Below are 115343 nucleotides of genomic sequence, written 5' to 3'. Positions count from 1 at the left end.
AAGATAATGGTAAAACATATAATAGAGCGTCTACCATTCTCGCGATAAATTAACAATAAAAAGGCAAGTATGTTTCTGCTTGCTCTATTAAGACAGATGCGAACTTTTGAGATATTAGGAATATTATTTGGTATTTCTAAAACCGGAAATATCGAGGGTTTCATACTACAGTTATTCTCAACAAGTTAATTTTAATGACAATAAACCACCAGAAGATAGGACTTGGGGATAGGGGTATAGTTAGCGATGGTGTTCTGACCACCGTAGGCGAGCGCTTTGCCAAGTTTCCTCGGCAAACTACTAGCTGCACCAAAACAAAAAGTTACTGCCTCGGAACAAAAAGCTTGTTTCATGACAAGCTCAAAATTTGCTTGTTAAGTTATTGTGAGGCTTTTAGGGAGATAAACTCAATAGAATAGTTAATACGTTAACTATCTGCCTCATAAATCAACTTTTTCTGAAATGTCCAACTCATCCCCAAATGCTGATTTTCTTCAAAAGTGGCGATATGCCCTAGCACCTGACAACTTAGGGTACAAAGTCAAACTGGTATCCCAGTTGATGTATCGGGATTTCCTAGAGCGGCTAGAACCATACGGGCTGACTCCATTTCACTACCTCGTGTTGTGCTGTTTGTGGGAAGAGGATGGTCTTTCAACATCTGGAATAGCTGACAAGCTCAAGCAATTGGGTGCAACGCTAACCGGAGTGGTGGATCGGATGGAAGATCGTAAGCTCGTGTATCGAGAGCGTGATCCTGGCGATCGCCGTATTGTCAGAATCTGGCTCACGGATGAAGGAAGGAATTTAATGAAAGTCTTACCATCTGTGGGCGCACAGACAATCAACAAGGCAACTGAAGGCATATCAGAGGTAGAACAAAAAGCTGCTTTGAAGATATTGGATCAAATTGTCCAAAACTTTCTTTAAAGGATTTTAGCGTTTCGAGGTTGACCTTTGGGATAATACTTAATATATTAACTATCAATGCGTTAACTATCTGTGGCAGACAATACAAACGAACGCAGGCTTCGATTTGTACAAATTGGAGTTGGAGCTATCAAGTTAGGAGGAAAAATGCCAAAGCTGAGTGTCAAACAGAAAAATTGGTTGCTGTCTGCACACATCGGGTTTGCTGCACTTTGGACAGGAACCGTCTTAAGTATGTTTTTGTTATCGCTGAGGAACACAAAGGCTACTAACGCGGATGCACTATTGGCGCTTAACTCAGCAATTACTTTACTTGATGACTATATCGTGATTCCCTCTGCAATTGGTTCAGTGATTACGGCAACGTTTCTTTGCTGGACAACTAACTATGGATTCACTAAGTTCTATTGGGTTATTGTGAAGTGGATTTTGACGACTTTCTTAGTTGTATTCGGTACTCTCTGGCTATTTCCTTGGGGAAATGTTGCAGAAAGGATCTCGGCACAAGAAGGGTTACAAGCATTTGATAATCCAATATATTTGTTTGACGCTACAGGAGTGTTGACTGGAACTGTAATTCAAGTTCTCTTTCTTGTTCTGATTATCGTAATCTCAGTTCTAAAGCCTTGGGGAAGGCGACCAATGAAAGAGAAAAAACAAGCCATTGCAGATTAGTTAGTTCGTTGGTTGTGAAGCTCTACTGTCAGAAGACAGTCGAACCACAAGAGCTTTGGTGGCTTTGTCGTCGTGCGAGCAATTGCTAAGGAACTTCCAGTTTAAAAAATATCCCAAGCCTTTATGTTTAAACGAGAGCCTATCGCCGCCATATCTTCATAAGGGTAAAACTTCAAATAAAGCCCTAACGCTTACCCATGAGCGAGGAACACCGTGCCAAAGTTTTGGAAGAAGAGCTTGAGCAGCTTTAGCATCAGTAAGGATTCAGGTAACAGAGTATTGACAAAGGGGACAGTTGAGGTGGAGTATCACAAATATGAACCAAAACCTGCCTCAAGAAGTAGAGAGAGAAAGTTTGGGCCAGTTATCGAAAGAAGAACTGGTAAACATGATCATTGAGCAGAGCAAGGTAATACGTGAATTACAGCAAGAAATAGAGCGTTTAAAAGTCAGTAGAGAAATAGAGCAGTTCTAATTCGTCCAAACCGCCATCAGGGGACATCCACAAGAAGAGTGAAAACAAAAAAGCACCCCCACAAGAGGAATCAAATCAGCCGAAGAAGAAACCGGGTGGGCAACCAGGACATCAAGGCAAAACCCGTAAGGGATTTGGCAGAGTAGCTCGTTATGAAATTTTACGCCCTGGCAACTGTGTCTGTTGTGGTCACAAAGCATTTGCTCCTCTTGCATTAAAAGTAGAAAAACAGTCAGTAGCGCAATTAGTGGAACATCCCATAGAAATAGTTGAGTACCAACGCCAAACCTGCGTGTGTGAGAGTTGTGGCAATGTACAAGCTGCCCAGTGGCCAGAAGATATCATTCCAGGACAAGATTTAGGGGTGAAATTACAGGCGTTTTTAGGATGGGCAAATAACTATGCACATATGCCCTATGAAAAACAGCAGGAAATGTTGTGGGAACTGGGGCAAATCGATATTGGGCTGGGGACGTTAGTTGCAACCAATGAACGAATAACTGGGGCAATTGAACCGAGCATCACTGAGTTAAGTAGTTGGTTAAAACAGACGCAGCCTAACATTCATGTGGATGAAACACCTTGCTTGGTCAGTCAAGGGAGTTAAAGAGTGGCTGTGGGTAGTTGCCAATTCTGAATTCTGCCTATTTACTGCGGCTGATACTCGTTCACGATCCGAGTTAGAAACAATTTTAGGCACTAAATATACAGGCGTACTCAGCAGCGATGATTTTAGCGTTTACAACGGCTATCAAGCTGTTGCTCAACAGAAATGTTTAGCACATCTACGCCGTCACTTCAAGAAATTAATTCAACTTCCAGGTCTTCACAACCAAGTTATTGGTAAAGCATTCGTTAATTTAATTGATGAAGCTTTTAGAAATTACGCTCTTCGGGTTTGAAACTCTTAATCCCAGCCTTTACAACGATTGGGTCAATGAATTCAAATTCAAGTTGCAATCCTCTATTGATCAATGGATTAACTTAGCCGGAGCAAAAGCCGGGCAGCTTTTACGTTCTTTGCGCGATAAAGCTCATCAATGGTGGTATTTCTTAGATAACCCTGAAGTGCCTCCTGATAACAATCAGGCTGAACGAGAGTCCTTCGGACACGCTTCGCGAACGCTGCGTTTAGCTGTCACCAAACGTAAAGTTAGTGGTGGTTCCCGTTCGATGGAGCGGTTTCAACATACTGCTAATTTGCTGACAGTGGTGCAGACTTGTCGCCGTCAAGGTAGGTCTGTCATTGATTTTTTTACACAAGCTCTAATTGCTGATTCTAGTAATTCTCTATCTCGTCCTTCTTTACTTCCTCAATAAGCTAATCGGCACGTAAGTTGCATAATAGAAAGATGAAGACGTTTCAAAGCAAAGATGCCACCACCAGCCAAGAACTTTTTAACGCCGTCACAAGTTAGTAAGCTACAACAAGCTCTGAAAGAGAGCGAGCAGCCACACGTCAGGGAAAGAATTCTCATTATTCTGCTACAGAATGATGGGAAACCACAATACGAGATTGCTAAATTTTTAGGTTGTTCGCATAGAACAGTAGCATATTGGTGTATGCACGGTGATCCTGATAATTTGGAAACTCTACATAATAAAAGAGAGGACGAATATTACCGAAAAGCTACGCCTGAATATATTGAACTGTTATTAAAAACTGTTGACCAAGAACCCTCAGATTTAGGGTATGAATTTGGAAAATGGACAGCAGAGCGACTAGCTACATATTTAACCGAAAAAACAGGAATTGATTTAAGTAGCTCTCAAGTAAGGAGGATATTAAAGCGAAAAAAGTATAGCTATATCTGGGCTAAGTATAACCTGGAAGATAAACAAAACCCAATAGAGAGAGCGAAGTTTAAAGAAAAACTTGCTCAATATTTATCAATAGCGCGAGAACAGCCAGAGCGTTTGCAGGTATGGTTTTGGACGTTAGCGTAGCGGGCGCGCGTACCCGCGCGACGAGTGGTTTTAGTTTACGCGTGATTCGTCGCAAGGGTTGGGGTAAAAAAGGAAAACGCAAGAATATTCCAGGACAACGACGTTGTGGTCGAGTAAACGTCATGGGAGCAATTCGAGAATTAGACCGGAAACGCGTATGCTTTTTTGTAAAAAAGGGAAATGCAGATATTTTTTATGAGCAATTACAACAATTAAATGAACTAATAAAACAAGAGTGGGTAAGTAAAGGAAATGTGGGTAAAGATTTCTCGAAGTATGGGCCAAAGATAATTTTAATTTTAGACAATGCTAGTTTTCATAAACGCAAAGATATTCTAGCTAAAATATCCCAAGAGTTCCCGAATTTTATTTTAGAGTTCTTGCCTGCTTATAGCCCTGACTATAACATTATCGAATTAGTTTGGCATTCATGTAAAGAATATATTGCTCATCGCTTATTTAAATCAGTAGATGAATTACAAACACTGCTAGATAAGTTGTTGAATCAAGGCGAGTTAGTGATTAAGTGGCATCGGAAAATCAAACATAAAACTAATTTCAGCTATGTTGCAGCTTAAATGCTGATTAGCTTATTAGACCTGAATCCTTACCCTACTTTTCCGACTTTATTTATTGGTAAATAAAGATTAATATCCTTAGAAGGGAAGGCAACGCGACTAAAGATTAAAGGTAATACCAAGTCTAAATGAGCGTGCATAGAACTGTAGAATAAAGAGCATGGAAGATAAAGACTCTTGAGGAAGCAATGGCACGCCCTTTCAACCTAGAAGTTCATGAAAGTGCTGAGTATTTGTCAAAAAGCTTAAAAAAACGCGTACAGCATTTGAAAAAGAGGGTTTACAGATGCTGTGGTGGATAAAGATAGAACAAGTGACACAGCATCAAGAATTAAGCGGAAGACTGGGCAGAGATGGGTCTACGGATAGAGATCGCTGCTGTTTTTGATTCCTTCTGATAGCCGCAGAAACTGACCCCGTTCTTAATTGGAGTATGTGCTGAGCCAGCTCGGATTGAGTCAGCAAATGCAATATGGCTGGAGTACAACAAGGACAAAACGATGGTTCAAAGGGAAACATGACTATTACTGTCTCAGATTTATAATTGAGTTAGGCATTCCTGGTACACTAACGACACCAGTATGTGTGACGAACTAATTCAGGGGACTCTTGTCAAACTTCTTGTTTTTCATGATGAGCTTAAAAGCTAAAACCCCACTATTTAACGAATGGATAACCCCAGTGTCGCAAATCTGATTGAGCTATTGCGCTCCCGAATGGCACAAGCTATTCTCTTCAAAGAAAATCTCCTTGTACGTATATCAATCCTTTATGAAGGATATATTATTAGTACCATTCAATTCAGAGGTAGTAGTTGCACCGACTGCCATTACTTGAGACCATTCACTGACGCGGTTGTCATCTAAGACTGCTCGCACTCGATAGCCAAGCTGAATTTTATGCATCAACAAGATTAAATCACGGTTGAGTAATCCTTGTGATTTTTGGTTTTCATTAGATGCAGCTTGTATACGAAAGCAGCGATCGCTTTGACGTTTCAATTTTGGAGATTTCCCTTCCATCAGCACAGTTTGCAGTTCGTATTCTTTAGCTTCAGGATATGGTTCCCAGCAAAGTTGCCAGTAAGTTGACCAGCGAATTAAGTCTGATGGTAATTCCTCGACCTCATCCGACAATGTAGAAACAAATCCTGTAACTGGAGCTTGTACCACTTGAGGCTGATTGGAGGTGATATCAGCAGCTAAAGACGAACCCTCATCAAAACTTAGTACCAGCCCAAATATCAAAGTAAACAGCACAATCAATAGTAGGCATTGTAATTGCACTAACGACAAGATTTTCAGATTCATAATTATGCAAAATTGATTTGCTTAGACCAAATTGGAATAGATAGAATTGTTTCAGAGGTCTAGAACTGTGCAATGGAAAGGATTTTTAATCCAAAATCTAAAACCCAAAATTGATATTACCACTCCACGGCTGAAATCAGATTACCGTTGTCGGCATAGATTACTTTAGAACGGACATACGTTCTGGAAGGTAATGTAGAATTGAAGACTGCGCTTCTTTGCCCAATTGCTGATTTGCTGCCAATGACTGAGCGGAATATAACGGAGTTCGGCCCTAGACCTATAAAATTACCTAAGCTAGTTTCGGGACCATTAGCAACACCATTGACAACCTGTCTACCGCCATGAACCAGAGCGCGAGGCCCATAACCAATATAATCACCAACAGTCAAGCTAGTGGTTTCTAAAGCGTGAAACACAACATCGTTTGCCATACCAGCAATTTGTCCAACGTTAAAAGGTTCACCTTCATCAGCACGCAGGGAAATTCTATTACCTATTTTGTAGTTGAGGTTTGTGAAAGAATCTTCCAGAACGACATTGCCGATGATGCGGTTACGGAAGTTTGGATCACGGGTGGCAATCCCATTCAATTGCGGCAGTCCTCCGCTGTTAAAATCTGTGGCTGGAGCGTAATTTATCCCTGTTACGTTTGTCGGGTCTGCTGTGGCTAATTCTGTGTAACCTTTGGCAAATGCTTCATTGACTTCAATGATGCCTTCCATTAATGCAACGTCGGCTTGCGTTAGATTTGCTACTTTTCCAAAGCTGCCGCTAGTAGCTTGTGAGTTAGTTGTGACGTTTTTACCAGGCAAAACAACTTTCCCAGCAGGTAAAGTAACACCAGGGCCAACCCGCGCCAGAAAGTTGACTACTGTGTTTTTTTCTATAGTTGCACCGTCTATTTCACAGTTAAAAGCGAGAAATACCTCTGAAATATCGTTGCTAAACTGAGTATTAGTAACTGGGTCGATAAACGGCCCGGTTGAGCCTTGAGTACCAATTTTAGCTGCACCTTTGATAGTAGCCATGTGTGCCATAATGACACGCTTGCCAATGTCCACTCCTGTTCCCGAAGCTATAATTTTCACTTGGTCTTGAACATTAGAATCAGCCGCGATGCTAATGGGGGCATTAGTAGCATCTAACTCGGCAAATGGGGCAACGAAGTCTTTTTCACCCAAGGTAATATTTGCAGGATTGGTGATTGTCGCAGTTGGGTCAACGAAACTAGCTGACTCTGAAGGTGCTGCACTTGGGCATATAGGTAAGTTACTTGCTGTTGGGTTACAAGTTCCGCCAGTAGCAAGGGCAGGTTGTATATATATCTGTGCGCTGATGGCAAAAGCTAAGATAGTTGCAGTTAAGGCACTAAAAATTGTGCGAGGTTTGAACATAGAAAAAAGACTCCTCACGGGCTATAAAATATTTGGCTATGGGAAAATCTGCGTTAACGATAGTCAGGCTATGTCTGGCGACAAGACGCAGAGCGTCTACGCAAGTGTAGAAATTACCACAAAACTACACTGCAAAAGCCTCTATTTAAGCTTTTTCTATTTGGATATGAGACAGAAAATTAACCGCCCCAAAAACCTGTCAAATTGTAGACTATTTGCAGGATAGATGATAATAAGAAGCCTAAAAGTGGAACTGAAATTGTCGTTGTTGCACCGGCAACTGCATCATTATAGACAGTCTCCCAAGCATCTGGCCCGGTAGTAGATTGTCCATAAACTTTTGTACTTACAGCCAGCGTGAAGCCTAGCACAGTTAAACCGGCTAGTATTGTGCGACGTTTCAACATTATTTCTTGATACCTAATAGATTGGTAAGTTTTTTGGCAAGGTGAACCGAAAAGTTTAAGGTTTGTTTCCTTGAACTTTGCGTTTTACCTGACTTAATAACGGTCAAATTGAGTAAGTACAGTGTTAATTACTTACAATCAGCAACTAACTGTTTATTATATTACTACTTGCCGCTTTATACTAGAGCTTCTGATATTGATAAATTTTATGGAAATAATAAAAATAATATTAAATTTACAATGGAAATATTTATGTTAAAAGGGTAATAATTTACTAAGAAAAGTCATCTATCTTAAGGAATAAAATGAGAGCATTTTTAGACAGGCTATATGAGTTAATTTCTAGCGTGGAAAAACTTACTAGAGAAGAGTGTAAATCCTGTAATCTTGACCTTGTAGCGAAATAATGGTGCAAAAACTTGGCAAAAAAAAGTCTAAAACCAGAGGCAACATCGTTTGAAGTACTCAATTGTGTTCAAAAAAATGCTCTGAGTGCGGGAAAGCAATGTGGATTTCAACTGATTGACAAAATGTGTTTTATCTTAACCTCTCACAGATGCCCAACGACAATCTACTCAAAATTAATAAAATTAACTTTTATGATTTTAAAGGTCAGACATTCTCGGATCGAAATTATCGTCAAGCGAGCGTAGAAACTTCGGCTGATAGATCCGGAGAAGCTGTATTTTTGGATGGTAAACCACTTGGTGTCCTGCACTTCAAAAAGGACAAAGACGCACTGCGGCAGATGGGACTACTTAAAAACGGTGAACTTACGCCAGCACCCGAATCCCCTAGCTATCTAATTGGTATACAAAGCAGGTAAGCTGAGGAAAGCACCTAGCAGCAGTAAAAAATTAGTGATAGTAAAGTTACCTCGCCATCGCCCAGAACGAAAATTCAGTAATATCAAACGAATAGTATTAGAATGTCCGCTCATTGAATGTGTGCATTGTGGTAAAGAGTTAGTTCTACGTAGACCAAGGCACATGCGTAAAACGATTCAAACAATGGATGGTGCAGTGTTTGTAGCAGGTAAAAGTAAAGAATGTACCAATCCCAGTTGCACACATTTTGGTAAACATTACTATGCTACTGGAGTGCTAAAATACAGCCTGCCTTACAGTACTTATGGGCTAGATGTGCTGGCATTTATTGGTTGCGTAGATGAGCATGAGCATCAACAGTTGATAGAAATTCAACGCTCATTAAAGGAGCGTGGTGTGGAAATTAATGAGAGTAATGTAGGCAAGTTATATCGACAATTTCTAGCACTTTTGGGTGGAACGCTTGCACATACACAGGAGGTGCGATTCGTTGATTAGTGAATCACGGTAATCAGTCCGTAAATAACTAATCCAGCCTGACAGCAGATTACTGTCATTAAAAGGCTGAACTCTCGGTTAGATGTAGGTGAAAGCCCTACCATTCAGACTCAGAATTGACTCCTTACCTGCCCACACCGAACAAGCTCGTTTCTTGTAGAGTGAAACTGGGAACAGGGCGCAATCAGACAGCCGTTGCGGGTTGGCACTGGCGCTAACAGGGAGTTCCCATGATGAAACAGAGCCTAGAAAAGCAACTCAGTATGAAGCAGGGCGCAACAGCCATAACCCCTGACCTCACTGGAGACAATTCCCGCCGAATCCATCGTCTTAATATCGGTAAGAGTCTAGGGAATCCAGTAGTTGAATTGGCTACATCTAACGGAACAATCAATCCAACCGAGGGAACGAATAAAAACGATTTGCGAGTCTTGGGGCAGTCGAACCCCAGGTAGGTAAGACGGGATACGGAACTCTCACAAGTCGGGTAGGACGCAACGTAATTGTTGCGAGGTGTTCAGAATATACAAACTCCAGAAGAGAAAATGATTAGACACAGTAGACATACTAGTGAATCTTGGAGAGCTTTACCGTGGAAGAAATTCCGCCGAAATCTTTTCCGCCTTCAAAAGCGTGTGTATAAAGCTATTCAAGTTGGAGACAAGCGGAAAGCTAGGTTACTCCAAAAGCTGATTCTAAAATCAACCTCGGCTCGATTTCTTGCAATAAGACAAGTATCTCAGCTAAATGCTGGTAAAAAGACGGCTGGTATTGATGGGAAGAAATCCCTCTCATTTGAAGAACGCTTCAACCTTGAAGAACTATTGAGAATGAATAGCGGAAATTGGAAGCATCAAGGATTACGGGAAATCCCCATCCCCAAAAAGGACGGGACAACCAGAATGCTTAAGATACCAACAATTGCGGATAGGTCTTGGCAATGCCTAGCAAAATACGCACTCGAACCAGCTTGCGCGTTGCCACTTTCCATGCTAGGAGTTACGGGTTTAGAACCGGGCGCTCTGCCCATGATGCACAAAAGCACATCTTTGGAAACCTGAGATCCCAGTCCAATGGAATAGAAAAACGAGTAATTGAACTCGATATTGAAAAGTGCTTCGACAGGATTAACCACTCAGCAATAATGGATGAACTCATATCCCCCAAAGGCTTAAAACTCGGAATATTCCGATGCCTCAAGGCGGGGGTTAATCCAGAATTCCCCGAACAGGGTACACCTCAAGGGGGAGTAGTTAGCCCACTATTAGCAAATATCGCGCTCAACGGAATCGAAGATATTCACAAATATCATCGAGACTATAAACGGGGAAGGAAAATCACAGGCAATACGTCAGAAAAGCATATTGCCGAACCATCAATCCGATACGCGGATGATATGGTCATAATACTACGCCCCGAAGATAACGCGATAGAGATACTCGAAAGAATCAGCGAGTTCCTCCGCAAACGCGGAATGAATGTAAGCCAAAAGAAAACCAAAGTTACCGCCGCGACAGATGGGTTTGATTTTCTCGGCTGGCACTTCAAAGTCCAGAAAAACGGAAAGTTCAAAAGTACTCCTTCAGTAGACAACTTCAAAGCATTCCGTAAGAAAGTAAAACACATCGTCAACAACTCGAATTATGGTGCTACTACAAAGGCTGAGAAATTAGCCCCGGTAGTAAGAGGTTGGAGAAATTACCATAAGTACTGCAAGATGGACGGGTCTAGAAACTCGTTATACCACATCCAAAAAAGAGCTTACACGGTATTCAACAAGGAAACTAATCAAAACCGCTACTCCAGTAAGAAATTACTAGACAAAGCATTCCCAAAGGTTCCTTACTCCGAAAACAAACACATTCCTGTCAAGGGGACTAAATCACCTTACGACGGAGATACAGCCTACTGGAGCGAACGCAAAAGCAAGCTCTACGACGGCGAAACCTCTAAAGCTCTTAAAAAGCAAAACCATAGATGTGCTTCCTGCGGTTTAAAATTCATCGATGAAGAACGGATTCATCTGCATCACATCGATGGAAATCACGCCAACTGGAAGAAAAACAATCTGGAAGCAATTCATGAGAGTTGCCACGATTATAAACACATGAGCAAAAGCGCAAGCTAAGAACATCGGGAGCCGTGTACACGGAAACGGGTACGCACGGATCTAAATGAGAGGTGCGGGGAATAATATCCCCCATCGACTCAACCAAATTAGCTGCCACAGCAGTTGAACATGGTGGTTTGATTTGGGCAATAGATGCCTTACAGCCCTCGATGTCACGGAACCTTACTGTATGTATTGTAAGCTAATCAGCATTTAAGCTGCAACATAGCTGAAATTAGTTTTATGTTTGATTTTCCGATGCCACTTAATCACTAACTCGCCTTGATTCAACAACTTATCTAGCAGTGTTTGTAATTCATCTACTGATTTAAATAAGCGATGAGCAATATATTCTTTACATGAATGCCAAACTAATTCGATAATGTTATAGTCAGGGCTATAAGCAGGCAAGAACTCTAAAATAAAATTCGGGAACTCTTGGGATATTTTAGCTAGAATATCTTTGCGTTTATGAAAACTAGCATTGTCTAAAATTAAAATTATCTTTGGCCCATACTTCGAGAAATCTTTACCCACATTTCCTTTACTTACCCACTCTTGTTTTATTAGTTCATTTAATTGTTGTAATTGCTCATAAAAAATATCTGCATTTCCCTTTTTTACAAAAAAGCATACGCGTTTCCGGTCTAATTCTCGAATTGCTCCCATGACGTTTACTCGACCACAACGTCGTTGTCCTGGAATATTCTTGCGTTTTCCTTTTTTACCCCAACCCTTGCGACGAATCACGCGTAAACTAAAACCACTCGTCGCGCGGGTACGCGCGCCCGCTACGCTAACGTCCAAAACCATACCTGCAAACGCTCTGGCTGTTCTCGCGCTATTGATAAATATTGAGCAAGTTTTTCTTTAAACTTCGCTCTCTCTATTGGGTTTTGTTTATCTTCCAGGTTATACTTAGCCCAGATATAGCTATACTTTTTTCGCTTTAATATCCTCCTTACTTGAGAGCTACTTAAATCAATTCCTGTTTTTTCGGTTAAATATGTAGCTAGTCGCTCTGCTGTCCATTTTCCAAATTCATACCCTAAATCTGAGGGTTCTTGGTCAACAGTTTTTAATAACAGTTCAATATATTCAGGCGTAGCTTTTCGGTAATATTCGTCCTCTCTTTTATTATGTAGAGTTTCCAAATTATCAGGATCACCGTGCATACACCAATATGCTACTGTTCTATGCGAACAACCTAAAAATTTAGCAATCTCGTATTGTGGTTTCCCATCATTCTGTAGCAGAATAATGAGAATTCTTTCCCTGACGTGTGGCTGCTCGCTCTCTTTCAGAGCTTGTTGTAGCTTACTAACTTGTGACGGCGTTAAAAAGTTCTTGGCTGGTGGTGGCATCTTTGCTTTGAAACGTCTTCATCTTTCTATTATGCAACTTACGTGCCGATTAGCTTACGAAGTATTAAGTGGTACACCAGTTAGTGCAGTTCAATTGCAACAAGCACAAGTGCAAGGGCTAATTGAATGGCTACAACCATATAAGGAATTACCGTATAAGATTCTGGCAACGCTATCAGATGGGGAATCAGCGATTATTACTGCCGTGAATTCGAGTTGGCCAGATGCACCACATCAACGTTGCCAAGCACACTTTCTCAGTAATTTGAGTGAAGTGGTGCTGCCATTAGATACAAAGCTACGACAACAATTAAAGGCAGATTTAGATGGATTGCCAAAAGTACCTGAGTACTCTGAAAGATCCCAAGACTCAACTCAGTCAAGACAGCCAGACGCTAGCCCCCTTTTTTAGCAATCCCCTATTAATCAACGGCGAATTAGTGGGCGCAAATCAACTGCCGAATTGCGGTATTTTGGGCAATATCAAGTTCTCTTCCTTGCCCAAAGCGAAGAACAGTTACTTGCACAAATTCAACAAGTACCTCTAGCTGAGTATAAAACTCAACGTCTTAGATTAGCTTTGGCTGAAGCTTCTCGCCAACAAAAACATCGCCTTCATCATGATCCAGTTAGCGCAATACAAAGTTTAGCTCATCAACATCAAGAAATTCTCTCTGTGCTTGAGTCTCAGGCTCTTTCATACCAATTAGATAGCTAGGGTTGCCACCTTGCCTGAAAGCTTTGGAAATCCAGAAGCTCCATGTGGTCAATTGCGTAATCGATAGTATACATGAGATCAGGAACGCTCTCTCTCAATTGCTGACTTACTTCCGCGATCGCATTTCAAGAATGATTTCGAGTTAACTGTAACAAGATAGCCTCAAGACTTTGTAGTGCTGCGTTTGTAGTGCGTTGATGTTCTTGAAAGTCCTGACGATGTTGTTCAAAGTTGCGCTGATGTGTTTCAAAATTACGTTGATGTTCTTCATGAGAGTCGCGTAATTCAAGTAGTACATCGTCCAAAATAGCACTCCTGGCTAATACACGATTTACATTTTCGGTAAGTGAGTCTAACTGCTGTTGAGTGTTGGCTTGTCTTTCGGCAAGCCCTAGCATTATTTGTTCAATGCGGTCTAGTCTACTTGGGAAATACTCAGGCGTATCAGTCATATTACTTTCATCAGTCTTCTACTAGGGATTATATAAAGTTGTGGCTGATGATTGCACTTTATTTTAGCAACAGTCTCCAGTTTGAACAGCCTTTTACTATTAGACTACTAGTTTTGCTCCCTGCAACGCCGCATTTTTATGCTGTGTACACTGGCTTCCTCAAAATACGGCTGCAATTGCGATAAGCTCTAGCTTTTGCCTTCTCCAAAGGAGACGAAGACAGCGAACGGCTATCGCACTTGTCCCTGTGTGGAGTTGGGCTTGAGGGGGGACAAAATACCCTGAAATAGATGTATGGCAAGCAGTGTAGCAATTTATGGTAAAACAAAAAGAGCATTCATTCGCAATAAGCTCTATTTAATGATAATATTACCAGAATTTTACGAGACACACCTCAAGCGAGAGCTTGGACGTACTGAATACTTATTACTAAAGCTCCTTATCTATTTATTACAATCTATTAAAACTGTTAGCCTTGAGGCGCTAGCGACTGCTTTACCAATACCAATACTATTTGAAAGTAGAAGGAAAAAAATTCAGCGATTTTTATCTTTAAATTACATCAATGTTGAAGAAATTTGGTTTCCAATTATCAAAAGCTGGTTAGAAATAAATTTTCCTTTAAATGAAGTTATCTATTTAGTAATTGACCGGACTAACTGGGGGTGTATTAATCTGTTAATGATTAGTGTGGTTTGGGATCAAAGGTCTATTCCAATATATTTTAAGCTATTAGACAAATTGGGTTCAAGCAATTTTGATGAACAAGAAGCAGTATTCAAAAAAGCATTGCCGCTTTTTAATAATTATAAAACTGTAGTGTTAGGAGACCGCGAATTTTGTTCTGTAAAGCTGGCTAATTGGCTGACAGAGCAGAAAGTATATTTCTGTTTGCGCTTAAAAAAAGATGCATTTATAGAAATAGAACCGGAAATTTGGTTGCAATTAAAAAATTCAGGTTTAGCACCTGGACTTTCTTTCTTTTATCAAGGTATTAAATATACAAAGTCTACAGGATTTATTAGCTTTAATCTTGCTAGTAAATGGAAACGTAAACGTTTTGGAGTTGCGCCGGAGGAGGGCTGGTTTATCCTAACTAATTTAGATAATTTAGATTCAGCTATTAAGGCTTATAAACAGCGTTTTGATATTGAAGAGATGTTTAGAGATTTTAAAAGCGGTGGTTATAACTTAGAAGATACTAATGTATCAGGACAAAGGCTAATTTCCTTAATATTATTAATCTCACTTGCATATACGGCTGCAACAATATCCGGACAAAAGATTAAACGCATGGGTGTTCAAAAATATGTCGGTAGAATTAAAGAATCTGGACGAACAATTCGCCGTCATAGCAGTTTTTATATTGGATTATATGGTGAGACAGCGCTGCGGGAGGGTTTCCCTCCGCAGGCGACTGCGAACCCGAAGGGGTCTAACTGGGTCGATTTCATGGAAAATTCTTATGACTTGGTGGCTGAGTTAATGATACTAGCTCCTAATAAGCGTAAGTATTATCAACAAGGAGAAAGGGCTATGAGGCTTATTTTATCTGCATCCTAGCCCTTTTTGTCCCCCCTCAAGGTAAAAACCACATCCGCAGCCGTAAATGGTTTACCATCAGACCATTTGACTCCTTGTTTGAGTTTCCAAGTCACTGATTTACCATCTTTTGCTACTCCACCATTCTCTAAAGATGTTCCGCTTTTAATGTATCAGCTAGCGATCGCAGGGGTGCTGAGAGTCCCTCATAAGCGGCAACGAGATTACTCCACTGGGTGTCACCACCGAAACTAGGGACATTAACTGCGCGTAAAATTGACGCTGCTGGTGGGTTAATCGCTGCCGTTACATCTGTGTGCCAAGGGCCGCCAGTGCGAAAACCATACTGCTGCTCATAAAGCTTACGGTCTACGGGTTTGATCTGGGGAAATCCCAGAACTGGTTCAGGCTCTCCCAAGGGATGGGCGAAAGTCACTTCGCCAAAACGAGATGTAAACTCGACCTGGGCAGCATGATCGATGTTCTGGCCACGGAAGAACAAGACTTTCCACTTTAATAGCGCTTTGCGAATTTCTTGGACTTGCTCCTCAGAAAGAGAGCGGGAAAGGTCTACGCCGCCGATTTCTGCACCGATGAAACCAGCTACCTGTTTAACTTCTATATGTTTGTAGCCCATTAGGATTCTCCAGAGTTTGATCTATCAGGAGGTGTTCACACTCGCCTATTTCCTTGGGAATTTTGCCGATATCCAATATCTGATAGCAACATTCTCATCCTGGGAGCATAACTGAGATTATCATACAGTATTCCGATAGAGTTAATGTAGTATGCAGTTGCTAAATAGTAACTTCCTACGTTTTTGCAGACCAATCATCTTCTATCGCGATCCGATGTCAATGTGCAAAAGCCTTAGCTCAGAAAGATCAGCGATGCCTGGGTAGTAAACTACGCGATTATTTGACAATTATTAGTTAATCTAATTATTAGTAAACCATAATAAAATTTTCATGAGGAAAATTTGGCATAGACAACTCGGTAAAAGCACCAGTAATATCACTTACCACTATTTACCCGCCTTGCGCTGGCGTAATTTTCGCCTGTTTTTCGGCGGACAGTTACTATCAATGTCTGGAACATTTATGACCCAGCAGTTAACTATTCCTTGGCTGGTATACGATTTGACTCAATCGCCTTGGTTGTTGGGAGTTGCAGGATTTGTACAATTTTTACCTACGTTATTACTGATTCCCTTTTCGGGCATATTGTCCGATCGCTGGAGTCGTCGTGACTTGTTAATGGTGGTGCAGATATTGGGAATTAGCGTTTCCCTGGCTTTAACGATTCTCACCTTTACCAATTGGATTACCTTTCCTATCCTCTTGGTACTAAGTGCTTTCAATGGTTTGCTCAAGGGATTAGATATGCCCGTGCGCCATACAATCGTCACCGAAACTGTAGACGATCGCGCTGATTGGGGTAATGCGATCGCTTTGAATTCAGTAATGTTAAGCTCCTCTCTCGTTGTGGGGCCTGCTATGGGTGGGATTTTGATTGCGACACTAGGGGTAAAATATTGTTTTCTTTACGATACCCTCAGCTATATTCCTGCGATATTTACCTTGCTAGCGATGCGGCTGCCAGGCAGACAGATGCAACCCCTTACGGGCATTAGCGATACTTTGGAGAAATTGCGGGAGGGCTTTGAATATGTCTGGAAATTCCAGCCGATTAGAGTAATTTTATTAATGCTAGCGTTACATGGTTTCGTTGGGATGTCTCATGTCGCGCTCATGCCTGTTTTTGCAGCAAAGATTCTCAATGGGAACGCAACAACGATGGCTCACCTCAGCACTTCAGCACCGATTGGCTCGTTGTTTGCTTGTTTGTATCTAAGTTTCAGACGAGGAATTGTGGGCTTAGAGCGTTTGATTGTAGTCGCTCAAGTTTTGATTGGGATGAGTTTGATATTCTTTTCACTCTCGCGTCAAGTTTGGCTATCTATAATTATTCTGGTATTTGTAGGCTGCTTTTCTATCCTCAACATTACCAGTAGTAATATGATTATTCAAACCCTAGTTACCGAGGATAAGCGCGGACGGGTAATGAGTTTTTACGCCCTAGCAATGGTGGGTACAATGCCTTTTGGAAATTTGTTAGCTGGGACTTTGGCAGATAATTTTGGTGCGACTAATGCCTTGATTGTCTGTGGTAGTCTGATTATTTTAGGTGCGCTCTGGTTCTCTGCACAATTGCCAGCAGTAAGCCGTTGGATTGCTCGCTAAACAAGTCGCTTCTCTTTGTACAACAAAGCAGATATTTGGAAAAGAAGCATCTTCCGCCACACATTCAAAGTGTAGTGGAAGACGATCAATTACATCAACTTGGTAGAAAAAAATTGCGCCTATAGCTGATAAGCGAATTTTTTATCCCAAGGGGCAGGTTTGCTAATTTGCTCCCATATAGGACTATACAAGGCTTCATGTAGTTCGCGTGCTAGTACCACCAAACCTGCATAACCAGCGTAAGCATGGTGACGTTCATGGTTAATGTCTAAAAAAGGAATTCCCGTTTTGAGCGCTGTATATTTATTGCCAGCCCCAGTAATCAATACATCAGCTTTTGTTTGGTGTAATACCTTTAATAATGCCTGGGGAGTTGTGTCAGATAAAAGCATTGCATCTGCACCAAGATATTGTTTAATTTTAGCTTTCTCCTCTTCTGTTGTTTTGCCATCTGTAGCTGCAATAACTTCCATTCCCAAATCTTGGGCTGTTAAAATAAGCGACCAACTTTTCACACCACCAGTAGAAAGAATAATCCGCTTACCTTTTAAATCAGCAAGGTAAGGAGCTAAAGCAATATCTAGAGCAGCATTTTCTTGGGCAATTAACTTTTCTGTACGTTCTTTCAGTTCATAGGCAATAACACTATCTCCCAAGGATATACTTAATTTGTCCGCAACATTTCGCAAGCAATCATTTAAGTTGGTCGCACCATAAAACGATTCTTCAATATAAGGAATTCCATAGCGTTCCGCCATAGTTTGTGCCATCTGTATAGCTACATTTGAGCAAAGTACTACATTTAATTTGGCACGATGAGCATAGCAAACTTCTTGATAACGAGCATCACCTGTAATTTTAGAAAGAACGCGAACCCCCATTTTTTGGAATAATGGTAAGATATTCCACGTTTCACCTGCAACATTATAGTCACCAACAATATTAATATCGAATGGCGTGGTAAATTCCGGTTCTGCCGTACCAATGACAGCATTCAATAAAGTTTCATTACCGATGCGATTCCCTAAATTTTTACTACCAAGAAATCCAGGCGCATTTACATAGATAACTGGAAGATTAATTTGTTGTGCAGCTAGTTTACAAACACTATCAATATCATCACCAATCAAAGCAGACAAACAAGTAGCGTAAACGAAAATAGCAGCAGGATGATAGCGTTGAGCAACATTCATAATAGCTTTGTACAGTTTCTTTTCTCCACCAAAAACGATATTACCCTCACTAAAATCAGTAGTAAAAGCAGTTTGGTATAATTGCGAACCTGAAGAGAGACTACCATGAGTTGCCCAAGGATTGTGAGTACAAGAAACAGCACCATGTACTAAATGAACAGCATCAGTAATAGCTCCGACAGAAACCATCGCTCCATCAAAAGGGCAATTTCCTTGGGTTGCACCTGGTTGTGGTGGTTTTGTGCAAGTGAGTTTTTTCTGGTTAGATTTGCAAGGTGTTTCACTAATTAGTTCGTTAATTGCGACTTGAGTATTTTTCATACTTTTCCTCGTGCGAAATATAAATACAAAACAGCCAAAACTGAGGAGTTAGGAGTATTATTTTCTCTCTATCTCCTATTTTTATTACTTACCAATTTTGCTGCCTAGTCTCCACTTGTCTTTATAGATGCTGGTAGACAAAGTTTATTGAGACTGATTTCAGAGAAATTACAAAAAACAGCAATTGATGCACTAGCATTTCAGATAAAACAAGGAACTCCTCTGATGCATCCTGTATTTTTAGAAAGGCTTGTTATGGCAGCCCTCGCATGAGTTACATCTTCGCCTGTAGCTCCTCACTGCAAAGAGATGTAACTCACTCAGACGATAAACACTATAATTCTTTGGCTAGTGTTAGCTTGTCTAAATATTAGTATAGCTAATAATATGGAAAATCAAGTATTGTTTTGAGATTTTTAGAATATAAATTATTAGATAGTTAAACAGGATAATTTACATACATATTTTATATGTACCTTATGTTCTGTTTTATCATCTAATTAAGTAATCTATTTTTTACTAATACTATCTCAGGTATTTTTTTAAATAAAATGAAAATTTATACAGGTAATTATAGCCTTAATTATTTGAAAATACTCTAAATATATGGCTAAACAGAACTATATTAAGTAAAAAATCTTCTTGAAATTTGAAAAGTATACACTATTTGAACTACGAGCTTTAGCCTCAGATCTGGTTGGATTGACAGTGGCGATCGCTTTGCAGATCCGAGAGATTTTACCAACAGCCTCGTCTCCCAAAGATTTCCCGGTTCCTTATTTCTCATTTATATGCAATTCTTAATATTATAGCTGTTAACTCCGGCAAGTCGATTGATATATAGTATTTTGTATCCTGGCTTTTGCAAAGCAATGCTCATAGCTTTGCAATACTCTAGGCAAATCAATGTCAAAAGGCTATAGATAAGCATCCCAACAAAAAGTAGAGCAAACCGTATGACGAAATATGTAAATCTTGGCAAAACTGGGCTAAAAGTATCCCGTATTACACTAGGCACGATGACTTATGGTTCGCGTAAATTGCGCGAATGGGTATTAGAAGAAGAAGAAAGTCGTCCATTTATCAAACTGGCTTTGGAATTGGGGATTAATTTCTTTGATACCGCCGATGTCTATTCCTTGGGTGCTAGTGAAGAAATTGTCGGACGAGCGCTGAAAGACTTTGCCAAACGAGATCAAGTTGTGATTGCTACTAAAGTACATGGTAAAGTCGGCGATGGGCCTAATGACCGAGGACTATCTCGCAAACATATTTTTGATAGCATTGATGCTTCTTTACGGCGGCTACAGACTGATTATGTAGACTTGTACCAAATTCACCGTTGGGATTATGAAACACCAATCGAAGAAACCCTAGAAGCACTGCATGATATTGTCAAAGCAGGTAAAGTCCGTTACTTAGGAATTTCTAGTGTTTACGCATGGCAGTTTGCTAAAGCCCTTTATACAGCAGACATTCACGGCTGGACTCGTTTTGTATCAATTCAAAATCACTACAACCTAGTTTATCGGGAAGAAGAACGAGAAGTAATACCCTTAGCCCTAGATCAAGGGATTGGTATTATTCCTTGGAGTCCCTTGGCGCGGGGCTTTTTAGCAGGGAATCGCAGCAAGTCAGATCATGGCCAAACACTGCGGGCAAAAACTGACGAATTTGCTCACAATCTCTACTATCAAGATTCAGATTTTAAAGTAGTCGATCGCGTAGTTGAATTAGCTGCAAAACGGGGTGTGAAACCCACACAAATTGCCCTAGCTTGGCTATTGCATCAACCAGGTGTGACATCTCCGATAATTGGCGCTAGTAAGATAGAACATCTTAAAGAGGCTGTGGAGGCAGTGGATTTAGAGCTTTCTGATGAAGAGCGCAAATTTTTAGAAGAACCTTACACACCCCATCCTATACTAGGGCATCAGTAATCTTGTACTAGGCGACTGGAAGTCACGGCTACACAGGCAAAACCCGCCTAAGCGGGTTAAAAGCCTTGATTTTACCTCTTTTTGCCTAAAGTTCGCCACCGCGTAAACTTTGTGGGGAATTCCGCGAAAGAGGGTAAAACCTTGCTGCTTATGTTTCATTCAATTTTGCATTATCCTGCCTTGCCCTGTTCAAAATTCTAAGTTGTTGAGTTGGATCTTTGTCAGTGCCTCCCATTTTGCCATGATGCCAACCCATGTTACGGGTGTAACTACCCAGCAAGTTTTGGGTAATTAACTGTTCTGTATCAACCTCATCGTCCAGTTCGGCATAAGGCGAGACATAAAGCGCATCAACAGGGCAATACAACTCGCACAAAAAACAAGTCTGACAATCTGATTTACGAGCAATTACGGCTATTCCATCGTTTCCGGAATCGAAGACATCGCGCGGACAAACTTTCACGCAGATATCACAGCCGATACAGCGATCGCTATCAACAATTTCAATCATTACGCTACCTCTTGCAACTGATTTTCTGCGGCGACAACCACAACATCATCGATACCACTGGTAAATATTCTTCTTGTTTGTTGCACGTCAGTTTTTGTAAAATCCGTGCGTCGGTGCATTCCTCTACTTTCTTTACGTGCATCCGCACTCGCCCAGATCCAGCGAGCTGTGGCCGCCATCGCCGCAGCTTCCCGTGCGCGTAGAGCATTGCGACCCTCACCTACTAGATAATCGCTAATATCTGCCCATACTGCATCCAAACGTTGACGTGACAGCGCTATCCTCGCTCCAGAACGAAAGAAATTAACATCAAGTGGCAAGGTTTCAGCCTGAACAGCACTAATCGCTTCCGATATTAGCTCATCCTCTAGCGGCTGTTTACGGGGACGCAAACCTGCTTGACCTAAACCACGAACCAAGCGTGTCCCGGCTTTGTCGCCTAAAGAGGCAGCAAAAAGTGCTGCTGCGCGGCCACTCCAAGTCCCACTAGCGATCGCCCAGGATGCATTAGGGCTTCCCCCTCCTGAAACTGCCCCTGTAAGATTTTCTCGAGAGGCTGCATCACCGGCGGCATAAAGTCCCGGCACTTTTGTAGCGCAATCATTGTTGATGATTTCCAGTCCACCTACGCCGCGAACAGTTCCTTCGGAGCGTAGCGTCACTGGGAAGGGTTGCTGGAATGGATCTAAACCAATCCTCTCAAATGGTAGAAAGCAGTTAGGTTGACCCTGGCGCAACCATTCATGTTCAATAGGGTTGCCGCGATTCATTAGAGCATACACTTTTTCACCCGCAACCAACTGGCGCGCAATACGTACAGCTCGGTCTTCCCCAGTTTCCGGTAAGGGAGAGCCATCCTCCAGATAAAAACTGGCGAAGGTAAAGGTCAATCCCTTAGTCACAGAAGTATGAGCGGGTGACAAGCCATATTGCGAGGAAAATTCCATCCCAGATAGCCTGACTCCTGCCTCTGCTGCCATGAGATAACCATCACCGGTATTACCATCGCAACCTAGTGCATGAGACAGAAAAGCGCATCCGCCAGTCGCCAGCACAACGGCACCTGCTCTGACTTCCCAGCGATTCCCAGTGCGCGGATGAATACCTGCTGCACCTGCGATCGCACCATCGGCCCAAAATAGTTCGAGTGCGGGATGATGGTCAAGAATGCGTACACCAGCTGCGATCGCTCTTTGGCGCATGAAGCGCATATAATCTGGCCCGCGCAAGTTAGCACGGTAGGGATTGCCTTGCTCATCAAAAGGAAAAGGATAGCCGTTATTCCCTAAATCATCTAAACCTATTTGTGCCTGCTCAATCACACGCTGCAACCAACGGCGATCGGCAAGTCCTGATGAGCGAGACAGCCGACGCTCAACTTCTGCATCACGTTCTGCGCCTTTGGGAAGATACCATGTCCCAGTATTGGATGGAGCCGTTGCCCCTGATGTACCGCAATACCCCTTATCCGCTAGGACGACACGGGCACCTTGCTTTGCTGCTGAAAGTGCTGCCCAACTGCCAGCCGGCCCGCCACCCAAAACTAAGACATCAGTGGTAATTACACTCTGTGCTGTCGAGACTTGAAAAGTTTTTATATTCATATCATCGCTGTATTAATTTGTTTAGTATCCTGCTTCCTTATTGACTACATTCCGTAATGGCTTATTGCCTTGGTAACGCTCTAAGTTATCAAGGAACAAGTCTGTAATCCGTCCTTTCAATGCTGGGGAAATTGCGGAAGTATGGGGTGTAATAAAGAGGTTAGGTAATGACCATAGAGGACTTTCTGGCGGTAAGGGTTCAATAGAAACTGTGTCTAATCCTGCACCTGCAATCCAGCCTTCAGTGAGAGCCTTGGTTAATGCTGATTCATCTACAACTGAACCGCGACCGACATTAATTAAATAAGCATGACTGGGTAGCGATCGCAGTACTGTTTCATCAATTAAAGCTTTGGTTTCTGGTGTTAGAGGTGTCGCCACAATTATATAGTCAACTTCTGGCAATAATGTGTGCCATTCATTTGTGCCGACGATTTTATCAAAATTTGGTAGAGGTTCAGGACGACGACGACCACCCCAAACTCTCGCTCCAAATGGTTTAATACGAGCTGCGATCGCCTGACCTATGTTTCCAGTCCCAAGAATTAACACAGTTGAATTTGCTAACTCTGGTAGTACTAACCAGCTTTTTTCCCATTTGCGTTGATCGTGATCTGCTTGCAATTGCCGTAACTGTTTGGCGTGATAGAGGATCAAACTTAAGACAAATTCCGAAATCGGAATCGCATGAACCCCCGCGCCATTAGTCAGAATGATATCGTGTTCGAGAAAAATCGGTGTCAAAATGTGATTAACACCAGCACTAGGAGTCTGTTGCCAACGTATTCCAGGAGCAGCTGCCAGCACCTTATGTAGAGTGGTCGGCTTCAATTTAAACCCATTGAGATAAACTTCAGCATCACCAGGATCGCTATCAAAATTACCATCACTATCTACCCGCACAAATTTTGTATCCGATGGTAGGTGTGGCTCAATCTCGGCAGTAAGTTCTATCGGTAAAATTAGTTTGACCACGGGTTAATCCTTCATGCTAAATAGTCAATGGGCATTGGGTATTTGTCTCTTCTGCCTCCTTGCTTTCCCGAAGTTCTGAGCAGAGGCTTCTTCTACTCAGAAGTGCTTGACGAATTTCAGCAACTGCTTAATCGTGCAAAGGCGCGAAAGATTTACGCCGCTGATTTTGGCACCGATAAAACCAGCTATCGGTTTAACTTCAATGTGCTTGTTGCTCATAATAAATTCCCCAAAATTTTACCCAGGGTGGTGTTTGCACTCCTTTAGTTCCTCTGCCTTGCCATTAAGTGCAAGCAATATATCAAAGGAAGCGATCGCCACTGAAAGTATAATACTTTAAATTGATATATTTACCGTATTATGTAATTAAGCAACAAAGTTGTTTCTCTTCTGCAATGCTGGATTGCTCATGCTGGCTCACTATTTATATCTAAAAATCAATTAAAGCCTAGATTGTTAGCTTTACTAAGTTTTGTAAAAGAAGGCTAAAAATTTCCGTTTCTTAATCCTAGTTATCTTCAATTGGCAACTTACTGAGTATCGATAAGGAAATTCATTAAAATGACGCAGAAACTTGCCCAAACGCAATACCCTGTTCATAACTTTATCCAGAGTCGTTGGAGTCCTAGAGCTTTTGCCGATCGCTCAGTTGAGCAGGATAAACTACTCTCATTGCTAAAAGCAGCCCGTTGGGCACCTTCTTCCTACAATCATCAGCCTTGGAGCTTTATTGTTGCCACCAAAGATGACTCAACAGAATACAATCGTCTACTTAGTACCTTGGTTGAGTTTAATCAAGGATGGGCGAAAAATGCTCCGGTACTGATACTTGCAGTCGCTAAAATCCTTACTGACGACGGGAAGACAAACAGACACGCATTTCATGATGTCGGACTGGCTTTAGAAAACCTGATCCTTCAGGCGACTTCTCTTGGTTTATTTGCCCATCAAATAGCGGGATTTAATGCAGATACCGCCAGGGAAATATACCAAATTCCAGAAGACTATGAGCCTGCAACTGTGGTGACAGTTGGCTATCCTGGCGATCCCCAAAGCCTCCCTGATGGACTACGCGATCGCGAACTGGCTCCCCGTGTCCGCAAGCCGTTGAAAGAATTTGTCTTTACTGGACAGTGGGGACATACCTCCGCCTTGTTAAAAGACTAAAGATCGAGGCTGAAGTATTGTAGGTACTGAGTTGTAAAAGCGATTGTCCGTTACATCGGCTGTCTTTCCCATACTTAAAGACTTGTATTCACTAATAACCTATTCCAGATGAGCAGTTCGAAGCAATTGAAACTGGGTGCATTCATGCGCCCGATCAGCATACATACTGGCGCTTGGCGCTATCCTGGGGCTTTGCCTGATGCTAATTTCAACTTCCCGGCGCTGAAACAATTTATTCAAAAACTAGAACAAGGCAAATTTGACGCATTCTTCATGGCCGATCACTTAGCGGTGCTGAATATGCCAGTCAACGCGCTCAAACGCAGCCATACTGTCACTTCTTTCGAGCCTTTTACCCTGCTTTCTGCCCTTGCCAGCGTCACCGAACACATTGGGCTGGTAGCCACTGCTTCCACGACATACGACCAGCCTTACCACATCGCTCGCCGCTTTGCGTCTCTCGACCATATTAGTGGCGGTCGTGCTGGCTGGAACATCGTCACCACAGCCAATCCAGACGCAGCGCTCAACTTTGGTTTAGAAGAAGAGGTAGAGCATGATGAACGTTATCGGCGGGCTAGAGAATTTTATGATGTCGTCACGGGTCTTTGGGATTCCTTTGCTGATGATGCCTTCATTCGGGATGTGGAAGCAGGGATTTATTTCGATCCTGCAAAGCTTCACGTTCTGAATCATCAGGGAAAATATCTCTCGGTGCGGGGACCATTGAACATCGCTAGACCTGTCCAAGGCTGGCCGGTAATCGTTCAGGCAGGCGCATCCGAAGCCGGACGGCAATTAGCTGCCGAAACCGCCGAGGCTGTGTTTGCACCTGCTAGTAATCTGGAAGCTGGTAAAGCTTTATTTGCAGACATTAAAGGACGGGCGCGGGCGATCGGACGCGATCCAGACAGCATAAAAATCCTTCCAGGTGCTTTAGTCATCGTGGGGGAAACCGTCGCCGAAGCATACACCATGCGTCTTCATTTAGATAGCCTAGTACATTATGACAGTGGGATCGCTAGCCTCAATAGTGCGCTTGGCTACGACGTTTCGGGTTTTGATCCCGATGGCCCCTTGCCAGAAATTCCATCGACTAACGCTGGTCACTCTTCACGAGAAAGAGTAATAGCCTTAGCGCAACGTGAGAACTTGACTATTCGACAACTAGCGCAACGCATCGGTAGTTATGGCGGGCTGGCCTTCGTCGGCACGCCCCAAACTATCGCCGATGATATGGAACAATGGTTGACAGAGGAAGGATCTGACGGCTTCAACATCATGTTCCCTTTTGTTCCTGAAGGGCTGAACGATTTCGTTGACAAGGTTGTGCCAGAACTCCAAAGCCGTGGGATCTTTCGCAAAGAGTATGAGGGCAAGACGCTGCGTGAAAATCTCGGATTGGCACGCCCCGTTAACCGCTTCTTCCAGACCAGTCTGGTGTAAACTGCGATCGCTAGTATCACACGTATTGTTTCTTTCTTTTTACCACTTGCATCAATAGCACCGTCATCCTCGCTGCTTGATTTTTAAATTAGCTTGTGGTAAAGTCCGTGCAATCACAATTTACTGTAAATTGGTCGAGTTACAGTAGATTGTTTAGATGAGAGAGTTATCTTCAACTTTTACATCATACAAAATTGTTAAGAATTGGCTATTTTACTGCTGCGGATATCACCAAAAGTAGACAAGTTTTAGAGAAACGCTTGAATCCCTTGGGTATTCAAGTGCAGTGGGCGCAATTTAAAGATGGGCCACAGCTTTTAGAAGCAATAAATGTGGGTGGTTTGGATGTCGGTGCTGTTGGTGAAACTCCACCCATATTTGCCCAAGCAGCTGGTATTCCTTTTGTTCTTCTTGCTAATACTATACCGGGTACTGGTGAAGGTTCCGAGATCGTAGTACCGGAAGACTCCCCCATCAAAACTATAGCTGATTTAAAAGGTAAAGGAATTGCCTTTCAAAGAGCTACTGCTAGTCAATACTTTGTGGTTAAAGCTTTACAAGAAGGAGGATTAGAACTAAAAGATGTCAAACATCTCAATCTAATATAGGAATCATATTTGATTTCTGAAAAAGATTGCGAGATAATACGGAGGAAAAAATCTGTCTAAGAGCGAACAATGATAAACCAGTATATAGAAACGGCAATCGCAGAACTACAAGAATTTATAGATAATCGCCCAGATGCCCGTGAAGTGAGGAAAGCTTTAGCAGTGAAACTGGTTTATCAAGGCTACAAATATGAGGAAATTCAAACAACTTTAGATGTATCTATTGGTTCGATAACAAGCTGGAAGAACACCTATAAGGAATATGGAATTTCGGGACTACGCTTAAATTATCAAGGTAGAAAGAGTTATCTGAGCGATGAACAGCGAGAAAAAGTATTAAGTTGGTTGCAAACTAAAGATATTTGGAAACTGGGTGAATTGGAGTACAAATTAGCATTTGAATATGATGTGATCTACGAATCAAAACGAAGCTATTACGATTTGTTTGACGAGGCAGGAATTAGTTGGAAGAAAACCACTGCCTTGAACCCAAAGGCTGATAAAGAGGCTGTTGCCGCAAAAAAAACAGATTGAATCATTGTTGGAAAGCAACAGAGAGGAAATAGAATCAGCAAGGCTGAGAGTATTATTAATAGATGAGTGCCATCTTCTCTGGGGAGACTTAACCGGATATGTCTGGGGAAAAACTGATCAAGAAATTGCTGTGGAAATTATTAATGAACGAGATAAACAGACATATTATGGGGCGGTTGACTATCTCAATGGTAAGTTACTTATGAAAGCTTACAAAGCTGGTAATTCCGACAATACGATTGATTATTTACGTTATTTATTAGACCAGTCTAAGAGCCAACGATTACTTCTTTTTTGGAATGGCGCTTCTTACCATCGTTCTCATCTTGTCCAAAACTTTTTAGCCGAGGTAAACCAAGGTTTAGCAGAAGAACAATGGCAAATTCACTGCATACATTTTGCTCCTAATTGCCCATCACAAAATCCAATTGAGGATATTTGGTTACAACCTAAAACCTGGTTGCGGCGTTTTTGTGCTTTGATTCCTTCGTTCTCTCATCTGAAGTGGATGTTTGAGTGGTTTATCCGACACACTACCTTTGATTTTGCCACTCTTCAAATGTACGGAGCTTTTTCAGAAATCAAATATTAGTCCTATAGCAGCAGAAACTCGTGCAGCATTATCGCGTAAGAGCATTGATGCAGCTGTGCTAGGTGACCCCCACCTAGCTATATTTCAGAGAACGGAAAAAGTTCGGATTCTTCGTAATGCTAAAGGACTTTCAACCCAAGGAGGCTATTGGATAGCTGCACGTAGCTTCGTGAAAGAGAACCCTGAGTTAATAAAAATTGTCCTTGAAGAAGTCCACAAATTAGGCGAATGGTCTAAAGCAAATACGCGAGAAGTTGCTGAAATTGTCGGACGTGATACCAAGCTTGATTCACCAACCTTAGAAACAATAGTCAAGCGTCGGCGTTTTGGCATCAGACCGATTACCGATAAGGTTATAGCAGGACAGCAAGAGATATCTGACTTGTTCTATAAGCAAAAATTCATCACTAAAAAGATTAATGTCAAGGATGTAACACTTACTCCTGAAGAATATGCTGCTATATTCCCGGCAGAAATCAAGCCCTGAGCATTTGCAGTGAACATTAAGCCTGAAAAAATTGGCAATACATTATGCTAATAGTATCTAGAAAACGCAACTTTTTAATGTTCTTAATGGCTGGAGTATTTACCCTAATTACAAATTATGGTAAAGGGAACGAGGAACAATTTCGTAGGGTGTATTATCGCTGTTCTCGTAATGCACTGCAAATCTTGGTGGTGCATAGGGCTAATTTCTATAATCGCATCCTACTAAACTATGAATCAATATCAAAATCTAAAATTTGATGACAGATGAAAGAAGTCACTTAAGAACCACTTTTAATCAAGTAGCGCTGTTGTATGACCAAGTTCGACCAGGATATCCAGAAGCGCTTTTTGACGATGTGGTGTCTCTCTCACAAATCACTCCAGACGGAAGGATATTAGAGATTGGTTGTGGTACTGGTCAGGCAACTGTGCCCTTTGCCCGCCGGGGTTATCATATACTCTGCATTGAGTTGGGTAAGAATCTTGCTAGGGTTGCCCAAAAAAATCTGGCTGCTTATCCGCAAGTAGAAGTGCGTAACATCGCTTTTGAGGATTGGGTAACGGAAGAAAATGCTTTTGATTTAGTGATTTCGGCGACTGCTTTCCATTGGCTTGACCCAAGTATTGCTTACAAAAAAACGGCTCAAGCCCTCAGATATGAAGGAGCGATCGCGCTATTTTGGAATGAGCACGTATATAGTGATGCTAGTAATGGCTTCTTTGAGGAGGTGCAGCAGCTATATTGCCGCTTTGTTCCTGAGTTAGTTAAAGATGATCAGCCTCTTCTTCGTGAGCATGAAGTACCTAGTAAAACGGATGAGATTGAGCAAACCGGTTTGTTTGGTAAAGTGACATATTGCTCTTATCGATGGGATGCAGAATATGATACTGCGACCTATCTCAACCTCTTGAATACCTACTCTGGTCATCTCAGTTTGGATAGCATTAAAAGGGCGCGTTTTTTTGATGCGATCGCTGAATTAATTAATACTAAATTCAATGGTCAAATTACTAAAGGTTACTTAACTACTTTATACGTAGCCCACCTATTTTCAAAGGGAACAGGGAACAGGGAATAGGGAACACGGAGACCCACGCGCAACTAGGCGCTTTTTTGCTTTCAACTTTGAGTCTTTCCTACAAAAAGACGTTAAAACAGATTGACAACTTGGGGAAAATTTGGGAGTATCAAACTACGGTAATATGGTAAATTTTTAGTATTTTTTACAACTTAAATACATCTAAAACCCTTACAGAGGAATGGTTTTTGTCGAGTGCAGTCGATGGCTTGAATATGTTACCAGATGTAATCGCCTCAAGGCTGGAAACATTCTTCAAGTTTGTAGTACTAAAGTCACGTCACCTAGAACTAGCAATTGCCTCACCACTCACCAACATAGATTTTCCATAAAGTATTCGGAGATAGAAACTAATGATTAAGAGTCCAGACAAACTTGCAGATACGACAATTCAATTTTCGACTCCTGTGAGAGCAAATTCACCAGAACTTCAGCAGCTGTTTGATTTCATTGCTCTGGGAGCAAGTGAGCGTGATCGCGATCGCATCCTTCCTCATAATGTGGTTGAATTAATCCGGCGTTCTAGGTTGGGTGCATTGCGAATCCCCGTTGCTGAAGGTGGTGGTGGTAGCACGGCACGTGAACTATTCGAGGTCGTGATTCAGCTGGGGGATGCCGATCCAAACGTGGCTCACATTGTACGGAATCATTTCTCTGTTACAGAGCGAATTTTGCGTTCTCAGCGCACCCAAAGGAATCAGCGATGGCTGAAAGCCGTCGTCGATGGCGCGATTATTGGACTCGCTACGACCGAACTAGAAGTCAAACGATCTGGTGGCGGCCAAGTCGCGAATACAAAATTAACACCCGATGACCACGGCTATCGGCTGAATGGGACGAAGTATTACAGCACTGGCAGCCTTTATGCAGACTTGATTTTCGTGCGTGTGCTAGTACCCGATGGCACTAAAGCGTTTATACTCATTCCCACCAATCGCGAGGGCATTGACCTTGTGGATGACTGGGATGGCTTCGGTCAAAGGCTTACAAGCACTGGAACGACAATATTTACAAATGTCCGTGTAGAGGCGGACGAAGTAATTTTTGAGACAGACACAGACAAAGACAACCTGCCATACAATATCGTCCCGCAATTATTTTTAACAGCAATCAATGCTGGCATTATTCGCAGCGTTCTGCGTGATGCTACAGCCCTCGTCCGTACCCGACCCCGGACTTTCTACCATGCCGTAGCCGAGCAAGCAGCAGATGACCCAATCTTGCAGCAGACTGTCGGGCAGATTGCCGCCAATGCCTTTGCTGCCGAAGCGATTGTTTTAGCAGCAGCTGATGGTCTGGATCGCCTCCCTGCTGCCCAAGCTCAGGGTGAAGAGGCAGAAACGGCTGCGGCACTGGCAACTTCTCTGAGTGCAGCCAAAGCCAAATTGATTGTCGATGATTTGGCTCTACGTTCAGCCACCTTGTTGTTTGAAGTTGGTGGGGCTTCAACAACAAAGAAAAGCTCCAACTTTGATCGCCACTGGCGCAACGCCCGTACCTTATCCTCACACAACCCAAATCATTTTAAGGCTCGTGCGATCGGAGACTACGAAATTAACGGCACGCCTCTGCCGACAAGAGGATTCTTCTAAGATTTTGTATAGGGTATGGGGAAGATGAGGAGATGGGGAAGAAAACTTCCTACACTCCCAATACTACTCACTTTGTGCATTTTTAACTCGGAATTGGGTTTTGGGAAAAGGTTAAAGGTTTTTTCTTTCCCTTTTCCCCAAAATCCGACAAGTATTGCCCACACTCCTTTCTTCCCCTGTTCTCTGCCCTCTGCTTCTTAATCCTACGCAGACTTAGCTGACTGAAGCCTTGGCTAGTTGCTTCCACACTGCGGCGGCGTAGAGTGAGTCCTCAAAGTCCGGTGCGATGTTGTCGCTGGTGATGCGTGCCTCGTGCTGCTCCCAGTCGGTGAAGAATAAGTCGTGATTGATGCGAGACACTATTACAGGCACGTCGCGGCGAATGCTGGGTACATCACCAATCGGTAGCCCGAAGCTGACGAAACCAGCTGGATTGAAGATGTGGATGTCTTTGAGGTAGGGCGCAGTGCCAGGTACTTTTTCTAGATATTCGTGGGCGTTACCGAGGTAAGGGTGCGTCCCCAAATCATCGTCGCGCTGGTCGGCTGGTGGTTGGTAGCGATCGATGTAGATGGAGAATATGAATATAGTTTACCAGAAGTAATCTTTAATAATCAAAAACAATCAGATTATATAGGAAAAGAAAATGAAGAGAGGAAATCACCTCAAGCGATAAAACTAACCTACGGTTATTCGCGTGACCATCGTCCAGACTTAAAACAATTTATTACAGAATTAGTATGTTCAGGAGATGGAGATATACCAATATATATAAAAACAGTATCAGGAAATGAAGTTGATTCTAAAAAGTTTGGAGAAATTGCAGTTGAATATAAGAAAAGAATAAAAGTTGATAGTTTAATAGTAGCAGATAGCGCATTATATACAGAATCAAATATTAAGTTAATGTCGAGTATCAAATGGTTAACTAGAGTACCATTGACGATAAAATCAGCAAAAAGCTTAGTGATGAGTTTAACAGAATCGGAATTTGTTAAAAGTGATAAATCAGGATACTCATACGCTCAAAAGAAAATAAATTATGGAGATATAGAGCAAAGATGGTTAGTTGTACAAAGTCAAGATAGAAAAAAATCTGACTTAAAGAAATTATCAAAGAAAATAGAAAAAGCTTTGACTAATACTCAAACTAAGTTAAAAAAACTAGCACAAGAGAAGTTTGCTTGTGCTGCTGATGCGAGAAAAGAATTAATCAAAATAAGTAAAGAATTTAAATATCATCAGATAGAAAATATCGAAATTATCAAAAAACATGCCGACATCAAAGAAGAGAATCAATCGAAATATTATCAAATATCAGCCAGGGTTGCTGAAAATAAAGATGTTATTGAACCAGAAAGGTTAAGTTCTGGAAGGTTTATAATTACTACAAATATTTTGTCAGAGAAAGAACTGAGCAACGAGAAAATGCTGTCTGAATATAAAGCACAACAGTCATATGAGAGAGGATTTAGTTTTCTCAAAAGTCCTTTATTTTTAGCAGATAGTATTTTCCTGAAAAGCCCAGAAAGAATCGAAGCATTAGCAATGATAATGGGGTTATGTTTGCTAGTTTATACTCTGGCACAAAGAGAGATTAGAGCGGCTTTGAAATCCTTAAACTATACTGTAAAAAATCAATTAGGAAAAACCATAAATAATCCGACAATGCGGTGGATATTTCAATGTTTTCAATCAGTTCATCTTGTGACTTTTCAGCAAAAAACAGAATTTTTAAATTTGACATCAGAAATGAAGTACATTCTCCTGTCCCTCCCAGAAGCTTGCCGTAATTACTATAAATATATAAGTTGATTTATGAATATTATTAATATTTTAGTTATCCAATTTTACCCATTAATAAAATTAATGAGCTAAAGTTTTTATGGCGTTTTTAAATTTATTTATAGATAATTATAATTTGCAATGATATATTAAGTCTCTAAGAATAAAATTATATTATTAAATTTTTCTCCCAAATCAACCTCGTTATTTATTGCTGATTATTGAGAATAAATTTGAGAAATTTTTCTATCTCAAATGTACTTTTTCTAAATAAATGTAATTTTTTACTCTTTCTTACTAAATTTACTTCCGTAATAACCGATTGTGACAGTTAAGGGTGCGGAATGTGAGATGTATATCTGTACGCTGATGGCCAAGGCTAAGATAGTTGCAGTTAAGGCACTAGAAATTGTGCGAGGTTTGAACATAGAAAAAAGACTCCTCACGGGCTATAAAATATTTGGCTAAGTAAAATCTGCGTTAACGATAGTCAGGCGAGCGCAGGTGTAAAAATTACCACAAAACTACACTGCAAAAGCCTCTGTTTAAGCTTCTCTATTTGGATATGAAACAGAAAATTAACCGCCCCAAGCACCTCTCAAGTTGTAGACTATTTGCAGGATAGATGATAGTAAGAAGCTTAAAAGTGGAACTGAAATTGTCCTTGTTGCACCGGCAACTGCATCATTATAGACAGTCTCCCAAGCTTCTGGCCCGCTAGTGGATTGTCCATAGGCTTTTGTACCCACAGCCAAAGTTAAGCTAAGCACAGATAAACCCACTAGTATTGTGCGACGTTTCAACATTATTTCTTGATACCTAATAGATTGGTAAGTTTTTTGGCAAGGTGAACCGAAAAGTTTAAGGTTTGTTTCCTTGAACTTTTTGGCTCACCTAACCTGATAACGGTCAAATTGAGTTAGTGAAATATTAATTATTTACAACCAGCAACTAACTGCTTAATTGTATTATTACTTGCCACTTTATACTAGAGCTTCTGATATTGATAAATCTTATGGAAGTACAAAAATAATATTAAATTTATAATGAAAAAATATATTAAAAAGATAATAATTTACTAAGAAAACTCATCTATCTTAAAGAATAAAATTAGAATATTTTTAGACAGACTATATGAGTTAATTTTAATTATGCAAAGAATTATAGGTTTGATTTATTTGGGTGGCTGGCTTTTCTAATAAGCGTTGTTTATGAGCATTTCTTGATAACACCAGTTGGCGCTCAATACCTTGGGAGCTAATGATACACGGAAGTCCAAAAACAACTTCATAGATAGAATTTGCTCTCTCTGAATACTGGAAATATCTGTTTTTCATCTCGCAGGAGAGTATCGTGTCGCAAGTAGGGCGGAGTGCCATTTATTAATTGTTGAATGTGAAAGTGATTTAGCTTTTCTGGTAAAGGAAATATCAAAATTCATCAGTCTTCACTTGGGGGCAGAGCGTGGATTCTGTAGTCAGTGTGGTAGCCATCTATTTTACAAATTGAAACAAAATAACCAGTACTTCGTGCCTGTTGGATTATTCGATAATTTTGAAGGTCTCGTTTTCGAGCATTAGGTATTTATTGATGAAAAACTTGAGTATTACTGTTTTGCAGATAAAACCCAAAACCTGACGGGGGCAGAGGTGTTTGCACAGTTTGTACCTCTATCAGACTAGTAAACGATGAGTTACTTTTTACTAGATGAAGTTAGGTTAGGGCGAATGATCGCACTGCTTCACTTACAAAGTGCGATCGCCCACCATTAAACAACAATCACCCCGCTATACCTTTGCCACTCTTGTAGTTCATCGCTCTGGGCTTTCTTTTGTTGCGCGGGACTACTGTTGATTTCTTGGGTGGTTGTGGTGCGCGGCATTTTTCACAATAGAGCGGTCGCGGGCCAAAGGTTTCTCTTTGCGTTGGTTCTTGGCACTGCTGGCAAATAAAGTTAAAAACGCGGGTGTGAATCTCACGCTTATGCGCTCTGACGGTGTACTCTCGGACTTCAATTGTCTTGCTGGGCATTGGCTAATAAAATGGCCTTACTTCTTAATAATAGAGAATACATTCGTCAGGAGTCAAAATTGAATAGGAGTGCGACTGGTGAATGTAGCGCAGAGAACTACTGCAAACAAGTAAGGAAATAAAGTTACCAAAGCAAGTATTTGTTGCAAAGCCTCTTGTGGCAAAGGAGAAATAGTTATGTGATTGCATCCTTTGAGTAGGCAAGGAAAGAGAAAACTGTGGCTGCAATGTCGGGAAGAGATTTGTGTACGCCAAATGGGGAAGCGTGAAACTACAAGTCTTATGATGCATACATATCTTTTGACAGAGTGAAACCATCAAAAATTTCTCAACGATCACAAGAGCCAAATTTCTTCACTGTTAATGGTAAACGTCTCTAGAGAGTTATTCAACTGGTAGAGGTACTAATTAAGCCCAGTACTTATGTTAAAAGAAGATAAATGTATATTATGCTACTTTATTACTTGTTTAGCAAGTGGGTTTAGTGGGTTTAGTGGGATGTTTTATGCTAACTCTTGATTATGCTGTTGATAATCTATAATTTAGTATATGTAAATGTTTTAAGTAGGCAATAGTTTTTTATATAGTTTAGAGGATTGATGCTCAAAATAGATAACTAAAAATAGTTTTAGTTTTAAGATTAAGTATTCAAATAAAGTTAATTATTTATTCAACTGTAATTGATTTGTATTAATAACAGCAAAAAATAGTTTAGATACTGAATAATATTTGGTGAATAATCCTAAAAATAATTTGTTCCGCAAAGAAGCTTTAGAACGCGCTTCTTCTCCAGAAGAACTAGACCAAATCATGCAGGTAGTCAGTCCTCAAAAGTGGCTACCTCTATTTACTATTGGCTTGTTAGTGGTAGCGGGTGTTTTTTGGAGTATTTTAGGAAGAATCCCAATTACAGTCACAGGTACTGGAATAATAGTTTACCCCAGTAAGGTTGCATCCTTCCAATCACCAATTGCAGGTAGGTTGCGAACAGTAAATGTTAAAGTTGGCGACTTTGTGAGACGAGGAGATGTACTGGCAACGTTAGACCAAAGCGAACTGCTGAAGCAGCTACAACTAGTACGAGACAAACTGACGCAACTGCAACAACAGGGGCGTGATGTTAACTCCTTACAGCAACGGCGGCAAGATGTAGATAAGCAGGCAATTGAACAGCAACGCCAAAGCTTGCAGCAAAACTTACTCTCAACAAAGAAGCTAACATCAATTCTAAAGGAGAAAGGGTTAGACTCAATTCGACAAGATCGGATTAGCCAAATACAAAGCTTGGAAGTTGCTTTGCAACTGCTACCAACTTTCAAACAAAGATTAGATAAACGCCAACAACTATTGCAACAGGGAGCAATTTCTGGTGATACACTACTCCAGGCACAGCAAGACTACTTAAACGCAGCCAAACAAATTAATGAAGCCCGCTCGCAACTTAAGCAACTGGATGTCAAAGAAGCAGATGCCGAAAGACAATATCTAGAAAATCTGAACTCAATTAAAGATTTGCAAGTGCAGTTAAAGCAACTAGATAGCAAACAGGTGACATCAGAACAACAGGACTTAGAAGCTGACACTAACCGTAAACAAGATATTCAGGAAGTCCAACGGAATATTGCTCAATTAACAGTGCAATTAGTAGAAAACAGCCAGATTAAAAGCAGTTACACTGGAAGGATTTTAGAAATATCTGCAACACCAGGACAGGTTGTACTACAAGGTACAGTAATTGGAGCGATCGCCGCCCAACAAGCATCAGATAAACCCGTAAGCGTAGCATTTTTCCCAGTAGGTGATGGTAAGAAAATTCAACCAAGGATGAAAATACAAATCACGCCTAGCACAGTGCAACGAGAACGTTTTGGTGGAATAATTGGCTCTGTTACAGATGTCTCAGCTTATCCAGTGACTAAAGAGAGTGCATTAAGCGTTATAGGCAATTCCGAAATCGTCCAAGGATTTATGTCACAGGGGCCACAAATTCAAGTTACTGCCCGACTACAACCAGACGCATCGACCTTCAGCCGCTACAAATGGTCTTCTTCTCAAGGGCCAGAGTTGACAGTAACCCCTGGAACTACCACTACTGTACAAGTCACTGTAGAAGAGAGCGCCCCGATTACTTTTGTCTTGCCGTTGTTCCGTTCTTGGAGTGGCATTAATTGATATTTAGAATCAGTAAGTCAAAGCATGAAAAATCAGAGTTTTACTTAATATAAATGATTGTATGTGGCAAAATCTGAAAAACTTAAGGGGGCATGAAAACAAGCGGTATCGGACTCCAACGTTAGTACAAATGGAGATAGTGGAATGTGGTGCTGCGGCTTTGGGAATCATTCTGGCTTACTGGGGTCGAATTGTGCCACTGACGGAACTTAGGCAAGCGTGTGGTGTATCGCGAGATGGAGTCAGCGCCGCCAATATATTGAAAGCTGCCAGAAATTATCAACTTAGTACTAAGAGCTTTAAGACTAACTTAGCTGGTTTGAGACAGCTAAAACCTCCATATATTATATTTTGGAAATTTAATCATTTCCTAGTAGTAGAGGGATTTAGCAAAGGGCAAGTATATTTAAATGACCCAGCAAGTGGACGGCGTAGTGTCTCTTTAGAAGAATTCAATGGAGCTTATACTGGTATAGTACTAGTTTTAGAACCGACTCCAGAGTTTATGCCAGGGGGAGACAAACCTAGCACTGTCCTAGCTCTGTGGTCACGACTCAAAAGTTCTACTGGTGCTTTAATTTACTGCATAGTCGCCGGATTTTTGCTAGTAATTCCAGGGCTAGCGATGCCTGCATTTTCCCAAATATTTATAGATAACATCTTAATTGAGCATCGAGATGAATGGTTGCGTCCCTTGATTCTGGGGATGCTGTTAACAGCGGGGGTAAATGGATTTTTGTCGCTGCTACAATTACAATTTTTACGGCAGTTAAAAATCAAGTTGTCAGTAGGAATGAATAGCAGGTTTGTCTGGCATATTCTCAGCCTGCCGATGAGTTTTTACGATCAGCGATTTGCTGGAGAAATCAGCAGTCGCGTCAGCCTCAATGATAGTATCGCTGTTATACTTTCAGGGAAACTAGCTACGACAGTAATTGCAGCAGTTACAGTATTTCTATATTTGGTAGTTATGCTGCAATATGACATAGTGCTAACTGCAATTGCACTTGTTTTTGTAGCAGTTAACCTCGGTGTTTTACAATGGTTCAGAAGGTGGCGCACAGATGTCAATATAAAACTACTCCAAGAATATGGAAAAGTTAACGGTGTCGCTATTTCTGGCCTTCAAAGTATAGAAACACTTAAAGCATCAGGGTTAGAGTCAGATTTTTTCTCGAAATGGGCGGGTCACTACACTAAAGCCATCAATACAAGTCAGGAATTAGAATCGACGAATCAAATATTGGGAATTTTACCTAGCTTTTTGTCAGCAACAGCGTCGATGTTAATTTTAGCTGTGGGTGGTTGGCGTGTAATGGATGGAAGCATGAGTATCGGAATGCTGATCGCTTTTCAGGGCATGATGCAAAGGTTTCTTGCACCAGTCAGTAGTCTGGTTAACCTAGGCAGTGACCTGCAACAAATGGAAGGGAATTTGAATCGGCTTGATGATGTTTTAGCTCACTCCATTGATCGACAGTTACAACAGGAAAAAAGCTTTGGGGTAAAGTCAGAAGAAGATAATTACTTATTTCCTGGCTTTCTGCCCAAATTACAAGGATATGTTGAGTTACGTAATGTCACATTTGGTTATAGTCAAATTGCCCCGCCACTGCTGGAGAACTTGAACCTTTCACTCCAGCCAGGGCAGCGAGTAGCGATAGTGGGCAGCAGTGGTTCTGGGAAGTCTACAATTGCCAAACTTCTGTGTGGGCTTTACGAATCTTGGCAAGGAGAGATTCGCTTTGATGGCAAATCAAAAGACCAGATTTCTCGTCAGATATTAGCTAACTCGATATCAGTCGTCGAGCAAGAGATTTTAATGTTTGCTGGCAGTATCAGAGACAATTTGACGCTTTGGGATACTACTATACCCAACACTCAACTCGTTCGGGCTTGTCAAGATGCAGCGTTGCACAATTTTATTATCTCATTGCCTCATGGGTACGATAGCAACCTTTTAGAAGGTGCAGTTAATTTAAGTGGTGGTCAACGGCAGCGGCTGGAAATTGCTCGTGCTTTAGTAAATAATCCGAGCATCCTGATTCTGGATGAAGCCACTAGCGCCCTTGATGCCCAAACCGAAAAAATTGTCAGTCGAAATCTGCGCTTACGCGGTTGTACTTGCATCATCGTGGCACATCGACTTTCGACTATTCGAGACTGTGATGAAATCATTGTTTTAGAGCAAGGCAGGATAGTTCAGCGTGGAACTCATAATCAATTAAACCAAATTGAAGGATTGTACTCCCAATTGATTCGCTCTCAACAAGCAGAGGGCTTTGGTGAGGCTCCTGAAGCAGACGGAGCAGAGGGAGAAAAAGAATTACTGAACAATAACTCTGTTTCCTCAAGAGCCTCCAAGATTTCCTGCTTGCCAAATTTCAATGGGCAAAACTACAATTTTCAGAACAATCAATTGCTACTGTTAGATGAACCGCAGACAATTTGGCTGGTAAAATCTGGTTATTTAGGGATATTTGCGATCGCACTTGATGATGGCGTACAAGTAGGAACTCGCCGTTACTTATTTAGTGCCACAGCCGGACAAATGATGTTTGCTGTTGCTCCACCTAAAGATGGGCAACATTTCCAGATGTTAGCCGTGGCACTTGAAGATACAGAACTTGTTAAAATATCGAGAGCCGAGTTTACTCTTAGTTTTGCTAACGCTCCTAGTGAAGCTTTAACTCTTATTGAACAATGGATTGAGCAAATAGGTACAGCACTTGTTGATATTATTTCGCCCCCAACATCAATATCGCTCTCGGACAGCAATCACTTCTATCTGAGCAATAATCAAATCTTTGGGTCTCAAGATCATGTATTGTGGATACGGCTTCTGCAAGGGCGTGCTAGATGGATGGGGTTTGAAGAACTACCACTAACTTCTGCATTTGTCATCTTGCCTTTAGCTGCAAATATGTGGTTTCAAGCGGATGAAACTGTGGAGGTAGAAACTATTGCTCCTTTAGAAAACTTCGATCTCGATTCCTTGTTAAACAGTTTATCTCAACTGCAAACTTATTTCCTCAACTGCATTAATTTACTTCAATACCGCCAAATAGATACAGAATTACTCAGATTTCAAAATCGAGAACGTCTTGAGCGCCAAGTCATGCAGGCGACGTTAACAGAATTGGCATCTGTATTGCAATATAGTCAAGGCAAAACAAGTAATAATTCACTATCTGTTACTAGTATTAAACCACTAGACCCAAATCAAGCCTTACTTGTTGCTGCTGGTGCTGTAGGTAAGGCTTTAGGCATTAAGATTCGTTCTCCAAATACCTCACAGAATTTGCAACAAATGCAAGATTCTGTAGAGGCGATCGCTCGTGCAACGCATATTCGTGTGCGGCGAATTAAATTACCGAAAAATTGGTGGCGAAAGGATTGTGGCCCGATGCTCGGATACACGCTTGAGGGTAACTTGCCAGTTGCACTGTTGCCAGTTTCGGACAATCGTTACGAACTTTATACTCCAGGAGAACAGCGCCGGATAACTGTGGATGCCCAAATTGCCACAGGGTTAGTAGCTCCCACGGCTTATGTGTTTTATCGACCTTTCCCTAGTGAACAACTCAAAACTTTTGGTTTACTTAGGTTTGCTCTTCAAGGTCATTATAAAGAACTGATAATAATGACGTTAACGGGAATTAGTGTAACTCTGTTAGGAATGCTGACACCGCAAGCTACAGCCATCCTGATTGACAAAGCTATCCCAGATGCCAATCGCAATTTGTTAAGTCAAATTAGCTTTAGCCTATTAGCTGCTGCCTTTGGCGGAATGCTGTTTCAATTAGCCCAAGGTTTAGCTACCATTAGGCTAGAAACTTTTGCCGATTCTTCTACTCAAGCAGCAGTGTGGGATCGATTTTTGAATCTCAAAGCTGACTTTTTTCGCTCTTTTTCAGTTGGGGACTTAAATTCTAGAGTTACAGCTATTAGTCAAATTCGTCAGAGACTAGGTAATACAGTCTTAAAAACAATTTTCTCTAGTTTGTTTTCACTCCTTAATTTGGGACTATTGTTTTACTACAGTCCAATCCTGGCTTTGGGGGCTTGCGTAATGGTACTGATCAATGTTGCTATTACTATTATCTCCGGTATTTTGATTGTCCGTAAAGTTCGCCCTTTATTAGACTTACAAGGACAAGTCTTTGGTCTGATGGTGCAGTTAGTTAATAGTGTTGCCAAACTCCGAGTTGCCAAAGCTGAAACCCTTGCCTTTGCTTACTGGGGCAAACAGTATACTCAGCAACTCAAACTCATGCTCAGTACTAAAGGTATTGAAGACAGCCTTACAGTTGTTAATCAAGTGTTACCTACACTTACAACTGCTGCCTTATTTTGGTTTTCTACTAACTTAATTGGGCAGTCACAAACACCAGGAGGAAATAGCTTATCGATTGGTACTTTTTTGGCATTCAATGTCGCTTTTGGCACTTTTATTAGTGGTATTACTAGTTTAAGCAACACAGTTGTTGAAGTTTTGCAAATTTTGCCTTTGTGGCAACGCGCTCAACCAATTCTACAAGCCCAACTCGAAATTAATTCTAGACAGATATATCCAGGCAAAATATCTGGAAAATTAGTTGTTGATCAACTCAGCTTTCGCTACCGGGATGATGGCCCATTGACCTTAGATGATATCTGCATTCATGCTCAAGCCGGAGAATTTATTGCCATCGTCGGAACTTCTGGTAGTGGAAAATCAACTCTGTTGAGATTACTTTTGGGGTTTGAATCACCGAAATCTGGTGCGATTTACTACGATGGGCAAGACTTAGCCTCACTGGATGTCCATGCTGTGCGTCGCCAATTAGGTGTAGTAATGCAAAATAATCACTTAATGTCAGCTTCTATTTTTGACAATATTGCCTGTGGTGCAGTTCTGACTTTTGACCAAGCTTGGGAGGCTGCCCGAATGGCAGGGTTAGCTGATGATATTGCTGCAATGCCGATGCAAATGCACACTGTTGTCAGTGAAGGAGGTAATAATATCTCTGGTGGACAACGACAACGCTTATTGATTGCTAGAGCATTGGCTCTCAAACCCCAAATTCTACTCTTTGATGAGGCTACTAGTGCTTTAGATAATCAAACACAGGCAATTGTTAATCAAAGCTTAGATGAATTGCAAGTAACTAGAATCGTTATTGCCCATCGGCTTAGTACCATCCGTAACGCTCACCGCATTTATGTACTTCAAGTAGGCCGAGTCGTGCAACAAGGAACTTTTCAAGAATTGGCAACTACTGAAGGATTGTTTGCCCAGCTAATGGCTCGGCAGATGCAATGATCATGATTAACAGGTATTAGCGCAAGTCTTCTTAACTCTTTAGTAGGAAGTGAAACACAGAGATAGCTGCTAGAAAATATACAGTCTTATTCACTTGCTGAGCCAGTCCTTGTGAAATTTTAATCAAAGGGTAAATAATCAAACCAATTGCTAATGCCTCTGCAATCGAGTAAGTGAGGGGCATAGTTAGAAGAATTAGGAATGCGGCAATTGCTTCTGCTGGATCATTCCAATTAATGTTTTGCACGCTACTTATCATCAAAAAACCCACCATAATCAATGCAGGAGCTGTTGCAAAATTAGGCACTGCTGCAAATAAGGGAGTAAATAACACAGAAAGCAGAAACAGGCCTGCTACTACCATAGATGTGAAACCACTCCGTCCACCCTCGGAGATGCCAGAGGCAGATTCTAGATAGGTCGCACTAGGGGAAGTACCCATCAATGCCCCAAAGGTTATGCCCATAGCAGCCGCTAACAAAGACTTGGTAGCGTGAGGCAATTCACCATTTTTATTAATGTAACCAGCCTGTTGTCCCAAACCAGTCAGTGCGCCAATAGTGTCGAAAGAAGTTACAAATAAAAAGGTAAGTGTCACAGATACAAAGTTCCAAATTTGCTTCGGTGTCAGGTAGCTCAAGCCAGTGAATGCTTGGCTCGTCAAACTTTGTGGCCATTCAGGTAGGGCAATAATTTTTTCAGGCCAGGGAGCAATATTTAGTATCCAACCTAACAGCGCTGTAGCGAAGATACCCCATAATATCGCTCCTTTAATATGGCGTGCTACCAAAGTAGCGGTAAGCAATAAACCAAAAGCTGAGAGTAAAGTAGCTGGTTGCCTGAAGGAGCCAATACTTGTCAAGGTCGTTTTACTAGCAACAATAATACCTGCTCCTAGAGTGGGAGGTTCAGGAACACCAGAAAGACCAATATAGGCAATGAACAAACCAATGCCCGCTACAGTGGCATATTTGAGGGAAGCTGGAATCGCTTTGATAATTTGGATATGGATATTGGATAGAATTAAGCCGATGAAAATTAAGCTTTGGATGAGGACAGATGTTAGCGCCAAGCGCCAGTTCATCTTCAAGTCCAACACAACTGAGAAAGCAAAAAAAGCATTTAAACCCATTGCGGGAGCAACGGCAAAGGGATAATTAGACAACAGTCCCATAAGGGCAGTTGCGAACGCCGAAGAAATGGCTGTAGTAGTCACAAGCTGATTGAACAAATCACCGGGCTGAGCGATAAATATAGCATTTGATAAGATTGTGGGATTCACAACCAAAATATAAGCCATAGTCATAAACGTTGTGACACCTGCTAGAACCTCTGTTCGGTAAGTAGTAGCTAATTGTTCAAACTTAAAAAATTGAGGAACTGAGGTAGTTAAGATAAATTTGGACTTAAATAATTTCATAAACTGAAGTAATGATGATGATTCGCTCCCAATAAATAAATAAGCCCCTAGTTTGAATAGGGGCTTAATGAAGGACTTAAAAGAAGAATCCAGAAGTCAGGATAGGCTGCGCCCCGCTACGCTAACAGAAATCAGCAACCTTTTAGTGGGGGATTTAGATCCACCACTACGAAAGTTGACCATAAATCATTCGCCTTAGTCTCTGTTGGCGCAGCCTCCCGTAGGGAAAGAGAAGATTTAATGGGGGATTTAAACCCACTTATTCAGACGCTCTCTTCGAGACCAAGGCGTTAGCGGAGCTTTCGCTTTAGCGATACGCAGACTTGCTCTAAGCGTTCGCCTTGGTGTCGCTTTGCGACTCAGCCATGCCGTAAAGCCTGCGGCATAGCTCCGCTTAGGGCGGAGCCTCTCTCAGAGTTGGCTTTACGCTGCGCTATCCGCTACTCGTACAGAATTCTTGGCTTTATTCTGACTCCAGAAGGACTGAATTCTTTCTTGTTAAATAGACTGAACCATACTTTTAAGTCCGCAAACACGTAATATCAATGAGTGACTGGCATCCTCACTTTAGACTTGACCAGCAACTCCTGTTACTGTTGCGTTTACAGCTTGAAGACCACCCTCTACTCCACCAGTAACGGTCAGGACGTATACCCCAGTATTTATTAATGTTGTTCCTACCAAGGTAAGAGCGCCTGATGTAGGCCTACCTCCGTTGCCTATAGCATTATTAGCATCAGCAACACCAGTTACCAACCCATCAACAAGTCCACCACCTACTATTGCCATTAAATCTGCGTCATCCAATTCTTCAATAAGGCTAGATTGGAAATCAGCGGTTTTGATTTTATGCATGAATTCTCCTTGTATTTTGCTAAGTGAAGTAAGTCCTTCATGACGGTATGTTTATTACTTTACTAAGCAGAAAACGCAAAATTAATAAAGATTTAATAAAGTGGGAAAAGTGTGTTTAGTAGGTTCTTTTGTAGTAATCCTTGATTATCCCTCTTATGGCACTTGCGGAAAACAATAATCAGAGCGAAACTCTGAAACTTTGATTTGATATAGTTTTGAGCTTTTCTTTTCTAACAGAAATTAAAATTTATAGCCAAAAACCCAAAAGTAAAGCTCTCAAAGGCTTTCAGGCATCAGCTTCTCTCAAAGTGACAGAATAGGGTTATTTTGTTGATTAACTGTAAGTTTTATAAATAGAGTTTTAGGAGGCACTTTATGTAACTGAAGTTTAGACTAGTCAGGGGTGCAAAACTTGAAAGGGAATAAAGCAAAAGCAATATTAAATGTCAGCTAGAAAAGATACTATGACTAGCGATAATAGCCTATTGCTTAAAACAGTTTGCTATAGGATTCATATTTGATTTTTTGGCGTTGTTGATTAAATGTATGTGGAGACGTTGCATTCTAATGACCAGATGAAACATTCCCTTTACGTCCGCGATGGTAGTACAGGCAGCTGCTACATAACGAAGCAAGATTTTCTAAGCGGTTATCTTCAGGATTCATATTCCAGTCATGAACCTGGAGGTTATAAACCCGACGCTGACTCAAAGTCAATTCCAATGGCTTTTCATCTGGGCGCAGACAGACTCGACCGCATCTAGAACACTGCCACGAGGAGGCATTTTTTACAGCAGTAGCAATTTGTTTCCAGTTAGATGGATAGCAGCTTCGGCTCATACTCTCCTATTCGACAACTTGAGCGTGAGTAAATTCTAATTAATTAAGATACTCCTTAATGTCGCTTTGTTGACGACGAAGAATAGTAAGTGCTTTATTTTCAAGCTGACGGATTCGTTCTCGACTCAAGTTAAGGCGTTCTCCAATCTGAGTTAAGCTCAGTTGATGGTCATTCTCTAACCCAAAACGTAGAGTTAGTATTTCTCGTTGTATTAAGGTCTGACATTTTACGGAATGTGGAAGTGCAACTCGGGAGCATATCAACTTTGTTAGAACAAAAGAACTAACAGCACTTAAAGCTTGTCATTAAGATAAGCACAGCGATGCATGAGGACTTGAGAGACATTAGATTCATTCCATTGTGCTCCAGAGATTTTTAATCGCCGATCTATCTGTTTAATAGTAGACTCGATAGCACTCCTATCCAATAGAACAAATATTTTCGGTTTGATAATAGTCATAGTTCACAATTCGATGTCGATGGGTTGACAAATACCGGCAAAAGTTTTGAGCCGCTTTAGCTTTAAGTGGAGAGAAGAGAACGAGTGTTTCATCAACCTTTCCTTGCCAAAGAAAAGTTTCAGCAGCTTTGAGTTGTTTGAGAGAACCACCAACTTTATGTAGATTTTCAACAAGATGAAACCAATCTAAAATCTCGCGTCTTTCTCCAGGACAATTAAATTGTCGAATTATTTTCCAAATCCCAGGATGTCCATCACCTAAGCAAGTTAATGGGTCTGCCAACTGCTGTTGATTTACGTAATCAATTAAAGCTTCATTTTCACCTAATCTAGCTACTTTTATTTCTTGGTTGATGCAGATGGCTTTATAGTCTTTCCAGATACATGGATCTCATGCATTTTTCAGTCCGAAGCCTCACCTTACCGCCATCTACACTAATTTCTTCGAGTTGTTGTCCACATTCTATTTCCGGAAATTCATACCGCTGAACTATTCTTTGTTGTGTGCTAGCAGAGAGCGATATACCAATATATTTATAAATATCTTTTGCTGCATTTTCATAAGAGACATTTGCACTGGCTCTCAAACAACATTCCTCTAAGTAAGGACTGATTTTTTGATGATTTTTTAGTTTTAACTTTCGCGCTTGTTTCTCACTGACTGGTAATTCTCCGAGAATACTTTTAATTATTTTTACTCTTCCCGATGAAGTTCCTGTTGCTTCTTTGAGAAAAAAACTCCGGCTCTCCCAGATTAGATATGATAAATTAGTAGCAGAAATACCAATTGAGTAAAATTCTTCTTCTAAAATTATCAAAGTTAGTTAAACCATAAGCTCTTCTTTTAATCAGCTTAATCTTTTGATTAATTCCTTCAACAACTCCTTGAGTAGTTCGGCTATCAAAATAAGCGAGAATCTCATCTATCCATCTACTTATTGTTCGACAACTTTTCGGGAAGTATTTATAAGCTGTTTCTGTCCATTCTCGGAATTTATATAAGGCTTCATCACTGGTTATTTGACTGTCAAATATATCTCTAAGTCCTTCTTTCATTCGATACATTTTTCCTAGCTCAGGGGCAACTTTCTCCACTGATTCTATCTTCGCCTTTTCCTCGGAGTTAAGGTTTTTTTTTCTTTAATAAAGGGTATTTACTATGAGTCAACCCCGCTAATGTACTTTCTCTCTCTTTCTTATTTTTAATTTTTTCTGCTGCTCTTTTTGCTTTCTTTCTCTTTTGATCTAACTCCTCGTTTATTTGTTTCATGACATGGAATCTATCGGCTACTATTTGAGCATTTGGCATCATTTCTTGGATTAAACTTTTATATGGTATCCATAAATCTATGCTAACTTCTTCTATTTGGGTTAAAATCTCTAAACCTAGACTAGATAAGTATTCTGCTATTACTGCTTTATTTCTTTTCTCCAATAATGCTATTGGTTTTTTTGTTTCTAAGTCCACCAGAACTGCCGCATAATTTTTTCCTCCTTTTAACTGGGTGATTTCATCTATCCCCAACTTTTTTAACTTATTAGGTTTTTCTGTGAGTAAATCAACTTCCAGTTCTTTTAATACTGTTTCCACCTCAGAGGTTGTCATTCTATTTCTGATGGCTGCACTCTTTACATTAGTTTCTAATACTTCCTTAATTACTTTCATCGCCAGTCTTTTTGTATAAGTTCTTCTGGCTTTGATAAAATCTAACTCTTCACTGAATACTTTCTGACATTTTTGACATTTCAACTGACGACGATTTACTTTTAACAATACTTGATAATCGCTTAGGGGTATATCTCTGACTCTATACCAATGATTTTGATGGATTTTATCGGAGGTATTTCCACAGTGAGGGCATTTAGCAACTTTCAGCTTATTTTCAATTTCTATTACTATTTCATCATCTGTAAGAAAATGGTAATTAATAACCTTGACATCTTCAAGATTAATAACTTTAGTAATGAAATGAAGTAAGGGATTAGATGGCATATTTATTAAAACAAAGGTTTTAATATCAATATTTTTGAATTTTTATATTATTTAATTAGTCTAGAATTCTATTTATAGCTTGGGTTTGCTCTATTAAAAAATCTAAATTATCTAAGATTTATTTAATTATTTATATTATTTTACCATAGTTACTCTGGGAGAGCCAAAACTCCTAATTCTGGCGTAATATACTCTAGAGTCTGTGCTCTGATTGTTTTTTCAATTCCAGTTAGACTCTCTAATTCTTCAGTTTCCGTTTCTTGATATAGAATTTCGGCTATGGCTTGTAGATGCTCCTGAAGTTTTTTCTGATTAGCTGGTTCCATTATTGGGTGGGGATTAATTTCTTCCCTTATTTTCGCTGATTCTGATTTCCACTTGCTAGTTCATATGTTCTAACAATTCTGAGATGCTCCCGTGCAACTCGTTGTGTGTAGTCAATGCCAAATTAACGTTTTAACATTTTTATTTTTCTAAATTAATATTTTATAAAAGCCTCAAATAGGTGTTTAAAAAAAGTTTTTTGTATATCTACAAAGAAGCTTTATAATACTTGATATATTAATATCTAGAAAAAGATTATACAAAATTTCTCAGTATAATAAATAGTCAGACATCAATAACAAGCTGTTCGATTATGAGAGTTCTTGAAACAGAGCGTTTAGTTCTTCGTCGGCTGACAGTTGAAGATAGCGAGTTTATTCTTGAGATATTAAATGACCCTTTGTGGTTGCGCTTTATTGGTGATAAAGGTGTGAGAACCCTTGATGATGCTCGTGAATATATTTTGAAGAATCCGGTTGCTATGTATGAGCGTCTTGGCTTCGGGCTGTATTTGGTTGAGCTAAAGGAGAAGAGCGCCTCGATTGGAATTTGCGGTTTAATAAAAAGAGCTTCCTTGGAGGATGTGGATGTTGGGTTTGCCTTTCTTCCTAAGTTTCGGGGAAAAGGATACGCTTATGAATCTGCTTCTGCTGTCATAATGTATGGGAGAAAAACCTTCGGCTTAAGTCGTATTGTAGCTATCACTACACCGGACAATCATGCTTCAGCAAAGCTGCTCGAAAAACTAGGACTAAGCTTTGAGCGAATGATTAAACTATCTGATGATAGTAAAAGTGTTAGTTTGTTCATTTCTGATGTTTAACAATTGCAGTACAGCGGTTTGAAGAAAGCCGCTCGTGCTGAGTTCAAGTTTTTAGCAATCGCTGATTTTATTTAAGGGTAGAACGAAATCATTTTAATTAAGATACTCCTTAATATCACTTTGTTGACGACGAAGAATAGTAAGTGCTTTATGTTCAAGCTGCCGAATTCGTTCCCGACTCAGGTTAAGCCGTTCTCCGATCTGAGTTAAGCTCAGTTGATGGTCATTCTCTAACCCGAAACGTAGAGTTAATATTTCTCGTTGTATTGGGGGCAGCGATGCTAGCAAGTCTTTGAGATTCTGACGCATAAAGTCGATGTCCACTTGCTCGTCAGGAGAAATACTTTCGTCAGGCAAGATTTCGAGCAGTTCAGTATCTTGACTATCTCCCACACGCATTTCTAAAGATACAGGCTGTTTCGATATTTGAAGATACTCTCGTATTGTTTCTGGCTTGACTTTCAAGGCTTCAGCAATTTCTGCTATAGTCGGCTGGTGGCCATTCAATTGTGATAGTTCCCGCTGTACTTTTTTAAGAGAGTTTAGTTTCTCGACCACATGAATCGGAAGGCGAATAGTGCGAGACTTTTCACCTATTGCTCTAGTAATTGCTTGTTTTACCCACCAATAGGCATAAGTTGAAAGTTTGTAACCTTTGTTAGGGTCAAACTTCTCAACGCTACGGTATAAACCGAGTGTACCTTCTTGAATAAGATCAAGAAATTCCAAATTACGATTCTGGTACTTTTTAGCAACAGAAACTACCAGCCGGAGATTAGCAGTCACCATTTTCTGCTTCGCACGTTCCCCTTGATGAAAAATTGACTCCACTTCGGCTTCAGTTTTACCTAGAGCCGCTGCTAATTCTCTTGCAGTTAGTTGTCGGTTAAGTTGAAGTGCTAAAACTTGCCGCTGCTGTTCAATTGCCATCATCTGTTGCACAAGCCTAGCGTAGGAGATTTCCTGCTCAGAAGTCAGCAGAGGATAGCGAGCGATTTCTTTTAAATACGAGCGAACTAAATCGGGAGTTGCACTAGTAGTCTGCCAAGGGAAATTTGCTAAGTTAAATCTGGATATAAACGTTGCATTTTTTTACGTGCATCCTTGGTTTTAAAGCTCCAATGGACACTTGTTTGTTGTTGATTACGCTGTGACTCCCAAGCAGCAATTTCAGAAGTTAATGTTTCTATATTAGGAATACGTCGTTCTAAACATTGACGTGATAAAACGGATAATTCAATTTCCACTTGATTCAACCCTTCGGGTTCGCCAGTTGCTTCAAGTCGGGGAACCCGCCCAACGCACTGGCTCACCAAGAAGCGTGTTTAGAAGTATAATGAAACTCTAATTTTTGGATAATTCTACGTGCTTCTTGTGGCGTGAAAGCCTCATATAATGTACTTGGAGTATGAATATTTAGATTATCAACTACTAAACGAATTACCTCAGCATCGCGGTAATGGACATCTACCAGTTCTTTCAATTGTTTAGCAAAGTCAACCTTGGTACGACGTTGTGTAACTTCAATATGCCTCCATCCAGCTAAAGGTTCAAAAAGGGCAAATAAATTGACTACCCCATTACGTTTATATTCATAATCATAACGTTCAGGCTGATCCGGTTCTGGTGGCAAAGGTTTTTTAACTTCTTCTACTAATTGATATGGGCGTTCATCCAAACAGAGTACAGGTTTTTTCGGATTGTATGGCTCATTATATAAATCCAATACATCTTCCATTCGGCACACAAATTCTGCGTTTACTTCGGGAATACACCACTGTTCTTTCAACCACGGTTTAATTTCATTTTTTTTAGAGTCTGGCGTACTGTTTCGTCGGAAATTGAATCTATGATACCAACGTTCACTAAATGATCTGCTAATAATTGCATTGTCCAACGTACTCTCCCTTCTGGTGGGTTAGAGCAAGCAGTTGCTATCAAAAATGCTTCTTGCTTTTCATCTAATTTTTTCGGTTTTGGGGGATATTTTTCATCCTCTAATGCAAAATTCAACCCACCAATGACAAATTTTTCTCTTATCCTTTGTACTGTGGCTGAATGAACTCTAACTCTGTCTGCGATCGCTGAGTCTGTTTCATCTTCAGCAGCCATCAAAAGAATGTTTGCACGGGTTATAGTTCTTGCCTTGTGCTTACCTTTTTTAATAATTGATTGCAGTTGAAAAACTTCATCTTCACTCAAGTCAACAATGTACTTTTTCGCCATGTTATACCTCGTTTTTGACTAGTTTATCAAAACGAAGTATTACTTAGCAAACTTCCCTTGGCATACTACTAGTCATATTTTCAATTAATTGTGATGAATGTTTTTATCAAAATAGAATTCAGGAGTCAGAATTCAGAATTCAGAATTTAACTGAGTCTGACCTTGAGGGGATACAAAATACCCTGAAATAGATACATGGCAAGTAGTGTAGCAATTTATGGTAAAACAAAAAGAGCATTCATTCGCAATAAGCTCTATTTAATGATAATGTTACCAGAATTCTACGAGACAAATCTCAAGCGAGAATTGGGACGTGCGGAATATTTATTACTAAAAATCCTGATAAATTTACTACAATCTATTAAAACTGTTAGCATCGAAGCACTGGCTACTGCTTTACCTATCCCCATCTTTTTTGAAAGTAGAAGAAAGAAAATCCAAAGATTTTTGTCTTTAAATTACATCAACGTTGAAGAAATTTGGTTCCCAATTATTAAAAGCTGGTTAGAAATATATTTCCCCTTAAATGAAGTTATTTATTTAGTAATTGACCGGACTAACTGGGGGTGTATTAATCTGTTAATGATTAGTGTGGTTTGGGATAAAAGGTCTATCCCAATATATTTTAATCTATTAGACAAATTGGGTTCAAGCAATTTTGATGAACAAGAAGCAGTATTCAAAAAAGCATTGCCGCTTTTTAATAATTATAAAACTGTCGTGTTAGGAGACCGCGAATTTTGTTCGATAAAGCTGGCTAACTGGCTGACAGAGCAGAAAGTATATTTCTGTTTGCGCTTAAAAAAAGATGCATTTATAGAAATAGAACCGGAAATTTGGCTGCAATTAAGAGATTCAGGTTTAGCACCTGGACTTTCTTTCTTTTATCAAGGTGTTAAATATACAAAGTCTACAGGATTTATTAGCTTTAATCTTGCTAGTAAATGGAAACGTAAACGTTTTGGAGTTGCGCCGGAGGAAGGCTGGTTTATCCTAACTAATTTAGATAGCTTAGATTCGGCTATTAAGGCTTATAAACAACGTTTTGATATTGAAGAGATGTTTAGAGATTTTAAGAGCGGTGGGTATAACTTGGAAGATACTAATGTATTAGGTCAACGCTTAATTTCTCTAATACTATTAATCTCACTTGCATATACGGCTGCAACTATATCTGGTCAAAAAATTAAACGTATGGGTGTTCAAAAATATGTCGGTCGAATTAAAGAATCAGGGCGGACAATTCGCCGTCATAGCAGTTTTTATGTTGGATTATATGGTGAGACAGCGCTGCGGGAGGGTTTCCCTCCGCAGGCGACTGCGAACCCGAAGGGGTCTAACTGGGTCGATTTCATGGAAAATTCTTATGAATTGGTGGTTGAGTTAATGACACTAGCTCCTAATAAGCGTAAGTATTATCAACAAGGAGAAAGGGCTATGAGGCTTATTTTATCTGCATCCTAGCCCTTTTTGTCCCCCCTCAAGGAGTCTGACACTTCAACTGGCTCAGTGCATCGCTGGCGGATAGCGCAGCGTAAAGCCTTCTCTACGAGAGGCTACGCCCTAAGCGGAGCTATGCCGCAGGCTTTACGGCATGGCTTCGCTTAGAGCGAGTCTGCGAGCGTCTGAATCAAAGGGTCTAATGCTTCCACGCTTATTTCCGACTTAGTGGTGCAACAATGAGCATGGTGGGTCTGAATCCTCTACTGATTAATTCTGACTCCTGACTTCTGAATTCTGAATTCTTCTTCATTTGTTGTTTGAGATAAAGATTTTATTTCACGGATTAGCTAATAAATCAAAGCCTAATCATAGACTTAGGGATATATTTATATTTGGTGAACAAATTTATATATATAATACTTTAATTCTTTAAATAGGTAAATAGTAAAAGCTGCGCTATTCTCAAAATGAGCTTCAAAATAACGAAGAAATTTAGCTCATTTCAGAAAAATAAACGCTACGCTACTTCTATAGTGAAGTCCTCTCTTCAAGAGAGGAGTTGTTCAAAGTCTCTTCATATTTGAACAAGCCTTCAAAACGCTTTGCGTAAATCAATTGAAAAATACAAATACTTAGTTGAGGAATAATCATGGATATGCAATCTGCACTTACCCTGACAATCGTAGTCATCTTTTGGGCATTCGTTACTCTCGTTATGTTCCAGTTCATTACTGGACTATTTGTATCTACTGCTGGAGTTAATAATATAGTTTCAGTTAGCAATGTAAATATAGTTGCTCCTACAACATCAGTATCAGAGGTATTTACACCACAAGTTCAAACTTTTGAAGAATTACCCGATCCTTGGGCGTTAAAAACTGACGTTGTTCACCATAACAGTAATGAAGCAGTTGTTCTCTCACTCGCTACATTGAAATTACTGCCTCCAGTTAAAGAAATTTCATTACAACCAAAACGTACTACCCGTTCAAAGAAATCTGACAATGTTGCCAACAAGTCACCGAAAACTAAAAAGGCTGAAGTAAAGTCTCCAGGCAAGCGCAAACCAGTCAAACCGCGTAAAGCTGCATAAATGATCTCTACATACTGTTGTTTAGCGGTTGTCCTGAGTCATATTCCGGGCAATCACTCCCTACTTGAAGCAGCAAGAGTTGAATTAGAAGTTGCTGTTAATTGTGCCAAGGAATATGACAAAACTTGGCACTCTATTATTTGGATTCAGTTACCTTTCAACCCAGAGCTACTTGAATCAGCAGTTGATCAAGATAGTTGGATCAAATACTAAGCGTGAAGAATTGAAGTTAGTGAATTGACGCAAAAAAAATTGGTGGTGTATTAAGAAAGTAGTAATTTCATCTAGTTCGTTTTGGGCGTGAAGTTTGTGTCACAATGCTAGAAAGTCATCTAAAAGCTACAAAACTTACAAAACTTAGATGCAAAGCAACAGAACAAAGTTTTGAAATTAACGTTTATGTTTCCAGGGAGTTGGTAGAACGCAAGCAACAGCAACGCCGACAGCCAGACAGAAACAATGTCTACGACAAAGCCCGAAAAAAGTAACTTACCTCAACACATTGCTTCCAGCCCTAATCCAATGGCATTTGAGCGACAATATGAGTAACTCTCTTTCTCATCCCGAAGATCCAGACTTCCATTCATCTATTCAGGAGAACCTAAAACAGCTTTCTGCTCAGTTGGGATCTCCTTTGGACAATTTATCAATCATGGAAATATACCAGAATGCGTGCGAGCTACTGAGCCACGTTTCCCCATCACCTCTTACTCTTGCCCGTGTTGCTGGAACATTACTTGTCTACCGAGTCCAGGAAACGGAACTGGAAGAATCCCAGTGGTTCAGCAACCAAGTGAAACAATGTCTGGACGAAGAAGAAGTTGAGGAATTGATTGAATCGATACATCGCATAGATGCTTTGTAATCGCCTGAAAAATCCGCCAGGATCATGCATTTAACCAAGCGGTTTTCGCCAATTTCTTTATAACGTTACTCCCACACTGGAAACCACCGCATCATCTCTGCCAAAGCCACTGCCTCACCCTCCGGCGTATACACGACCTCACCTGACATCGCAATTACAATCCTTTGCCGCCTCTCGCCCACTCGAACCAATCCTTCACAGCAGATTGAACCTGCGCGGACTCCGGTTTCCTGCCATCTTTAAGCTAATCGGCATTCAAGCTGCAACATACTGCCTATTACCTTTGTTTTTGATTTTTCGATGCCACTTAATCACTAACTTGCCTTGATTCAACAGTTTATCTAGCAGTGATTTTAATTCATCTACTGATTTGAATAACCGATGAGCAATATATTCTTTACATGAGTGCCAGACTAACTCGATAATATTGTAATCAGGGCTGTAAGCCGGCAAGAATTCTAAAATAAAATTTGGAAAGTCTTCAGCTATTTTAGCTAGAATATCTTTGCGTTTATGAAAACTTGCATTATCTAAAATTAAAATAATCTTTGGCCCAAACTTCGCAAAATCTTCAAAATGGTTTCCTTTACTTGCCCATTCTTGCTTAATTAATTCATTTAATTGTTGTAATTGCTCATAAAAAATATCTGCGTTTCCTTTTTTTACAAAAAAGCATACCCGTTTCCGGTCTAATTCTCTAATTGCTCTCATCACATTAACTCGACCACAACGCCGTTCCCCTGGAACACTTTTTCGTTTTCCTTTTCTACCCCAACTCTTGCGTCGAATTACGCGTAAACTAAAACCACTCGTCGCGCGGGTACGCGCGCCCGCTACGCTAACGTCCAAAACCACACCTGTAAACGCTCTGGTTCTTCTCGTGCTATTTTTAAATATTGAGTAAGCTTCTCTCTAAACTTGGCTCTCTCAATTGGATTTTGTTTATCTTCTAAGCTAGATTTAGTCCAGATATAACTATACTTTTTTCTCTTTAATATCCTCCTTACTTGAGAACTACTTAAATCAATTCCTGTTTTTTCGGTTAAATATGTAGCTAGCCGCTCTGCCGTCCATTTACCAAATTCATATCCTAAATCTGATGGTTCTTGGTCAACAGTTTTTAATAACAGTTCAATATATTCAGGAGTAGCTTTACGGTAATGTTCATATTCTCTTTTATTGTGTAAAGTTTCTAGGTTGTCTGGATCTCCGTGCATACACCAATATGCGACCGTTCTGGGCGAGCAGCCTAAAAATTTAGCAATTTCGTGTTGTGGTTTTCCATCATTCTGTAGCAAAATAATTAAAATTCTTTCTCTGACGTGTGGGAGACCACTTTCTTTTAGAGCTTCCTGTAATTTACTGACTTGCTCCGGCGTTAAAAAGTTTCTGGCTGCTGGTGGCATAGTTGCTTTTAAACGACTTTCTTTTCTTATTATGCAATTTAAGTGCCGATTAGCTTACAAGCAGCAATAAACACTGCTTCCGGCGATTTAATGCCTTTCCAAGTCCGTAACGCTTCCTTAAAAGCTTGCATCACAGCAGAAATTTACTGTCTACCTCTGGCGATAGAGAGATTGCGCTCTTTTCCGTAAAAGCACATACTCAAGATGTAGATGCAAAAATCATGCTTTTGAGCAGTTGCCGCCCAAATTGATGAATACTGATTCTATTCAGAAAATTCTCCTGCTAGCAGCCAATCCCATCGGCAGCCAATATCTGCGTCTAGGCGAGGAGATGCGGGAGATTCAGGAGGGGCTAAAAAGGTCAAGAAATCGAGAGCGGTATTCCATAGCCACAGCCCAAGCAGTACGATACCGGGATATCCACAGAGCGATACTAGAACATGAACCGCAGATTATTCATTTTTCCGGGCATGGGGCAGGAGAAGAAGGTTTAGTGTTTGAGGATGAAACGGGAGCAGCGAAATTAGTAAATGCAGAAGCTATGGCCGGATTATTCCAACTGTTTTCAGGGCAAGTGGAGTGTGTAGTTCTCAATGCTTGCTACTCTCAATACCAAGCCGAAGAGATAGCACGACATATTAATTATGTCGTAGGCATGAGCCAAGCGATAGGCGATAAAGCAGCAATTGAATTTGCGGTGGGTTTTTATGATGCGTTGGGTGCAAGCAAGGGTTACGAATTTGCTTATAAATTAGGTTGTAATCTAATTCGTGTAGCGGGGATAGCTGAAAACCTAACACCTCAACTTGTAATCTCCAAAAATCGAAAATTATTAAATGAACCAAACAAAATATTTGAAAGTACAGCGCCCAAATTAGACACAAACACAATATATATTGAACGACCCCCGATTGAGGAGAAATGCTATAAAGCAATTGTGTAGCCAGGGGCATTAATTCGTCTCAAAGCTCCCCAAAAGATGGGTAAAACACTCTTGTTAGAAAAAATACTTTCTCATGCAAGACAGCACGGTTATCAAACAGCAAAGCTAGATTTGAAGCTGGCTGATATCGAGACTCTGATTAACTTAAAAACATTCTTACAATGGTTGTGTATTGATGTTGCTGACAGCCTAGAATTAGAACCGCAACTAGAGAAACATTGGCAAGAGGTTTTTGGGCTGAATAAAAACTGTACTCGCTATTTTCAAAAATATTTATTATCACTTACTGATACTCCCTTAGTTTTAGCTATAGATAACTTTGAGAGACTGTTTGAATATCCAGAAATTTTTCCTCAATTCTGCCTATTACTGCGGGGATGGTATGAGGCAGCGAAACAAGGAGACAAGATTGGTAATATCTGGAAGAAACTGCGGTTAGTTGTGGTTCATTCCACTGAATCTTATCCTTCCTTAGACAGTAATCATTCCCCGTTTAATGTGGGATTGGCGATTGACTTACCTGAATTTAATCTGCAACAAGTAACAAACCTCGTCAAGCAGAATGAGTTAAGCCTGGGGGAACAGGACTTAACCGAGTTGATGGAGTTGCTAGGGGGACATCCTTACTTGGTACAGTCAGCGATAACCCACCTCAAAAGCCAACAAGTGACCTTAGAAGAACTCTTGAGACTTGCACCAACAGAGCAAGGAATCTTCAGTGACCACTTGCGACAACAACTGTGGCATTTACAACATAATCCTCAGCTTGAAATAGGGTATAAAAAAGTAGTGATGACAAATGCACCCGTGAGGTTAGATACTGAAGTTGCCTTTAAGTTGCATAGCTTGGGATTAGTAAAACTTTTTAGTAATGATTGTGTTCCTGGTTGTGAGTTGTATCGTAAGTACTTCTCAACTCGTTTGGAGTAGGTAAATCGTGGTTGACCAATACATATTCTCTGGAAGTCTACCTGAAAATGCCAGCACCTACGTCATACGAGAAGCTGATGCACAGTTATATGAAGGGCTGAAAGCGGGGAAGTTTTGTTATGTACTGAATTCGCGCCAGAGTGGTAAGTCTAGCCTACGTGTGCGAACCATGCAGCGATTAAGAGATGATGGCATAAAGTGTGCAGCCGTTGACCTTTCTGCTGGAGGTATTCAGAATGTCCCTCCCGAACAATGGTATGCAGACTTAATTGACACGCTCATTGACAGTTTTGGATTAAATTTAGATTTTGGTGATTGGTGGAAGGCGAATCAGTTAAATTCGCTAGTTACAAGATTTCGCAAGTTTTTGGAAGAAGTACTACTTGTTGAAGTTCAAGAAGATATCGTTATTTTTATTGATGAAATTGATAGCGTACTCAGTCTGAATTTTCCCACAGATGACTTTTTTGCATTAATTCGTGCTTGTTACAACAAGCGTGTAGATAATCCTGATTATAATCGCCTCACATTTTGTTTGCTGGGAGTAGCATCACCTAGTAATTTAATTGAAGATAAACAGCGCACTCCGTTTAACATTGGTCAGGCAGTCTCTCTCAAAGGCTTTCAACTAAATGAATCTGAACCATTAGAAAAAGGGTTGCGCGGTAAATTCAGTAATACTCAGGCCATAATGCAGGAGATTTTGCAGTGGACTGGGGGGCAACCATTTCTAACTCAAAAATTATGTCAGTTTATGGTTGAGGAGTCAATACAAGAACATCCCTGTTCAGTAGAGCAAGCTGTTAGATCGCGGATTCTCGAAAACTGGGAATCACAGGATGAACCTGAACATTTACGAACGATTCAAGCTAGAATTTTGCGAGATGAGCAGAAGGCAGGTTACTTATTAGAAGTATATCAGCAAGTGAGGTTCAGTGAAGCAAAATCACTTGTAACAGCAGATGATACATTAGAGCAAAGTGAGTTACAACTTTCAGGTTTAGTTATTAGACAGCAAGGTAAACTGAAAGTTTATAATCAAATTTATTATGAAATCTTTGATTATAATTGGATTGAAAATCAATTAAACAATCTGCGTCCTTATTCTGAGAATTTTCGGTTCTGGGTGGCTTCTAGAAGTACTGATCATTCCCGACTCCTGCGAGGAAAGGCATTACAAGAAGCTGAAGAATGGGCAAGGGATAAAAATTTAAGTTATCAGGATAAGCAGTTTTTAGCAGCTAGTAAAGAGAGGGAGATCCACGAAGAGATTGCTGCTCAAGAACAAAAAGCAGCTTTGGAAAGAGAAAGGGAAGAGATTGCCGCTAAAGAACAAGAAGCAGATTTAGAAATAGAAAGAAAAGAGAGGGAGGCAGCAGAAGAAAGAAATCAATTACTTCGTGAAGCGAATAAGAAAGCTCAACGGCGAATTAGTATTGGGGTTGTTGTTTTAATTGTAACTGTGGTAGGAGCAGCAATTTTAGGTGTATCAGCACGTAATAAGCAAATTAATGAAACTAAAGAAGAAGTCTCATCTGTTCAGGAATTAAATAAACTAGCTGGAGAAATACAAAGCAAGGAAAACTCTAATTCAAAAGAGATTACGATTAATTTTAATGAAGCTTTAAGGCTATCTGCTTTATCTTTTGGTGTTAAGAATCACCAACTTAGACAAGCATTAGTCTTTGCTACTAGGTCACAAGCAAATCAACAACTAAAAAATCTACAATTAGCACAGGAAGAAATTAAGCAAAGTAAAAATTTCTTGGATGAAGCTAAAAATGATCATCAAATTTTAAATTCTAGCCCAGGATTACAAATTCAAGTATTCTTCTATAAGAGTCAAGGTGATTTACTAGCTCAGTCTAAACAAAATCAAAAAGCTATAGAATCTTACAGTCAAGCATTTAATATATTAAAAAAACATCCAAATCAAACTGATTTTACTAAAGACAATCAGTTGCTCACAGGCGAAAATATTGAATCAGTTTATCGAAGTTTAATTAAGCTAAACCCCCAAGATAAAGAGGTTGAAACATCGCTGAGAGATCACTTATATGCTCAACTTGAAAATTTTCTGAAGACTAAAAATTGGTCAGATGCTGATAAGCAAACATATATTCTCATGCTCAATATTGCTCAAAGAGAAGAACAAGGATATTTAAATTATGAGGACATCAATAGATTTTCTTGTCCAGACCTGCAAAAAATAGACAAGCTTTGGGTCAATGCAGACAAACGTTTTGGCTTTAGTGTGCAGAAGGAAATATGGATTAAGACTGGGAATAGACTAAATATAAAACTAGGAGACTGGACTGACAAAGATTATGATAATTATTTACAATTTGCCAGGGCAGTTGGATGGTATGATAACGAACTAGAGGACACTACAAGTCACTCCAGAGGTGGTTGGGTGAGCTATGACTTGATAATAAAGCGTATACAAGAAGACTCCATGTACGGTAGGGGAGGACTACCATCATCTAGAACGGCGGCCTTAGGGGGAGCGGGAGCGGAGCGGCGAGCGAGCGGGCCAGGGGAGCGGGCCCGGGCCTTAGACAGCGACAGCAGCTTTTTCTCTCGCGTTGCGACTTGTAAATTGTAACATATAAGCCTTTCAGAAGTTTGTGAACATTTATTTCAGCCTCATTTCGCACGCAGAAATCAACATTTCAAAAATCTGATACCTGGCACTGGGGGCTGATAACAATTTGCTTGAATAAATTTTGTTGCTACCTCATGTACATCCGTACTCTCAGTCGCTCTCTGCTTGTTCCAGGGTAAACCCAACTGCCCCGGCGAAGACTTTTTCGCCTTTGCACCCTCCATCACCGACGGTAAAAAGTTGCTACCCCAGTGATTCCTTGTCTCTGGCTTGGCTTTGGGTCTATATTTCTGACAAAATTTGCGATATTTTGCCGCGCAGTCCTCTAAAGTTCGCCCCAATTGCAAAAATGCCGGATGCCACTGAGTAATGCCATCGTTGCTCAAGCGGTCATGAGTGCCATAATTGCTGAAATTGTAGAAAAAGCCTTGCTGCATTCCGGCGGCTTTTGGGTTAGCGTGAATGTATCGCAGCGTATTCAAAGCCCGTCGATGATCTGTGTTGGGAAAACCAGTGCTATGATATCGTTTCTCGCAAAAATGCCTGTGCGGTTTAGCATCCGATTGAAACACATCGCAGTGTACCAATTGAGCCAGTGCATGATTTTGGGAAGGTTTTCGGTTTGTTGGGGTTCAATCAAATAATGTACATGATTTGACATAATGCACAGGGTATAAAGTTTAAACCCGTACTTTCCTTGCGCTTTTTTAATGGCACAGAGAAAGACTTCACGGCATTTCAGGCGAGTGAGGCGAAATTCCCGATTGTTGCAACGGACGGTAATATGGTAGCAAAATCCAGCTTTCAGGTCACGTTTTGGGCGAGACATCGTAAGTACAGGAAAATACAATATAAGTAGTATAAGAATTGGCAGCAATCTTAAAACATTGAGATTTTGGGCAACCCCAAAACCCTAATCACCCACCGGAAACCGCCGCATCATTTCTGCCAACGCCACCGCCTCACCATCCGCTGTGTACACTGTTTCTCCTGAAATAGCAATCACAATCCTGTTTTTCCTTGCCCATTCAAACCAAACAATCGCACCAGGCTTGGCCTGCTGTGCCTCCGGTTTCCTGCCTTCCTTACAAGCAGCAACAAACACTGCTTCCGGTGACTTAATTCCTTTCCAAGTTCGTAACGCTTCCTTTAAGTAAATGACTGAGTAAGTCGGAGGGGAAAAAGAACCTATATTAAATAAAATTAATTAGGCTCAAACTATTTTCCCTCCTCTCTTATCCCAATTACCAGTATTTACATCGTTTTACTTATAGGAAATATTATGGATGTATGTTTTGAATTATTACTTTTAAATAAGCAACCATTAGACAGCTTAGAATGCTATCAAAAAACAATAGTTTGGGAAGGCATAGAATATCCTCAAGAACCTAAATGCTATATTTGGGGTAAGTATATTTGTTTAACAGAAAGTCTAATGCCTAAAAAAATACACAGTTATTTGCCTATAAGCTTTGCTGAAAAAGAATGGACATATTTATCTGTAACAGGTCAAATACTAGATTTATTAGAATTAGAAGTTAATGGCTCAAAAATAAATTGGGGAGGAAAAAGCCTAGATTCTTTACTAAAATTATTGTTAACTCCCCAGAACAAGTGGTTTATTGTTTTTGAATGGCAATGTGACCAGATAGATAAAACATATTATTTAAGTATAGATGAGTGTATATCTAAGTTAAAAAATAATCTGAAATACGAAAAAAAACGAGAAGGGTTTATTATAATATCTGCAAATTAAAATAGCAAAAAATATTGACGATTAATTACAAATAACGTAAGGATTTAGGTTTAATGTTGAGTAAGTAAAGAAGGGCGAAATCGATAATTATCTCTGTTGTGTCACTTTGGAAAAGCCAATATTTGAAAGCCTTTGAGAGCTTTACTTTTCAGTTTTTGGCTAGAAATTTTAGTTTCTGTTAGAAAAGAAAAGCTCAAAACTTTATTAAATCAACGTTTCAGAGTTTCGCTCCGATTATTGTTTTCCGCAAGTGATAAAAGAGGACTATTCCTCCCACTTCACCAGCACCCCATCCGCAGCCACCAACCCCCACTGTGGAAACTTCGCCAACAGCTTTTTAACGACAATTTGCAAGGCGGGGTCATCTTGTCAACATTCCAGTAAGAAGTCAAAATCAGGTTTTTCTCTGAGAATTCCTGCCATTTTGAGTTTCTCCATTTGCAGAGTCCGCGCCTTATACCGGAGAGAGATCGCCTCACTCGATCATTTTTCAGGCTGTGGCACGGCAAAACCTTCGCCTTACTCCTGCATCGGAAACCGCCGCATCATCTCTTGCAATTTCACCGCTTCACCATCCGGTGTGTACACGGCCTCACCAGACATTGCAATTACAATCCTTTCTCGCCTTGCCCACTCAAACCAATCTTTCACAGCAGATTTTACCTGCGAGGACTCCGGTTTCCGTCCTTCCTTACAAGCAGCGACAAACACAGCCTCTGGTGACTTTATCCCCTTCCAAGTCTGTAACGCCTCCTTCAAATAAGCGATCGCCCCTGGTACATTCTCCCAACATCGCTTAACTGTACGCTGGATTTCTGAATTGAGCCGGAACTGTGGGGTACAAGGAATCTCCCTCAACTGCTGCAACACGTCAATTACTTCTTGGTGACTCGGCTGAATTGATTTTTCCACAGTAGGGGCAACAGAATCATCATCTAATTCTGATTCTGAGTCATAGTCAGTAGTCTGGGCTGTTTCGGTCAAGACTGTCTGCAAAGATTTTGATGCAGATTCGGCGGCGGAAGAATGATCCTCATGAGTATCTGTCTTGATAGTCGAGTCAACAAGTTCTATCTCTCCAACGAAGGAAGTAACCGGGATTTGCTGATCTAGATTTTCATTTTCCTCACTTTCTTCAAGCTCAACAGCAGAGTGTTGTTGTGGCTTTGAAGCTTCAGGATTGGATCTGTGGTATTGTTCTGCATTGAATTCTGAATGTTCGTTTTTGCACTTGCGAAGTTCCAAAAACCCATTCAGTACATCGAAGTTTAATTTATACTGCCATGTTCTGTCTTGACCGTTGCCTGGGTTCTTCTGCTTCTCGATAATTCCCTTCTCTTCAAGTAAGGCGATCGCACTCCTAATGACGTGAAGACTATATTCCCCCATCAGATCGGCGTAAATCCGTTTGAGTGGCTGGTAGATCCAAACGGTACGGTGATTTTTCACCTTCCAGTTTGTCCAATGCCGAAAATATTCAATCAGCTTGGCCGCGCAGAAGTTGCCCGTGATGTCGAGGTACTCCCGGCGTAATATCACCAGGACAGAAAATTTATTAGTAGAGGCAATGCTGCTCATGTTCCACCTTCTATATATTCGTGTGAGGCTGCGATTCTGGGTTAAAACGGCACATCTTCATCCGGACTTTCTGCCCAGAAGCGTCTTAACATCTCTTGTTTTGCTGCCTGAAGTTGCTGTTTTTCCTGGGATGATATTTCTCCAACCAACCGCTCAACCTCGTTTTTCTGCTTCTGTCTCAACTGCTCAACAGTTACATGGGATAATGCCAGTGGCTCATTACTGCCCTGCCCAGAAGGGCGGAAGCAGCGACGGCGGAACAAAAACCTGAAGTGACGTTTATCTTGTGGTGGTAACTTGTCCCAGACTTCGGCATCCCAGCCAGGGGGTATAAAATCTGATGATGGGGGCAGCAGATTCTGGATTTGGGCTTGTAGCTGGGTGATAGCTTCCATTGCCGTTTCTAATTTGCTTTCCAATTCCAAAACTTTGGAATCCCCGACAGTTGGCTGGCCATTCACCACCCATTCTTCAACCCACTGCTCGACCAGATAGCCGAACTCATCCGAAAGCCAAATGCCAAATCTGACTGCTAGCTTCGGATGAATCCAAGTGCCGCCTCCGTGAAGGGGAGAGCCTTGAAACACTTGATATAACTCAAACACGGGAATTCCCGTATTTGAACTCAGATGCGAAAGCGTCTCTTTTGTACGTTTATTTTCTAGCCATTCACTAACATCGCGCCGCTTGCCTGTAGCTAATTTGTAAGCACTGGCTAAAGCCGTGGCGTTGACATAACCATCACATCGACGTTGTTTGACAACTGAGCCATTTACTTGTCGTGAAATAATTGTTATTGCATCCATAATTCCTCCAATTTTCGGCGCATGAAAATATCAGCAGCATTCCAGTGAAGCCGCATTGATTTTTTTAGCTAGAGGTAAGTTGTATTTACTGGTTGTCGGCTTGCCAGAATCTCAATTCTGATTTGAAGTACCTATCAGTTTTTTTACCTCGTTCCGCCCAGTGATCCCACGCCACTATCACTGACTCGCCCAAATCCTCCACAACTTCGCCCCTGGCTAAATACAGCGTGTAGTAGGGGTCTGCGTAAGCAACAATAGAGCCAAGCCCAATCAAAGTAGGTTGTTCAGCCTTCTCTAGTGCAGTGATTTGCTCTTTTTCCTGTGGGGTTAATTCTGCCCAGTAATCCTGTTTAATTACCTCGTATTCTTCTGCTACAGCTAAATAGTCAATCCATGTACATTCAGGTTTTGCAAGTACCTGCCTGATGTCACTTACTGCCTGGGGTATTAACTGCAATTGTTCCGTCCTTGTGGCGATCGCGCTCTGTGTCGGCTCACTCCCCAGAATAATTGCAGCTGCTTCAAGAGCTTGGGCGTTGTTCATGGCACTGGCCAGATTACTCAAAGCTATACCCATCAGTCGTAAACATTCGGTGGCATTTTCCTTCGGTGGCTCAACAGCCAGCGAGCGCAAATCTATCGTATCTGAGGATTGCTGAACATTCTTTTTAACTGCCTGCTTATTGTCCCGCTCTTGTGTAGGATGTGGCTGTTTTGCGTTTTCCAGTTCTTGAATACGACGTTGTAATCGTTGATTCTCTAGCTCTAATTGTCGTAATCCCTCCATTTCGTCTAGGCGTTGTTGCAACGATTCGAGTTGTTCTCGTACTTGCGCTTCTGCCCTAGCTCTAGCTTCTACTTGTAAACCAATCCTTAAATCTGCTTCGAGCCGCTCTAGTTCCCGCCTATGCTGTTCTTTTAGAGATGCGATGGCTTCTGCGTATTCTGGTGGATAAATTCGCTCACTTGGAAGTGGGACACTGGAGACATCTAAATCAGCATTGTTAACTAGCAGTTTTTCACCATCGCTGAAGGTAACAATTTGCTGTGAATCGTTTGGTGCTTCCGCTTCGATCACTCCCGATTCACCATATCTAGGATGTGATCGTGACGAAACGCTAACCGATTGACACAATTGGGTTTTACTCTTATGGGACTTTGTGGCGTTTCTGACTTCTTGTTAGAAGCTTATGTAGGCGAACAGAATTAACCCCTGTTGCAGTTAGGGGATTTGGTATTGTGAAAGTGGTCATAAATTACTGCTATTTGTCGTGATAACAAATGTTTTACACTTGTTATCGAAGCATATTTAGTAAATGTGTAGCTTGATGCAAGACGGCATGAGTATTACTCTTACCATTGATTACTTGTCTGTAAAAGCTGAAGGTTTGTATCGATTTGCTGCACTGACGAGATTACAGTCATAATAAATTTTGTACCTTGTGTTTAGCATAAGTTTAGCATAGCTAAACACAAAGTAGTTCCTTAAAAGCGCAAACCCGCCTCAAGTAGGGGGCGGGTTTTCCTTAATAAGTTTGATTACACGATCACGCCATCGCCTGAGAGATTCATTTTCTTCTCTCAGGCGGGCTGTTTTCCCAACTGTTGCTGAATTTCGCGAATTTGAGCTTCTAGCTGGCTTATCTTTTGCTGTACGTCCGCTTCACCAGAACGTTCCCCAGAAAGCCCAATATAGCTGTGTACAAACTGTAAAAGGACTTGTGAAGGTGTTTTTCCCTCCTGTTTGGCCTTGTCTTCAAAAGCATTTTTTTCCTCGTCAGTTACTCTCACAGCTATCTGCTTTTCTCTAGCGCCGTTGTTCATCTACTAAATCTCCTATTGCTTACAGAATATAAGGTTAAACAATGTCTGACATAAATATAGCCTGACTCTATCACGGGTTAACTAATTCGTTTAGCAATTGCTTGACAATGCTAAACGGGCGTCTTACAATATAAATATCATTCAAAAGAAAAACAAAAAGACGACCGCCTTTGCCTGGAAAACTTGTGCGATCGCCTTTTCCCCAATTAAGGAGATAATCATTATGCCTTACAAAACACTGGCACAGCAAACAATTAAGAGCGTTGTTCCCTCTTGCATTGACGAGCAAGCCCTAGCACAAGCCGAGCTTGACAACCATCTGGAAACCCAAGCCGAAGCTGTAGCCCCAACCAAAGACCCCTTGACTGCTCGCGACCGCCGCATCATTGGCGAGATTATTGAAGTCGAACCCGAAACTATTCGTACCATTTGGCTTGAAGGTGGGATTACATTATGGGTGCGGTTCGTAGACGGTAGCTGCTTGCCATTTGACCGTGACTGGTTCGCAAAAAGAGTTGCAGAAGTTAAAAGAAAAAGTAGCGCCATAGATGCATTGCTAGTGGTCAAGCAATGTAATGACTGCTCTCGCTGTAGCGCTCGCGTTCTCAAGGCAGCATGGGGCAACGGTGGGGGAACGTGAGTGTTGGGTTGGGGATGTTAAACAAGCGCGATCGCCTTGCCGCTTTGATATTAATATTTCTATGGGTATAACAGACATAACAGTAATCTATTCAGGGTCATTTATGAACAAAGGTGAACTAGTGGATGCTGTAGAAGCAAAAGCCAACGTCACGAAAAAGCAAGCTGATGAAATCATCAGTGCTTTTTTAGAAGTCGTGACCGAAGCTGTAGCAAACGGGGAGAAGATAACGCTCGTAGGGTTTGGGTCATTTGAGCGGCGTGAACGTGCCGAGCGTGAGGGGCGTAATCCCAAAACCAATGAGCCAATGACTATCCCGGCTACCAAAGTACCTGCGTTTTCTGCTGGGAAGCTGTTCAAAGAAAAAGTAGCGCCATAGATGCATTGGCTTTACCACCAGCAATCCAATCACTGCAAAGGCGTAGCGTTCGCCTTTGGCGTTGGCGCAGCCATCGCTCTTATCCCTGTTTTGTCACTCTAGGCAGAGGAAAAGTAGAAATCAGGGTGAGTCAGGAAAATAAAAACTGAACTAGTGAGTCTATAAATAATAGATTGAAGTTTAGAAAACCCTAAATCTAATTGAGGAATAGGAAAAACTGTTAACCAGGGATATATCAGGTTGAATAAAGTAAAAGGTTGAATTATCAAACGGAGATTGTTAAGAATATTTTTCCAACCTTTACCATCATCCCACCAGGGGTGATCAGCTAATTTTGATGGAGACTTTGGTGGAGAAGACTGCATTTGTTCAGAGTGTAGACTAACTATCAAGTAGCTACTACAAACAATCTCCCACCATCGTTCAATATCACTGTAATTAGTTAAACGGTAATCTGCCCAACCTAATTCATTTTTACTTTGCTTCAAGCCATATTCAACCCAAGTTCTTAAACCATAAAAATTTCCCACATCTCGCTTGTTAAGGTCTGGGTATTTACTCATCACATACCAAGTAGTATTACCGGGTAATTTCTCACGGTCTGTGGTAATCTGCCAGTACCTATTCTCGCTACGTTTACCGTGAATTATTTCTCTAATAAAACGATTTTCACTGCTTAAATCAGAGAATACCCGTTTAAATTTATGCCATTTTAAATATTGAGTGTGTTGTCTAGTAAGTAGCTCTACAGAATGGTTTGAGCGAATCGCTACTAAGTAATTTAACCCCAGTTCGTCTAATACAGATATGAAATTAGTACCACTCTCCCCCTTCGGGTTCGCAGTCGCTTCAAGTCGGCGAAGCCGCCCAACGCGCTGCTCACCATATAAGCTATCTGCTAGTACTAGGTTAAATTTAAAACCCATCAACTCTAGCTTTTTTATGATTATTGCTGCTATTTGAGGCTTGGTTAGATATTTATCGCCTGGCTTTAATCTTTCACGTGGCTTGTATACTTCAAATAGTAATGGAAAAGTCATCCCACAGAATACACCATACGCTGTGACTGCTACAATTCCATTTTCTACTTTACCCAAATTACCTATGTACTGCCGTTTCACATAATCTGTCTTATTCCCTTTCTTTTTATCTCCTGTCTCATCAATAATTAGAATGATTGGTCTACCTTTTAGAACCTGTAAAATTAGCTCTAATCGCAAAGCTCTTAACTTCTCTACATCCCAGGGTGAAGTAGTTAAAAAATGATGCAAACCTTGGTGGTTATCCAATCCTACAATTTTTGCTATTTCTGGTAGAGTTTTCCGTTTTAGTTCAGAAACACAGCCCACGTGAAGATATTTAAAAGCCTCAAAACTCCTAACCTCTGGAAACAGGCTTTTATACCACTGGCAATATTCGTCCACAAATTTTACTGTTGGTGCGGCTGGACGGGGCTGTACCATACTCTGTGTCTTGGTTAAGCGCGTTTATACCTTATTATACTACTGCGAGAGTGACAAAACAGGGCTATTATGATATTTGGGCCAGGTGAGGCAAAAGATGAACTAAAAAAACGTCTTGAAGAAAATAACCTCGGTAGACACATCGTAGGTATTGAAACAGTTGACAAGATGACGGATCATCAAATCGCGGCGAAAATTCGACAGCAATTTGCCGAGTCGCGTTAAGCAGCCGATTTACCGCAAATCAAACCAATGAATCCCCAACTCTCCACGTTTTGGAGCTTATCCACGGATCAGGTGCTTCAGCAGATGCACTCTACAACCTCCGGGTTAAGCCGTCAAGATGCCAAACAACGCCTGAATGAGTTCAGCGCAAACAGCCTCAAACAAAAACACAAATCGAGCGCATGGATGCTGTTGCTTAATCAGTTTAAGAGTCCGATTATCTTGATTCTGATTTTTGCGGCGGTGCTATCGATTTTTCTGAAAGATGCGGCAGATGCCATAATCATTTTGACAATCGTCTTCATCAGTGGGCTATTAGGATTTTGGCAAGAGCGAGGAGCCTCAAACGCTGTCGAAAAATTATTGGCATTAGTGCAAGTTAAAGCAACTGTTTTGAGAGATGGTCAATCTCAAGAAATCCCCAATGAGGAAGTGGTCAGGGGTGACATTGTGTTGCTGAGTGCAGGTAAAAATATTCCGGGCGACTGTCTAGTTTTAGAGTCGAAAGATTTATCGGTGAATGAAGCAGCACTGACAGGAGAAACCTATCCGGTTGACAAGCTAAGTGGCGTATTGCCAGCTGAAACTGAACTGAGCCAACGCACCAATTCCCTGTATCTGGGAACTAATGTGATTAGTGGAACGGCGAAAGCAGTAATCGTTCATACCGGAAAAGAAACTGAATTTGGCAAAGTATCGGAACGCCTGAAACTCAGACCGAGCGAAACCGAATTTGAAAGGGGATTGAGCAAGTTTGGCTACTTTCTGATGGAAGTAACGCTAATTTTGGTAGTGCTAATTTTCGTCGCTAACGTCTACCTGCATCGCCCAGTACTAGAATCTTTTCTATTTTCTCTGGCGCTGGCGGTGGGTTTGACTCCTCAACTACTACCTGCGATCGTTAGCGTTAACCTGGCTCGTGGTGCCAAGAAAATGGCGAAAAAGCAGGTGATTGTAAAGCGCTTACCCGCGATCGAAAACTTTGGCAGTATGAATGTGTTTTGCACCGATAAGACAGGGACGCTGACGGAAGGAGAGGTGAAAATTCACTCTGCGGTTGATGTGGAAGGGAAAGAAAGCGTTGGCGTAGACTCCCCCCAGGCGAATCGCGTTCTACTTTACGCTTATTTAAATGCTGCATCTGAGTCGGGTTATGTCAATCCCATCGATGCAGCGATTCGTGAATACAAAACATTCGATATTTCTGCCTATCAAAAGCTAGATGAAGTGCCTTATGACTTTAACCGCAAACGTCTAAGCATACTGTTTAAGACAGAGAGCACGCATCTGATTATCACTAAAGGCGCACTGAAAAATATTTTGGATGTTTGCTCAACTGTTGAGACTGGTGAGGGGAAAGCGATCGCTATTGCAGATCAGCGACAAAAACTCCACCAACAGGCTGAAGACTTGGGCAGTAAGGGATTTAGAGCCTTGGGTGTGGCTTATCGTGATTTTAATCAAGATTCTTTCACCAAAGATGATGAAACGAACATGACATTTCTCGGCTACCTCGCTCTCTTCGATCCGCCCAAAGCTGGCATCGCTGACACCCTGAAAGAGTTGCAACTGCTAGGAATCACCCCGAAGATGATTACCGGAGACAGCAAGGCGGTGGCAATGAGTATCATTCAGCAGGTAGGATTGCCCCAACCAAAGGCGTTGACAGGCTCCGAACTAGAAAAGCTCAGTGATGAAGCCTTGATGCATCGAGTACAAGATACAAATGTCTTTGCCGAGGTAGAGCCAAACCAAAAAGAGCGAATCATTATTGCCCTCAAAAAAGCGGGGAATGTAGTTGGATATCTGGGAGACGGCATTAACGATGCCTCTGCGCTTCATGCTGCCGATGTTGGCATTTCAGTCGAGAGCGCAGTCGATGTTGCTAAAGAAGCTGCTGATATTGTGTTGATGGCAAAGGATTTAAATGTCCTCATCGAAGGCGTAAAGGAAGGACGGGTGACGTTTGCCAACACTTTAAAATATGTATTTATGGCAACTAGCGCCAATTTTGGCAATATGTTTAGCATGGCGGGAATTTCTCTGTTTCTGCCCTTTTTGCCGCTTCTACCTAGTCAGATTTTGCTGACGAACCTACTCACCGATTTCCCGGAATTAACGATCGCAACAGATCGCGTAGATAAGGAGTTAGTCAACAAACCTCGCCGGATGGATATCAAGTTTATCCGCAATTTCATGATCGTGTTTGGTTTGCTGAGTTCATTATTTGATTATCTCACCTTTGGAGCGCTACTGTTGCTGCTGCACACTCAACCACAACAGTTTAGAACAGGCTGGTTTTTGGAATCTGTCATCTCTGCATTGGTAGTTGTGCTAGTCGTTCGTACCCGCCAATCCATTTTCAACAGTAAGCCTGGAAAATACTTGTTGATGGCAACGCTGGCGACTATTGGAGTGACAATAATCATTCCCTGGACACCGTTGGCAACCCTACTGGGATTTCAACCGTTGCCGTTGAGTTTTGTGCTGGTTCTGGGAGCGATCGTGTTGTTCTACGTGACTGCGGCTGAGAATGTCAAACGAGTGTTTTACAGCCACGTAAAATTTTAATCTCTCAGTTGATGAAAAAGCATAGTATAGATCAGCGGAAATAAGCCATCCATTTAAAATGTCTAAAACCCTTACGCAATGGTAATTACGTTAGCGTAGCGTGGCGTAGCCCATTACGAACTTTTACTGAGCGTCTTGCCCTGAGCGAAGCCGAAGGGAGCCAAAGTATTACGAATTACGAATTACGCCAAGGGCTTGTACAAAAAAGCTATTCATCTTCGTCTCCTGATGGTCGTTCGCTCTCGCTTTGTTGGGTGTTCCACTCCAAAACAATACGCTCTAGCATTTCACCCTGCGTACAGTTATTTACAACAGCGTATTGCTTAATTAACTCTGTTACATTAGGCAGGAACTAAAAGAGGCGATCGCTCAGATAAAAGGCTTAATAAATGAGCGTAATGGTGGAGTTGCCGTACCTGCACAAGAGGCTGTTCATGTTGAGCAGCAAGTCACACCAGATTATTCAGCAATCCGCGAAAAAGTCATTGGGAAATTGAAAACAGGCAAGCAGTCGGCAGCTAAGGCAATTGACGCTTTTATTGAGGAATTGGCTGCTGCAAAGGAGCAACAACAGTCAGCAGATGAGGAATTAGGTGTAGCTTAGAGAGGATTTTTCTGCTGGCGGCTGGTGGTTGAGAAGGACTGTTACTGAAACAGAAGTGACTCAAATCTTGCTCTAGATAAAATAGTTGTACAATAAGGTTCCTAAAAGACTAATTTAGGGAAACTCTCCTATAACCATAGAGCATGAATGATAATTGAGCCAAGTATGAGCAGTTTATTTTCTCCGCCACATTACCCAACGATGTCTCGTTGTATCGGTATAGTTGAGGGAAAGTATTTACCCAGCACTGAAGCATTTAACCAAGGTACTTTAGTATCGAAGGATGGCAGTATTTATTCAGCAACACTAGGAACTAAGTCAGAAAAATTACTGCAAGAAAATCCAGAATTGGTAGCGAGTACTAATATTTGGGTAGTGTGGCCGAGAATGGAAAAAGAGTCAAAAAAACTCAGTTTTCACATCAAAGGCAGACACAAAGAACCAACATCAGATTTGCAACAGACGTGGCTATTGGCTGCCGATGGCTATTTTTCAATTCGGGGTGTAGTTATCAACCAAGAAAACGGGCTGTTAACTGTGCAAATTCGACGCAACTTTCAAGTGCCATTCGGCTCGGAATCAGCAATGCAATGGCAACCATTCGTCATCGAGGTGGAAGGATTCCTCCCGCAACAAGAGGTAGGCGATTTTTGGGAACTAGATGTGAAACTTGTTGGTTCTAAGCTAGTAATGGATGAGGCGCGGTTGATTATGGAATTCCCAAAACGCAAGCACAGTAATTCTGTTAGTGCCGAGAATCACCCAAAACTTGAACTGCTCAAAGAAACTAATAGTCAAACTTTAAACCTTAGCAATTACCATAGTTTGACAGCATCACAGATAAAAGAATAGAGAGTAGTACAAGGCTTATTAGAGATTCCGGCAAATTGGCAACTGATGTCGTGCTGTTGCAGTTTTAATGGAGATATCAACAGCGCGGAACACAGTTAAAGCCCCTGTATAACTTGTTTTGCTCTAAGCCAGTTGTAGAGAGAGTGCTGTAGCTCCCGCTCTACATCATTGATACAGCACTCAACAGAGTTGAGTCACCGCTCTACAATTGGTTAGAAATCAAACGAAGATGCATAGAACTTGTAGAAAGTAGAACTTAATTTTGAAATGGCGATGCCTGGGGTGGTTACTGAGCTTCTTGCCTTGAGCGTTCGCATAGCGTCTCGTAGAGAAGCCGAAAGGTGTCGAAGTGCGGGCTACACCTACGCCGTTTAATAAAGAAAACTCTTCGCGTTGGGGTCAAACATTTGGTTAACAGGAACAGCGATGGCATAATTCGAGAACAATTAGAGATACAGTAGCGTAATAGGATTAATTTCATTGCCAGAGAAACTATGCCTAAGACTTGGAATATTAAGATAGATAAATATTTTCAAGCCAGCCCCCATTGCCTGATAGCGACTGCTCATGTAGACACATTCCCAACAGACTTACCGTTAGAACCCAACATCCGAGAACCCAACCGCAAAAGCGCAACGTATAAGCAAATCTTTGACTCGTTGACGACACAACCCGAATTATTCTTTTCCCGTCACGGTGGAATTGTGCTGTCAGCCTCGCAAGTTAAGCCCAATAAGAACAAGACCCAACTGGAGCTAGAGATAGAGGAAGTATCAGAAGGGGGAAGCGATGGCATTATCAACGGAGGTCATACAGTTTTAGCTTTTGAGCAAGCGAAAAATTACAAATGTGACCTAAGTAAAGCAAGAGTAAAAGTTACGATTCATATAGGGCTAGGTGAAGAAGAAGCAAAAGACATTGCCCTGGCATCAAATACAACGTCCCCTGTAGATTCCCGTTCCAAAGTCAACGCTCTAGGTGACTACAAATTTATCAAGCAGTACTTAGCTCATTTGGAGCGAGAGCAAAATAGAAAATTCCGCATCGCCTATTACCAGAATCAAAGCGGCGCTCCCAAAAATGGGCAATGTAATGTTAACCATTTATTTAAGCTGCTTAACTGCTTAGATAGAAACAAATACAACCCGGATGGTAGAACAAGAACCAAACACCCGCCAGTCAGTAAAACCCCTTCTGTGATTACAGACAAAGAGCGAGAGAGGTTCACAACTTTACTGCCACTCCTTTCCCAAGGGCTATGGATAGAGCAAAGGCTATACGAAATTATCCAAGAACACATCACAAGCCCAAGAAGAAAAGGTGTCAATGACCTAGCTTCAATTGATACTAGAAAAACTATCCTGCTACCAGACAGCAAGTACTCATTTGGTTTTGGAGCGCCAGCAGAACTAGCGTTGCCGATAGTTGCGGCGTATCGGGTATTCCTAGACAAAGACTACAAATGGATTCTCCCGTTTGATGAGTTCGCAGAAGATTTTCTGCAACATCTGTGGAACAATTATTTCCGCAAGTATTTAATCTCAGAAAAAATAGCAGGTAATACAGTCGGGGCGAAAATCTGCCGCAATCATGAAATTTGGGAAAGTCTCTATGTCTCTGCACAAAGCTATCTCAATGGGCGGTTGGTCAAAATGGTTAACTCTAGCAAGCGTGAAGAATTAACACTAACGCCTAACTAAAAATGGTTAGAGGTAGGTTGAGCTATTACTAGACATTAAATGGTTGCCAGCTAGAGTACCAACAGAGCAGAAGGAGCGATATTAGTCTCTAAACATAGCCGGATACAGATGCTTCAATTTATTGTGGCGTATATGTGAAATTCTTGATTTCGAGATTTCCTCAATTCCAGACTGAGAAATTGGTTCAGTAGGTGTTAGTGTTCCTTGTATTGAAAAGCTAATAAGCAGGTAGATAGGATTATTTCCTATCTGCCCAGAAAGCTTAAATCAAAGAGTAAAAAGTTGGAAAATTAACAGCATATATAAAAATTTTGAGCAGATTTGAGTAAGGCCAATAAATTTAAAAAATTAGATCAATGGAAATAAAACTAAATATTATTTTCTCAAAGTTATATTAAAATCTTTGAGAATCAAGACAATTTTTTAAACTTAATTTGATTTGTTTCGATATTTGGAGGAAAAATGAATAAGATTGATTTTTGTAAAAGTTATTTGCCCTTGACTTTTAAATTTTTGGTACCGATAGTTCCTGCTGCACACTTGGTTACTTTTCTTGGCCTGCTGCTCGGAGTAAATAATACGGCATCAGCAGCAATAATTACGTTTGAGCAAGCATCTGTAGGGACGCTATCAACTTATAATGAATCTGGTTTTACAACTTCGGCAGTCTCTGGCCCTTGGGTTACAAGTGACTCATACGGTAATCCGGCTCCCTTCATAGAGTTTACGAATGAGGCTGGTCAGAACCCGCTGACAGCTACAATTAAAATTACAAATGATGACTCCAGATTTACATTCAGCTCAGTTGATCTTTACTCAAGTGTGACTCCAATCCCTTATGTAATAACGGGATTCTTGAATTCAACAGCGGCATTTTCTTTTGAAGGTACGGTTCCAAACACTTTTGGTAATTTTAGAACTGTAGTCAACTCGAACTCAAATTCCTTAATCGACAGTCTGACAATCTCTCTAACTAACCCAGCCGCAGCGTGTTGTTCTAATCCTATGGGGCTTGATAATATTACTGTGACATCTATTTCCGCTAGTCCAGTTCCTGAACCAGATAGTTCTTTATTTTTACTGCTGGGAATCCCAGTTATCAGTTGGCTTCGTCGACGCTATATCTAACTGTTTACTGGGGTAAATATACGAGCTGACACTACGGACAAGATGGGTTGGGTATTATCTTATAAAGTTTTAAGCTATTGCATTAGATAAATTATCTAAGCCCTATTTGCTTCTTGTTAGACAAGGCTGTAACGAAAGAATAAGGGTTTCAGTCCTGTCATTTACATACTATAAACCTCAGTTTTCGGTAAATTTGTACTATTTTGCCTCTGGTGCTGGCTACGCTATATCTACGCCTACTTGCGCGGTCGAGGCTCTTTGTACGTTTATATATAAAAAGCTCTCACCTTTGGGTAAAAGCTTTCAATTATTATGAAACTGTATAGTAGTTTTGCACTATATCGTTGTAATCTTCCATAAAGCACGGTTGTAGTAATTGGTATCCGCACCAACGACTTTAGGACTTTCAAAGCCGCTTGATGCTAGCCAGCCACCTTCATCTCCTCGCTTTCCTTTGATTGGCTCTCCATCAGAAAACACATACCGTTTTGTCTCTTGATTTTCAATGAGAAAACTATCACCACTTGGTACAATCTTCCATAAGGCACGATTGTAGTAATTAGCATCAGTACCAACGACTTTAGGACTTTCAAAGCCGCTTGATGCTAGCCAGCCACCTTCATCTCCTCGCTTTCCTTTGATTGGTTCTCCATCAGAGAACAAATACCGTTTTGTCTCTTGATTTTCAATGAGAAAACTATCACCACTTGGTACAATCTTCCATACGGCACGGTTGTAGTAATTGGCATCAGCACCAACGACGTTAGGACTTTCAAAGCCGCTTGATGTTAGCCAGCCACCTTCATCTCCTCGCTGTCCTTTGATTGGCTCTCCTGTGGAAAATAGATAGCGTTTTGTCTCTTGGTTTTCAATGAGAACAGGTTTGTTTAGTAGCTCATTGAGATTTGCATCTGTGCTAACTGTGTCCACGACTGATGTCTTCTGGCTAGCAGTGGTTGTTTTCGTGAAATTGCCTTTGCTGTCATAGGCTAAACCCGATACTATATTTCCTTGAGCATCTAAGAGTCTGACCTCATCTCCTGAATCTTTCCAAAGGGATACACCGCTACCGCAACTAAAGCCGCCTGACTCAGGATGTACCTCATTCGTATAAACTCGCACACTCTGACCTGGGGCTAATTTTGTTCCTTGGGGAAAAGTGAACGCTTTATTGCGTCCTACCCCTGAAGCAATTTGCCAACCAGATATATCGATGGATGTCTTGTCCTTGTTAGCAATTTCAACGTATTCGTCAGATTGAGTTCTCTTGACCTCATTTTTGTAGACAATATTGGTAATTTCTACCTGTAGAGTTTGCTGATTTGTCATAATTTTCACTCAAAACTAATGGTAATAGTCAACTGAGAACTAACACACTAACTCTATGTATGGAGTACGTTTTCTAACGCACCCTACTAGTGTGGCAAGGCTAAAGTGATGTAAAAAAAACTTGTAAGTTGGGTTGAGGAACGAAACCCAACATTCCGATCAATGTTGGGTTGAACAAAGTGAAACCTAACCTACCCTAATGCACAAATTTAGCCTTGCCACGCCACTACTAATTGCGCTCTTGCGTAAATCCTTGCTGGGGTAGATGTATGGAAAAATTACAGAACGATTACGATGAAAAAAATTAACTGTTTAAATACAGCTAGTTGATTTCAGCATTATTTAAAAAACGAGCATTTAAACAATGCAATTTCAGACATAATTTTTGATTTTTAGCTGCTAATTAGCTATAAATTTGTGTGAGTATGACTTTTTTAGTATCTTATAAACGCTAATAAAACTCAAGGACAGTTAAGACAGTTAAGATAATTAATGAACAATGGTAATTGATAATTATTTTTATATAAGCTTAAATTATTTAACTCCAATGATTTTGTTAAAAATAATTTTACCTAAACAACTTAAGCAAAAAAGTTTGATAATGCATTATGAACTCAAATCCTGACAATTACTGCTTCAACTATTGATATGAGCGTTCAAGAAGCGATGGCGCAAGCGCCCGCTCAAGGAGCGTCCAACTATACTTGTTGCCACGCCTGAACATCAAACACAAGGACTCATAGGCTTGGCGGTTGACAATCACAAGGTTAAAACTGTGACTAAATGGCTAACTCTTCAAGATGTTGAATTCTCGCTTGCTCCAATAGAAGATGTGATGAAGGCAACTAAAAAGGGATTGGCAGTGTTTAACTTAGTCAGTAGCTCAATTCCTCCTCAAACTTTGGAGAAAATGACTAAGAAATTTGGGACAGTCATTCAGTCTACTGATGAGTATCAACAAAAAGTTAGCTCTCTTGCCACACGACCGCAATTTTTGAAACCACCAAACCAGCCAAAACTACCAGAGCCTAAACCAGATATTCAGACCACACCTACTATTGACCAGCCTGCGATTCCACCACGGACGACTACTCCCACCCCATACCCAATTACTAATAGCGTAAAAACCGAACCCGAAAGTGTAGAGAACCCCCCAACAGTCACTATTGATGACTTAAGAAATTGGTACAGTGCCGCTGATAGGTTGGGTAAACCATTGGAGTACAAAAATCAGATTACTGAGGTGGCAAACTTGTTTAAATCAGGGCAACCACTATCTGATAAAGCTCTCTCTGCAATGAACTCTGATACTAGTGAATACCAAAGTCTTAGCCGACTGACTCAAATAGCTCAAAGGCTTAGTACTATTTTGGGAGAACAAAGAGGTGATGGCTCACATCAAGTTAGCGGGAAAGTTTATGATATTCTATTTGATTCTAAGCGCAAAGATTTAGTTATTTAAAATAAGGATGGAGATGTAATCCTCGGTATTAAATCAAGTAAAATACAAACTAATCACGTCACGCCAGTAGTGATTCAAGCTTTTGAACAGGCTAATACAAAAGTTGATCAACTATTATCAAGAGCTAGGTCTGATGTGATGCAGCTGTGAATGCATTTGAGATGAGCAGAAAAAATAAGCTGATATACTCATGTACACATTATCGTTCACAAAGCCGTTCCTGACCGTCCCACACGCAACGAACCACGAGTTATTAAACGCCGCCCCAAAGCTTACCCCTTTATGACCAAACCCCGGCAAGAATTACGCAAGCAATTACAGAGTGCTTAAACCAAAAGCTTTTCAGCTTTTCAAGCGTGCCATTCGTGCCATTCGGGTTAGATAGCTAGGGTCGCAGAGCCAATCGCTGTTGTTTCGTATAGGGTACGTAAGCATTAGCAGTATTTGAAACTTCATCCGCCACAACCCCAATCAGGTTTAACCTACTGAGCATGGCTGTAGCTTGAGTAAGTTGGCTTCGCGTCACACTACCAATACTTGCCACCAGTACCACACTCCGGCAAGATGATGCAGTCAGCATGGCATCCACCAAGCCGAGAACAGGAGAAGCATCTACGAGTACCAAATCATAATTTTCCTCAAATGTTGCCATCAATTGCATCATCCGAGGGGAACTTAAGAGATTAGCCGAGTCGGCAGGTGTTGGCCCAGCTGTCAAAATATCAATGTAGGCTGAACCTAAGTACTGAACACTAATTTGGTTAGGTAGAGTAACATCACTCGCCAGCAAGCTAGAAAGCCCTTGTTCGTTGGGAATATTAATCTGTTTGTGTAGACTAGGTTCGCGTAAGTTGGCATCAATTAGCAGTACTCGTTTGTGTAAACGCACAGCACTCATTGCTAAACCCAATGCTAAAGCAGACTTACCCTCATCGTGCAAAGCTGAGGTAATCATCAAAGATTTCAGGCTAGCAACAGAATTCAAAAGTTCAATATTTTTGTAGATCAGAGCCAGCGATTCCCAGCGCTGTGGAGATTGCAATACCTGAATTGTCCGGGAGGCAAGAACTTCTGGTTTGCCAAAAGGCAACTTAATCATTGATTCTCTGGTTCTAGCAGGTGGCAATTTGGGAGTTGTTCCCAATAATGGCAAAGCAATCTGCTTCTCTAACTCAGCAGTGGTGTGGACTGCATCATCAGATGCTTCGCGAATAAAGGCAGCAATGCCTCCTAACATTAACCCGACAACTGCACCCAACAAGAGATTCTGCTGAAGATTGGGGCCTAATCTTGCACCTTTTTGGGGGTCTTCTACAACTTCCCAATTAAATCCACCCTTGGAAAGTTCCTGGCGCAACTGCTGTTCTGCTCTTAAAAGCTGCTCTAACCTTTCCCGGCTAAATTGTAACTGCGGCAGCATCCGATTGTAATAAGCCAGCAGGGGCGGAAAGCGTTTGAGTTCCACGCGCAGTTCGTTCTCTTTCTGTGCCAGAGTTTGATCACGCGCACTTAAAGCAACTATAGTTGTCTGCGTCTCTACCAACTGACCAGCAAGGCTAAGGTCAATTTGACCGAGTTGTCCTTGTTCAAGCAGAGATTGTCCTGAAGCTAATGCAGCGCCAGGCAGTCCACCTAAAGTCCTTCCTACCTCTTGTTGTAATAATGTCTTCTGGCTTTTAAGTTGTTCTTTGAGGTTCTGCACGCCTGGATTTTCATCTGTGAAGCGTAAGCGTTGCTGTGCTAGAGCTAGTTCGGTTTTTTGGATTTCGTTTAGCAAGCCTTGATAACGGGTAGACTGACTCAGGCGCGAAGAAACTAGAGCATTTTGTGGAGAACGGTTGAGTTGTTCTTCCAATGATTTTTGACGTGCTAAAGCTTCTTCATATTGAGAACGAGCTGTCTGGCGCTCTAGTGCAATATTATTTAAAGCTGTTTCGATCGCTTTAGCCTGTGTTTCTGGATCGATTAAATTCTGGTTTTTACGAAACCTTTGCAGGTTGGCCTCAGCCGCATTCACTTCATCACTAGCTTTACTTAGCTGTTCTCTAATAATTCGTAGACCTCTCTGTAACCGTGAATCCTGCTGTTGTTTGTTGTATTCCACATAAACTTGCCGAATCGCAGTTAGAATTTTTTGTGTCTTCTCTGAATCAGTATCAGTATATTCAACTTGAAAGATTTTAGTAGCAAGGTTATCTTCTTTATTCCTTATTTGATTTAAGACTAAAGCGCTTTTAATCTCACCGATTGTGATATCTGGATAGTCAGGCTTGAGTTTATCAACTGCTTTTTTAATAAGTCCAGAACTTTGCATCAAGTTAAGCTGGGTTGCAGTATCTATCTCAATATTAGAGTCAGTGAATTGATTTTCTAATCCTGAGCCTTCTTTCTTGCCTTGATAGTTAGGTTCTACTAGCAGTTGCATCGAACTTTTGTAAGTAACTTTTGTGATAGAGGTTACTATTCCTGAAACAGTGATACAACTAAGAAATGCTACTAAAAACCAAGGAAATCTCCGTACTAATACTACAAATAGTTGTCCGTAACCAGGTTCAGTTTCTGTAACTGTAGTTATATGAGGATTTAGAGTATTTTGAACCACTTTTATTATCCTTTTCTTCGAGCCGCTAGACGAATAGTTAACAAATGAAGAATTCAGAGAGAACCCTGAGCAGCCGCTGACGCCAATCAGAAGTTCGGAGAGTTAGAATTCAGCAGCGAAACTGAAGACGCTCCGCCAAGGTCTCAAAGTCAATTAGTTGGAAATTCAAACTCACCACTTATTGTTTTGCACCAAATATTGAAAACGCCATCATATAAGGATTAGATACAATAACCCAAGCCTAATACAACACCATTGGCTGAATACGTGACAACCATTGGTTCCCATTCGTTAGTCAAGTGTTGCACTATCACCCAAAGGGAGCAATTGGATAGCTGTAGAGCGATTGTACCAAGGCAGCGGTGGAGGTTCGTCTATGAAAACTTCAATGGGCCTGTGTGACTTAAAAAAGATTTTGGAATTTAACAAAAGTGATAGTTAGACTTCAAAAAGTTTGAGCAGAGCGCCATTGTTTCAAAAATAAACCGCCAGTAGATGAGCGTACTGACGGTTGATCGCGCGGTCACGAAACGTGCTAATGCCGTCTTAAGCAACTCTGATATCCCCAATATCAGCATGCCCCTAGTCTTCGTTGCCGATACAATCAATGCAGTTGCGCTTCTGAGTTAGATAGCAGGAGAGAAGCAATTGCCAAAAGCATTTGATATCCAAAGTCCAAAGATGTCGAAGTAAATTCGCCTGATGCAACCTTATTGAATTTTTCACTTCAAAGAGAGCGCAGCGATAAACTCTCTGCTAATTTACGATCTAGCAATTTCTGCGTTGAACATTAATTGACTTTGCCAATGTTGAGCACTCGTAACAGCCATTGATAAATTACGAATTGCGCTTCAGCGCCTGATGTACTCATTTATGTACACTAGCGAATAATTTTTACTTAAGCGACTACAGGTGGTTTCATTCCTAGATACTGCTGTTTATCAAGACTATACTGGGAAAAATCAGACCGAATTCGGTAGCTAATTTTTCGTAACGTGATTAACTGTGGTGCAGTTAATAATACAGATAAATCACTGCTAAACTGACGATTAGGCAACAAGTCAATTCGCATTGCTGGAGTATTAGCTAAAGTTTCATCTGTAGGAGGTTTCCCCATACAGAAAATCAGCGAAGTAATCCACAATTCTGGTGGTAACGAACCCCACTAAGCAAACTTTTGAGGACACAGTATTTTCGCCGTTTCGTGTAAAGTAACTACCTCTTGCCACACCAGAATTTGTGAGCGACTATTGAGAAGTAGCTGGGCAATATAAGGAGAACCAGCTTGCGGAGATTTGCTCGACTCGATTGATTGAAGTAACATATTTTTATTTCCCTGAAATGATTAGTAGCCTCTGCATAAGCAGGCTTTTTCACTTCCATTTTCGCGAAGCGTCCCAATTAATAACTAAAATAAAGATAAATCGGACTATAACGCTTCATCTTTTAGTGATTTTCGCAGCCAATCTTCCCTATAAATATATATTTTTTCTGCCTATTAAAACTAAAATAAGTAATATTTATGCTAATAAAAAATTCTTGAGATTGAGTTATTTCTTTAATTTTACCTTTAAGCCAATCACGTTTATCAGGATGCCAAAACTCGATAGACTTACCTATGTTGTAGATAGCACTATCAGTTTTTAAAGATTGAACCTTGGTAAACTCAAACAAAGTTATTTTCATGGCTATACCTCCTTAATTCATTTCATTATTTATGAGGTGTAACCGGAGAATTAATAACTCGTATTCCCCAAATCTAATTCCTTAATTTTAAACATTTCAAGACTATTATTAATTTGTTTTGAGAGTAAATTTGACCCAGATTAAATACCTGGGCCTTTAAGGTTGAGAATTAACCCAAAATCTCAATCACAGCCGCCAGAACAGATGCAGCGCGATCGCCAGTTGGGACAAACACCCGCTTACGCCACTGAATTATCTCCGTGAAACATCCAACAGCGAAAAGTCGCTCTGCTAGTGAGATAGCATTAGCTAGTTCTAAACGAGGCTCACCCGCAATGAAAGAACGCCGCAAGGTTACGCCACCCGGCAACTGCTGTGAATAGCCTTCGTTTAGCACCAACGAAACAAGTTCTGTGGGACTTAGCAACTGGTTCTTGAGTCCGAGTTGTTCTCGCACCGTTTGAATGTCGGAAGCTTGAACTACGCGACCGAGAATTTTCTGGCCATCGCTAGTTTGCAACCGAAATACTCGGCTACTGTGCTGCGGTAGGATTTTCCAGATAGGCAACAAAATACCAGTGACTAAGTGCAGGTAATCAGTAGTGAAAGAGGGCAGTTGGTCAACCTCCTTCGACCACGCCGCAACAAAGGTGTCAGCCGAAACCTGCCGCCAAGTGGAAGAATTCAGTTGTTCGGCTATGACACGAGTTTCTTTCTGTGGACGGACGAGCAAAACCCTTGGTACAACGCCGCCTTCAGCATCGAATATACTATGCGTTGGAATTGAAACAGCCGCACTAGCAGATTTCTCATTCACCATGAGCCGCCCTTGGTACTTGGTAGCAAAATCCAACATCTCATCAGCAGTTTTGATGTTGTTCTTTTGAACTCGTTCAATCTTCAAGTAGTTGGTCACGCTACCGGTGGCGGGATGAGTGTACACAGCTTCTTGGCTTTCGATAGTAAACCTGTCAGCCCTAAGCGTTTCAACACCCATCTCGTAGATTCCTGCGGCTTGCGCTGCTTCAATCTGCTGAGAAAGCAACAATTCAAAACGCTCGAAAATGATGTTTTGCATATCAATGGAGAGAGCCAGCAAGCGATTGAGAAACTGACGCAAAGGCGGTAATTCGGTTTTCATACCTCCTTCTTGGGAAGTCAGCGATAATCCAGTCATTTGCTCGAACTTTCCTAAAGGAACTTCATAAAATCGACCTTGGAATATCTGCTTGAACAACTCATACAGTGCATACTCAGCATACTGAGATTCTAGGTTATCCTTGGTGTCGAATATACCATTACTCCCAGTTTGCCGTTGCCCACGGGTGAGTGCGCCAAGACTGTCCAGCCGTCGAGCGATGGTCGAGATGAAGCGGCGTTCACCTCTGACATTGGTAGTCACGGGTCTGAACACAGGCGCTGATGCTTGGTTGGTTCTGTGTGATCGCCCAAGCCCTTGTATAGCGTTGTCGGCTCTCCAGCCGGCTTCGAGCAGGTAGTGCGATCGCCGCCGACGATTCACAGAGTTAAGGTCATCATGGTAACTGCGGCCTGTGCCTCCAGCGTCAGAAAAGATGAGGATTTGCTTATTCCCATTCATAAATGCCGCAGTTTCGGCAATATTCGCCCCACTACCTCTAGAATCCACGAACAAACAACCAGATTCGTCTATTAGAACTCGTTTGCTACGACCTGTAATTTCAGCTACTTGCTTGTTACCAAAATGCCAGAGCAATTGTTCTAATGCGCCGGGGATAGGATCTAGGCTAGCCAGTCGATCAACTAGAGCATCTCTCAAGGCTACAGCTTCTTGTGATATAACCGGAGAGCCATCAGCGTCAAAGGCTGGTTCTGAACGTTCTGAACCATCAACGCCAGAATAGATGGAATGCAAGTGGATTGGGAACGCACTCATCAAATAATCCATGAGATATTCGCGGGGAGTCAGATCCAGATTCAGATCCTTCCATTCGGTTGCAGGAACTTCATCTAACCGTCGCTTCAGCAATTCTTCATTGGTCGAGACAATCTGAATAACAACAGCGTTGCCAGCAGCTAAGTCTTGCTCAATCGCCTTAATCATTTGCGGACACTTCATGCCAGTCAACAGATGGTTGAAGAATCTTTGCTTGTGCGACTCGAACTGCGATACAGCCGACATCTTAGCAGCACGATTGTACGTTTTTGCGCCAGTTATATTGCAAGCTTCTAAGGCTTTGTCTAAATTATTGTGAATAACCTCAAAAGCGTCAGAATAGCTGTTGTAAATCCGTTCTTGCTTCGGCGTTAACTCAATGTAAAGCGTATCGTACTCTACCCCCTCAAAACTGAGGCTCCGCGCCAGATACAGCCCCAAGGCTTTGAGATCCCTGGCAACAACTTCCATCGCGGCGATACCACCGCCCTCTATGGATTCCACAAAATCTTCTCGTGAGGTAAACGGGAAATCCCCAGTCTGCCAGAGTCCGAGACGATTTGCATAAGATAGGTTAGAAACCTTCGTCGCTCCGGTTGCCGATACGTATACAACCCGTGCCTTGGGTAAGGCATTTTGCAACCTCAGTCCCACGATACCCTGCTGAGATGCTGCAACCATACCAAGCTTACCCTCTTGCGCCATAGCATTGCCCATTGCATGACATTCATCGAAAGCGATCGCACCTTCAAAGTCCAACCCTGCCCACTCCACGATTTGCTTGAGCCGACTTTTGCCGTTCCTTTCTGAGCGCAGGGTTGAGTACGTGCAGAACAGAACGCCTTGGGTGAACGCAATGGGCTCACCTAGCTTGATGTTGCTAATGTCGATGATGTCTTGCTCAGTGCCACCCAAAGCACACCAGTCTCTACGGGCATCTTCAATTAATGCAGAACTTTTTGATACCCAAATTGCTTTTCTCCGACCCTGATACCAGTTATCCAGGATGATTCCTGCACATTGTCTACCCTTACCACAGCCCGTCCCATCGCCTAAGAACCAGCCACGACGAAATTTTACAGCATTTTCTTCGCTATGTGCCGCTACAGTCAGATTATCCCACGAATCGTCCACAAAATAAGATCCAGACAAGAACTCTGAGTGTACTTGACCTGCGTAAATAACGCTCTCAAGCTGTGCTTCAGACAATAAGCCTTGTGTAACAATGTTTTGTGGGAGATGTGGTTTGTAAGTGGGAGCGGGGGGCGATACTAATGCTAAAGCCGCACTTTCACAAAGCAGTGAGGGATGGGGTAAAGCGTCCTTGATTCGGATTCGCTGTGGTCGGTAGCTTTCATATAAAGTATCTTTGAGTCCATCATTTGCAGACCACTCGACTACCTGATATTCCAGAACAACCACATTTGGAATTTCTGCGGAGGGTTCTGGTTGAGTAATCGCTGTATGCTTCGTTGGCAGTTTAACAACCTTCGCCACCGCAGCCGCAGTTTTAGTAGTTGAATGCTGCCACAGAGATGCCTGCGGCAACGTCAAAGACGAACGCTGCGGCAACTGTTCAATCAACGTCAGCAGTTCGGGTAGTTCCAGTGTTTCAGCAATACACGGGATGTCGTTTCTTTGAGCCGCAGGAACTTTGTCAATTACGGTGATTCGCGTTTCAATCGTTGTCCCGTGCTTGCTGTATACCCTGCCACTGACCCCAACCGACAGCAACACGCTGGCCTTGTCTTGCCACTTAACGAAAGTCTCGCGCCAGCTTGGGTTAGCCGGAGAGAACCAGTTGGCTGTGATTGTTACAAGCCGTCCACCATCACACAGCTTTTGTAGTGCAGAGTTGATATGTCGAGGTGTTGCATCGGGTGAGCGCTCGCGCACATTAGGAGATGATGAGAAAGGTGGATTCATCAACACAACCGAGGGCTGAGTCTTACCAGCTAAATAATCGTTGATCTGCTCGGCATTCACGGAGAATAGTGGAACGCCAGGGAATAGCCGACGCAGAATCTTCGCTCTGTCTTGTGCTAACTCGTTGAGCATCAAAGTTGCACCGTGCATTAAACTTGTCCGAAATATTAACTTAGGAAAAGAAAAATGGTAAAACGTTAGATTGGGCGTCTACCATTTTCCACAATTAGTTATGATTTTAGATTATATACAAAAGTATCCACTACGAACAAAACAGATTTTAGGGATTAGTTACGAACAATTGCAATCACTGCTAAATTGCGCCTTAAAACGAAATCGATACATCAAAGCTAAACAAGAGAGTCATAAAATTAGAATTAATGCGGCTGGTGGTGGTCGTCCCGAAAAGTTATCAACCGAAGAACAAGTATGTTTATGTCTATTTTATCTAAGACAGATGCCAACATTCCAAGTATTAGGAATGCTATTTGGTGTTTCCAAAACCGAAGCTAATGATACATTTCACGATTGGATACCAATTCTTCGTGATATATTACCTGCTAGTTTATTAGAACAAGTATCAAATAATGAAAGTGATTTACTATTTGTTCAAGAAGTATTAACAAATTTTAGGCTATTAGTCGATAGCTTAGAACAGCCAATATATAGGGATTCTGACCAAAAAGAGCAACAGAAATATTTTTCTGGAAAGAAGAGACAACATACATTAAAAAGTCTGATAATTGGCATACCAGAAGGCAAAGATATTGTAGAGGTAGAAGTAGGTGTTCCTGGGCCAACAGCAGATATAAAATTGTTTCGTCAATCTCAAAATAAATTTGATAAATCTCAACCCTTTTCAGGTGATAAAGGCTTTCAAGGAGGTGAGAATATCACTACTCCTCATAAAAAGAAACCAAAACGAGAATTAACTCAACAGCAAAAAGATGAAAATAAGGCTTTATCTAGTAATCGGATATTCATTGAACATTTGATTCGATTACTTAAAATATTCCGCATAGCCTCACAAAGATTTCGCTTAAAGCTTGAGACGTATGAGCAGATTATTTTAACAGTTTGCGGATTAGTTAGGTTAAGAATTGGTAGCTTAGTTCTGCCAACTTAGCTAGTAGCAAAAATCATAAATTTTTAGAAATTAGGAGTTAATTTTTATGCCTCTAAATTATCACTAACTATCTCAAAGCCTTATAATTACGTATTTACGAAGATATCAAAGTTTTGCCCCAAAGCTTTGAACAGTCTGGCTTTGGAATTTTCGGACAAGTCTATTGACTTCACCCCACCCTTCGGGTTCAGCAGTCGCTCATGGGGGAAACCCCCAAGACCGCGCTGCTTCAACAATTAGTTGGTTGATGCCCTTGTTCATCCATTAAATCTGCATATTGGTTGAGGTAATTAATAGCTTCTAAAAAGTGGGTATAGCAGTCAAATGCTAAATGGTTTAATTTCTCGCGTACTCTGCTTTTAGTTCGAGTATTAGACTGAATCCAAATAATAGAGTGCCAAGTTTTGTCATATTCTTTGGCACAATCAACAGCAATTCCTAATTCAACCCTTGCTGCTTCAAGTAGGGAGTGATTGCCCGGAATATGACTCAGGGCAACCGCTAAACAACAGTATGTAGAGATCATTTATGCAGCTTTACGCGGTTTGACTGGCAAGCAAAAAGCCTGGAGACTTTACTTCAGCCTTTTTAGTTTTCGGTGACTTGTTTGCAACATTGTCAGATTTCTTTGAACGATTAACACGTTTTGGTTGTAATGAAATTTCTTGAACTGGAGGCAGTAATCTCATTCAATTCGCAATTCGCAGTTCGCAATTCGCAATTCGCAATTCGCAATGGGCTAACGCCCCGCTCCGCTAACACAATTAAAACCCCAAAACTGAACTTGAGGGCTTGAATATACAGGGCAAACGCATCTAAAGTATAAGAACCCTTTAATAGCAAGGGTTCCGGCGTTTTTTAATTTAGCCTATTTTTTGGTCAAGATCCTTATCCAGCAAGGGGTTCAGAAATACCGTGCGTTCGCCCTGCTTGAATATAGTTCACATCTATCTGAGTTCTTACATAATTAAAATTAGGAGCTTATATATCTTCAGGAGTTAATTTTCAATTACGTCTGCAATTGCGAATTGCGAACTGCGAATTGCGAACTGCGAATTGCGAATTGTTGTAGTCTGAACTTGTGGTGTGATTACCTCTGGAACTGATGTTGTAGAAGCAACTACATTTACATTGCTAACTGAAACCAGATTATTAGCTCCATCAGCAGATACAAATAGTCCAGTAATGAACTGGAACATAATGAGAGTAATGAATGCCCAAAAGATGACTACGATTGTCAGGGTAAGTGCAGATTGCATATCCATGATTATTCCTCAACTAAGTATTTGTATTTTTCAATTGATTTATGCAAAGCGTTTTCAAGGTTTGTTCAAATATGAAGAGACTTTGAACAATTCCTATCTTGAATAGAGGACTTCACTCTAGAAGTAGCGTAGCGTTTGTTTTTCTGAAATGAGCTAAAATTCTTCGTTATTTTGAAGCTCATTTTGAGAATAGCGCAGCTTTTACTATTTACCTATTTAAAGAACTAAAGTATTATGTATATAAATTTGTTTACTAAAGATAAATATAGCTCTAAGTCTATGATTAGGATTTGATTTGTTAGCTAATCCGTGAAATAAAATATTTATCTCAAACAACAAATAAAAATATTCATCACAATTAATTGAAAGTATGGCTAGTGCAACTCCCGATTTAGTTCGCTCGTATTTAAAAGAAATCGCTCGCTATCCTCTGCTGACTCCTGAACAGGAAATTTCCTACGCTAGGCTAGTGCAACAGATGATGGCAATTGAACAGCAGCGGCAAGCGATGCCTACGGCAACCCGAAGCGGGAACGCACTTCAATTAAATCGGCAACCAACCGTAAGAGAATTAGCTACGGTAATTGGTAAAACTGAAGGTGAAGTGGAGTCAATTCTTCATCAAGGGGAACGTGCGAAGCAGAAAATGGTGACTGCTAACCTCCGGCTGGTAGTTTCTGTTGCTAAAAAATATCAGAATCGTAATCTGGAATTTCTTGACTTGATTCAGGAAGGTACACTCGGTTTATACCGTGGCGTTGAGAAATTTGACCCAAATAAGGGCTATAAATTATCGACTTATGCCTATTGGTGGGTAACGCAATCAATCACACGTGCGATCGCTGAACAATCTCGTACTATTCGCTTGCTTATTCATATCAACGAGAAGCTGAATAAAATCAAGAAAATACAACGAGAATTATTTCAGTCGTTGGGTCGTAAACCAACTGTAGTAGAGATTGCTGAAGAATTAAAGGTTAAACCAGAGCAAGTTCGAGAATATATTCAAGCTGACCGAAAGCTAGTTTCTTTAGAAATGCGCGTTGGCAATGACCAGGATACCGAATTAAGTGAACTTTTAGCTGACGAAAATGTTTCTCCTTTGGAACAATTAAATTCTTCATTGATGCGTCAGAATCTCAAAGACTTGCTAGCGTCCCTAACCCCAATACAACGAGAAGTACTAACTCTACGTTTCGGGTTAGAGAATGACCATCAACTGAGCTTAACTCAAATTGGCGATGGCGCAAGCGCCCAGCGTAGCTGATCGCTTGGGTTTGAGTCGAGAACGAATCCGTCAACTTGAAAATAAAGCACTTACTATTCTTCGTCGTCAAAAAAGCGACATTAAGGAGTATCTTAATTAATTAGAATTTACGAAAGCTCAAGTTGTCGAATAGGAGAGTATGAGCCAAAGCCGTTACTCCAAGGATTGGAAACAAATTGCTACTGCTGTAAAGAATTCTTTTGATTGGCAGTGTTCTAGATGCGGTCGAGTCTGTCTACGCCCAGATGAAAAGCCTGTTGGTTTATCTTTGTCACAACGCAGAGTTTATAACCTTCAGGTTCATCACCACAATTTCGACCCTGAAGATAACCGTCCAGAAAACCTTGCTCCGTTGTGCAGTAGCTGCCATTTGTACTACCACCGATTCGGGCGAGGCAATATTTCACCTGGGCAATTATCCTTGTTTTAGTATTTAGATGCACGGATATTGCGTAACTTGGATGAAAAACTATTATTAAAGAAGAATACAGAATTCAGAATTCAGAATTTTCGTAGTAAGGAACTAAAAAGAGTTTATACTCGTACTTCCAAGCTGCGCTATATTCACCAATCGCTCTCCTATTCAATTCTGACTCCTGACTCCTGACTCCTGAATTCTCTATTATTAAAGAAGTAGAACCATAAAGTTAGCCAATGCCCAGCAAAATAGTTGAAGTTAAAGAGTACACCGTCAGAGCGCATCAAAGACAGATTCACACCCGCGTTTTTAACTTTGTTTGCCAGCAGTGCCAAGAACCGACCCAAAGAGAAACCTTTGGCCCTCGCCCGCTCTACTGTGAAAAATGCCGCACACCCCAAGCACCCAAGAAAACAGTAGTAGAGCTTAAGAAGAGGAAGCCTAGAGCGATGAACTACAAGAGTGGCAAAGGTATAGCGGGATGATTGTTGTTTAACGATAGGCGATGCTGATGGCAACCCTTCCGGGGAACACACTGTTTGTTTAACTCAACTGCATAAGTGCGATCATGTTTATCGGATAGGACAACCATTGCAAAACTCCCGTGCTTTTGGCTGGTTCTGTTTTGCAATGACTGTCCCCCTTTAAGAAACTAGCAATGGTCATTGGTTAAATTTAAAAAATTCGTGCGCGTTTCCAAGTTAATAGCAAAAACTAATCTTTTTTATTTTGAACTTGCCGTAAAAGTTGAGAATAATATTTTTGAAACCTCTGTAAAATTTCTTCACTGTTGGGATGCCTTTCTAGATACTTTTTCATGTCAGCAAATTCGTCTAGTATAATTACTCTTGGCTTTTCACTATCATTATTTATCTGACTCATACTCTGTATTTTTGATTTTTACTTAAGCAAACTTTATATGATTACCTATGCAGTTCTAGTCTATTGTGGTAAAATTTACTAGAGAAGACGACTCTCTAAATTAGCCAAGTAAGTAGGGAAAACGCATCTTATTTGCTAATGAAAACTAGGAAAAATTTCAAAATGATATAGATAGTTGTAGAAAACAATAGAAATATAAATAAAATGAATAAAGTATTAGTCAAAAATATAAATTAGCTTATTGAAAGTAAAACCACTATTAATTGGTAGTAAAAAAGCTCACAAAGCAAATGTATATAACTATGCTCATCTAGAGAATAAGTAAACTTTTCCCTAAAGTATCAATTCGAGCCTTGATATATCAGTTTATGCTAACGCTAAAACTTTTGATAAATAATTGTTATCCAACCCAGCGAGAAACTGTTTATTTTTTATTCCACGTTTAACACGCTTCTCTTGAGTTAGAAGATTGACTGCAATTTGCCTTAATATCGTGAAATTCTGGGGGGCATTATCTTTCCTAATCCGACAATCATCTTCTTTTAAAGCCACATCCAATAACGGCAGTCGCTACAACGGGGGGAACCCCCGCAACGCGCTGCCTCCCCAATGCAATGAATTTTCCCTTACACTATGACTGCGAATAGAATTACCAAACTGTTTAGCATTTGACTCAAGACTACTGATAAAATAACGAATTTCAGCCGTTGTTTCACCATCTAAGGAACGGACAGATTCTACCATTCCAACACTATTAAAGTTTGACCAAACTGAATCTGGATTAAGCCGAGATTCAATTTGAGATAACATTACGTAATTGCGGATTTCATGCAAAGAAGGAGTGCAAATGTATCGTGGGACGGAATACCATTTGTAGCTCTAAAAATGTTTTTAACCATTCATACTTCCCACTAAGCTCAAGTCTCGATTCCCACCCAACCAGGAAGCTCCACAAATCACTGCACAGACAGCAATGGTCATAATATCGATTAAATTGTGTCGTTTAGTACGGTCTATTCGTGGGTCTTCTATCATTGCAAAATGGTCAGCAATTGTGATTTTCGGCAAGATCGCTTCATGGAGAGGAAATAGGAAAACGTAATCTTAATTTGGAGCTTTTATGAGAATATCACGTTCTTCAATGACAACCCTTTGTTGCTTCTAACCGCCTTTTATAATGATTATCATTATTTCAAAATAAAGGTTTAATTTTCTGAAAGTCCTATGGAGCTTAGACTCTGATGCACTCTACTTTTAGTTAGACTCGTCAATATTTAGATGCGTTTGCCCTACTGTGAGGGGTGGCAGCTTGCAAAAGAGACTTAACGGGAAAAGTCAGTTCGTACTTAACTCTTCTGTTTCAGAAGTGTTTGTATAAAATAGTACTAAAATCTAAATTATTTACTCCTTTAGATATAGAACTAATTGAGCGGGACTAATGGTACTGTTTGAAATGACAAATATAAGCACATTGAATATTTTTGGAACTTACGCATTGTCAGAAAACTGAGATTATGTAATCAAGCCCAACTTCTGTGATAGGTGTTCTAAAATAAAGTCACGAGCTCCTTGGAGAGATAAGTTTCTTTGGATTTAATACCAAGTTTCAATTAACTCTTGGGAGCGCATTAATTCTATCTAAATAATGTTTAAAACCCCGATGTAGAGCAGGGCTAACCAGCCTGTTATCGAACAAGCGTGAGACATCTAAAATCGTCTGAATCTCTTCATACAAGTAGCCTTGATAAACCAGCTTGACTGTTAAAGCTTTCCTGACCTCACGGGCTTCTGGACGAAGAGTGATAAATTCTTGCAGTTCTGCGATGGCAACGAGAACACCGCAGGCATCGCGTCCTGTAGATGCTGGTTTATCATTGTTAGCTGTTAGACAGATGTACCTCTACGTATTATCTCGTAGTCTTTTTCAAAAATCAAATCTGATTCCTATAACTTGGATTAAGTATGTCGCCAGAGAATAATGATGAACTGAATATTAGTAAGCAAACAGAGTTGGCGCTTAAAGAGCAAATTGAGCAGCAGCGACTGGTGATTGCAATAGCTCACCGTATCCGCCAAAGTTTAAATCTGAATGAGGTTATGAATACCACTGTCGATGAAGTACGGCAGTCTCTCAAGGCAGATAGGGTATTTATGTATCGCTTTGAACCAGACTACAGTGGGTCTGTGATCGTTGAATCTGTGAGTGAAGATTGGAACCCTATTCTGAATATCCAAGTAGAAGACACTTATTTCACGAGAACTCGTGGCGAAGAGTACAGACAGGGACGTTTACAAGCTGTGGCAGATATTTATACAGCAGATCTGAATGAATGCCACCGTGATTTACTAACTCAGTTTCAGGTTAAGGCTATCTTGGCAGTTCCTATCTTGCAAGAAGAAAAGCTGTGGGGATTGTTAGTTGTCAACCAGTGTGGAGTATCGCGGCAGTGGAAGAGTTGGGAAATTGATTTGCTCAAGCAATTGGCAACACAGGTGGGTATTGCCATCCAGCAATCAGAACTGCATGAGCAGGTAAAAGCTGAACTCATTGAGATTAGGCAGGCGGAACAGAAAATTCGCGAACAAGCGGCTCTGCTTGAGATCACTACCGACGCAATTATTGTCTGCAATCTAGAGCAAGAAATTTTATTCTGGAACCAAGGTGCAGAGTGCTTGTACGGCTTTTCGGCAGCAGAAGCGATCGGAAATAATTCACAACGGCTTTTTCGCCAAGAAATTTCGCTACAATTTGAAATGGCTAAAAAGACTGTTGTCGAAAGTGGTACGTGGCAGGGTGATTTGTGTCAACGGACGAAACTTGGCAAGGAAATCATTGTCGCTAGTCGCTGGACATTAGTGCGTGATCAAGGAAATCTACCCAAATCTATTCTTACTGTTAACACCGACATCACCGAGAAAAAACAACTAGAAGCCCAATTTCTCCGCGCCCAGCGATTGGAAAGTCTTGGGACGTTAGCGAGCGGTATTGCCCATGATCTCAACAACATCCTAACGCCGATTCTGTCCTCGTCTGAAATGTTGGCGCTCAAACTTTCCCCTCTGGAGCCGCAGCATCAGCAAATGCTGAAGATTCTTGAACAGAACTCTAAACGTGCGGCTGATTTGGTTAGGCAAATTTTGACATTTGCACGTGGTTCTGAGGGAAAGAGCGTTTATTTAGAAATAGAGAACCTACTGTCGGAAATTGAGCAAATTGCTCAGAGTACATTTCCAAAATCTATCACAATCACCAAGAACCTAGCTCAGCCAAACCTTTGGAAGATCTTGGTAGATCCCACTCATATACATCAGGTATTAATGAACCTGTGCGTCAACGCTCGTGATGCTATGCCTCAGGGTGGCACCCTGTCTATTGGGGCAGAAAATTTCTTTGTTGATGAAAACTTTGTCAGGATGAAATTAGAGGCTAAATTAGGGCCCTATGTACTTATCACTGTACAGGATACAGGAGTTGGCATGATACCACGAGTCTTGGAGCGGATTTTTGAACCCTTTTTCACAACTAAGGAACTGGGTCAAGGCACAGGGCTAGGTCTGCCAACTGTGATTGGCATTGTCAAAAACTACGGTGGTTTTGTGAATGTAGAGAGCGAGTTAGGCAAAGGCACCAAATTTCAGGTGTACTTGCCATCTGTGGAAACAGGAGAAAGGCTCGAAGTAGAGAACTTAGAATTGCCCAACGGCAACGGAGAATTGATTCTGGCTGTAGATGATGAAATCGCCATCCTGGAAATTTCCAAAACTTTGCTAGAAGACTCTAATTACAGAACCTTGACGGCTAGTAATGGTATTGAAGCGATCGCACTGTACACCCAGCACAGAGAGCAGATCAGCGTTGTATTGATGAATATGATGATGCCTTCGATGGATGGGTTAACTGCTATCCAAATCCTACGACAAATGAATCCACAGGTCAAAGTTATTGCTATCAGTGGCATCGCAACAGATAGAGAGCTTAGTGAAGTTTTTGCCTCTGGCATTAGCGCCTTCTTGAGAAAGCCCTACACTTTTTCTAAATTATTGCACACTATTAACGATGTTTTGAAGGAGTCGGTACGCTCTCAAACAGTAAAGAAAATGCTACTTGTTGTAACCAAGAACTCTGAAGCTGCTAGTGACTAGAACTCTTGCATAAATATTTCCTGGTATAATTGAGGGTTATTTTTCTTCACATTAGAGAAGTTAAAATAGCCACAATTTCCAAAATTTCTAATATTAACACTTGCTGAAGAATAGCCATCCAAAAATTTGATATAGTTAATTAATTCAGCAATTATTTATTTGCTAAATTATCATTATTAATTTTGTTGGCTCTCCCAGATTAGATATGATAAATTAGTAGCAGAAATACCAATTGAGTAAAATTCTTCTTCTAAAATTATCTTGTTTCGAGAGCATCCACTGTTGGCAGAAAGACTTAAATAGTTAACAAACCATTGAGATAAGCACAACGAATAGAGAGGATGTGATTAACACTATCAACATTCCACTGGGCGCCAGAAATTTTAATTCTCGCACCAATTTGTTTAACAGCAGATTCAGGGCTATTTCTGGGCCGACATATTCCAATATTTGGCTACGAACTGTTTTTTCTATACCTTCAAGGTCTATTAACTGACTCTTATCAGCTTCCGAGTACAGTAATGTTGCGAGTTCTTGTAAGCAGGCTTTGATCCGTTCTTGTTTCTCTTGGCTCATAGTCAGCGATGGCAACGAGAACACCCCAGGCATCGCACAGGGTTATTTCCTTTTACATTTTCTCAGAAATGGTAAATCTTCCAAAACTGGATGCTCCCGATACGCACTTTATCAAGTCTGCTTGTGCAGACTTTTTTGATTACTTCTTTAGACATAATTCCAGCAGAACTGTTCACTAAACTTTCTAAACAAGTTTGTATTTAAAAAATAAGTACCAGAAATAGCAAAAATTGTAGGATTGGATAACCACCAAGGAACGTGTTGCTGTGGAGCATTCCTTATCTCATATTAGTCGGTGGCAAGGAGATCAAGCTCGTTATGTTGGTTCTCGCAAAAATCTATTTGACCTTCGCCGTACCGCCGTCGTCCATAATCTGCATATCCTTGCCAAAATTTTTACTAACACTACTGAGCAGTCTGTTACTTCATCCTGATTACTGAATCGGTGCTCTAGTTCACCAACCCTTGCATTGCTGTGTAGGTCGAGCAGGGGGAGAAATGGAAGCAGGGGGAGAATTGGAGGAAATACTGCTATTATTCATTGATTTTGCAACGCCAGCGTCAAGAGCCTCCCTTGCTGAGCACAACGCAAGCGTAGTCTTGGCAGACTACTACTATAGCGTCAGGTAGCTGTCCCTCGTCTAGCTAAGTTGGCAACCATAAATACCAATTGGGTTAGCTCGACGGGTTTAGGAATGTGCATTTGAAAACCTGCTTCCCTAGATTCTTGAATATCAGTAGTACTGATATATCCTGTCATTGCTGCTGCGGGAATTTGTCCCCCAGCCTCAGCACTCAGAGAGCGCACTCGCCGGATCAAGGTATAGCCATCTTGGTTCGACATCCCAACGTCAGACAATAGCACATCATACAACCCTGGTTGGCTTGTAAGTATTGAGAATGCTTCATCAGCGGATGCGGCAGCAGTTACTTCAGCCCCATGATTTTGTAGCATCATCTTCGTTAACTCACATATAGCGGCATCATCATCTACAACAAGTATGTGCAAACCTTCCAGGGAAGGAATGTTATCAACGGCTATTTCCGCGTCGCCAGAAATATATATCACCTCTGGATCACAAGCGCTAAAATCCCTCTCAAGATTGGTGTTCAGTGGTAGCTCAACGATGATAGTTGTCCCTAAGTTTGCACCTGGACTTTCTGCCTTAACCTTGCCGCCATGAAGTTCGACTAGATAACGCACAAGGGACAGCCCTATGCCCAGTCCTTGATTAGCACGAGTTTTGCTACTGTCAGCCTGACGAAACCGCTCAAAGATATAAGGGAGAAAGTCATTAGTTATACCAATACCTGTGTCATTAACTCGAATCTGGGCTTGGGAATCAACTTGCTCCAGTGTGACAACTATACTTCCCCCAGAAGGAGTAAATTTGATGGCATTAGAAAACAAATTCCAGATTACCTGCTGCAAGCGCAACCCATCTCCAAGTACCTTTCCAATCACGGGTTGCAGGTGGCATTCAATTTGAATATTTTTCGCTTCTGCCGATAATCTGACTATCTCAAGGGCTGCCTCAATCACAGAGCCTAGATCAATTGGACAAATATTCAGACGGAGTTGACCAGTAGTAATGCGCGAGATATCTAGAAGATCCTCAATCATTTGGATTTGCGCTTTAGCACTACGCCCAATCATGTCAATTGCACGATTCATTTGAGCGGGATCAAAGTTTTGTTCCTGGAGTAAATCAGACCATCCCAAAATACTTTGGAGGGGGTTGCGGAGTTCGTGGGATAAAGTAGATAAAAACTCATCCTTAATTCGGTTAGATTTCTCCGCTTCCAAGCGGGCTGACTGCTCTTTAACCAATAGCTGGGTGCGTTCTTCCTCAAACAACTTCTGCTGTGTAATGTCATGAAGTGCCAGCAGAATCATTTGCTGATTTCCTGGTTGTAAAATTCTATAACCATTGAGCAATATAGTCTTTTGCCCAATTTTTTCCAAGTTAAAGCAAAGCTCAAAACTTTCAACCTGAGTGTTATGAGTGAGGATTTCTGACAGAATAGATCGTAGTTGGGGAATATTCCACTGACCGTTTCCTAGCTCAAAAATTATTTGCTGTTCTGTTTGGGCGGGTGTTACCTGAAAAATTTGATAAAAAGCCCGATTGCTTTTGATAACTCGTAAGTCAGCATTGAGAACGACTAAAGGCTCTGGCACAGTTTCCACAACAGCTTCGGCATAATCAAGAGCAGCTTGCAACTGCTTTTTACTGCGTTTGAGGGCATCTATGTCCATCAACACCATCACCACGCCATCAATATGATTTTCTGTAGTTCTGTAAGGTCGAATTCGCAGATTATACCAACGTCCTTCTTGGTCTTGCGCCTCCAGTTCTTTAACAGTTAAAGTGTCAATCACCTCAATGAACAATGACTCTAAATTAGGAACGTCAATAGTGGAGCGGATATCACTCAGTAGTCGTCCCACATCTGTAGGAATCAGATTTAGTAAACGCTGTGCTGTTGGCGTGAAACGCCGAATCCGTAAATCGTTGCTCAGTATGAGAATAGGAATATTCACACTACTGAGTATATTCAACAGGTCATTATTGACCTTGTGTAATTCGAGATTGCGACTTTGCAATTCTTGATTAGTTGTATGTAATTCTTCGTTGGTTGCTTGTACCTCTTCTTTGGCTGTTTGCAACTCTTCATTAGTGCTTTGTAATTCCTCATTGCTGGAGAGGATTTCTTCATTCGCCACCTTCAGGTGTTGAGTGGTGGACTCATGCTCCTGACTAATCAATTGCAAATATTCTTGAGTTACAGCAAGTTCTTGCTTGGTGGCTGCTAGTTCTTGTTGGAGTCGGAGTATTTCCTCGCTACCTAGTTGTTCTACATTTCCAGGTGTGATGGTCACTTGTGCATTTGTTGGAGCAGGTACATCTTCAAATAAAACAAGAAAGCAGTGAGTTTCCACGGAATCAGGTTGAAACGGAATCACCTCAATGCTGACTTTCCTAGACGACTCGCTCCCTTCCATCTGTAGCTGTTCCTTTCTCACAGGAACATTCTGCCTTTTTGCCTGATGAATCGCAGTACGCAACTCTTCCAGCAGTCCTTTTCGTGCCATTTTGAACAAATTAAAACTGGGATCTCCAGGGGCGGGTCTCAGATAGGGACTGGTTTCCCCTCGAAATTGCAGAATGTCCATATTGTCGTTAATCATCACGCCAACTGGGGCATAACGATTCAAAAGAATCTGGTCAGCCTGTTTATTTAAGTCAGTAATATCCCAAATTTTATGACTTATAGACTTATCAGCAGCTATTTTCGCTACAGGGTAGTTGCTGCTGGCAAAGTTAAAGTTAAGTGGAGTGGGTATTAATTTTTTGGTATAAATATTGTTTTTTCTGTCTGCTAAAGTAAATAAGTTGGAAAATTCTCCTGCACTTTCGGCGATACCTAACATCAAAAACCCAGTGGGCTTGAGACTGTAATGAAAAATGGGCATTACCTGCTTTTGCAAAACAGATTCAAAGTAAATCAGGACATTACGACAACTAATGAGATCCAGATTGGAAAATGGCGGTTCACTGATGAAGTTTTGTTTAGCAAAAATACAAAGTTCCCGAATCGGCTTGCTGATTTGATAGCCGCTCTCTACTTGATTAAAGAAGCGTCTTAGCCGTTCTGGTGAGACATCTACTATTTGGTTTGGTTTGTAGATACCTAAGCGGGCTTTTTCAATTGCTGTCTCATTAATGTCTGTCGCAAAAATTTGAATAGCCCGTTTGGGAAGCACATTCTCCAAAAATTCCATTAAAGAAATAGCAATTGAATAAGCCTCCTCCCCCGTTGCACAGCCTGGTACCCAGATCCGAATTGGCTTATCAACTGATTTCCCCTTAGCGATCGCCGGAAATACTCGCTCTTTCAAAGCTTGATAAGCTTCCGGGTCACGGAAAAAACTGGTGACACTGATTAAGACTTCGTGGTAAAGTGCTTGCACTTCATCTGGATGATTTTGCAGATATTGCACGTAATCTTCTAGACTTTCCAAGTTATACAGCACCATCCGCCGCGCAATTCGTCGGTTTAAAGTCGTTTGCTTATAATGCGTAAAGTCAACACCATTGGTAGTTAACAGCATTGCAAAGATTGCCGGCAAAGCAGTCTCACTTTTAGAGAGTGGCTCAACTGTTTGTGAAGAAATCGGACGGGTAACGTTAGGATGACGAGCAATAAGAGCTAGTTCCTCAGCAATTTTTTGTGGTGGGAGAATAAAGTCCACATCACCAGTAGCAATAGCAGTATTCGGCATATCACTGAATTGTGCCGATGATTCACACTGAGCAAAGGTGATGCCGCCAGCCGCCTTAATTGCTTCTGATCCTTGTGCGCCGTCTCCATCACTTCCAGATAGGACAACACTGATGGCTTTGCTTCCTCTTTCTGCTGCCAACGAAGTAAAAAAAGCATCAGCAGGCATATATTTCCCATGAATTTTCTCACGGGCTTTGAGTTGCAGCACCCCTTGAGCCAGCGTCATCTTCGTGTTCGGCGCAATAACATATACCTGGTTCGGTTCTACAAACATCCCATTCTGCGCTTCACGGACGGGCATCTGGGTCTCCCTCGCCAGAATCTCACTTAGCAGGCTCTCCTGATTTGGATCTAAGTGCTGAATCAGTACAAATGCCATTCCAGTGTCAATGGGTAAATGATTCAGTAGCTGCGTAAATGCTTCCAATCCTCCCGCAGATGCGGCAATTCCGACTATAGGAAATAATTCATCACTTTTATCTTGCTGCTTCTGTGTCGATGGTTCAACAGCAATAGAATCCGATGGTAATGGCTCAGAAGATTGATGAGAGTTCATTGTATTAGGGAATACAATGTTAGAAAATTTAACTTTCTCTTGTATTCAATAGTTTTACCGCTAGTGTAGCAGAGTTTTTCTCCTAACTTACATTCCCAATTATTTTAGCTTTACTTTAAGGCTCTAACCCATCTATTCAGTGCCTCTTAATCCTAATTGCTGCAATTTCTTTAGTGTCCGTTTCCATTTCTACAACTGCAAAGCCTCTCTTTTCACCAGTTTTCTGGTTCTACTAATTCTCTATGAGCCTGCATAGAGTAAAGCTTGGTAAAACAGAGCTTCAAGGATGAAATCATAACTGGTCAAAGAGAAGATTAGCTCAGAAGATAATTGGGCTAATTCATGTTGAACTCGCTGACGCAGTTAATTTGGATTTGATAAACTTTCACCTTTTCTTCGTGCCATTCACCTCAGTACCAGAAAGCTCCAAAGATAGGACTTCAGCATTTGGTTTAAATAAAACAGAAGAATTAGTAATACAAGGTGTATTTATTAATCCTTGGCGCTTCCATTCAGGATATATGTAATTTTGCAACCAACAGGTAAGCTCCGAAGAATACTTGTTACTTATCTTATTTAATAGCGTTAGCGCACTATTTTTAGATAAAAAATTAAATTCTTCCCCATATAATTCTAGTGGAAAACCAAGATTTTTCACAAGATTTTCATATTCAATTATTTCTGGATTTATTTGCTGTTCCCAACAATAGTTAATTAGAGAAAAACCTGCAATACTTAAATCGAAAGTATCATCAGCAAATATAAAAGTTTCACCGTCTTTATTTGATTCGTAATCAATAGGTAACCAGAAATCTATACAAAAAAACTGATAATTATTAGACATAAGTTAAGCTATTTTTAATAAATATCCTATTGCTTTAACATTTTCTAGGCTAACAAATTCAAGTAAATTTGCTTTACATAGAATCATACTAACCAAAATTGTAGCAATGCTTAGAATCTCAGCTATGTAAAACATTAGTTAAAAATTTATCAGTTTCTAGATTAGTAGAATTCTATATAATCATTGGCTTTCATATCAGACTTAAGATAGGAGAATGAATGCGAAATTAAACCTTTTAAATTGTAATCAAACTTTCTATTTTGAAATAAACAGCTTGATTCCATACTGTTAAAAACAGTACCACTATGCCTATTGTCCTCTTTATCTATCTAAAGGAGTAAACTGAAAGGCTTTATCTAGCTTTTAAGTTCTTTTTTATACATAATATAAAAAAGATTAAAAAATGCAGATGCAGGTAGAGGTAAATCTTAGTCAACAAGCTACCGAAGCGGCATAAAAGCATCCAGTCTTTTAGGCTCTTTTTTTACTCTCAATACGGTATTATTGGAACTTAGATAAAAAACACGGATAAAATAGTCTCAAATATATATACACAAAGGCTTTAACATCTTTTTGCCTATTTTCTTGATATATCTGGGTTTCAGGCTTTTTTAGGCATTTCGCGTATTTTCTTTGCTATGCATGGGCTTGAGGCTTATTTCTTTATCAAAAATGTTTAAATACCGCTAATTAATTGGAGTCAGAGGTTAAATATCCGACTGTATTTAACCTCTAAGACAGCAAGCTTTGGCTGAAATTATCAAACCTAAAATAATTACTTCTAAAACATTGGGCAACCAGTGAACAAGCTTTGCAGTTTTATCGTGAGTACGCGCCTTGCCAAAAACTACAACACTCTGCTGACTCATTTCTTTAAGATACTTAGCCATCAAGCTTTGTGTTGCAGTCGCATATATGCTGTTTCATTTCTCTTGTTATGCTAGTATTTGCTTGCTAATATCTGTTGAGTAAACATCTTACTTCTAGGCGGATTAAGCTAAGCTGTTGTGTTGTTTGAAATGGTTTATCCTTAAATATTCTTCTTGATTCTGCAACATATTAAATGATCTACTAAACAAGGCAGAGCAATCTAAAAACTGCTTAATAGTGGCAGCTAACAGATGCTAAATGAGGAAAGATACACATTTTACTACTTCGTATCTTAGTTAGCATAGAAAATAGCTTTGCTGCCTATTCAAAGTAAATTAAGTAGATTACTTTGGATTAAGGAAACTGATGATTTTAGATAATTCTAACTTATGTACCTTCTCCAATTCATTGTAAAGACTAATTATGACTAATAAAAAATGGGCTGTGAAACGACTGACAATCAATCTAGCTGTCAGCGAGGCTGAAAAATTAGAACAATACTGTGCAATGACAGGAAGACCAGCAACGGATGTGATTCGGGAATTGCTCCGTTCTCTTGAGGTAGAGGAGAAAAAGTAGTTGGAAGTTCCTCAAATCTAGCTTACTACTTTAGGATTTGAGGAAATTTAATTAATAGGTAATCAGATGAGATTTGGTCTATTTGAAAGAAATCTAATTAATCCGGGAGTTTACGAACAAGCTCTTTAATGACTTCCTTTTCTTCTTTCCCTGTCTCTTTACAATACTTTTCCAGTGTCTTAGCTTCATCGGATGCTAAGTCAACATTAATTTTTTTTTCGGTGTTCTTTTTACTCATATTGATGAATTAGGTGTACTTGTCGTTTTTGTACTCTAAAAACTGTTCTCAAGAAAAAATCAAGATGCTTTTTCTGGCTAATTCTTTAAAAATTAGATATATTGCTTTGTTGGAGTTATTATTTCCAAGCACAGCAATCCGTGAGTTACGTAAATGTCAGTTCTAGCAACGCATAGATACAGTAATAAGTTAAAAGTGTATGCTCCGAATTATTAGTTAGAAACAACCGTATTGCTATTATGCTGTCACTTACAGTATTTTGAACTTGTCTTATTCAGATTTATATCTAAAGAAGTAAGTAGAAGTTAATTAGCTAAATTACTAGTTACTTTCTATACAAAATACCAGAACATTAAAACCTTAAGGTAGCTCTGGAATCTTTCGGTCAAATACCGGATACCGCTTGTTTAACTATTTTTTGAGGCAAGCTAAAGAAGCTCTCCCCGCAAGCAATAGATATCATAAATTAAGGCAACAGCCTTTTTTGGGAAAACAAACAACTCCACAACTGCCCAGTCTGCTGACATTGGGTAAACTCTCGCTTCATTTGCTCAAATGTGACACACAGCAAAGCTACAGCTAAAACCAACAGCAAGGGATTGTCCTTAGTAATCCCCAACCACCAACGCCATTCATGAAGGGGCAGATGTGGTAACGAGAGTTTTGGTAATGAGAAAAACCGTGGAAACCAAGAAAACATAATTTTATTCCCTGGTAACCATTCCGATTCGAGATTCACGAAGATGACACTAATTCTTGGATCTTGCTCCACCATTGAAGCAGTCTTGAGGGCAGATGGTTGCGCCTTAGCATCAGGTGTAAGAAAACCCATAACAATCAGCTTATGGGTATTGTTCAGTCCATAAAGGTTGAGTTGACCAACTGCTTGGTAGATGGTGTCGCGGTCAAGGTACTTCTTCACTTCCGCGATCACCCCTCCCTGCCAACTGATAACAATATCAGCCCTACCGCCATTAGCTGGAGCTTCAACTTGGGTGTGAAAACCGCGCTCTGTTAAGCGTTGAGCTAAATATAATTGCAAATCCTTCTCCTGCCAACGTTCCGGGAAACCAGCAGCTTCAACAAATTGGCTTGGTAACATATCAATAAGGGGTTTAAGGGTGTAGGGGTGTAGGGGTGTAGGGGAAGAATAATTATTGATTTACTTACTTTTATTTTCTAATGCACGAATTAGAAGTAGTAATAATTTCCCAACGGAATCACACTGATTAAGAACAGGATTGAGTATTTGTGATGACTCTAATCCTACTCGAATTGCTAGTAACAAATGTGTTTCTAATTCTTTTAATGACCCTTGGGCTATGTATAGAAATTGAATATATTCTCCACGAGTTCTTCTACCATAGCCCTCTGCGATATTAGCTGGAATAGATACAGCAGCACGACGAATTTGCGAAGTCATGCCATAGATTTCTTCTCTAGGAAATAATTTAGTAACTTTGTAACAGCTTTCAGCAAGGCTCATTGCTTCTTGCCAAACTTTTAAATCCCGGTACGATTGTATAGATTGTTCTCTCATCAGTTTTACCTTTCTTTAACTGTTATATAACCCTCTTTTGTCACTTTCGGAAAACAATAATCGAAGCTTAATTCTGAAACTTTGATTTGATAACGCTTTAAGCTTTTATTTTCTAACAGTAACTAAAGTTTGTAGATAAAATCTGAAAATTAAAGCTCCGAAAGGCTTTCAGCGATTTGCTTCTCCCAAAGTGACAAAAGAGGGATAAAATAGTTTCCCCTACACCCCCACACCCTTACCCCCCTACACCCCTAGTTTGGGATTGTTTCAAAACGATATGCCTGGAATCTGGCGTCTAATAAACCAGATTGCACAATCCCGTCGCCACGACCTTGCAATGAAGTGACAGCCTCACCCCGCCGCATCAGAATCATGCGGCCCGAAGTGGCATCAACACAGCGAAAAGCAATCCGGCACGGCAGATTATCGCGTAGATCAGGTGGCAGTCCTTGTGGATCTTCCTTGCTACGTTTAGCTCCACGCTGTAAACCAACAACGATGTGAATCTTTAACCCTCTGCCCCGGCGACCGACTTCACACAACTGTTGGTCGTATGCTTTGCGTAAGGCATCAGATAGCGGGACTGTGCCTTTATATTCGTCAATAAACAATATCCAAGGCTGTTCTAAGTCTAATTGCGCTTTAGTCATGGAGTTACGGCGATCGCACTCAATGAAATATTCACCGACAAACTCAAAGGTTTTCCCCATATCGTTCATAGTGATACTAGGGAAGCGCTCGGCAAAATCTTCGTAGTCACTGACCTTACCACCACAGACATCGACTCTTGCACCCTGCATCAGTAGGCAATAAGCCGCAGCGCGGAAGAAATTGCTCTTGCCGGAGCCAGTAGTACCTACCACTAATATTTGTGGTGTGTCTTCTGAGGACAAATTAATGATGACTTCGCCATCTAAAGATTGACCCAGAACAATCAGGCGCTCACCGCTATTCCACTGACGAGTGGGAAAATCATAATAAGTTCTTTGCTGTGGTGGCAAAGGCACTTCCACAGCAATCTGTTCTGGGGCATAGATGTAAAAGGGTAAATCTTCTTTCTCACTAATGCCTAGTGCCAGCTTGCTTGCTGCTTTAAATTTGGGAATTGATTTAAAATCTTCAGTTTTTACTGAAAAAATCAGCCTTTCATAAGAAGGAGCTTTATCAACTCTTAGACATTGAGTAGCAAGCCCAACAACAGTTGCAGCTTTAGTAAGCCCGTCAATCTTTGATAATTTGGGTGGCTCTATAACTGCTGTAGTGCTTGGGGTAACTACAACGGAGGCATTTTTCAGTTGTTGATGCGCCACTTGTGTTTGTAGTTCTAACTGTCTGGTATTGAACACAGCAGCAAGCTTGGCAGTTTCAAGCTGCATTTCTGCTTCACTTGCCGCTAGTAAAACATTACCAAGTGGTTCTCCATTTTGCAGCATACCTAAAGCCATGCGTTCGATAGCACCGTTACGTCCGGTAATATTAAGGACATCACTGAATAAGGGTGCTGTCTGTTGCAAGAGCTTGAGCTGCCTTTCTGTCTGCTTGTCTGCTTCCTCAAATGACCGCTTCCTCTCGGCCGCAGAAGAGAGGAATTGTAATTGCTCCTCCGCCTGAGTATCTTTCATAGCGGCCAACATATCTTCTTCCCGCTCTTTATCGCTATAGAATTTTTCCAGTTGTCGCAGCTTGACCCCAGCGTAACTAGCAAGAGCGATCGCAGTAATGTTTCCTGGCAGGAATAGTTTTAAATCCTTGGGGTTGGTAGATAACGTTAAAGTCAGAGCTACTAACCCACTGCCCCCAATTTTCAACCAAGGAAATAACATTTGCACCATCCAAAAGTTAATCCAACAGCGATGATTTGCAATAGCATTGAATTGTCAGCCTTTCCTTTGGTATAAGTAACTACCGCTGCTACACCAATAACGAGAAATGACCAAGGTAATAAACTAATTAACTGTGCTAATGCACTTGCGATTAAAAAGCCACAGATCCAAATGAGTAGTTTGCAGACTTTTGACATATTTCACCTTTAGCAGAGGGGCAGAGGAGCAGAGGGGCAGAGGAGAAAGAATTTTAACGCTTCATTAACCAAGGTGAGGGATTAGTAATCATATTTACTAAACCACCTAAAATTCGGTTGTAAGTCCCATATAACTCTCTACCTGATTCAACATCTAGATAATTGCATTTAACAGCAAATTCAATCCATGTCTGTGTCTCTGCTGCAACTGAATCACAATCATTTAACTTAGCTACAAAAGCTGCCTCATAACGGCGTTTTCGCCAAGCTTCCGCCATATTTGCACACACAGAACGGGATGATCTACGAATCTGGTCAGTTAAAGAATACCGTTCTTCTGTAGGAAACTTCTTCGAGAATTCAAAGATTTTCATAGCTGCATCAAATGCCATTTGATATGTTTCTAAGTCTTTATGGTTTCTTATAGGTTCTCTTTGCATTTTTTACTCTCCTTTGCTCCTCTGCCCCTCTGCCCCCCTGCCCCTCGTTAATTACTTGCTGATTTAATTCGTTGTGTAATACCAACTGATGCCCCGGAATAACGAGCTTCACGAAGTTGACGGAACCGATCCACTAAAGAAGTTGTCTGTTCTTCATAGGGTGTTGGTTCTTTTTTGGCAGTTTCGGTTTGTACTTTTTCTTGCTTCTTCGCTTTTGTCTCTGAATACTGTGAAGCAATTCGCCCTAAGCTGATTGCCAAGTCATCTTGAACTCCTGCGATCGCAGAACGATTTGAACCGATTGTCTGCCGAAATTTAGATTCTAAATTAGCTAAAGTAGTCGAGAGGTTTTTCTCTAGCTCTGCGGTCTGTACTCGCACTTCGGCTATATTTTCAGAGACTTCGGCTTGTTTTTCTCGAACTTTGTAAAAGGATTTGAGGTAGCGACTAACAGCAGTTGAATATTCTGCCCAGTTTTTAGCCTGGAACTCTGCACCTTTGGCTTTTTCAAGAGCAGTTGCCACATCTTCTTCAGTGAGGTCACCAAAGACTTTAATATCTACGGGCAACAGATCAGCAATACGTTGGGCATTCTTCCAAACTGCTGACTCTAAACCAAAGTGAGAATCGGGTGGTATTAACGCTTTACTCACATCACCATTTAAATCAGAGAGATTTAAACCGTTATTTTTTGCTGGTTCAGAGTTTTGGGGAATTGATTTTACCATAACTACCTAACATCAATTAATGAATTACAAGGCTTATATTCGACAAATACGTCATATTCAAATTCAAGCCATTCTCCTCCCATCGGACGGAAGTAACGGATATTGTTTTCTAGCTTGACTTCCAGATTGATTTCTTGAAACTTGAATACGTTCTCCTTCTCAATTACCCTAGTTAGCTCAACATCACGGTCAATCATCACGCCCAAACATAAAGTTACTCCCGCTTTTTTGTACTTTTGCCAGTAATAAGAGAATTCTTTCTTGTCTAAGAAATTGACGTTAACCTGGGGTATGCCGTTTTCAAATAAAATTGCGAAAATCCCCAGTGATTCGTAATGAATCTTGGCTATTCCCAGATTGTTTTCATAACACCAGTAGGCGCGGTGGAAGTGGGCGGTTTGCAAAATTGTCCTCCAGTTATTTGAATTCTTCCTCTAGCCAGTCAAGTTCTTCTGGCTTTGGTTTTGGTTGTAATGGTTTTTGTGCGAAAACTTTCTCTAGTTTATTGATCAACATCTTTGCAATGGACTGCCATACCAACGACCAAGCTTGTTGGTTTCGCCATTTCAGTTGGGCAGCAACAATATCCTTCTCTGTGGGAATTATGCTGCCATATTTCTCCAGATTTTCAATCGCCTGACGGAAGCTGACAACCTCCGACTCTGAAGAAGGGATGTCAGGAGCGACAGCTGTCTTCAATCGCTCCATTACCCCTTTAACCGTTGCAGATTCTTCTTTGAGGCGCGTCAATTCACTGTGCATCACATCAATCATCGCTAAGTTAGATTGTGCGATCGCAGACTGGAAGTCCATCAACTGCGTTTCAATCTGTCGTTGTACTTCCTGGCTGATGATTTGGGTAATTTCAGCAAATCCTCGTCCAGAGTTTACCGTGTCAATAAACTCCTGGATTTCAGGCGATGTTTGCGATGCATTCAAATTGTCCATCTGACAAATCTTTCCACTCCAGGGTTACGCCAACACGAGCTGCTAAAGAGTCTATAGTCTGCTTCATCGTCTCAAAGGGTAAATAATTGCAACTATCAATTAGTTGTTCAAGTTCTACATCAATAAACTGTTTTTGAACTGCTGCTAATTGTTCCCTTTTTCTTTGTGCTACCTCAAGTCTTGCTGATTGCTTACCCTTTTCTCTTGCCTTATCGATTGCTTCGAACCTAGCAATTTCTAAGGCTTTAGTAAGCTTTTCTTCTTGTGTCAAGAGTTGGGCAATCTGCTGCTGCTCTCGTACTAATCGCTCCAAAATTGCTAGTCGTAAATCCTCGTCAAAGGCATTTTCTAGCTGTTCAATTACAACTGCAAAAGCACTTGGCACTTCGGTGATTGATTGCCCCCTACTTTTGACCATGCTCTTGGATTGTCGTCCGATTGAGGTGACTGTTACATCCTCCTGTGCTGTTAATTCACTTTTACGTACCATATTTCTCCTTGGCTAATTTTATCCAATTTGATAATTCCGAAACTGAGTAATGCCTTCGTTTGCTAAACTCTCCCCACTTATATAGAGTGCGGAACGAAACTCTATAGCCATAAGTCGCAAGATATCTAGGTAAATCTCGCCCTTTGCAACCTCGCATCCTCCATGCGTGCCACATCTTTCCACTTGAGGCTGTCTCTAAACTCATTGCTCGTCGTGACCATGTTCTCATCATCACCATCAATTCCCGGACACTGGGAAACTTTTTTGTGGGGTTGTCATGTCTCCAACACGCCATATATACAAGTATTGATGCTTTTCCTTCTTCCACATAGCGCTCGTATTTAGGAATTCCCAAAAACTGCTTCCAACTGGCCCAACAATTCCTAGAGATGCAGCGGTTCATGATCTGATCACATGACTTTTTGACGCTCGACAAGGCTATGAGTTTTGGGGCAGGTTTTTGAGGTTGTTTCTGTTGCTTTGTATTTACTGCTTCACAGAAAGCATCAAATACCTCTTCAAGCTTGTATTCATTACTTTGCCAGTAGTTTCTCAAACTCCGATATGTGACTTTCACACGGGGATAGCACTTGCGATACCACGCCAAGCACAACAGTAATTCTGTTTGTTCCGGCGTGTAGGAGCGCTCGGACACCTTTTTACCTTGTGGATAAACTGCACCCGCAAGCCGCTCCCAATCGCGCCAAGTGCGCTCACTTATGCTCGCTCCCCGAATCTTTTCACATTGGTTCTTGAGATTGCTGGATTGACCTATCCAATCTTCTAAAACTAATGGCATAATTTCTAATTTATAATATTAAACTACTGTCACTCGTAAGAGGAAAATCTTTATTATTGCCGCATAAAAATTGGCAAGTTTGATGAACGCTATCTGTCTATAGTCTTACACTTTTATTTACTATAACTTTAACACATTGCGCTATTTATATTAAATATGAAAAGAAGATTTTTGCTATATCTGTTAATTTTATAGGTAAATATCTCCGAGAATATTAAAACTGTTTTATCGAACATCACTATTGTTTATATTCATAACCGTCAGCCTTTTGTCTAGTATTCAAATATTTAGGATGAACATCAAATTTTTTATCTAAAAAGTATAGAACAAAACTAGGGCGGAATCTAATAGCAATTCTGCCTATATAAGTCCCTGCGAATTTACCAGTTGGAATATTGGCTTTAACAATATCGCCAGTGGTAAAACCCTGAAAGTATTTAGATGAAGGTGCATGAGCTTTTGGAAATCCAAACTTGTTTGTACGGCAACGCTGACGAGTACCGTGACCTTTGGCTGTAATCGCTAGAGGTTTAATGCCCTTTATTAACAACTTTTTGGGTGTACTAGCTCCCACACACAGCGAATCAGCCCAGTGAGATTTTTCAATTCTATGATTGGTTCGGTTCCACTTAGTCTGCCCACCACTACCAACTTCGACTGGTAAACCAGTTTGTTGAAGTCTTCGGTATAATTCCCAACGAGTTACATTCACAGCAGTAGCGTCAACTAAAGGTTTTTTAGCTTGAGATAAAATCCGGTTTAATAATTCAGGTTTCTTTTTAAGAAACTCGATGATTGGTTGATTACCTTTGGATTGATTACATTTTTGACAAGCTAACGTGAGATTACTAACACGATTAGTCCCACCACGAGATTTAGCGACAATATGCTCAATTTGTAATGGCACATCTTTAACACTACAATAAGCACATTGATGCCCCCATTTGGTCAAAAGATACTCTTTAACTTCAAAACCAAATAACTCACCACGTTGATAATCTACACCTTGTATCTCTGGTTGTTCGAGTTTCTGTAAGTCAAATTTGACTAGCTCTTGAGAAATTGCAGTTATGGGGCAAACATGACGCAATCGGTTTACCCAAGTTAAAACATTCTCAATCCGAGATTGCAGTGATGGTGGTAGCCAACCTTTCTTACGTTTTCTGTTAAGAAAACGTGGTTTACGATAACGTGTTTTGCGTAAGCGTCGAGAACGTCTTAATTGCCTTCTTGATAACAGTGCTTGCTTAATTTGAAACCCACGATGGCTGATTTCAGCAGCAAATACACATCTATTCGTATTTTCTTGGAGTACAGTTAGACCTGTAACTTTGCTGCCTGGAGCTATCTTTACCTGATGTGGATGTATCACTGATTGACCTACTTCTCGGTCTTTAATTATTATTGTGAACGGATACTGTTTATAAACTGTTGCTCTCCCTTGTTTTAATAATTCTCTCGCTCTTGCTGCATGGCAGGGGTCGAGTGGTTGCTTGTTTTTATCTAATACAAAAACATACATTACTGTTATCTCTTACCTTACGGTAGTTAAGTTTGCCTCGCCTAGATATCACGGCTTGTTCGACTCAAAACACTGCTTGGTTATCCCGTCCTTGCTGTTTAATTTTGAGTGACAGTGCCCAGAACTGGCGCGTATTCTGGGGTGTCGTGACCACAATATCGTTTACTTTTGAGAGTAGGCTGGTCAATGTAGACTTGTTTCCAAGCACTCACTAGAATCTATAAGATTTAGCTGCGGGTCATTGACTCCTCTAGTACTACTGTCATGATTCAACTGCTGTAAAACTAATGTGGCCGTCAATATTGAAAGAGTAATTGTGATGATTGCTGCACAGAATTCTAACAAACCTGACGAATTTCTTTCCTCTATTTCTATTGTTTCAGTTGTCCCATCAAATGATGTTTTTGAATAAGTCTCTTTCCTGTACACATTGGGTTATCTCCGTATATATGGATACTCGCGGTTACTTAGTTTGTACTACATTTCACTCCTCTTCAAAAAAGTGTGTAGGGTTTTTTGGGATCTAGAAGCTTGTTTTGGGTCACTTCGCTTGCTAACGTTTTGCCTAACTCGTGCTGTACATGGGTTTGAGGCTTGTAGCATTTTAGTATTACTCCAGCTTATGATTTTTGATGAGGTTACTAACCAGCTATTTGAGCGATTTTTGAGGAAAGTCGGCGAAACAAATGTAGTTTGTCATTGGGGGCGAAATACTGTTTAGTCCTTATACAGTATATGTAGTAGCCTGTAACTGCTAAAAAATCGGCAGTTCACTTTTTTTGAGCAATATCTCCAAACTCAATTTTTGTTGTACTGGGACTCTATGTATTATTTGTCTGCGTATATTTGTTCTGTAAATACTGCATTCTTGCTTCAATATCTATTCCATGCTCGGTAAATAGTTCTACTAACCGCTGTCGCGATATCCTCGAAAACATTTCTTTGCTATTTCGTCCATGCTTGAGTCCTAAAAAGATTTGCAGTTCCAAAACTCGACGTAGTTCATCCCAATTTAAATGTCTGTGACCAAATAAATTTAGAGTTTTGAGATATTCGTTGATCGTGCCGCGCGAATGAATGTTTAATAAGTCCCGACACTCTTTAATACTCAATCCTCTTACTGTTAGTGTTGAACGGTTGTACATAATATATACATTAAAACCCACCTCTTCAGGGTGGGTCAATCTCAAAAACTGCACATTGTGCAGTTTTTATTAAAACTAATTTAAATCACTGCACATTGTGCAGTTTTTACATATTTGCCTCTCAATTGCGGATTTTGTAAAAAGCTTTCATGTATTTTATTTAATTGCTCAATAGTCCGTGGTGTAATTCGGCGTGAGCCATTACTCCATTTATCTACTACTGATAATGAAACACATAACAATTTTGCTAAGTCTCTATGAGACATTGGATGTTTTCCTAAGAATTCATGCAAGTTTTTGATTTCTGTCATTATGCATATGCCTCCTATCAGCTGCAATAAGGTACATCAAAGAGTTGTAATCGCCCAGTAGTGACATATACTCCCGGCTATTACAACTAATCTCACCCCGTAAAGTTGTTGCTTTTTGGAGCGGAAGTTAAGTAAGAGTACTTTTTTGAACGGAGCTTCCTTGTATCTTTTTTTGACTTTCTTACCATACTATACCGTAATATAATTTGCATCTATGACGTCAAGTGCCGTACTATCAATAAACCAATTGCTCTGTCTTATATGCCTAAACCAGGATTTAAAACTATCACAGTCCCTGAATGGATTGTTGAGGAAATAAAAATGCAGCCTGATTATCGTGGTAATCAAGCAGCTACACTAGGTCAATTGATTAAGGATGGAATAGCTGCTCGTAATAGAAGATTAGATGAACCAGGATTACTAGCTGGACAGATACTAAATCATTTGCCGCGTTGGAATCGAAATCAATCTTGGAAGTTAGCTTTGACTATTTTACAGTGGCTACAAGAAAGTGAAACAAATGTTGATTGAATAAGGCTTTATTACATAGAGGTTTTGAATGATTTTGTTGTTACACTCACGTGCCACGCCTGAACAATTTGAGCTTTTGTTGCAACAGCACAAGTTTTATATCAAAACAGCAGTCGATATCGAACAACGAGTATTAGCCGGTGGTGGCGAGCTGCACTATGATTGCGAACAGACTTTATTAGATGCTGGTAGCCAGCAATCAAATATTTGGGCCGCAAGCTTTATGCCAATGACAGGGAAAATAATTTTTGAATCAATGGTCAATCTTCGCCCCCGGCAAAATAAGTCAATGGTCATTTTAGACCCTTATATTAAAGAAAGAGTA

100 protein-coding genes and 16 pseudogenes (1 of these 116 running past the window's edge) are annotated in these 115343 nt (G+C 40.8%); 53 read left to right on the top strand and 63 right to left on the bottom strand.

Features of this window, described 5'->3' with window-relative positions; all coding sequences use genetic code 11:
* Positions 1 to 462 precede the first annotated feature (462 nt).
* The 4 genes and pseudogenes from WKK05_RS12740 to WKK05_RS12725 all read left to right on the top strand — a co-directional run bounded on the left by WKK05_RS12740 (position 463) and on the right by WKK05_RS12725 (position 4605).
* The gene (locus WKK05_RS12740; RefSeq protein WP_341530052.1) at positions 463 to 930 is read left to right on the top strand and encodes a MarR family transcriptional regulator; all 468 of its coding nucleotides are present in this window, start codon (positions 463 to 465) and stop codon (positions 928 to 930) included.
* Positions 931 to 1077: 147 nt separating this feature from the next.
* Complete coding sequence (locus WKK05_RS12735; protein WP_341530051.1) at positions 1078 to 1605, top strand: hypothetical protein; 528 nt, start codon at positions 1078 to 1080, stop codon at positions 1603 to 1605.
* A 316-nt stretch (positions 1606 to 1921) separates the two neighbouring features.
* Positions 1922 to 3400: pseudogene (locus WKK05_RS12730) on the top strand (IS66 family transposase).
* Between the two features lie 54 nt (positions 3401 to 3454).
* Positions 3455 to 4605, top strand: a pseudogene (locus tag WKK05_RS12725) (IS630 family transposase).
* Positions 4606 to 5366: 761 nt separating this feature from the next.
* Here WKK05_RS12725 and WKK05_RS12720 read toward each other — a convergent pair.
* The 3 genes from WKK05_RS12720 to WKK05_RS12710 all read right to left on the bottom strand — a co-directional run bounded on the left by WKK05_RS12720 (position 5367) and on the right by WKK05_RS12710 (position 7719).
* A complete protein-coding gene (locus WKK05_RS12720; protein ID WP_341530050.1) occupies positions 5367 to 5915 on the bottom strand; it encodes a hypothetical protein in 549 nt (182 codons plus the stop codon).
* 116 nt (positions 5916 to 6031) lie between these two features.
* Complete coding sequence (locus WKK05_RS12715; RefSeq protein ID WP_341530049.1) at positions 6032 to 7312, bottom strand: acetyltransferase; 1281 nt, start codon at positions 7310 to 7312, stop codon at positions 6032 to 6034.
* A gap of 179 nt (positions 7313 to 7491) precedes the next feature.
* On the bottom strand, positions 7492 to 7719 hold the full coding sequence (locus WKK05_RS12710; RefSeq protein WP_341530048.1) for a hypothetical protein: 228 nt from the start codon (positions 7717 to 7719) through the stop codon (positions 7492 to 7494).
* A 556-nt stretch (positions 7720 to 8275) separates the two neighbouring features.
* On the opposite strand from WKK05_RS12710, the gene WKK05_RS12705 reads away from it, so the two are divergent.
* The 4 genes and pseudogenes from WKK05_RS12705 (at position 8276) to WKK05_RS12690 (ending at position 11172) form a co-directional block, all read left to right on the top strand.
* Positions 8276 to 8545, top strand: coding sequence for a hypothetical protein (locus tag WKK05_RS12705; protein ID WP_341530047.1), 270 nt, complete (start codon positions 8276 to 8278; stop codon positions 8543 to 8545).
* A 163-nt stretch (positions 8546 to 8708) separates the two neighbouring features.
* Positions 8709 to 9044, top strand: coding sequence for a hypothetical protein (locus WKK05_RS12700; protein WP_341530046.1), 336 nt, complete (start codon positions 8709 to 8711; stop codon positions 9042 to 9044).
* 230 nt (positions 9045 to 9274) lie between these two features.
* Entirely contained in the window at positions 9275 to 9499 is a 225-nt protein-coding gene (locus WKK05_RS12695; RefSeq protein WP_341530045.1) for a hypothetical protein, read from the top strand.
* A 90-nt stretch (positions 9500 to 9589) separates the two neighbouring features.
* Positions 9590 to 11172 (top strand): annotated as a pseudogene (locus WKK05_RS12690) (reverse transcriptase domain-containing protein).
* Positions 11173 to 11367: 195 nt separating this feature from the next.
* Here the strand turns inward: WKK05_RS12690 and WKK05_RS12685 are convergent.
* Positions 11368 to 12518 (bottom strand): annotated as a pseudogene (locus WKK05_RS12685) (IS630 family transposase).
* A gap of 31 nt (positions 12519 to 12549) precedes the next feature.
* Here WKK05_RS12685 and WKK05_RS12680 point away from each other — a divergent pair.
* Both WKK05_RS12680 and WKK05_RS12675 read left to right on the top strand, forming a co-directional pair.
* Positions 12550 to 12930: a hypothetical protein gene (locus WKK05_RS12680; RefSeq protein ID WP_341530044.1), complete on the top strand. Its 381-nt coding sequence runs from the start codon at positions 12550 to 12552 to the stop codon at positions 12928 to 12930.
* Positions 12931 to 12981: 51 nt separating this feature from the next.
* The gene (locus WKK05_RS12675; RefSeq protein ID WP_341530043.1) at positions 12982 to 13236 is read left to right on the top strand and encodes a hypothetical protein; all 255 of its coding nucleotides are present in this window, start codon (positions 12982 to 12984) and stop codon (positions 13234 to 13236) included.
* 125 nt (positions 13237 to 13361) lie between these two features.
* On the opposite strand, the gene WKK05_RS12670 is transcribed toward WKK05_RS12675, so the two are convergent.
* Positions 13362 to 13688: a hypothetical protein gene (locus WKK05_RS12670; protein WP_341530042.1), complete on the bottom strand. Its 327-nt coding sequence runs from the start codon at positions 13686 to 13688 to the stop codon at positions 13362 to 13364.
* A gap of 366 nt (positions 13689 to 14054) precedes the next feature.
* On the opposite strand from WKK05_RS12670, the gene WKK05_RS12665 reads away from it, so the two are divergent.
* Complete coding sequence (locus WKK05_RS12665; RefSeq protein WP_341531078.1) at positions 14055 to 15251, top strand: IS4 family transposase; 1197 nt, start codon at positions 14055 to 14057, stop codon at positions 15249 to 15251.
* Here WKK05_RS12665 and WKK05_RS12660 read toward each other — a convergent pair.
* The gene (locus WKK05_RS12660; RefSeq protein ID WP_341530041.1) at positions 15248 to 15346 is read right to left on the bottom strand and encodes an ABC transporter substrate-binding protein; all 99 of its coding nucleotides are present in this window, start codon (positions 15344 to 15346) and stop codon (positions 15248 to 15250) included. The genes WKK05_RS12665 and WKK05_RS12660 overlap by 4 nt on opposite strands.
* Before the next feature lie 32 nt (positions 15347 to 15378).
* Complete coding sequence (locus WKK05_RS12655) at positions 15379 to 15867, bottom strand: TauD/TfdA family dioxygenase (protein WP_341530040.1); 489 nt, start codon at positions 15865 to 15867, stop codon at positions 15379 to 15381.
* Between the two features lie 331 nt (positions 15868 to 16198).
* Between WKK05_RS12655 and WKK05_RS12650 the strand changes: the two genes are divergently transcribed.
* The gene (locus tag WKK05_RS12650) at positions 16199 to 17473 is read left to right on the top strand and encodes an MFS transporter (RefSeq protein WP_341530039.1); all 1275 of its coding nucleotides are present in this window, start codon (positions 16199 to 16201) and stop codon (positions 17471 to 17473) included.
* Positions 17474 to 17592: 119 nt separating this feature from the next.
* Here WKK05_RS12650 and nifE read toward each other — a convergent pair whose 3' ends face one another.
* On the bottom strand, positions 17593 to 18987 hold the full coding sequence (gene nifE, locus WKK05_RS12645) for a nitrogenase iron-molybdenum cofactor biosynthesis protein NifE (protein ID WP_341530038.1): 1395 nt from the start codon (positions 18985 to 18987) through the stop codon (positions 17593 to 17595).
* Positions 18988 to 19943: 956 nt separating this feature from the next.
* Here nifE and WKK05_RS12640 point away from each other — a divergent pair.
* Positions 19944 to 20927, top strand: a complete 984-nt coding sequence (locus WKK05_RS12640) for an aldo/keto reductase (protein ID WP_341530037.1) — start codon at positions 19944 to 19946, stop codon at positions 20925 to 20927.
* Between the two features lie 148 nt (positions 20928 to 21075).
* Here WKK05_RS12640 and WKK05_RS12635 read toward each other — a convergent pair whose 3' ends face one another.
* The 4 genes from WKK05_RS12635 to WKK05_RS12620 form a co-directional block, all read right to left on the bottom strand.
* Entirely contained in the window at positions 21076 to 21438 is a 363-nt protein-coding gene (locus tag WKK05_RS12635; RefSeq protein WP_341530036.1) for a ferredoxin family protein, read from the bottom strand.
* The gene (locus WKK05_RS12630) at positions 21438 to 23042 is read right to left on the bottom strand and encodes an FAD-binding protein (protein WP_341530035.1); all 1605 of its coding nucleotides are present in this window, start codon (positions 23040 to 23042) and stop codon (positions 21438 to 21440) included. The genes WKK05_RS12635 and WKK05_RS12630 overlap by 1 nt, the downstream gene beginning before the upstream one ends.
* Before the next feature lie 21 nt (positions 23043 to 23063).
* Positions 23064 to 24017 (bottom strand): D-2-hydroxyacid dehydrogenase, encoded by a 954-nt coding sequence (locus WKK05_RS12625; protein ID WP_341530034.1) that lies wholly within the window; start codon positions 24015 to 24017, stop codon positions 23064 to 23066.
* Between the two features lie 96 nt (positions 24018 to 24113).
* A complete protein-coding gene (locus WKK05_RS12620) occupies positions 24114 to 24236 on the bottom strand; it encodes a hypothetical protein (protein ID WP_341530033.1) in 123 nt (40 codons plus the stop codon).
* Positions 24237 to 24578: 342 nt separating this feature from the next.
* On the opposite strand from WKK05_RS12620, the gene WKK05_RS12615 reads away from it, so the two are divergent.
* The 8 genes from WKK05_RS12615 to WKK05_RS12580 all read left to right on the top strand — a co-directional run bounded on the left by WKK05_RS12615 (position 24579) and on the right by WKK05_RS12580 (position 31524).
* Complete coding sequence (locus tag WKK05_RS12615; protein WP_341530032.1) at positions 24579 to 25184, top strand: nitroreductase family protein; 606 nt, start codon at positions 24579 to 24581, stop codon at positions 25182 to 25184.
* A 108-nt stretch (positions 25185 to 25292) separates the two neighbouring features.
* The gene (locus WKK05_RS12610; RefSeq protein WP_341530031.1) at positions 25293 to 26630 is read left to right on the top strand and encodes an LLM class flavin-dependent oxidoreductase; all 1338 of its coding nucleotides are present in this window, start codon (positions 25293 to 25295) and stop codon (positions 26628 to 26630) included.
* A 194-nt stretch (positions 26631 to 26824) separates the two neighbouring features.
* On the top strand, positions 26825 to 27238 hold the full coding sequence (locus tag WKK05_RS12605; protein WP_341530030.1) for a PhnD/SsuA/transferrin family substrate-binding protein: 414 nt from the start codon (positions 26825 to 26827) through the stop codon (positions 27236 to 27238).
* Between the two features lie 96 nt (positions 27239 to 27334).
* Positions 27335 to 28364, top strand: a protein-coding gene (locus WKK05_RS12600) for an IS630 family transposase (protein ID WP_341531077.1) whose coding sequence is annotated in 2 segments (ribosomal slippage) — positions 27335 to 27756 and positions 27755 to 28364 — 1032 coding nt in all. Because the reading frame shifts where the segments join, the coding sequence is not laid out codon by codon here.
* Entirely contained in the window at positions 28318 to 28851 is a 534-nt protein-coding gene (locus WKK05_RS12595) for a hypothetical protein (RefSeq protein ID WP_341530029.1), read from the top strand. The genes WKK05_RS12600 and WKK05_RS12595 overlap by 47 nt, the downstream gene beginning before the upstream one ends.
* A 259-nt stretch (positions 28852 to 29110) precedes the next feature.
* The gene (locus WKK05_RS12590; RefSeq protein ID WP_341530028.1) at positions 29111 to 29932 is read left to right on the top strand and encodes a class I SAM-dependent methyltransferase; all 822 of its coding nucleotides are present in this window, start codon (positions 29111 to 29113) and stop codon (positions 29930 to 29932) included.
* Between the two features lie 188 nt (positions 29933 to 30120).
* Positions 30121 to 30264, top strand: a complete 144-nt coding sequence (locus WKK05_RS12585; protein ID WP_341530027.1) for a hypothetical protein — start codon at positions 30121 to 30123, stop codon at positions 30262 to 30264.
* A 21-nt stretch (positions 30265 to 30285) separates the two neighbouring features.
* Positions 30286 to 31524: an acyl-CoA dehydrogenase family protein gene (locus tag WKK05_RS12580; protein WP_341530026.1), complete on the top strand. Its 1239-nt coding sequence runs from the start codon at positions 30286 to 30288 to the stop codon at positions 31522 to 31524.
* Between the two features lie 213 nt (positions 31525 to 31737).
* Here WKK05_RS12580 and WKK05_RS12575 read toward each other — a convergent pair whose 3' ends face one another.
* Complete coding sequence (locus WKK05_RS12575) at positions 31738 to 32049, bottom strand: hypothetical protein (RefSeq protein WP_341530025.1); 312 nt, start codon at positions 32047 to 32049, stop codon at positions 31738 to 31740.
* Here WKK05_RS12575 and WKK05_RS12570 point away from each other — a divergent pair.
* Entirely contained in the window at positions 32038 to 33339 is a 1302-nt protein-coding gene (locus WKK05_RS12570; protein WP_341530024.1) for an IS1634 family transposase, read from the top strand. The genes WKK05_RS12575 and WKK05_RS12570 overlap by 12 nt on opposite strands.
* Positions 33340 to 33887: 548 nt before the next feature.
* Here WKK05_RS12570 and WKK05_RS12565 read toward each other — a convergent pair.
* Positions 33888 to 34115, bottom strand: a complete 228-nt coding sequence (locus tag WKK05_RS12565) for a hypothetical protein (protein ID WP_341530023.1) — start codon at positions 34113 to 34115, stop codon at positions 33888 to 33890.
* Positions 34116 to 34622: 507 nt separating this feature from the next.
* On the opposite strand from WKK05_RS12565, the gene WKK05_RS12560 reads away from it, so the two are divergent.
* Complete coding sequence (locus WKK05_RS12560; protein WP_341531076.1) at positions 34623 to 34889, top strand: GFA family protein; 267 nt, start codon at positions 34623 to 34625, stop codon at positions 34887 to 34889.
* Positions 34890 to 35088: 199 nt separating this feature from the next.
* Here the strand turns inward: WKK05_RS12560 and WKK05_RS12555 are convergent, their stop codons facing one another.
* Positions 35089 to 35340, bottom strand: coding sequence for a hypothetical protein (locus WKK05_RS12555; RefSeq protein WP_341530022.1), 252 nt, complete (start codon positions 35338 to 35340; stop codon positions 35089 to 35091).
* 732 nt (positions 35341 to 36072) lie between these two features.
* On the opposite strand from WKK05_RS12555, the gene WKK05_RS12550 reads away from it, so the two are divergent.
* Both WKK05_RS12550 and WKK05_RS12545 read left to right on the top strand, forming a co-directional pair.
* A complete protein-coding gene (locus WKK05_RS12550; RefSeq protein WP_341530021.1) occupies positions 36073 to 37512 on the top strand; it encodes an NHLP bacteriocin system secretion protein in 1440 nt (479 codons plus the stop codon).
* Positions 37513 to 37573: 61 nt separating this feature from the next.
* Positions 37574 to 42817, top strand: a complete 5244-nt coding sequence (locus WKK05_RS12545; RefSeq protein WP_341530020.1) for an NHLP family bacteriocin export ABC transporter peptidase/permease/ATPase subunit — start codon at positions 37574 to 37576, stop codon at positions 42815 to 42817.
* Positions 42818 to 42848: 31 nt separating this feature from the next.
* Here the strand turns inward: WKK05_RS12545 and WKK05_RS12540 are convergent, their stop codons facing one another.
* The 7 genes and pseudogenes from WKK05_RS12540 to WKK05_RS12510 all read right to left on the bottom strand — a co-directional run bounded on the left by WKK05_RS12540 (position 42849) and on the right by WKK05_RS12510 (position 48712).
* On the bottom strand, positions 42849 to 44237 hold the full coding sequence (locus WKK05_RS12540; RefSeq protein WP_341530019.1) for an NCS2 family permease: 1389 nt from the start codon (positions 44235 to 44237) through the stop codon (positions 42849 to 42851).
* A gap of 567 nt (positions 44238 to 44804) precedes the next feature.
* Positions 44805 to 45092 carry a hypothetical protein gene (locus WKK05_RS12535; protein ID WP_341530018.1) on the bottom strand — a complete coding sequence of 96 codons (288 nt, stop codon included), beginning with the start codon at positions 45090 to 45092 and terminating at the stop codon, positions 44805 to 44807.
* 564 nt (positions 45093 to 45656) lie between these two features.
* Positions 45657 to 45932 carry an HNH endonuclease gene (locus tag WKK05_RS12530; protein ID WP_341530017.1) on the bottom strand — a complete coding sequence of 92 codons (276 nt, stop codon included), beginning with the start codon at positions 45930 to 45932 and terminating at the stop codon, positions 45657 to 45659.
* A gap of 39 nt (positions 45933 to 45971) precedes the next feature.
* Positions 45972 to 46142, bottom strand: a pseudogene (locus WKK05_RS12525) (sigma factor-like helix-turn-helix DNA-binding protein); the annotation flags it as partial.
* 83 nt (positions 46143 to 46225) lie between these two features.
* Positions 46226 to 47130: pseudogene (locus WKK05_RS12520) on the bottom strand (ISKra4 family transposase); the annotation flags it as partial.
* Between the two features lie 31 nt (positions 47131 to 47161).
* Positions 47162 to 48386 (bottom strand): annotated as a pseudogene (locus WKK05_RS12515) (ISL3 family transposase).
* Positions 48387 to 48535: 149 nt separating this feature from the next.
* Positions 48536 to 48712 carry a hypothetical protein gene (locus WKK05_RS12510; protein ID WP_341530016.1) on the bottom strand — a complete coding sequence of 59 codons (177 nt, stop codon included), beginning with the start codon at positions 48710 to 48712 and terminating at the stop codon, positions 48536 to 48538.
* A gap of 311 nt (positions 48713 to 49023) precedes the next feature.
* On the opposite strand from WKK05_RS12510, the gene WKK05_RS12505 reads away from it, so the two are divergent.
* Complete coding sequence (locus WKK05_RS12505) at positions 49024 to 49533, top strand: GNAT family N-acetyltransferase (RefSeq protein WP_341530015.1); 510 nt, start codon at positions 49024 to 49026, stop codon at positions 49531 to 49533.
* Positions 49534 to 49626: 93 nt separating this feature from the next.
* On the opposite strand, the gene WKK05_RS12500 is transcribed toward WKK05_RS12505, so the two are convergent.
* A complete protein-coding gene (locus tag WKK05_RS12500; protein ID WP_341531075.1) occupies positions 49627 to 50610 on the bottom strand; it encodes an RpoD/SigA family RNA polymerase sigma factor in 984 nt (327 codons plus the stop codon).
* Positions 50592 to 51759 (bottom strand): annotated as a pseudogene (locus WKK05_RS12495) (IS630 family transposase). Before WKK05_RS12495 ends, WKK05_RS12500 begins: the two are co-directional and overlap by 19 nt.
* A 267-nt stretch (positions 51760 to 52026) precedes the next feature.
* On the opposite strand from WKK05_RS12495, the gene WKK05_RS12490 reads away from it, so the two are divergent.
* From WKK05_RS12490 to WKK05_RS12470, 5 genes are all read left to right on the top strand, one after another.
* Positions 52027 to 53223, top strand: a complete 1197-nt coding sequence (locus WKK05_RS12490) for an IS4 family transposase (protein WP_341531074.1) — start codon at positions 52027 to 52029, stop codon at positions 53221 to 53223.
* A 628-nt stretch (positions 53224 to 53851) separates the two neighbouring features.
* Positions 53852 to 54295, top strand: coding sequence for a hypothetical protein (locus WKK05_RS12485; protein ID WP_341530014.1), 444 nt, complete (start codon positions 53852 to 53854; stop codon positions 54293 to 54295).
* Entirely contained in the window at positions 54296 to 54508 is a 213-nt protein-coding gene (locus tag WKK05_RS12480; protein ID WP_341530013.1) for a hypothetical protein, read from the top strand.
* Positions 54509 to 54612: 104 nt separating this feature from the next.
* Positions 54613 to 54783, top strand: a complete 171-nt coding sequence (locus WKK05_RS12475; protein ID WP_341530012.1) for a hypothetical protein — start codon at positions 54613 to 54615, stop codon at positions 54781 to 54783.
* A 53-nt stretch (positions 54784 to 54836) separates the two neighbouring features.
* On the top strand, positions 54837 to 55160 hold the full coding sequence (locus WKK05_RS12470) for a hypothetical protein (RefSeq protein ID WP_341530011.1): 324 nt from the start codon (positions 54837 to 54839) through the stop codon (positions 55158 to 55160).
* A gap of 255 nt (positions 55161 to 55415) precedes the next feature.
* On the opposite strand, the pseudogene WKK05_RS12465 reads toward WKK05_RS12470, so the two are convergent.
* A pseudogene (locus WKK05_RS12465) lies at positions 55416 to 56566 on the bottom strand (IS630 family transposase).
* 250 nt (positions 56567 to 56816) lie between these two features.
* Between WKK05_RS12465 and WKK05_RS12460 the strand changes: the two are divergent.
* Genes WKK05_RS12460 through WKK05_RS12450 form a run of 3 tightly spaced genes read left to right on the top strand, consistent with a single transcriptional unit; the run spans position 56817 to position 61044 of the window.
* Entirely contained in the window at positions 56817 to 57509 is a 693-nt protein-coding gene (locus tag WKK05_RS12460; RefSeq protein ID WP_341530010.1) for a CHAT domain-containing protein, read from the top strand.
* A gap of 12 nt (positions 57510 to 57521) precedes the next feature.
* Positions 57522 to 58439, top strand: coding sequence for an AAA-like domain-containing protein (locus WKK05_RS12455; protein ID WP_341531073.1), 918 nt, complete (start codon positions 57522 to 57524; stop codon positions 58437 to 58439).
* Positions 58440 to 58446: 7 nt separating this feature from the next.
* Positions 58447 to 61044: an AAA-like domain-containing protein gene (locus WKK05_RS12450; protein ID WP_341530009.1), complete on the top strand. Its 2598-nt coding sequence runs from the start codon at positions 58447 to 58449 to the stop codon at positions 61042 to 61044.
* Positions 61045 to 61103: 59 nt separating this feature from the next.
* On the opposite strand, the gene WKK05_RS12445 is transcribed toward WKK05_RS12450, so the two are convergent.
* Together WKK05_RS12445 and WKK05_RS12440 are read right to left on the bottom strand one after the other, a co-directional pair.
* On the bottom strand, positions 61104 to 61526 hold the full coding sequence (locus tag WKK05_RS12445) for a transposase (RefSeq protein WP_341530008.1): 423 nt from the start codon (positions 61524 to 61526) through the stop codon (positions 61104 to 61106).
* Positions 61523 to 61873 carry a transposase gene (locus tag WKK05_RS12440; RefSeq protein WP_341530007.1) on the bottom strand — a complete coding sequence of 117 codons (351 nt, stop codon included), beginning with the start codon at positions 61871 to 61873 and terminating at the stop codon, positions 61523 to 61525. The genes WKK05_RS12445 and WKK05_RS12440 overlap by 4 nt, the downstream gene beginning before the upstream one ends.
* 453 nt (positions 61874 to 62326) lie before the next feature.
* Here WKK05_RS12440 and WKK05_RS12435 point away from each other — a divergent pair, with 453 nt between their 5' ends.
* Positions 62327 to 62800, top strand: coding sequence for a hypothetical protein (locus WKK05_RS12435; protein ID WP_341530006.1), 474 nt, complete (start codon positions 62327 to 62329; stop codon positions 62798 to 62800).
* Positions 62801 to 63319: 519 nt separating this feature from the next.
* On the opposite strand, the gene WKK05_RS12430 is transcribed toward WKK05_RS12435, so the two are convergent.
* The 4 genes from WKK05_RS12430 to WKK05_RS12415 form a co-directional block, all read right to left on the bottom strand.
* The gene (locus tag WKK05_RS12430; RefSeq protein WP_341530005.1) at positions 63320 to 64378 is read right to left on the bottom strand and encodes a hypothetical protein; all 1059 of its coding nucleotides are present in this window, start codon (positions 64376 to 64378) and stop codon (positions 63320 to 63322) included.
* A 41-nt stretch (positions 64379 to 64419) separates the two neighbouring features.
* Complete coding sequence (locus tag WKK05_RS12425) at positions 64420 to 65184, bottom strand: KilA-N domain-containing protein (RefSeq protein WP_341530004.1); 765 nt, start codon at positions 65182 to 65184, stop codon at positions 64420 to 64422.
* 85 nt (positions 65185 to 65269) lie between these two features.
* Positions 65270 to 66262: a hypothetical protein gene (locus WKK05_RS12420; RefSeq protein WP_341530003.1), complete on the bottom strand. Its 993-nt coding sequence runs from the start codon at positions 66260 to 66262 to the stop codon at positions 65270 to 65272.
* A 503-nt stretch (positions 66263 to 66765) separates the two neighbouring features.
* Positions 66766 to 67008 carry a hypothetical protein gene (locus WKK05_RS12415; protein WP_341530002.1) on the bottom strand — a complete coding sequence of 81 codons (243 nt, stop codon included), beginning with the start codon at positions 67006 to 67008 and terminating at the stop codon, positions 66766 to 66768.
* A 223-nt stretch (positions 67009 to 67231) separates the two neighbouring features.
* Here WKK05_RS12415 and WKK05_RS12410 point away from each other — a divergent pair, with 223 nt between their 5' ends.
* Positions 67232 to 67648, top strand: a complete 417-nt coding sequence (locus WKK05_RS12410; RefSeq protein WP_341530001.1) for a hypothetical protein — start codon at positions 67232 to 67234, stop codon at positions 67646 to 67648.
* Between the two features lie 103 nt (positions 67649 to 67751).
* Positions 67752 to 68027 (top strand): HU family DNA-binding protein, encoded by a 276-nt coding sequence (locus WKK05_RS12405; protein ID WP_341531072.1) that lies wholly within the window; start codon positions 67752 to 67754, stop codon positions 68025 to 68027.
* Positions 68028 to 68125: 98 nt separating this feature from the next.
* Here WKK05_RS12405 and WKK05_RS12400 read toward each other — a convergent pair whose 3' ends face one another.
* Positions 68126 to 69490, bottom strand: a complete 1365-nt coding sequence (locus WKK05_RS12400) for an IS701 family transposase (protein ID WP_341530000.1) — start codon at positions 69488 to 69490, stop codon at positions 68126 to 68128.
* A gap of 69 nt (positions 69491 to 69559) precedes the next feature.
* Here WKK05_RS12400 and WKK05_RS12395 point away from each other — a divergent pair, with 69 nt between their 5' ends.
* The 5 genes from WKK05_RS12395 (at position 69560) to WKK05_RS12375 (ending at position 76570) form a co-directional block, all read left to right on the top strand.
* The gene (locus tag WKK05_RS12395) at positions 69560 to 69715 is read left to right on the top strand and encodes a hypothetical protein (RefSeq protein WP_341529999.1); all 156 of its coding nucleotides are present in this window, start codon (positions 69560 to 69562) and stop codon (positions 69713 to 69715) included.
* A 27-nt stretch (positions 69716 to 69742) separates the two neighbouring features.
* Positions 69743 to 72286, top strand: coding sequence for a magnesium-translocating P-type ATPase (gene mgtA / locus WKK05_RS12390; RefSeq protein WP_341529998.1), 2544 nt, complete (start codon positions 69743 to 69745; stop codon positions 72284 to 72286).
* A gap of 769 nt (positions 72287 to 73055) precedes the next feature.
* On the top strand, positions 73056 to 73742 hold the full coding sequence (locus WKK05_RS12385) for a hypothetical protein (RefSeq protein ID WP_341529997.1): 687 nt from the start codon (positions 73056 to 73058) through the stop codon (positions 73740 to 73742).
* A 494-nt stretch (positions 73743 to 74236) separates the two neighbouring features.
* Positions 74237 to 75442 (top strand): AIPR family protein, encoded by a 1206-nt coding sequence (locus WKK05_RS12380; protein ID WP_341529996.1) that lies wholly within the window; start codon positions 74237 to 74239, stop codon positions 75440 to 75442.
* Positions 75443 to 75904: 462 nt separating this feature from the next.
* Positions 75905 to 76570, top strand: a complete 666-nt coding sequence (locus tag WKK05_RS12375; RefSeq protein WP_341529995.1) for a hypothetical protein — start codon at positions 75905 to 75907, stop codon at positions 76568 to 76570.
* Between the two features lie 336 nt (positions 76571 to 76906).
* Here WKK05_RS12375 and WKK05_RS12370 read toward each other — a convergent pair whose 3' ends face one another.
* Positions 76907 to 77899, bottom strand: a complete 993-nt coding sequence (locus tag WKK05_RS12370; protein ID WP_341529994.1) for a lamin tail domain-containing protein — start codon at positions 77897 to 77899, stop codon at positions 76907 to 76909.
* Positions 77900 to 78674: 775 nt separating this feature from the next.
* On the opposite strand from WKK05_RS12370, the gene WKK05_RS12365 reads away from it, so the two are divergent.
* The gene (locus WKK05_RS12365; RefSeq protein ID WP_341529993.1) at positions 78675 to 79361 is read left to right on the top strand and encodes a hypothetical protein; all 687 of its coding nucleotides are present in this window, start codon (positions 78675 to 78677) and stop codon (positions 79359 to 79361) included.
* Between the two features lie 385 nt (positions 79362 to 79746).
* Here the strand turns inward: WKK05_RS12365 and WKK05_RS12360 are convergent, their stop codons facing one another.
* The 5 genes from WKK05_RS12360 to WKK05_RS12340 form a co-directional block, all read right to left on the bottom strand.
* Positions 79747 to 81963, bottom strand: a complete 2217-nt coding sequence (locus tag WKK05_RS12360) for a polysaccharide biosynthesis tyrosine autokinase (RefSeq protein ID WP_341529992.1) — start codon at positions 81961 to 81963, stop codon at positions 79747 to 79749.
* A gap of 898 nt (positions 81964 to 82861) precedes the next feature.
* Positions 82862 to 83080 (bottom strand): hypothetical protein, encoded by a 219-nt coding sequence (locus WKK05_RS12355; protein ID WP_341529991.1) that lies wholly within the window; start codon positions 83078 to 83080, stop codon positions 82862 to 82864.
* Positions 83081 to 83128: 48 nt separating this feature from the next.
* Positions 83129 to 83287: a hypothetical protein gene (locus tag WKK05_RS12350; protein ID WP_341529990.1), complete on the bottom strand. Its 159-nt coding sequence runs from the start codon at positions 83285 to 83287 to the stop codon at positions 83129 to 83131.
* A gap of 122 nt (positions 83288 to 83409) precedes the next feature.
* Entirely contained in the window at positions 83410 to 83649 is a 240-nt protein-coding gene (locus WKK05_RS12345; protein ID WP_341529989.1) for a hypothetical protein, read from the bottom strand.
* 169 nt (positions 83650 to 83818) lie between these two features.
* Positions 83819 to 87640 carry a strawberry notch-like NTP hydrolase domain-containing protein gene (locus WKK05_RS12340; protein WP_341529988.1) on the bottom strand — a complete coding sequence of 1274 codons (3822 nt, stop codon included), beginning with the start codon at positions 87638 to 87640 and terminating at the stop codon, positions 83819 to 83821.
* An 82-nt stretch (positions 87641 to 87722) separates the two neighbouring features.
* Here WKK05_RS12340 and WKK05_RS12335 point away from each other — a divergent pair, with 82 nt between their 5' ends.
* The gene (locus WKK05_RS12335; RefSeq protein ID WP_341525207.1) at positions 87723 to 88616 is read left to right on the top strand and encodes a transposase family protein; all 894 of its coding nucleotides are present in this window, start codon (positions 87723 to 87725) and stop codon (positions 88614 to 88616) included.
* A gap of 229 nt (positions 88617 to 88845) precedes the next feature.
* On the opposite strand, the gene WKK05_RS12330 is transcribed toward WKK05_RS12335, so the two are convergent.
* Positions 88846 to 89142, bottom strand: a complete 297-nt coding sequence (locus WKK05_RS12330) for a hypothetical protein (protein ID WP_341529987.1) — start codon at positions 89140 to 89142, stop codon at positions 88846 to 88848.
* A gap of 472 nt (positions 89143 to 89614) precedes the next feature.
* Entirely contained in the window at positions 89615 to 89881 is a 267-nt protein-coding gene (locus WKK05_RS12325; protein WP_341529986.1) for a hypothetical protein, read from the bottom strand.
* Between the two features lie 370 nt (positions 89882 to 90251).
* On the opposite strand from WKK05_RS12325, the pseudogene WKK05_RS12320 reads away from it, so the two are divergent.
* The 3 genes and pseudogenes from WKK05_RS12320 to WKK05_RS12310 all read left to right on the top strand — a co-directional run bounded on the left by WKK05_RS12320 (position 90252) and on the right by WKK05_RS12310 (position 92051).
* Positions 90252 to 91248, top strand: a pseudogene (locus WKK05_RS12320) (RpoD/SigA family RNA polymerase sigma factor).
* 39 nt (positions 91249 to 91287) lie between these two features.
* Positions 91288 to 91578 carry an HNH endonuclease gene (locus WKK05_RS12315; protein WP_341529985.1) on the top strand — a complete coding sequence of 97 codons (291 nt, stop codon included), beginning with the start codon at positions 91288 to 91290 and terminating at the stop codon, positions 91576 to 91578.
* A 224-nt stretch (positions 91579 to 91802) separates the two neighbouring features.
* Positions 91803 to 92051, top strand: a complete 249-nt coding sequence (locus tag WKK05_RS12310; RefSeq protein WP_341529984.1) for a hypothetical protein — start codon at positions 91803 to 91805, stop codon at positions 92049 to 92051.
* Positions 92052 to 92280: 229 nt separating this feature from the next.
* Here the strand turns inward: WKK05_RS12310 and WKK05_RS12305 are convergent, their stop codons facing one another.
* The 3 genes and pseudogenes from WKK05_RS12305 to WKK05_RS12295 form a co-directional block, all read right to left on the bottom strand.
* Positions 92281 to 92448, bottom strand: coding sequence for a hypothetical protein (locus WKK05_RS12305; protein WP_341529983.1), 168 nt, complete (start codon positions 92446 to 92448; stop codon positions 92281 to 92283).
* A 366-nt stretch (positions 92449 to 92814) separates the two neighbouring features.
* A pseudogene (locus tag WKK05_RS12300) lies at positions 92815 to 93483 on the bottom strand (ISAs1 family transposase).
* 642 nt (positions 93484 to 94125) lie between these two features.
* Positions 94126 to 94282 (bottom strand): annotated as a pseudogene (locus WKK05_RS12295) (IS630 family transposase); the annotation flags it as partial.
* On the opposite strand from WKK05_RS12295, the gene WKK05_RS12290 reads away from it, so the two are divergent.
* Together WKK05_RS12290 and WKK05_RS12285 are read left to right on the top strand one after the other, a co-directional pair.
* The gene (locus WKK05_RS12290) at positions 94272 to 94427 is read left to right on the top strand and encodes a hypothetical protein (protein ID WP_341529982.1); all 156 of its coding nucleotides are present in this window, start codon (positions 94272 to 94274) and stop codon (positions 94425 to 94427) included. The pseudogene WKK05_RS12295 and the gene WKK05_RS12290 overlap by 11 nt on opposite strands.
* The gene (locus tag WKK05_RS12285; RefSeq protein ID WP_341529981.1) at positions 94411 to 96591 is read left to right on the top strand and encodes a GAF domain-containing protein; all 2181 of its coding nucleotides are present in this window, start codon (positions 94411 to 94413) and stop codon (positions 96589 to 96591) included. The genes WKK05_RS12290 and WKK05_RS12285 overlap by 17 nt, the downstream gene beginning before the upstream one ends.
* A 295-nt stretch (positions 96592 to 96886) precedes the next feature.
* Here the strand turns inward: WKK05_RS12285 and WKK05_RS12280 are convergent.
* Together WKK05_RS12280 and WKK05_RS12275 are read right to left on the bottom strand one after the other, a co-directional pair.
* Positions 96887 to 97015 (bottom strand): annotated as a pseudogene (locus WKK05_RS12280) (ISKra4 family transposase); the annotation flags it as partial.
* A pseudogene (locus tag WKK05_RS12275) lies at positions 97009 to 97167 on the bottom strand (ISKra4 family transposase); the annotation flags it as partial. The pseudogenes WKK05_RS12275 and WKK05_RS12280, both read right to left, overlap by 7 nt.
* Before the next feature lie 251 nt (positions 97168 to 97418).
* On the opposite strand from WKK05_RS12275, the pseudogene WKK05_RS12270 reads away from it, so the two are divergent.
* Positions 97419 to 97601 (top strand): annotated as a pseudogene (locus tag WKK05_RS12270) (IS5/IS1182 family transposase); the annotation flags it as partial.
* Between the two features lie 188 nt (positions 97602 to 97789).
* Here the strand turns inward: WKK05_RS12270 and WKK05_RS12265 are convergent.
* From WKK05_RS12265 to WKK05_RS12250, 4 genes and pseudogenes are all read right to left on the bottom strand, one after another.
* Positions 97790 to 102013, bottom strand: a complete 4224-nt coding sequence (locus WKK05_RS12265; RefSeq protein ID WP_341529980.1) for a chemotaxis protein CheB — start codon at positions 102011 to 102013, stop codon at positions 97790 to 97792.
* A gap of 132 nt (positions 102014 to 102145) precedes the next feature.
* Positions 102146 to 102242 (bottom strand): annotated as a pseudogene (locus tag WKK05_RS12260) (RNA-binding protein); the annotation flags it as partial.
* Positions 102243 to 102398: 156 nt separating this feature from the next.
* Entirely contained in the window at positions 102399 to 102857 is a 459-nt protein-coding gene (locus WKK05_RS12255; protein ID WP_341529288.1) for a hypothetical protein, read from the bottom strand.
* Between the two features lie 725 nt (positions 102858 to 103582).
* Positions 103583 to 103747: a hypothetical protein gene (locus tag WKK05_RS12250; RefSeq protein ID WP_341529979.1), complete on the bottom strand. Its 165-nt coding sequence runs from the start codon at positions 103745 to 103747 to the stop codon at positions 103583 to 103585.
* Positions 103748 to 104150: 403 nt separating this feature from the next.
* On the opposite strand from WKK05_RS12250, the gene WKK05_RS12245 reads away from it, so the two are divergent.
* Positions 104151 to 104306, top strand: coding sequence for a ribbon-helix-helix protein, CopG family (locus tag WKK05_RS12245; RefSeq protein ID WP_341529978.1), 156 nt, complete (start codon positions 104151 to 104153; stop codon positions 104304 to 104306).
* Between the two features lie 97 nt (positions 104307 to 104403).
* Here WKK05_RS12245 and WKK05_RS12240 read toward each other — a convergent pair whose 3' ends face one another.
* The 14 genes from WKK05_RS12240 to WKK05_RS12175 form a co-directional block, all read right to left on the bottom strand.
* Positions 104404 to 104544, bottom strand: coding sequence for a RepB family protein (locus WKK05_RS12240; RefSeq protein ID WP_341529977.1), 141 nt, complete (start codon positions 104542 to 104544; stop codon positions 104404 to 104406).
* Positions 104545 to 105010: 466 nt separating this feature from the next.
* On the bottom strand, positions 105011 to 105646 hold the full coding sequence (locus tag WKK05_RS12235) for a hypothetical protein (RefSeq protein WP_341529976.1): 636 nt from the start codon (positions 105644 to 105646) through the stop codon (positions 105011 to 105013).
* Between the two features lie 60 nt (positions 105647 to 105706).
* Positions 105707 to 106084, bottom strand: a complete 378-nt coding sequence (locus tag WKK05_RS12230; RefSeq protein ID WP_341529975.1) for a four helix bundle protein — start codon at positions 106082 to 106084, stop codon at positions 105707 to 105709.
* Positions 106085 to 106335: 251 nt separating this feature from the next.
* A complete protein-coding gene (locus WKK05_RS12225; protein WP_341529974.1) occupies positions 106336 to 107916 on the bottom strand; it encodes a hypothetical protein in 1581 nt (526 codons plus the stop codon).
* Complete coding sequence (locus WKK05_RS12220; protein ID WP_341529973.1) at positions 107889 to 108104, bottom strand: hypothetical protein; 216 nt, start codon at positions 108102 to 108104, stop codon at positions 107889 to 107891. Before WKK05_RS12220 ends, WKK05_RS12225 begins: the two co-directional genes overlap by 28 nt.
* A gap of 53 nt (positions 108105 to 108157) precedes the next feature.
* The gene (locus WKK05_RS12215) at positions 108158 to 108544 is read right to left on the bottom strand and encodes a four helix bundle protein (protein WP_341529972.1); all 387 of its coding nucleotides are present in this window, start codon (positions 108542 to 108544) and stop codon (positions 108158 to 108160) included.
* Between the two features lie 47 nt (positions 108545 to 108591).
* Positions 108592 to 109272: a hypothetical protein gene (locus WKK05_RS12210; RefSeq protein WP_341529971.1), complete on the bottom strand. Its 681-nt coding sequence runs from the start codon at positions 109270 to 109272 to the stop codon at positions 108592 to 108594.
* A 2-nt stretch (positions 109273 to 109274) separates the two neighbouring features.
* On the bottom strand, positions 109275 to 109676 hold the full coding sequence (locus WKK05_RS12205) for a hypothetical protein (RefSeq protein ID WP_341529970.1): 402 nt from the start codon (positions 109674 to 109676) through the stop codon (positions 109275 to 109277).
* Between the two features lie 13 nt (positions 109677 to 109689).
* Positions 109690 to 110220: a hypothetical protein gene (locus WKK05_RS12200; protein WP_341529969.1), complete on the bottom strand. Its 531-nt coding sequence runs from the start codon at positions 110218 to 110220 to the stop codon at positions 109690 to 109692.
* On the bottom strand, positions 110186 to 110710 hold the full coding sequence (locus WKK05_RS12195) for a hypothetical protein (protein ID WP_341529968.1): 525 nt from the start codon (positions 110708 to 110710) through the stop codon (positions 110186 to 110188). Before WKK05_RS12195 ends, WKK05_RS12200 begins: the two co-directional genes overlap by 35 nt.
* The gene (locus tag WKK05_RS12190; protein ID WP_341529967.1) at positions 110700 to 111509 is read right to left on the bottom strand and encodes a hypothetical protein; all 810 of its coding nucleotides are present in this window, start codon (positions 111507 to 111509) and stop codon (positions 110700 to 110702) included. The genes WKK05_RS12195 and WKK05_RS12190 overlap by 11 nt, the downstream gene beginning before the upstream one ends.
* Before the next feature lie 238 nt (positions 111510 to 111747).
* A complete protein-coding gene (iscB, locus tag WKK05_RS12185) occupies positions 111748 to 113031 on the bottom strand; it encodes an RNA-guided endonuclease IscB (protein WP_341529966.1) in 1284 nt (427 codons plus the stop codon).
* Positions 113032 to 113852: 821 nt separating this feature from the next.
* On the bottom strand, positions 113853 to 114215 hold the full coding sequence (locus tag WKK05_RS12180) for a hypothetical protein (RefSeq protein ID WP_341529965.1): 363 nt from the start codon (positions 114213 to 114215) through the stop codon (positions 113853 to 113855).
* Positions 114216 to 114256: 41 nt separating this feature from the next.
* Positions 114257 to 114487: a helix-turn-helix transcriptional regulator gene (locus WKK05_RS12175; protein WP_341529964.1), complete on the bottom strand. Its 231-nt coding sequence runs from the start codon at positions 114485 to 114487 to the stop codon at positions 114257 to 114259.
* A gap of 321 nt (positions 114488 to 114808) precedes the next feature.
* Between WKK05_RS12175 and WKK05_RS12170 the strand changes: the two genes are divergently transcribed.
* Both WKK05_RS12170 and WKK05_RS12165 read left to right on the top strand, forming a co-directional pair.
* A complete protein-coding gene (locus WKK05_RS12170) occupies positions 114809 to 115018 on the top strand; it encodes a hypothetical protein (RefSeq protein ID WP_341529963.1) in 210 nt (69 codons plus the stop codon).
* A gap of 28 nt (positions 115019 to 115046) precedes the next feature.
* Positions 115047 to 115343 carry the 5' portion of a DUF5674 family protein gene (locus WKK05_RS12165; protein WP_341529962.1) on the top strand. 36 nt of this gene lie beyond the right edge of the window, so 297 of the gene's 333 nt are visible here — the first part of the coding sequence; its start codon is at positions 115047 to 115049; the stop codon falls past the right edge of the window.

This window comes from Nostoc sp. UHCC 0302 (assembly GCF_038096175.1).
In the GTDB taxonomy this organism is placed as follows: Bacteria; Cyanobacteriota; Cyanobacteriia; order Cyanobacteriales; family Nostocaceae; genus UHCC-0302.
Note: the sequence above shows the minus strand (reverse complement) of the source record. Positions and strands in the feature narration are given on the sequence as shown.

Bases quoted from the DNA above. Each gene is read 5' to 3' on its own strand.
- WKK05_RS12740 (WP_341530052.1), top strand. From the start codon at position 463: ATGTCCAACTCATCCCCAAATGCTGATTTTCTTCAAAAGTGGCGATAT.
- WKK05_RS12735 (WP_341530051.1), top strand. From the start codon at position 1,078: ATGCCAAAGCTGAGTGTCAAACAGAAAAATTGGTTGCTGTCTGCACAC.
- WKK05_RS12720 (WP_341530050.1), bottom strand. From the start codon at position 5,915: ATGAATCTGAAAATCTTGTCGTTAGTGCAATTACAATGCCTACTATTG.
- WKK05_RS12715 (WP_341530049.1), bottom strand. From the start codon at position 7,312: ATGTTCAAACCTCGCACAATTTTTAGTGCCTTAACTGCAACTATCTTA.
- WKK05_RS12710 (WP_341530048.1), bottom strand. From the start codon at position 7,719: ATGTTGAAACGTCGCACAATACTAGCCGGTTTAACTGTGCTAGGCTTC.
- WKK05_RS12705 (WP_341530047.1), top strand. From the start codon at position 8,276: ATGCCCAACGACAATCTACTCAAAATTAATAAAATTAACTTTTATGAT.
- WKK05_RS12700 (WP_341530046.1), top strand. From the start codon at position 8,709: ATGCGTAAAACGATTCAAACAATGGATGGTGCAGTGTTTGTAGCAGGT.
- WKK05_RS12695 (WP_341530045.1), top strand. From the start codon at position 9,275: ATGATGAAACAGAGCCTAGAAAAGCAACTCAGTATGAAGCAGGGCGCA.
- WKK05_RS12680 (WP_341530044.1), top strand. From the start codon at position 12,550: ATGCAACTTACGTGCCGATTAGCTTACGAAGTATTAAGTGGTACACCA.
- WKK05_RS12670 (WP_341530042.1), bottom strand. From the start codon at position 13,688: ATGACTGATACGCCTGAGTATTTCCCAAGTAGACTAGACCGCATTGAA.
- WKK05_RS12655 (WP_341530040.1), bottom strand. From the start codon at position 15,867: ATGGGCTACAAACATATAGAAGTTAAACAGGTAGCTGGTTTCATCGGT.
- WKK05_RS12650 (WP_341530039.1), top strand. From the start codon at position 16,199: ATGAGGAAAATTTGGCATAGACAACTCGGTAAAAGCACCAGTAATATC.
- nifE (WP_341530038.1), bottom strand. From the start codon at position 18,987: ATGAAAAATACTCAAGTCGCAATTAACGAACTAATTAGTGAAACACCT.
- WKK05_RS12640 (WP_341530037.1), top strand. From the start codon at position 19,944: ATGACGAAATATGTAAATCTTGGCAAAACTGGGCTAAAAGTATCCCGT.
- WKK05_RS12635 (WP_341530036.1), bottom strand. From the start codon at position 21,438: ATGATTGAAATTGTTGATAGCGATCGCTGTATCGGCTGTGATATCTGC.
- WKK05_RS12630 (WP_341530035.1), bottom strand. From the start codon at position 23,042: ATGAATATAAAAACTTTTCAAGTCTCGACAGCACAGAGTGTAATTACC.
- WKK05_RS12620 (WP_341530033.1), bottom strand. From the start codon at position 24,236: ATGAGCAACAAGCACATTGAAGTTAAACCGATAGCTGGTTTTATCGGT.
- WKK05_RS12615 (WP_341530032.1), top strand. From the start codon at position 24,579: ATGACGCAGAAACTTGCCCAAACGCAATACCCTGTTCATAACTTTATC.
- WKK05_RS12610 (WP_341530031.1), top strand. From the start codon at position 25,293: ATGAGCAGTTCGAAGCAATTGAAACTGGGTGCATTCATGCGCCCGATC.
- WKK05_RS12590 (WP_341530028.1), top strand. From the start codon at position 29,111: ATGACAGATGAAAGAAGTCACTTAAGAACCACTTTTAATCAAGTAGCG.
- WKK05_RS12580 (WP_341530026.1), top strand. From the start codon at position 30,286: ATGATTAAGAGTCCAGACAAACTTGCAGATACGACAATTCAATTTTCG.
- WKK05_RS12565 (WP_341530023.1), bottom strand. From the start codon at position 34,115: ATGTTGAAACGTCGCACAATACTAGTGGGTTTATCTGTGCTTAGCTTA.
- WKK05_RS12555 (WP_341530022.1), bottom strand. From the start codon at position 35,340: ATGCCCAGCAAGACAATTGAAGTCCGAGAGTACACCGTCAGAGCGCAT.
- WKK05_RS12545 (WP_341530020.1), top strand. From the start codon at position 37,574: ATGTGGCAAAATCTGAAAAACTTAAGGGGGCATGAAAACAAGCGGTAT.
- WKK05_RS12540 (WP_341530019.1), bottom strand. From the start codon at position 44,237: ATGAAATTATTTAAGTCCAAATTTATCTTAACTACCTCAGTTCCTCAA.
- WKK05_RS12535 (WP_341530018.1), bottom strand. From the start codon at position 45,092: ATGCATAAAATCAAAACCGCTGATTTCCAATCTAGCCTTATTGAAGAA.
- WKK05_RS12530 (WP_341530017.1), bottom strand. From the start codon at position 45,932: ATGAGCCGAAGCTGCTATCCATCTAACTGGAAACAAATTGCTACTGCT.
- WKK05_RS12510 (WP_341530016.1), bottom strand. From the start codon at position 48,712: ATGGAACCAGCTAATCAGAAAAAACTTCAGGAGCATCTACAAGCCATA.
- WKK05_RS12505 (WP_341530015.1), top strand. From the start codon at position 49,024: ATGAGAGTTCTTGAAACAGAGCGTTTAGTTCTTCGTCGGCTGACAGTT.
- WKK05_RS12490 (WP_341531074.1), top strand. From the start codon at position 52,027: ATGTTACCAGAATTCTACGAGACAAATCTCAAGCGAGAATTGGGACGT.
- WKK05_RS12485 (WP_341530014.1), top strand. From the start codon at position 53,852: ATGGATATGCAATCTGCACTTACCCTGACAATCGTAGTCATCTTTTGG.
- WKK05_RS12480 (WP_341530013.1), top strand. From the start codon at position 54,296: ATGATCTCTACATACTGTTGTTTAGCGGTTGTCCTGAGTCATATTCCG.
- WKK05_RS12475 (WP_341530012.1), top strand. From the start codon at position 54,613: ATGCTAGAAAGTCATCTAAAAGCTACAAAACTTACAAAACTTAGATGC.
- WKK05_RS12470 (WP_341530011.1), top strand. From the start codon at position 54,837: ATGAGTAACTCTCTTTCTCATCCCGAAGATCCAGACTTCCATTCATCT.
- WKK05_RS12460 (WP_341530010.1), top strand. From the start codon at position 56,817: ATGAATACTGATTCTATTCAGAAAATTCTCCTGCTAGCAGCCAATCCC.
- WKK05_RS12440 (WP_341530007.1), bottom strand. From the start codon at position 61,873: ATGTCTCGCCCAAAACGTGACCTGAAAGCTGGATTTTGCTACCATATT.
- WKK05_RS12435 (WP_341530006.1), top strand. From the start codon at position 62,327: ATGGATGTATGTTTTGAATTATTACTTTTAAATAAGCAACCATTAGAC.
- WKK05_RS12430 (WP_341530005.1), bottom strand. From the start codon at position 64,378: ATGAGCAGCATTGCCTCTACTAATAAATTTTCTGTCCTGGTGATATTA.
- WKK05_RS12425 (WP_341530004.1), bottom strand. From the start codon at position 65,184: ATGGATGCAATAACAATTATTTCACGACAAGTAAATGGCTCAGTTGTC.
- WKK05_RS12415 (WP_341530002.1), bottom strand. From the start codon at position 67,008: ATGAACAACGGCGCTAGAGAAAAGCAGATAGCTGTGAGAGTAACTGAC.
- WKK05_RS12410 (WP_341530001.1), top strand. From the start codon at position 67,232: ATGCCTTACAAAACACTGGCACAGCAAACAATTAAGAGCGTTGTTCCC.
- WKK05_RS12405 (WP_341531072.1), top strand. From the start codon at position 67,752: ATGAACAAAGGTGAACTAGTGGATGCTGTAGAAGCAAAAGCCAACGTC.
- WKK05_RS12400 (WP_341530000.1), bottom strand. From the start codon at position 69,490: ATGGTACAGCCCCGTCCAGCCGCACCAACAGTAAAATTTGTGGACGAA.
- WKK05_RS12395 (WP_341529999.1), top strand. From the start codon at position 69,560: ATGATATTTGGGCCAGGTGAGGCAAAAGATGAACTAAAAAAACGTCTT.
- mgtA (WP_341529998.1), top strand. From the start codon at position 69,743: ATGAATCCCCAACTCTCCACGTTTTGGAGCTTATCCACGGATCAGGTG.
- WKK05_RS12385 (WP_341529997.1), top strand. From the start codon at position 73,056: ATGAGCAGTTTATTTTCTCCGCCACATTACCCAACGATGTCTCGTTGT.
- WKK05_RS12380 (WP_341529996.1), top strand. From the start codon at position 74,237: ATGCCTAAGACTTGGAATATTAAGATAGATAAATATTTTCAAGCCAGC.
- WKK05_RS12375 (WP_341529995.1), top strand. From the start codon at position 75,905: ATGAATAAGATTGATTTTTGTAAAAGTTATTTGCCCTTGACTTTTAAA.
- WKK05_RS12370 (WP_341529994.1), bottom strand. From the start codon at position 77,899: ATGACAAATCAGCAAACTCTACAGGTAGAAATTACCAATATTGTCTAC.
- WKK05_RS12355 (WP_341529991.1), bottom strand. From the start codon at position 83,080: ATGGGGAAACCTCCTACAGATGAAACTTTAGCTAATACTCCAGCAATG.
- WKK05_RS12350 (WP_341529990.1), bottom strand. From the start codon at position 83,287: ATGTTACTTCAATCAATCGAGTCGAGCAAATCTCCGCAAGCTGGTTCT.
- WKK05_RS12345 (WP_341529989.1), bottom strand. From the start codon at position 83,649: ATGAAAATAACTTTGTTTGAGTTTACCAAGGTTCAATCTTTAAAAACT.
- WKK05_RS12340 (WP_341529988.1), bottom strand. From the start codon at position 87,640: ATGCACGGTGCAACTTTGATGCTCAACGAGTTAGCACAAGACAGAGCG.
- WKK05_RS12335 (WP_341525207.1), top strand. From the start codon at position 87,723: ATGATTTTAGATTATATACAAAAGTATCCACTACGAACAAAACAGATT.
- WKK05_RS12330 (WP_341529987.1), bottom strand. From the start codon at position 89,142: ATGATCTCTACATACTGTTGTTTAGCGGTTGCCCTGAGTCATATTCCG.
- WKK05_RS12325 (WP_341529986.1), bottom strand. From the start codon at position 89,881: ATGGATATGCAATCTGCACTTACCCTGACAATCGTAGTCATCTTTTGG.
- WKK05_RS12315 (WP_341529985.1), top strand. From the start codon at position 91,288: ATGAGCCAAAGCCGTTACTCCAAGGATTGGAAACAAATTGCTACTGCT.
- WKK05_RS12310 (WP_341529984.1), top strand. From the start codon at position 91,803: ATGCCCAGCAAAATAGTTGAAGTTAAAGAGTACACCGTCAGAGCGCAT.
- WKK05_RS12305 (WP_341529983.1), bottom strand. From the start codon at position 92,448: ATGAGTCAGATAAATAATGATAGTGAAAAGCCAAGAGTAATTATACTA.
- WKK05_RS12290 (WP_341529982.1), top strand. From the start codon at position 94,272: ATGGCAACGAGAACACCGCAGGCATCGCGTCCTGTAGATGCTGGTTTA.
- WKK05_RS12285 (WP_341529981.1), top strand. From the start codon at position 94,411: ATGTCGCCAGAGAATAATGATGAACTGAATATTAGTAAGCAAACAGAG.
- WKK05_RS12265 (WP_341529980.1), bottom strand. From the start codon at position 102,013: ATGAACTCTCATCAATCTTCTGAGCCATTACCATCGGATTCTATTGCT.
- WKK05_RS12255 (WP_341529288.1), bottom strand. From the start codon at position 102,857: ATGTCTAATAATTATCAGTTTTTTTGTATAGATTTCTGGTTACCTATT.
- WKK05_RS12250 (WP_341529979.1), bottom strand. From the start codon at position 103,747: ATGGCTAAGTATCTTAAAGAAATGAGTCAGCAGAGTGTTGTAGTTTTT.
- WKK05_RS12245 (WP_341529978.1), top strand. From the start codon at position 104,151: ATGACTAATAAAAAATGGGCTGTGAAACGACTGACAATCAATCTAGCT.
- WKK05_RS12240 (WP_341529977.1), bottom strand. From the start codon at position 104,544: ATGAGTAAAAAGAACACCGAAAAAAAAATTAATGTTGACTTAGCATCC.
- WKK05_RS12235 (WP_341529976.1), bottom strand. From the start codon at position 105,646: ATGTTACCAAGCCAATTTGTTGAAGCTGCTGGTTTCCCGGAACGTTGG.
- WKK05_RS12230 (WP_341529975.1), bottom strand. From the start codon at position 106,084: ATGAGAGAACAATCTATACAATCGTACCGGGATTTAAAAGTTTGGCAA.
- WKK05_RS12225 (WP_341529974.1), bottom strand. From the start codon at position 107,916: ATGGTGCAAATGTTATTTCCTTGGTTGAAAATTGGGGGCAGTGGGTTA.
- WKK05_RS12220 (WP_341529973.1), bottom strand. From the start codon at position 108,104: ATGTCAAAAGTCTGCAAACTACTCATTTGGATCTGTGGCTTTTTAATC.
- WKK05_RS12215 (WP_341529972.1), bottom strand. From the start codon at position 108,544: ATGCAAAGAGAACCTATAAGAAACCATAAAGACTTAGAAACATATCAA.
- WKK05_RS12210 (WP_341529971.1), bottom strand. From the start codon at position 109,272: ATGGTAAAATCAATTCCCCAAAACTCTGAACCAGCAAAAAATAACGGT.
- WKK05_RS12200 (WP_341529969.1), bottom strand. From the start codon at position 110,220: ATGGACAATTTGAATGCATCGCAAACATCGCCTGAAATCCAGGAGTTT.
- WKK05_RS12195 (WP_341529968.1), bottom strand. From the start codon at position 110,710: ATGGTACGTAAAAGTGAATTAACAGCACAGGAGGATGTAACAGTCACC.
- WKK05_RS12190 (WP_341529967.1), bottom strand. From the start codon at position 111,509: ATGCCATTAGTTTTAGAAGATTGGATAGGTCAATCCAGCAATCTCAAG.
- iscB (WP_341529966.1), bottom strand. From the start codon at position 113,031: ATGTATGTTTTTGTATTAGATAAAAACAAGCAACCACTCGACCCCTGC.
- WKK05_RS12175 (WP_341529964.1), bottom strand. From the start codon at position 114,487: ATGACAGAAATCAAAAACTTGCATGAATTCTTAGGAAAACATCCAATG.
- WKK05_RS12170 (WP_341529963.1), top strand. From the start codon at position 114,809: ATGCAGCCTGATTATCGTGGTAATCAAGCAGCTACACTAGGTCAATTG.